Source organism: Gordonia heveisoli (genome assembly GCF_030315745.1).
GTDB lineage: Bacteria > Actinomycetota > Actinomycetes > Mycobacteriales > Mycobacteriaceae > Gordonia.
The window spans coordinates 1-115343 of record NZ_JASXSH010000010.1 but is presented as its reverse complement, the minus strand read 5'-3'; the positions used below and the strand labels follow the sequence as shown (position 1 = coordinate 115343).

The following is a 115343-nucleotide window of genomic DNA, read 5'->3' as shown; positions in this document are numbered from 1 at the left end:
CGGAGTCGCGACATCGTCTGTGGCGGTGGCATCGTCGGGGGCGGTGGCATCGTCGGGGGCGGTGGCATCGACGCCCAGCGCCTCACCCAGCAACCGGATGGCCTGGGCGCGCTGCCAGTCCTCCCCCGGTGCGGTGGCCGTCAGCGAGTCGATGGCCTCGACGAGGGTGTCCAGTCGCCGGGCTGCCGGTGCGGGCTCGGCCAGCGCGGTCAGCGTCGTCGAGAGCCGCGCCATCAGGTCACCGAAGCGGCCGACCAGATCGATCGATGTACTCTCCACACCCGCCAACGGCAGTGCAGTGCCCAGCCATTCGTCGTCGAGCTCCTCGGCGACCACCCCGAGCGCGATACGGTCCAGACCGGCCTCGAAGGTGCCCTGGGCGAAACGTCCCAGCCCGTACCGGGCGCGGTCGGCGGTGCCGACACCCCAGCGGACGTGGCTGTGCCCCAGCCATTCACGCACCAGTTCCAGCTCGTCGTCGGTGAACCCGAACCGGCTCCGCACCGGTTCGGCGTCGAGCAGATCCATCACCTCGTCGACGCGGATCCGGCTGGCGGCGAGTTCGACCAGCGACGCGACCACGTCGAGGGTCGGGTTGACCGATCGCACACCGCGATCGGCCAGCCGGACACGCAGTTCGAAGGCCGGATGGTGCAGACCGGCCTGGCCGAAGGCACCGCGGATCAGCGGCGCGAAGGTCTCCACATCGGGACACATCACCACCACGTCACGCGGCTGGAGGGTCTGGTCGGCGGCGAACAGGTGCAGCAGACGGTCGCGGAGCACCTCCACCTGCCGCTCGGGGCCGTGGCAGGCATGGATCTCGACACTCGTATCGGCCGGCACCGACGTCGCGGAGCCCGGATCTGCCGGCCGGTCGTCACGGAGCCCGAGCTGCAACGCCGACAGCACCGACGGCACCGGGACGGCACCCGATCGATGGTGGGTCTCGGTATCGGCGATGGCGGCCAGCCGAAGCTGGAGCTCCTGGCAGTCCCTGGACAGCCCGGCCAACAGCGGATGATCGATCGCCGGGGCCACCCGGTCGGCGCGGCGCGGCGGCGAATCTCCCGCGACCGGTCCGTTCGCGATCGTCTCCCACAGCCGTGGACTGGGATGTGGCAGGTACAGGTCGACGTCGCGGTGGCCGGACAACGCGGACAGGATCTGCCGGAAAGATTCGGTGATCCGGGTCGGGCCGAACACCGAAATCCGTTCGGGCAGTCCGGCTACCGACGGATCGGCCCGTAGCCGCGCGGTCACCTCGGGAAGTGCGGTGGCCGGATGGGGCACCCCGATCTCGGTGGCGACCGCCCGCCAGAATCCCGGTTGCCACGTCATGTCGTCGGGTAGCGCCGCACCGGTGCCGTCCTCGTCGCGGCCGTCGGCCCACGCCGCGATCATGGCCGGACGAAGCCGACCGTAGCGATCGAAGAGGTCGGCCAGGTGACGAGCGGTCGCGAATCGTCGTCCGATCCGCGGTGAGGAGTCGTCACCACCGCCGATATGCCGCGCGATCATCGCCAACCGCGGATCGTTGATCCGGTCGTCCATCACCCGCAGCACCGGCCACACCAGCGCAGCACGGCGCCACGGTTCGTCCGTCCGGCGAGTGTGCAGCCGAACGGGGGTCGCCGCGCCGACCGCGCGCACGACGGCATCGGTGAAGGCCGCCGGTCCGACGAAGTCGATATTCGCCGCAATCCCGTCCTCGGCCGCCACACCATGACCGGAGGCGACGCCGAGGCTTCGGGCCAGTTGTTGCTGCAACCAGCGTTCGACACCCGCGGCCGGGACGACGACGATCTCCGGGGCCATCGGATCGGCCGATGGTTCGGCCAGGACGTCGGCCAATGCCGCCGCCAGGGTGTCGGTGCGCTCCGCGCGGTGCAGACGCAGCATGGCCGGCGTCGGCGATCAGCCCGCGGTGACCGGGCGGGGCGCGTGAAAGCTGATCGGCTCGCCCAGCCGCTCGGTCAGCAGGGTCCGCATCTCGGCCGGGATCTCCATCGGCCGGCCGGTCGTCTTGTCGGTGACGACCATGGTGGTCTCCGCCGAGGCGCATACGGTGCCCGCGGGGTCGATGAGTCGCATCGCCATCGCGAAGGATGAGCGTCCGACCCGGCTCACACAGGCCCGCGCGACGATCGGTTCGGTGGTGTAGTGCAGCGGGGCCGCGAACTCGATGTCCTGCCGTGCCACCAGCATCGCCACACCCCACGGATGATCCGAGCGCCAGGTGCGGAAGCACCGCACGCGGGCCTCCTCGAAGAGGCGCGCGAACTGCACGTTGTTGATGTGATTGTTGATGTCCATGTCACCCCACCGCAGGTGGAGTTCGACATCGAGACGGTAGTCATTGGCCACGACAGTGACGATAGCGACGGGCTCAGACACGCCTTCGGTCAACCTCACCCGATCGGTGTGCGGCGACGTAGACTCACGCCCGACGCGACGCAACGGGAGGGATCTGGGTGAACATCGACACGATTCGCACGCGGCTGCGCCCGCTGCGTTCGGTCGACGTCGACAACCTGGTCCGCCTCGACAGCGATCCCGCGGTGATGCGGTACGTGTCCGGCGGCGCGCCGACCTCCCGCGAGGTCGTCGAGGAATGGGTCATCCCCCGCGCCCAGGCCGAACGTCGCGCCCACGGCACCGGGATCTGGTCCATCGTCGACCGACACAGCGCCCGCTTCGTCGGCTGGATCGCCCTGCGTACCCCGCGGCATTCCGGTCCGGCCGAACTGGAGCTGTCCTACCGGCTGCAGCGCTCGGTGTGGGGGCGCGGACTGGCCACCGAGGCGTCACATGCACTGCTCTCGTTCGCCTTCGACGAGCTCGGCAGTGACCGGGTCTTCGCCGGGACCATGGCAGGCAACCTCGGGTCACGTCGGGTCATGGAGAAACTGGGGATGAGCCTGGTCGGCATCCACGTCACCGACGAACGCATCGACGCAGGCGGCCCACAGCCGTCGGTGCTGCATTTTCTCGCCGACGGCGGATTCGATCGGGCCGAGGTCGAATACGAGATCCGACGTGCGACCTGGGCCGGAACACTGACGGCACGCGACGGTACGAAAGGACTCACCGCATGAGGGTGGAGACTCGTCGCGAACAACCCGTCGACATTGACTACCGTTGGCGGTATGCGGCCCCACCGATCATCAAGTGAGAAGGAGATGTTCTTGTGAACAGCCCAGCTCCGCAGACCCGCAAGCACGTCGTCATCATCGGTTCCGGGTTCGGTGGGCTCTTCGCAGCCCAGCGGCTGCGCAAGTCCGACGTCGACGTCACCCTCATCGCCAAGACCACCCACCACCTGTTCCAGCCGATGCTGTACCAGGTCGCGACCGGGATCGTGGCCGAGGGTGAGATCGCCCCGGCCACCCGCGTCGTGCTGCGTAAGCAGAAGAACACCAAGGTGATCATGGGCGATGTCTTCAACATCGACCTGGCCAACAAGACCGTGACGTCACGTTTCCTCGAGCGCATCACCCAGACCCCCTACGACAGCCTGATCATCGCTGCCGGCGCCGACCAGTCCTACTTCGGTAACGACCAGTTCGCCGAGTACGCACCGGGTATGAAGACCATCGACCACGCCTTGGAGTTGCGTGGTCGCATCCTGGGTGCGTTCGAGCAGGCCGAGTTGTCCACCGACCCCGACGAGCGCGCCCGCCTGCTGACCTTCGTGGTGGTGGGTGCGGGTCCCACCGGTGTCGAGCTGGCCGGTCAGATCGCCGAGATGAGCGACAAGACCCTCAAGGGCGCCTTCCGCAACATCGATCCGACCGAGGCCCGGGTCATCCTGCTCGATGCCGCTCCGGCGGTATTGCCGCCGTTCGGCCCGAAGCTGGGTGAGAAGGCGGCCCGCAGGCTGGAGAAGCTGGGTGTCGAGGTCCAGCTGAACGCGATGGTCATCGACCTCGACTACGACGGCCTGGTCGTCAAGGAGAAGGACGGCACCACTCGCCGGATCGAGTCGCAGTGCAAGGTGTGGTCGGCCGGAGTGCAGGCCAGCCCGCTGGGTAAACAACTAGCCGAGCAGTCCGGCGTCGGTCTCGATCGGGCCGGTCGCGTTCAGGTCGAACCCGACCTGTCCATCCCCGGCCATCCCGAGGTCTTCGTCGTCGGCGACATGATGGCCGTCGACGGCGTGCCCGGCGTCGCGCAGGGTGCGATCCAGGGTGGCCGCTACGCCGCCGATGCGATCAAGGCCGAGCTGAAGGGACACACCCCCGACCAGCGCAAACCCTTCAGCTATTACGACAAGGGTTCGATGGCGACGATCTCGCGGTTCAGCGCGGTGATGCAGGTGCCGATCCCGGGGACCAAGAAGAAGTTCGAGACCGAGGGCTATTTCGCCTGGCTCGGCTGGCTGGCCCTGCACCTGGTGTACCTGGTCGGTTTCCGCAACCGCCTCAACACCCTGGTCAACTGGTTCTTCGCGTTCACCACGCGAGGCCGTTCCCAGCTCGCGGTCACCGAGCAGCAGGTCTATGCGCGTACCGCGATCGGGCAGCTCAGCGAGCTGGAGAAGAAGTCGACAACGCAGGCCGAACTCGATGCCGCGGGCGATGGCCACGCAGGTGACTCCGCAGGTCGCGACGGCGCGGGCGAGAAGGTCGACCAGAAGGGCGTCAAGGACACCAGCCCGGCCGCCGAGGCCGGCTGACCCGCCGAGGTCGACGGCCGGTTCACCGGCCGATCGCCGCACCCGCCGCCACCGAACGCACCTCGAGGTCGTCGCACAGGCGGCGGGTGATAGCTGCCGAAGCACCGAGCGCGGTGGTCAGACTGCCGCCACCGGCCAGCGCCGCCCGCACCGCGAAGCTCACCGCATCGACGTCGTCACCCCGGCTGTCGGGATAGCGGAACACGCTGCCCGCCGCGCGATGGTCGTGACGCGCGCCGACCTCGGGCATGACCAGTGCGAGTCGATGCCGCAGGAGCGGGGTGTCCCCGGCATCGATGTGCAGCCCACCTTCCCACCGACCGGCGGCATCGGTGTCGCGATGCGTCGCCGACCGCCCGATCTGCACATATTCATGCAGGTCGACGCTGGCTTGCGGATCGATGCGCACCACGATGTCGGAGTAGAGCGCGGCGCCGCCCGCGACGACGGTCGGTTGCGGGTCCACCCGCAACCGGGCGCAGGCGCCGACCTCGATCTCCCAGCGCATCGACGAGTCGGGTCGATGCGCCGCCGGGAGTGCCAGCATGGCCGCGACACTGCCCAGTGTCAGCCGCGCACCGGCGTCGACGATCACCCGCACGACGATCTCGTCACCGCCGAGCGGTGTCGCAGCGGTCCCGATCAGATGGGCGGTCGTCGGCCCGGTCTGGCGCACCGCGAGCCCGCCGGTGGCCCGGTGGCGAAGGGAACGTTGCGTCGTGGCGACGATCTCGACGTCGGTGCGCACTAGGTGGTGACCACCGCGGCGAGCTGGGTCCTGATCCACGCGAGCACATCGGTGGCGGCGGGATCCTCGGTCAGTGAGATCATCGCGGTCGGCCGGCCCTCCCGCACCCGCTCGGCGTCGGTGCGCATGACCTCCAGGTCGGCGTTGACGCGGCTCGCCAGATCGATCTTGTTGATGACCAGCAGGTCGGAGAAGGTGACACCCGGTCCGCCCTTGCGGGGCACCTTGTCGCCACCCGCGACGTCGATCACGAAGATCTGCACGTCGATCAGGCCGGTGGAGAAGGTGGCCGTCAGATTGTCGCCGCCGGACTCCACCAGGATCAAATCCAGCGGCGGGTTCGCCTCGATGAGATCGTCGATCGCATCCAGATTGGCGGTGATGTCGTCGCGGATGGCGGTATGCGGGCACCCACCGGTCTGGACCGCGGTGATGCGCTCGTCGGGCAGCACCGCATTCCGGCGCAGGAAGTCGGCGTCCTCGGTGGTGTAGATGTCGTTGGTCAGTACCGCCACCGACAGTTCATCGCGCAACTGTCGACACAACGCGGCCACCAGAGCGGTTTTCCCCGAACCAACCGGGCCGCCCACCCCCACTCGCAGTGCCTCCCCCGGCTCGCGATGGCGGCGCGGACGGTGATGGTCGTGCCCGTGGGGCTGGCCGTCGATCAGGTGCGGGGGCATCGGTGACTCCTGGGGTTGGTCGGTGGACGAGGGATCTATCAGGACATGAACAGCGGCATGGCTTGCCGCTCATGACGTTCGGCGAAGACGTCGAGGATCGGGTCGGACAGGTCGGCGAGTCCGGTCGCCGCCCGCGCGGCGACCCGTTCACATTCACCGCCGAGGTCGGCGATCATGATGGCCACATCCGCCGGATCGAGGGCGAGCAGCCGTTGTCCGGCTGTCGCCGAACCGCTCATCGTGGTGTAGACGAGGACCAGCGCGGTGTGAAAACCCGAGAGCGCACACAGTTTTCCGATCGCACCACTGATGACCGGCAGGTGTGTCTGCGGCCGATGTCCGGCAAAATCCTGCTCCGGCCACATCCGGCGGGCCAGGCGCAACATCCCACGGCCCTGTGCGAGGGAGGCCTTGCGTGCGGCCGCCGACGGTGTCCGGGCGTCGGTTTCGGTCTGCGCGGCCTCGACGTCGAGCTCACCGTCCGCGACGGCGGCCGCGATCGAGGCGGTGACGAGTCCGGTGGTGGTCACCCGGCGATACAGGAACGCGGCGAGTTCGTCGGCGCCCCGGATGACTCCGTCGGCGATGGCCTGTTCCACGCCACCCGAATGCACATGGCCGCCCACCGGCAGCCGGGAATCGGCGAGGCTGAGCATCATCGCCAACGGCGAACCGGCATAACGATTGTCATTCATGACGGCACTCAGAACAGAAAATACCGCTGCGCCATCGGCAGTTCGGCGACCGGTTCACCGGTCCATACCTCACCGTCGATCCGCACCGTGAAGGTGTCCGGATCGACCTCGATGGTCGGACAGGCATCGTTGTTGGGCATGTCGGCCTTGCCGACAGCACGGGTGTTCTTGACCGGCACCAGCTTTCGGTCCACGCCGATCCGGCCGGCCAGATCGTCGTCGGCGCCGGGAGCGATGAAACTGATCGAGGTGGCGGCCGCCACCTTGGGTGCGGCGCCGAACATCGGGCGGGGCAGCACCGGCTGCGGCGTCGGGATGGACGCGTTGGCATCCCCCATCGCCGCCCAGGCAATGGCGCCGCCCTTGACGACCAGATCCGGCCGGACACCGAAGAACACCGGATCCCACAGCACCAGGTCGGCGAGTTTACCGACTTCGACCGAGCCGATCTCGTCGTCGAAGCCGTGTGCGACGGCGGGACAGATCGTGTACTTGGCGACATAGCGCTGCGCGCGATTGTTGTCGGCGGCACCATCTCCGGGTAGGGCACCGCGCTTGCGCTTCATCACATGTGCGGTCTGCCACGTGCGCAACACCACCTCACCGATCCGGCCCATCGCCTGCGCATCCGAACCGATCATCGAGATCGCGCCCAGATCGTGCAGCAGGTCCTCGGCCGCGATGGTCGAGGGCCGGATCCGGCTCTCCGCGAACGCCAGATCCTCGGGGACGGTCGGATTGAGATGGTGACAGACCATCAGCATGTCGAGATGTTCGTCGAGGGTGTTGACCGTATGCGGCCGGGTGGGATTCGTCGAACTGGGTAGCACGTTGGCATATGCGGCGACGGTGATGATGTCCGGCGCGTGGCCGCCACCGGCGCCCTCGGTGTGATAGGCGTGGATGCCGCGACCGGCGATGGCGCCGATGGTCTGTTCGACGAAGCCCGCCTCGTTGAGGGTGTCCGAGTGCAATGCGACCTGCACACCCGTCTCGTCGGCCACCCGTAGGCAGGCGTCGATCGCCGCCGGCGTGCTCCCCCAATCCTCATGAAGCTTGAAACCCGAAGCACCGGAACGAATCTGTTCACGCATCGCCTCCGCACTGACCGTGTTGCCCTTACCGAGCAGCGCGATGTTCATCGGCCAGCCGTCGGTCGCGGCGAGGATCGACGACAGATGCCAGGCACCCGGGGTGACGGTGGTCGCCTTGCTCCCCTCGGCCGGCCCGGTGCCGCCACCGATCAGGGTGGTGATGCCGTTGCCGAGTGCGGTGTCCATGATCTGCGGGCAGATGAAGTGGACGTGACAGTCGATGCCGCCGGCGGTGAGGATCTTGCCGTTGCCCGCGATGATCTCGGTCGACGGCCCGATGACGAGATCCGGGTGGACCCCGTCCATGGTGTCGGGGTTGCCCGCCTTACCCATCGCGACGATGCGACCGTCACGGATTCCCAGGTCCGCCTTGATGATTCCCCAGTGGTCGAGGATCACCACCCCGGTGATCACGGTGTCCGGGGCGCCGTCGGCGCGAGTCGCCCGGCTCTGCCCCATCGACTCCCGGATCACCTTGCCACCGCCGAAGACGGCTTCGTCACCGGCCCGCCCGGGACCGCCGCAACGATCCTCGGTCACCTCGATCAGCAGGTCGGTATCGGCCAGCCGGATCCGATCGCCGGTGGTCGGCCCGAACAGTTGCGCGTAACGATCACGCCCGAGCAGTGCCATCTCGTCAAACCTTTCCGGGTGGATCGAGGGTGATGCCGTGAACCTCACGGCTGCCGCCCAATTCGACGAGTGAAACGGTCATCTCGACGCCCGGTTCGAACCGGACGGCGGTACCTGCCGCAATGCCGAGGCGGGTGCCACGGGCCGCGGTGCGATCGAAGTCGAGGGCGGGATTGGCCTGTGGGAAATGCACATGCGAGCCGACCTGGACCGGCCGGTCACCGGTGTTGATCACCGTCAGGGTGATCGTGCGCCGCCCGGCGTTCAGTTCGATCTCCCCTGCGGCGGCGATGACCTCACCGGGGATGACCGCCGATCGCGGCGGACCGGCCGCCTCCACCACCACTTCTGCCGCCGATTCCAGTTGGCGCCCATCCTCGTTCACCATCGAGAGCCTGCCTCAGCTGATCGGATCGTGCACGGTGACGAGTTTGGTCCCGTCCGGGAAGGTGGCCTCCACCTGGACATCGTGCAGCATCTCGGGAATGCCGTCCATGACGTCGTCGCGGCGCAACACCTCACGTCCGGAGGCCATCAGCTCGGCGACCGTCCGGCCGTCGCGCGCACCTTCGAGCACGTGATCGGTGATGATCGCGACCGCCTCGGGATGATTCAGTCTCAGACCGCGAGCCTGGCGGCGGCGCGCCAGTTCCGCGGCATAGGAGATCATCAGCCGTTCCTGCTCATGCGGCGACAGTCGCATGCGAATGCCACTCCCTTTCGACATCGAATCCCGGGCGCCCCGGGCTGCGTGCGGAATATCCTGCCACGGCGATCGAGTCAGGGCGCGCCGAGCGAACCGGCGTCGGCACGCAGCCGCGCCAAGCGCTGCGCGGTGCATGCCGGTGCGATCGCGGTCACCTCGTCGCCGCTGAAGGCGCCGGCCGCGAAACCGCGCGCCAGCACCAGCGCCAGCGACATCGCGGTCGCCGGTTCGTCCATCACGTCCCCGGTATCGCGATCCAGGTAGGACTGCAGACGCGTCGCCGCGGTCGGCATCGCCGACCGATAGAAGCCGATCACCGCCGTCCAACGGGTGATCAGATGCCCCGGATGCATGTCCCAGCCCTGGTAGAAGCCGCGCTCCATGGACCGGGTGACCAGCCCGTGGTGGCGGGTCAGGGCGTACGCGACCTGCTCGGCATCGCCCGCCGGGATCACCTGGGTCGAACCGTCGCTGACCCAGACCCCGGTCTGGGCCGCGGCGGCCTGCATCACCGATTTCGCATGGTCGGCGACGGCGTGGGTCAGCGACTGTTGTGCCGAGACGATGCCGCATGCCGCGCTGTAGTCGTAGGTGCCGTAATGCAGGCCGCTCAGCCGCGGCCGTCCGCGGTGGATGGCCTGCGCGACGGTGGCCCGGCCGTCGGGACCGAGTACCGCCTGCGGAATCTCCACCTGGAGTTCGTAACGCAGCGTCCCCGACGAAAGGCCATGTGCGCGTTCGAGATCCGCACAGATCAGGTTCACCGCGTCCACCTGTCGCACATCTCGCAGCTTGGGCACCGTGAACACGAAGCCGTCGGGTACGCCGCCGGCCGCGTCGAGAACCAGTTCCAGTGTGCGTATCCCCCGGCGGCGCTCGGCCGCGCCGAGACCCTTCGCCCGGATGCCGGCGACCCGCGGCGCGAACGGACGGTCGGCGACCCATGCCGCCAGCGTGGCGCCGGCCCGTCGGGCGTCGGCGTCCTCGACGGCATCGGGGCGGCGACCGTAGCCGTCCTCGAGGTCGATGCGGACGTCGACGATCGGATTAGTGCGCAGCCGCCGGCGCGCCAGCCCGACGACGGTCTCGTCGGCCAGGCCGGTGAGAACCTGCGCGGCTCCGTCGGCGATGGTCAGCGCTTGTTGGGCCCACCGGGCCGGGGTGTCGGGCTGCGCGTCTGCGGCGCTGACGTAGACGGTATGGACAGGCTGGGCAGCTGCGTCGTCGCCCGGATAGAGGCGGTCGAGATCGGCGTCGACGGCGGTCAGGATCTCCTCGACGGCAGCCGCAGTGCCCGGCGTCAGGCCGCTCAACTGCCCGCCGGCAGTTCGATGTTCTGCAACCGCACCTGAGAGCGCGCCAGCGGGCGGCCCTGCTCGTCGGACATCTCGACCGCCCACAGCTGCTGGCGCCGACCGCGATGGATGGGTGTGGACACCGCGGTGATCGTCCCGGAGGTGATCGAACGCAGGAAGTCGGTGTTGTTGTTGACGCCCACCGCGGTGCCGCCGATGCCCGTGTCGTGCAACCACAGGAATGCGCTCTGACTGGCCACCGACTCACCGATCGCGCAGTAGACCCCGCCGTGCACGATGCCGAAGGGCTGGTGATGAGCGTCGGTGATCTGCAGGACCGAGGTGATCCCGTCCGGTCCGGCCTCGATCGGCTGCAACCCGAGCACGGCGTCCATACCGGTGGTCGGCGCGTGACTCAGGAACTCGACCGCGTCGACGGCGGTCTGCTCGGCTGCTGATGTCGGGGTGCTGTCCTCATTGTTGGCCATGGCCAACAGCGTAAGGGGAACCCCGGGAACCAACAGGCCCCACGTTTCGTTACTGAAACGTGGGGCCTGTCGTGCCGTGGACCGGGGGTCTCTGCAGCCCTCAGGACTCTCGCGCGGTCCGACGTAGGATTAATGTAGGCTAGCCTTACCAATCCTGTCAAGTGTGGGTTGTGGGTTTTCGCCGACGACGCCGAAACCCCATGTCAGATCGATATCGACCCGCCGACTCGGCTACTAGGGGAGACAGCAGTAAAATGCGAAAGATGAACGGCTTGGGCGACCTTGAGCGCGCGGTGATGGATACCCTCTGGGCCTCGCCGACGCCGCAGACTGTGCGTCAGGTACACGAGGAGCTCTCCCGCGACCGATCGCTGGCCTATACGACCGTGATGACGGTGCTCCAGCGTCTGGCGAAGAAGAATCTGGTCACCCAGATCCGCGACGACCGCGCACATCAGTACGTGCCCACCCACCCGCGTGAGGACCTGGTCGCGAGTCTGATGGTGGACGCGCTGAGCGAAGCCGACGCACCGGGATCCCGGCACGCCGCACTGGTGTCCTTCGTCGGACGCGTCGGCGCCGACGAAGCCGCTGCCCTGCGACGCGCACTCGATGAACTCGAAGCGGCCCGGCCGCACACCGAGACCAGCTAGATTTCCTTTCGAGAACGTCCACCAGCCCACCCAAGGATCACCTGCGATGACCGCGCTGCTCTTCGGCATCCTCACCGTGGTGCTCATCGGCCCCGCACCCGAGGCGCTGTCTCGTGCGCACTGGCCGATCCGCGCACCACGTGCGGCGATGACGCTGTGGCAGGCGATCGCACTGGCCGCCGTGCTGTCGGCGTTCAGCTGCGGCTTGGCCATCGCCGCGAATCTCCTGGCCCCCGGCCCGGACGGCACCCCGACCACCAATCCGCTCCACGAGATCGAGCGGCTCGGACTCCCCCTGTGGGCGCTCTACGTCGCCGTTTTCGCACTGACCCTGCTCATCGGCGGCCGGCTCATGTTCACCACCATCCGGGTGGGTGTACGGACCCGAGCGCGACGGGCCGCGCACCGGCAGCTGATCGACATCCTCGATCGCGCCGACCTGCGCACCTCCGATCATCCGCTGCACGCCCGTGACGTGCGCATGATCGACGTCGAACAACCTCTCGCCTACTGTCTGCCCGGCCTACGCCAGCGCGTGGTGATCTCCGAGGGCGTCGTCCATCGACTCACCCGTGATGAACTCGTCGCGGTCATCGCCCACGAACGTGCCCATCTGCGTGCGCGGCATGATCTGGTCCTGGAGGCCTTCATCGCCCTTCACGACGCCTTCCCCCGGTTCGTCCGCAGCAGCTCCGCGCTGGGTGCGGTGGAACTACTCGTCGAAGCACTCGCCGACGATCAGGCCGTTCGCGCCACCACCCCGACCACCCTCGGCCGCGCGCTGGTGGCGTGCGCCGACGCGGTGGCTCCCCGCGGGGCGATGGCCGTCGGCGGCCCGACCACGCTGACCCGTGTCCACCGGCTCGCCTACGACCGCCCGGCCCGCTGGATGGCGGTGGTCGCCTACACTGCGGCCGCGGCCATCCTGGTCGTCCCCACCCTCGCGGTGGCCATCCCCTGGCTGACCGAGCTGAGTCGTCTCATCTCCGCATGAGGCCGTCGATCGATCCCGTTGACCGTGGCCGGTCCGCCATGTCCGACATCGAGGCAATAGTGTGGTGCACATGAACAACGTCGCGTCTCCGTCATCGTCCGGCAAGGCCCAGATCGGCGTCACCGGCTTGGCCGTCATGGGTTCGAACATCGCACGCAATTTCGCACGCAACGGGTACACCGTCGCGCTGCACAACCGCAGCATCGCCAAGACCGATGCCGTCATCGAGAACCACGGCCACGAGGGCACCTTCATCCGCACCGAGTCGGTCGCCGATTTCGTCGCCGCCCTGGAGCGCCCGCGCCGGGTACTCATCATGGTCAAGGCGGGCGCGGCAACCGACGCCGTCATCGAGGAACTGGCCGCCGCGATGGAACCCGGCGACATCATCATCGACGGCGGCAACGCCCTCTACACCGACACCATCCGCCGCGAGGCCGCGCTGGCCGAACGCGGTCTGCATTTCGTCGGCGCCGGGATCTCCGGTGGCGAAGAAGGCGCACTCAACGGTCCGTCGATCATGCCCGGCGGCCCGGCCGAGTCCTATGAATCGCTCGGCCCGCTGCTCGAATCGGTCGCCGCCAAGGTCGACGGCGAACCCTGCTGCACGCACATCGGACCGGACGGCAGCGGCCACTTCGTGAAGATGGTGCACAACGGTATCGAGTACGCCGACATGCAGCTGATCGGCGAAGCCTATGACCTGATGCGCAAGGCACTGGATCTGCCGGTCGCCAAGATCGCCGACGTGTTCCGCACCTGGAACTCCACCGAGCTGGAGTCCTACCTGATCGAGATCACCGCCGAGGTACTCAGCCAGGTCGACGCCGAGACCGGCAAGCCGCTGGTCGACGTCATCGTCGACGCGGCCGGGCAGAAGGGCACCGGCCGCTGGACGGTCAAGTCGGCGCTCGACCTCGGTATCCCGACGACCGGTATCGCCGAGGCCGTCTTCGCCCGCGCACTGTCGAGTTCGACCGATCAGCGTGTCGCCGCCCGCGGTCTGGCCGCCGGTGAACTCAGCGGCACCCCGGCCGACGCGGCTGCCTTCGTCGAGGACATCAAGGCCGCGCTGTACGCGTCGAAGGTCGTCGCCTACGCACAGGGCTTCGATCAGATCGCCGCGGGCAGCGCCGAGTACGGCTGGAATGTCGACCGTGGTTCGCTGGCGACCATCTGGCGCGGCGGTTGCATCATCCGGGCGCAGTTCCTCAACCGCATCCGCGAGGCCTACGCCGATGACCCGCAGCTGCCCAGCCTGCTGCTCGCCCCGTACTTCCGCGACGCGGTCGAGGCCGGTATCGACAGCTGGCGCCGCGTGGTGGCGACCGCCACCACCCTCGGCATCCCGGTGCCGGCCTTCGCGTCGTCGCTGTCCTACTACGACGCGCTGCGCGCCGAGCGCCTGCCCGCAGCTCTCACCCAGGGACTGCGTGACTATTTCGGCGCCCACACCTATCAGCGGGTCGACAAGGAGGGCACCTTCCACACGTTGTGGAGCGGTGACCGTTCGGAGATCACCGAATGACAGGACCCCGACCGATGACAACGCAACCGAAGGTGCGCTGACCGGACCGTGCGATTTCTCGAGGGCCATCGGCCCAGCCACGACCTGACCTACGACGATCTGTTCATCGTGCCCGGCCGGTCGGATGTGACCTCACGTTTCGACGTGGACATCTCGACCGACGACGGCACCGGCACCACCATTCCGCTGGTGGTGGCGAATATGACCGCGGTGGCAGGCCGGCGGATGGCCGAGACGGTCGCCCGGCGGGGCGGGTTGGTGGTCCTACCGCAGGACCTCCCGATCGCCGCCGCCGCCGAGTCCATCGCCTTCGTGAAGTCCCGACATCTCGTCGTCGACACGCCGGTGATGCTGTCGCCGGACGACTCGGTCACCGACGCGTTGGCGCTGATCCCCAAACGCGCCCATGGCGCCGCGGTGGTCGTCGACGACGGCCGTCCGGTCGGTCTGGTCGTCGAATCGGCGTGTGATGGGGTCGACCGGTTCACCCGCGTCCGCGACATCCTCGACCCGACGATGATCACTTTCGGTGTGGATACCGATCCGCTCGACGTCTTCACCGCCCTCGACGAGCTGCATCAGTCGCTCGCCGTGATGGTGCATCCCGATGGTGCACTGGCCGGTGTGCTGACGCGAGTCGGAGCGCTGCGCCACGGCATCTACCGGCCCAACACCGACGCCGACGACCGCTTGCGTATCGCGGCCGCCGTCGGCATCAACGGTGACGTCACCGCCCGGGCCCGTGCGCTCGTCGACGCCGGTGCCGATGTGCTGGTGGTCGACACCGCACACGGTCATCAGGAGAAGATGCTGACGGTGCTGGCGGCGGTCGCCGACGCCGAGCTCGGGGTACCCATCGCGGCCGGGAACGTCGTCTCCGCGCAGGGTGCGGTCGATCTGATCAACGCGGGTGCCTCCATCGTCAAGGTCGGTGTCGGACCGGGCGCGATGTGCACGACCCGGATGATGACCGGCGTGGGCCGGCCACAGTTCTCCGCGGTCGCCGAATGTGCCGCGGCCGCCCGCACGCACGGCGCCCACGTGTGGGCCGACGGCGGTGTGCGGCATCCGCGCGACGTCGCGCTGGCATTGGCCGCGGGTGCGTCGAATGTGATGGTCGGATCCTGGTTCGCGGGCACCCACGAATCGCCCGGCGATCTGCACCGCGACGGCGGCGGACGCTACAAGGTCGGTTTCGGCATGGCCTCCAAACGTGCGGTCGCCGCACGATCGGCCGCCGACAGCGCCTACGACCAGGCCCGGAAAGCCCTGTTCGAGGAGGGTATTTCGAGTTCACGAATCCGCATCGACGAGCAACGTCCGGGTGTGGAGGATCTGATCGACCACATCTGCTCCGGGTTGCGCAGCGCCGCGACCTACACCGGCGCCCGCACCCTCACCGAGTTCCACGACAACGTCGTCCTCGGTGTGCAGACCTCCGCGGGCTTCGCCGAGGGCCGACCACTTCCGGGTGGGTGGTGAGTCGGTGGAAACCGCCCTGTACGTCCTGGGCCTGATCGGTTTCGTGGCCCTCACGCTGGGCACGGCGCTGTTCGTGGCCGCCGAGTTCTCGCTGACCGCGCTGGAACGCTCGACCATCGCCGACGACGTCGCAACCCGCGGCGATCGGCGGGCGCGGCTGGTTCAGCGCGCCCACAGCACGCTGTCCTTTCAACTGTCCGGCGCCCAGCTCGGCATCACCATCACCACGTTGATCACCGGTTACATCGCCGAGCCGGTGCTGGCGATCATCCTCGAGCCGACGATGGACGCCTTCGGACTCAGCGAGTCGACCGCGTCCGGACTGTCGCTCGCGCTGGCATTGATCATCGCCACCTCGCTGTCGATGGTGCTCGGCGAACTCATCCCGAAGAATCTGGCGATCGCCAAACCGCTGGCGGTCGCGCGTGCCACCGCCGGCCCGATGACCTTCTTCTCATCGGCGTTCCGCTGGGCCATCGACGGCCTCAACGGATCGGCCAACTGGCTGGTGAGGCGCCTCGGCGTCGAACCGGCCGAGGAGTTGCGTTCGGCCCGCTCACCACAGGAACTCGTCTCGTTGGTGCGCACCTCGGCCCGCGCGGGTTCGATCGACGAGGACACCGCGACGCTCGTGCACCGCTCACTGAAGTTCGGCGAGCGGACCGCAGAGGATCTGATGACCCCGCGGGTCACCGTCGAATGTCTCGACCGCGCCGACACCATCCGCGACCTGGTGATCGCCGCGTCGCGGACCGGGCATTCACGTTTCCCGGTGGTCGTCGACGGCAACCTCGACGACCTGATCGGCGTCGTCCACGTGAAGCAGGCGTTCACCGTCGCCCATTCCACCCCGCTGTCGACGATCGCACGACATGTGCCGCGAGTTCCGGCCAGTCTGGGCGGCGATTCGCTGATGGAGCAGATCCGTGCCGACGGCATGGAACTGTGCGTGGTCATCGACGAATACGGCGGCACCGCGGGCATCGTCACCACCGAGGATGTCATCGAGGAGATCCTCGGTGACGTCACCGACGAACACGACAACGAACGCGCCGATGTCGCCGTCGAGGGCGACGGCTATCTGTGTGCCGGGCTGCTGCGCATCGACGAACTCGCCGACGCGATCGGCTACGAGGCCCCCGAAGGCCCTTTCGACACCCTCGGTGGTCTGGTGATGTTCGTGCTCGGTCGCATACCGGTGGTCAGCGATTCGGTGCTGCTCCCCCAGCCGCCGCGGGTCGCCGACGACGAGGACGACGACAACCCCGGCACACCGGTGACCTGGCGCGCGACCGTACGGCAGATGGACGGTCGGCGCATCGACGTCGTCTCCCTCACGCGGGAGGTGGAGATCGATGGGTGACCTGTGGGGTGTCCTGCTGGCCGTGCTGCTGCTGGCCGGCAACGCCTTCTTCGTCGGTGCCGAGTTCTCACTGATCTCGGCCCGCCGTGACCGCCTGGAGGCACTGGAGGCGGGCGGCAAGACGCGAGCGCGCACCGTCATCCGCGCCGGCGAACATCTGTCGCTGATGCTGGCCGGTGCCCAGCTGGGCATCACGATCTGCTCGATCCTGCTCGGCCGGGTGGGTGAACCAGCGGTCGCGCATCTGATCGAGGCGCCGCTCGACCTCGCCCGGGTCCCGGACGCCCTGCTGCATCCGATCGCCTTCACCATCGCGCTGTCCCTGGTGGTGGTGTTGCACATCCTGCTCGGCGAGATGGTCCCGAAGAACATCGCCCTGGCCGGACCGGAGACCGCGGCGATGTGGCTGGTGCCGGTGCATCTGGCGTTCATCCGGGTGGTGCGGCCACTGATCGCCTTCTACAACTGGCTGGCCAACATCTCGTTGCGGGCGATGCGGGTGGTCCCCAAGGACGAACTCGATTCGACGGTGTCCACCGGTGAACTCGCGCAGATGCTCAGCGAGTCCAAACAGGAGGGGCTCATCGACGCCGAGGAGCACGAGCGCCTGACCCGCGCACTGAGTTCGGTAACCCGGGCCGTGACCGAGGTGATGATCCCACTCGGTCAGATGCGCAGCGTCGAGATCGACGTCGATCCGGCAACCGGCGGTACCGGGCCCCGACTCGGGTCGGTGGAGAAGGCGGTCGGCGATACCGGCTTCTCCCGGTTCCCGGTGCGCGGCGCCGATGGCACCTTCACCGGCTACCTGCATCTCAAGGATGTGCTCGACGACATTCTCGACGAACGTGTCGGTCCGGAGACGATCATCGGCATCGACAAGATCCGGGCGTTGCCGGTGATCTCCAGCCAGACCCCGCTCGACGAGGCGACCGCGGCGTTGCGTCGTAGCAGTGCCCACCTCGGGGCCGTCGTCGACGACAGCGGCCGGACCATCGGCATCGTCGCCCTCGCCGATCTCGTCGAGGAGTTCGTCGGCACCGTCCGCGACGAGACTCATCGCATCTGATGAAACCCGGGGCACAGCCCGACGTTCCGGTCCTGCACCGGGACGTCTGGCAGGCGCGCCGCGCCGAACATCAGGCGCGGGTGGAGACGCTGGTCGGCCCGTATCTGCGGGCCCGGCGCAGCGGCCGCACACATCCGGTGCTCGACTTCCTGTTCACCTACTACTCGTCGCGACCCTCGCATGTGCGACGGTGGCATCCGGGTTACGGCACGGTACTGGCCGACGCGGACACCGACTTCACCGGACTTCGCGGATACGCCCGGGTGCCGGCTGGGATGACCGTCTCCCTCGACTACCTGCGGTCGCGGCGTGGCGCACTCGCCACCACCGCCGCCCTGCTTCGTGCGACGGCCGCACGGCCGCCCCGGTTCGGTTGTTTCGGGCTGCACGAGTGGGCGATGGTCTATCGCTCCGATGACGTCCGGCACGCACTGCCGCTGCGCCTGGGATCGGCCGGAACCGACGCCGTCGTCGAGTCGATGCCACTGCGCTGCACCCATTTCGACGCATTCCGCTTCTTCACCGATCCGGCCCGACCGCTCAACGCGACGCAACCCACCCGCGACGGCCGTGTCGACGACGAGCAGCCGGGATGCCTGCATACGACGATGGACCTGTATCGCACGTGTTTCACCCTGTCCCCGCTGCTCGACGCAACACTCACCGTCGACGCGTTCGAGATCGCCCTCGACGCCCGCATCCTCGACATGCGGGCCAGTCCCTACGATCTGACCGGCCTCGACGACGCGTTGGACATCGATACCAGCCCGGTGCGCATCGAGACCGCCGTCGGCCGCGCCGAGTACGCACGTGCGCAGACCGAGGTCGCCGACCGTGGCGCCGTGATGCGCACACGGATCCTGCACGCCTGCGAATCGTTGTCGGCGATCGCTGCCGACTGAGGTGCAAGGAGTGCAGGCGAGCGCCGAAGAAGCCGGGGCGGCGGGTGGGCCAGGTCACCTTGGCTCAGGCGATCCGCGCTGGTCACCTGTCCAGTACGCCAGTACTGTTTACTGATTACCGCCTAGTAGCATGGTCAGGGTTAGAACCCACCCGCGCAGAAAGGCTGACATGTCCGACCGGATCAACGTCGACGGTTTGCAGGTCGCTTCCGTTCTTTTCGATTTCATCAACAACGAGGCTCTGCCCGGTACCGGTGTAGACAAGGACTCTTTCTGGTCGGGTGCAGCCGCGGTGATCAAGGATCTCGCCCCGCGTAACCGCGAACTCCTCGCCGTCCGTGACGATCTGCAAGCCAAGATCGACACCTGGCACCGCGACAACGCCGGCGCCATCGACTTCGACGCCTACAAGTCGTTCCTGACCGAGATCGGCTACCTGGTCGACGTCCCGGCCGACTTCCAGATCTCGACCACCAACGTCGACCGCGAGATCGCCGACACCGCGGGCCCACAGCTCGTGGTCCCGATCCTCAACGCACGCTTCGCACTGAACGCCGCGAACGCACGCTGGGGTTCGCTCTACGACGCGCTCTACGGCACCGACGTGATCTCCGAGGCCGACGGCGCCGACAAGGGCACCTCGTACAACCAGGTCCGCGGCGACAAGGTCATCGCCTACGCCAAGGCCTTCCTCGACGAGGCGGTGCCCCTGGAGAACTGCAGCTACACCGACGTCACCGGCTTCGCGGTCGCCGACGGCGGTCTCGTCGTCACGCTGGCCGACGGCAGCACCTCGACACTGGCCGATCCGGCAGCCTTCGTCGGCTACCGCGGCGAGACCTCGGCGCCGTCGTCCATCCTGCTGCGCCACAACGGCCTGCACCTCGACATCGAGATCGACTCCGCCTCCCCGATCGGTTCCACCGATCCGGCAGGCATCAAGGATGTCGTGATGGAGTCGGCGATCACCACGATCATGGACTTCGAGGACTCGGTCGCCGCCGTGGACGCCGACGACAAGGTTGTCGGCTACCGCAACTGGCTCGGCCTCAACCGCGGCGACCTCGCCGAGTCGGTCAGCAAGGGCGGCAAGACCTTCACCCGCACGCTCAACGGCAACCGGGTCTACACCGGACCGGACGGAACCGACTTCGACCTCCACGGCCGGTCGCTGCTGTTCGTCCGTAACGTCGGACACCTGATGACCAACGACGCCATCCTCGACGCCGACGGCAACGAGGTGCCCGAGGGTATCCAGGACGCACTGTTCACCTCGCTGATCGGCATCCACGGTCTCAGCACCGATGCCGGACACCAGAACTCGCGGACCGGATCGATCTACATCGTCAAGCCCAAGCAGCACGGCCCCGACGAGGTCGCCTTCACTGGCGAGCTGTTCGGTCGTGTCGAGAAGGTGCTCGGCCTCCCCGAGAACACCCTCAAGGTCGGCATCATGGACGAGGAACGCCGGACCACCGTCAACCTCAAGGCCTGCATCAAGGCCGCCGAGGAGCGCGTCGTCTTCATCAACACCGGCTTCCTCGACCGCACCGGCGACGAGATCCACACCTCCATGGAGGCCGGCGCGATGATCCGCAAGGCCGAGATGAAGAAGCAGCGCTGGATCGCCGCGTATGAGGACTTCAACGTCGACACCGGTCTGGCCGCCGGTCTGCAGCACAAGGCGCAGATCGGTAAGGGCATGTGGGCGATGACCGATCTGATGGCGGATATGGTCGAGCAGAAGATCGGGCAGCCCAAGGCAGGCGCGAACACCGCATGGGTGCCGTCGCCGACCGCCGCGACTCTGCACGCGATGCACTACCACCAGGTGGACGTCTTCAAGCGGCAGGACGAGATCGCCAAGCGCGATCCGGCCTCGGTCGACGACATCCTCACCATCCCGCTCGCCCCGAAGACCGACTGGTCCGACGCGGAGAAGCGCGAGGAACTCGACAACAACGCACAGTCGATCCTTGGCTACGTCGTCCGGTGGATCGACGCCGGTGTCGGCTGCTCCAAGGTGCCCGACATCCACGACGTCGCACTGATGGAAGACCGTGCGACGCTGCGGATTTCGAGCCAGTTGCTCGCCAACTGGATTCGTCACGACATCGTCACCGCGGACGACGTGGTGGCAGCTCTCGAGCGGATGGCCCCGGTCGTCGACCGCCAGAACGCCGGTGATCCCGACTATCGGCCGCTGGCTCCGGACTTCGACACCAACATCGCATTCCAGGCGGCCAAGGAGTTGATCCTGGAGGGTGCGAAGCAGCCGAGCGGCTACACCGAGCCGATCCTGCATCGCCGCCGTCGCGAGTTCAAGGCAGCGAACGCCTGATCCGCCAGCCCTCGATACCGCCCCGGTCATCTCCGATGATCGGGGCGGTATTGTCTGTCGTGATAGAACTGTGATGAAACCCGTGACGTGGAGTATGGGGGGATCGCGGGACACGTGATATTGGCCCGAACCCGGTACCCCGTGTCGTGGGACATCGGTTCAGGAAAGGCATCGGGTTGGCACATCATCGGAGTAGCGGCGGGGACGGCGGTTTCCTCGGTCGCGGTGTCAGCCGTGGGCTGGTGGCCGCCGTGCTGTGCATCCTGCTCGTCATCGCCGCGGTGATTGCGTGGCAGAAGCTCGGTGACAAGATCGACGACGACGCCACCGATGCCGCCGGAAACTGTGTCGCCGGAGAGGCGATGGTCTCGGTGATCGCCGACGCCGACATCGCGGGCGGTCTAGAGACCATCGCCAAGGCCTACAACGCGACCCGTCCCGTCGTCGGGGACCACTGTGTGGCGATCGCGGTCCGCCCGGGCGACGCCAAGATCACCCTCGACGCGCTGACCGGGACCTGGGATCAGGCCTCGATGGGCGACTTCCCCGCCGCCTGGGTCCCGCAGTCGTCGGTGTGGGCGGCCGATCTGACCACGGCACAGCCCGATCTGGTGGAAGGACAGCCGCGTTCGCTGGTGTCTTCGCCAGTGGTCCTCGCCACCTCGCCGCGCCTCGCCGAGGCCTTCGGCGGCAACCTCGACTGGTCCGCTCTGCCCACCTTGCAGCGTCGCGACGGCAGCCTCGGCACGGTCGGCCTCGACGGTTGGGGTTCGCTGCGGATGGCCATGCCGACCGGCGCCCAATCGGATGCGACCGCACTGGCGGCACAGGCCGTGGCCGCACAGATCACTCGCACCACCGGCGTGTTGACCACCCAGGACGCATCGTCGAACCGGGTGGCGTCGAGCGTGCGTGCACTCACCCGCAATGCGCCCGCCTCCCCCGACGGTTCGCCTGCCGGCGCGGCACAGGTGATCGCCGACGGCTCAGCCGATCCGGCGACCACCGAGATCCACGTCGTCCCGATCACCGAGCAGAGGCTCTACCAGCTGACCAAGAGCGATACGACGGCCCGCCTCGCGGAGGTCCTGCCGCTCGGCCCGACGCCGATCGCCGATTTCCCGGTGATCCGCCTCAAAGGCGAGCGCGTCCCCGAATACGCCTCGGATGCGGTCGCCGAGTTCATCGAGTTCGCGGCGAAAGCCGAGCAGCTCGAGCAGCTGACCCGATTGGGATTCCGCGGCGATGCCCCGCGCCCGTCTCCGACCAGCACGGTCACCTTTCCGCGCACCCCGAATCCGATGCCGACGCCGGAGACCGGCGCCATCGTGGCCATCAACCGGCTGGTCTACCCGGGCTGACGGCTTCCGGTGGGACCGGAGCGATAGCGGGAAGCGTCACGAAGGGCCACCCCCGCCGCGCCGCTCAGTTGCTGAACGCCTCGATCGGCGGACAGCTGCAGACCAGGTTGCGGTCGCCGAAGGTGCCGTCGATGCGCCGGACCGCGGGCCATACCTTGGCGCGGGCACCGGCCGACGGCAGTCCCTGCGGGTACACCGCGACCTCACGCGAGTAGGCGTGATCCCAATCGCCGACCAGGCATTCAGAGGTGTGCGGGGCTCCGCGCAGCGGATTGTCGTCAACCGTCCACTCGCCGCTACCCACCCGGTCGATCTCGGCGCGGATCGCGATCATCGCCTCGCAGAATGCGTCGATCTCGTCGAGATTCTCGCTTTCGGTCGGTTCGACCATCAGGGTGCCGGCAACCGGGAAGCTCATCGTCGGCGCGTGGAAACCGTAGTCGGCCAGCCGTTTCGCGACGTCATCGACGGTCACACCGGTGGTCTTAGTGATCTCCCGCAGGTCGAGGATGCACTCGTGGGCGACGTAGCCGTGCTCATCCCCGGCGACCCCACTGTCGCCGGTGTACAGGATCGGGAAGTACTCGCCGAGCCGACGGGCGATGTAGTTCGCTGCGGCGATCGCGGTGAGCGTCGCCCGACGCAGACCGTCGGCGCCCATCATCGCGATGTAGGCATAGGTGATCGGGAGGATCGACGCCGATCCGTAGGGTGCCGCCGAGATCGTCGCCGTGCCGATCAGTGAGTCGTCGAGAGGGTGGCCGGGCAGGAAGGAGGCCAGGTGGCTCGCCACCGCGACCGGACCGACGCCGGGACCGCCACCCCCATGCGGGATGCAGAAGGTCTTGTGCAGGTTCAGATGACTGACGTCGCCGCCGAAGTGGCCCGGCCGGGCCACTCCGACGAGTGCGTTCAGGTTGGCACCATCGACATAGACCTGTCCGCCCTCGTCGTGCACGGCGGCACAGATGTCGCGGATGTCGTGTTCGAAGACGCCGTGTGTGGACGGGTAGGTCACCATGATGGCGGCCACCCGACCGGCATGATCGGCGATCTTGGCATGCAGGTCGGCGACGTCGACGTCGCCGTTCTCCCGGCATCCGACGACGACGACCCGCATCCCGGCCATGACCGCCGACGCCGCGTTGGTGCCGTGCGCGCTCGACGGGATCAGGCAGATGTCACGCTCGGCGTCGCCGCGTGAGAGGTGATAGCGCCGGATGGCCAGCAGTCCGGCGTACTCCCCCTGCGATCCCGCGTTCGGCTGCAGACTCACCCGGTCGTAGCCGGTGATCGCGACGAGCCACTCCTCGACTCGGGCGATGAGTTCCCGGATCCCGACGGTGTCGGCGGCCGGCGCGAACGGATGCAGACCCGCGAAGTCGGGCCAGGTGATGGGTTCCATCTCGGTGGTGGCGTTGAGCTTCATAGTGCAGGAACCGAGTGGGATCATGCTGCGGTCGAGGGCGATGTCCTTGTCGGACAGGGCGCGTAGGTAGCGCAACATCGCGGTTTCGGTGCGATAGCGGTTGAAGGCCGGATGGGTGAGGTATTCGCTGCTGCGGGTCTCGATGTCCTGGGCGAATCCCTTGGGGTGGACGCCATGGGCGCTGAAGGCGCGCAGCACGCCGTCGAGGTCGTCTGCGGTGGTCGTCTCGTCGCAGGCGATACCGACGATGTCGGCATCGACGCGACGCAGGTTGATGCCCTCACGCTTGGCGTGCGCGACGATCGCGTCGGCCTGGCCGCGGGTGTGCACCTCGATGGTGTCGAAGAAGACCGCGTGGGCGACTGCGAATCCGGCCGCGGACAGACTGTCGGCGAGCTGGGCGGCGGCGGCGTGGACGCGACGCGCGATGGCACGCAGACCGTCGGGTCCGTGGTACGACGCGTACATCGCCGCCACGACGGCCAGCAGCACCTGAGCGGTGCAGATGTTGCTGGTCGCCTTCTCGCGACGAATGTGCTGTTCGCGGGTCTGCAGGGCGAGACGGTAGGCGAGATTGCCGTCGGCGTCCTTGGAGATGCCGACGAGCCGGCCGGGCAACTGCCGGGCGTACTTGTTGTGCACTGCGAGGTAGCCCGCATGGGGGCCACCGAATCCCATCGGCACACCGAACCGCTGCGTCGTGCCGAAACAGACGTCGGCGCCCTGTTCGCCCGGGGGCGTGATCAGGGTCATCGCCAGCAGATCCGCCCCGACCGCGACCAGAGCACCACGGTCGTGGGCGGCGGCGATGATGCCTGCGGCGTCGACGACCCGGCCGGAGGCGCCGGGCACCTGGAGGATGACACCGAAGAAGTCACCGTCGGGCAGCCCGCAGTCGGGCAGTCCGGGATGCAGCGAGGCCGGCACGACCTCGATGCCGAGCGGCTCGGCGCGGGTCTCGATGACCGCCCGGGTCTGCGGGAACAGGTCGGCGTCGACGACGACGCGCGCCGAACGCGATTTACCCGCGCGCCGCATCAGCGTCATCGCCTCGGCGGCGGCGGTGGCCTCGTCGAGCATCGACGCGTTCGCGACCTCCATACCGGTCAGGTCGGCGACCATGGTCTGGAAGTTGAGCAGGGCTTCGAGGCGTCCCTGGCTGATCTCCGGCTGGTAGGGCGTGTACGCGGTATACCAGGCCGGATCCTCGATCACGTTGCGGCGGATGACTGCCGGGGTATGGGTGTCGTAGTAGCCGAGGCCGATCATCGAGCGATCGACGGTGTTCTTGGCTGCGAGGGCCCGAAGTTCGGCGGTGATCTGCGGTTCGGTGCGCGGCGCACCGAGGACGGCCAGCGGATTCGACGCGGGGTCGTCGGCGATCACGGCGGGTACGACCCGGCGGGCGAGATCATCGAGGGAGGACACCCCGATCTCGGCGAGCATCCGGGTGGTCTCGGCGGCGTCCGGCCCGACATGCCGGTTGACGAAGTCGTCGGTGTGATCGGTATGGGTGTCGCGCACAGCGCTGAAGTCGGTCATGGCAGGGGGCCACCTCTCGCAATCACCGATGCGCGTGCGTCGACGTCACCGGCCGGCCCTCTCCCTCTGTCATGCCTGGCGACCGGATATCCGGTCTCCGGTGGCGCCTGAGAGATTCGGCCGGGGCGGCCTTTCACCGTGGGCGGACGACGAGGTCGTCACTTTCCAGAGACGCCGGCAACAACACGGTCCGGGGTGCCTGAGAGTTTGACGGAGAGGTGTTGCTCCTTCGGCGGTCGCCGAGAGTCCGATTATCGGAACCCGACGACGCTCTCCCGTGCTGCAGCGACGCACCAGGGATTCTACCCGGCTGACCGCCGGTGACCTCACCCTTCGGACATGCGCTGGGTCACATCGGGCGGCAACCCGCTAGCCGGTGCGGCGGGTGCGGCTCTTGCGTCGAGCGGCGAGTTCATCCTCGGGCGCGGTCTCGCTGACGCCGCCGTCGGCACGTTCGCCGGGAAAGTCGGCGATGGTGCCGGTGAGTTCACGCATGGCACCGCTGACCGCGATACCGAAGACACCCTGACCACCCTGCAGAAGGTCGACGACCTCCTCCGCGGAGGTGCATTCGTAGACGGTCGTGCCGTCGGAGAAGAGGGTGATGCGGGCGAGGTCCTCGACGCCACGCTGCCGCAGATGGTCGACTGCCACCCGGATGTTCTGTAGCGAGATGCCGGTGTCGAGCAGCCGCTTGACGATCTTGAGGACCAGGATGTCCTTGAAGGAGTACAGGCGCTGGCTACCCGATCCCGCCGCACCGCGGATCGAGGGCACCACCAGCGAGGTGCGGGCCCAGTAGTCGAGCTGGCGGTAGGTGATGCCGGCGATCTGGCAGGCACTCGGAACGCGGTAGCCGACAAGCTCGTCGGGGACGGTGTCGTTGGGGAACAGGCCCGGTGCGACTTCTTCCAGGCTGCCCTGTCCGACGTTCACACGCTGCCCAGCTGACGTCGCGTCACTGTCGACCGGCCGATCGCCCACTTCAGACTCCCTCACACGCTCGGATCGGGCCCAACACCTGGTGTTGTGCGCCACGTCTACCATACGCGCACCAAACCCGGATCGGACTGTCGATCATTGTCATGTCGCCGATCATGTCGGCGACGTTGCGTGTGACGCTATGCCCTTTTTCTCCGCCCACCAATGCGACGCGCCCTAAGGCTCAACCTCAACTCGAGATTGAGACAAACGGTGATCCGGCGGTTGCCATTCCGTGACCTCCGCTGGCTGGCGAGTCCCGCGCCACAGACCGATCCCCCGCCACGTTCAGGCTCCGCCGCTGGCCTTGAAATCGTCGGGCGACACGTTGTCGAGGAACTCCTTGAACTTCTCGACCTCGTCCTCGCTGGCCGCCGGTTCATCCTCGGACTCCTCATCCGGGATGAGCAGACCGGCTTCGACCAAAACGGACTCATCGGCGATGATCGGCACGTCGGCACGCATCGCCACGGCGATGGAATCCGAAGGTCGCGCGGAAATCCGCACATCACCCGCGAACACCATCTCGGCGTAAAAGGTGCCTTCCTGCATATCCACGATCCGAACCTCCACCAGATCGTGCCCGAACTCGTTGATGAGGTTCACGATCAGGTCGTGGGTCAACGGCCGCGGGGGCTCGATCCCCTTCTGCCGCAGCGCAATCGATGCCGCCTCACTCTGCCCGATCCAGATCGGCAGGTAACGCTGGCCGTCGACTTCACGCAGCAGCAATACGGGCTGGCTCTGCGGGGGCTCGACCCTGATGCCCACCACGCGCATCTCGCTCACAACGCGCCTCCTCACTCGCCGATTCCTGGCCTCCGACGCTACACCCGATCGGCCGCGCCGGTGGACGACGCGATCAGTCGAGAACGCCGCGGACCGCGGCCTTCACCAACTGGGTGTGCAGGGTCACCGACAGCGCGGCGATCTCGCGCACCAGTTCTTCGGCACGATCACGCGCGCCGGTCCCCTTGCCCTTGGCGATCGGGCTGGCGATCTGGGCCACCAGGCCCGCCTCCCGATCTGCCGACACCTTGAACGCCCGCAGGTGCCGGGCTTCGAGTCCGTAATTCGTCAGGGCGGCCGCGGCCTCCACGAGACGGACGGCGTCCTCATCGAAGAATCCGGCCGGCCCCGGCACCAGCAATCCGTTGCGCTGAAGCTCGGTCACGAAAGCCGAATCGACACCGGTCCGCTCGATGAGCGATTCCCGCGACACCCGGCCCCCACGCGCACCGAAGTCGGTCGCCGGTGCGACCGCGCCGCGGGCCGTGGACAACAACCGGGTACCCCCGTTGCCTGCCCCGTCACCGCTGTCGATGGCTTCGAGCTGTTCCTTGATGACCTTGAGCGGCAGATACCGATCGCGTTGCGCGGTGAGCACGAAGCGCAGCCGCTCGCAATCGGCGGTGCTGAACCGCCGGTAGCCCGACGGTGCCCGCTCAGGCGTGATCAGCCCTTCCGATTCCAGGAATCGGATCTTCGAGATCGTGACGTCCGGGAAGTCATCACGCAGCTGAGCCAGGACCGTGCCGATGGACATCGATCCCTCGCTGCGTTGGGCCGAGGATGCCGTCACGACGGTCAGGCGCCGGCTTCGTCGCGAGGTCCGCTCAGGAACACCAGGCGGAACTTACCGATCTGCACCTCGTCGCCGTTGCTCAGCGACGCGGTGTCTACCGGCTCACGGTTGACGTAGGTGCCGTTGAGCGAGCCCACGTCGACGACCTGAAACTCGTTGTCGCCGAGACGGAACTCGGCGTGCCGACGGCTGACGGTGACATCGTCGAGGAAGATGTCGCTGTCGGGGTGCCGACCGGCCGAGGTCGTCGCCTGGTCGAGCAGGAATCGCGAACCAGCATTGGGGCCACGCTTCACGACAAGCAGCGCCGTTCCGGGCGAGAGGCGTTCCACCCCGGTGTCGGCGGGCTCACTCACGGCCGGTGCACTCGCGTCGAGTTCATTGATGAACTCCTCGCGGAAGACCGAGGTGGTCTCCACCGGCGCCTCGAAGTCCTTGTCGTTGTCGCTCACCAGTTCTCCTTCGTCTTCATCGGTGCCCGGCCGGACCGCTGATTCTCACCCGCGATACTCCGGCTCATCTGCACGCTCTGCCCATGCGGGCAGGATCTGGACATCGGGTGTCGGGACACGGGCGACCATGCGCGCCTCGCCCCGACCCACTTCACCTAACCGTACCGGGCATCCTGACCGCAGCCGCAGGCGAGTCGCCAAGCCCGCGGTGGAATCGGTTCAGACACCGACGATCATATCCTTATCAAGGCCTCGACCAGATCCGTTACCTGGCGATGGCCGCCTACTTTGTTTTCGTCGATGATCCCGGCGATCAACCCTCGATGACGGCCCGATAACCCTCGGCGTCGAGGATGTCACCCAAGGCGGTGTTGAGGGCGGCCTCGTCGGCGAGTTCGATCTCGACCAGCCAGCCGGCACCATAGGGGTCGGAGTTCACCAGGTCGGGCGAGGCGTCGAGTTCCTCATTGACCTTCGCGATAGTGCCGACCAGCGGTCCGTAGATGTCGGAGACACTCTTGGTCGACTCGACCTCGGCGAAGGATTCGCCGTTCTCGACATCGGCACCGATCTCGGGCAGTTGCACGAAGACGACATCCCCCAGCGCATCCTGGGCGAAATCGGTGATGCCGACCCGCACAGTGGCTGGGCCGACCTTCTGGACCCATTCGTGTTCGGCGGTATAGCTCAGTTCCTCGGGAACATTTGTATCGGTCACGGCAAACGCCTTTCTGTCGGTGGCGACCCCACGGTCACGGTTGTGGTTGGAGATGTCTCACGGGCGGCATGCGCCGCAGCACCAGGATCGTCTGATACCAGTACAGGGCGAAGGACCACAGGTACAGTCCGACACCCCAGATCATGAATGCCCAGCCGATCGGGTAACAGATGGTACCGACCACCGAGTCGAGTTGACCGGCGAGGATCCACGGGAACGCACTCATCAGTGCAAAGGTCGCAGCCTTCCCGATATAGAGCACCGGCAGCGCGAGGATCCCGCGACTGCGCAGCAGCGGCGCCTGCGCGAACAGCAGCACATCGCGGGCGATGATCACTCCGATCAGCCACCACGGCAGGAACTCCCGGATGCCGAAGGCCAGCGGGATGATCACGATGTAGAGACGATCGGCGGCGGGATCGAGGAGCGCACCGATCCGCGACGACTGATTGAGCAGCCGGGCCAGTTTGCCGTCGAGCCAATCCGAGAATCCCGAGAACATCAGGATCGCGAACGCCCAGCCGTCGGCCTCCTCCCACAGCAGCAGCCACACGAACACCGGGATGAGCGCCAGCCGCAGCACACTGAGTGCGTTCGGCACGGTGACGATGCGTTCGCCCCGAACCACCTCGGGCAGCGCAGGGGCCGACGTCTCCGATGCCTTGTCGGCGGTCACCGTCGTCGGCCCTCGCGATCGGCGCTGTCGATCACCGGAAGATGCCGATGATGCCCTGCAGCGTCTTGGCGCCGCCCGACGCGAACAGATTGTCGTGGACCATGTAGGTCCAGGTCGTCGTCGACCGATGCAGATCGGCGGTGCCCAGATCCACACCGTCGGCGGTGATCTCGACGTCGCGGAAGGTCGTGCGCGCCGCGTCGACCGCATCGGTGGGCAGGTCGGCGAACTCGGCCAGGATCATCCGGTGGAATTCGTCGAGCGGACTTTCCTTGCCCAGTGAGCGCAGATGGATGCTGGCACGTGCATCGGAAGCGAAGGCCAGGTGATCGGCCCAGGCCCGGTCGAGGTGGTACAGCATGATCTCGCGAGCAGCCTGGACCAGCACCTCGCGGTCGATCGGCTCCCGCGGCGCGTCGGCACCCTCGGCGCCGTCCTCCCCGGTTGTCGTGTCCCCGGTTGTCGTGTCCCCAGCTGTCGTCTCGTCGGCTTCGGTGGTGTCCTCGGCTACGGATGTGGTCTCGCTGACCGACTTCTTGGCCTTTCGGCCTCGCCCCTTCTTGGCGGCCTTCTCGCCACCGTCCTTCTCGCCACCGTCCCTGTCGCCACCACCCTTGTCATCGCGCTCGGGGACCGCCTCGCCGCTGAGCTCCGCATAGCGTTCGGGTTCCAGCTCGGCCAGTTCGTCGAGCGCGGTCTCGGTGGTCAGCACCTCCATGCGGCGGGCCACGACGATGTCGCGCTGCTGGTTGACCAGCTTGTTGTAGCGCCAGGTATTCGCGTGGAGCTCGAGCATCACACCTTCGGCGACGCGCTGCGCCTGTTCGATCAGGTCGATGCCCTTGCTGCCCATCGAACCGTCCTCGTTGGGCGACACCGGATCACGTTTGAAGGCGAGATTCTTGGTGACGACCGGGTCTTCGAGGCTGGAGAAGAAGACCGATACACCCGGATCACCCTGGCGCCCGGCGCGCCCACGCAGCTGCAGATCCAGTCGCTCGGTGTCGTGGCGACCGGTACCGATCACGCACAGCCCGCCCAACTCGACGATCTCCTCGCGCGCCTGCTCGTCGTCCTTGGAACCACCGAGCCGGATGTCGGTGCCGCGCCCGGCCATCTGGGTGGACACCGTCACGGCGTCCTTCTTGCCCGCCTCCGCGATGATCTCGGCCTCGGAGGCGTCGTTCTTGGCGTTGAGCACGACGGAGGTGACCCCGGCCTTCTCCAGGAAGTAGGCCAACTCCTCGGATTCCGCGACGTCGTGGGTGCCGATCAGGATCGGCTGACCGGTCTCGTGGACTTCCTTGACGTACTCCACGATCGCCTCGACCTTGTTGGCCTTGGTGTCGAAGACACGGTCGGGCAGGTCGTCGCGGATGTTCGCGGTGTTCGGCGGGATCTGCGAGATGCGCAGGTCGTAGAACTGGCGGAACTGTTCACCGGCGGCGAGGGCGGTACCGGTCATGCCACACACCGTCGGGTAGCGGCCGATCAGGGCCTGCACCGTCATGGTGTCGATGACCTCGCCGCCGTCGGTCTGGGTCAGCCCCTCCTTCAGCTCGACGGCGGCCTGGACACCGTCCGGCCAGCGCTGGAGCTGGGCCACGCGACCCCGCGATGCGTTGATCAAGTGCACGCCACCGTCGCGCACGATGTAGTGCACATCGCGTTCGAGCAGGTAGTAGGCGTGTAGCGCGATGTTGATGTGCACCAGTGTGGTGCCGACATGTTCCTCGTCGTACAGGTTGATGTCGCCGAGCTCGACCTCGACGAACTCCGCACCCTCGTCGGTGAGCGTGACATTTCGTCCGTCGGTGTCGATCTCGTAGTGCTTGCTCTTCAGCTTGGCCACGACCTCGTGAATCGCCGCGTCGGGCACCTCGGCCTCGGTCGATCCGGCGAGCACCAGCGGGACGAGCGCCTCGTCGACGAGCACCGAGTCGGCCTCGTCGATGATCGCGACGTCGGGCTTCGGGGAGACCAACTCGTCCTCGGTCTGCGCGAGCTGATCGCGCAGCACGTCGAAACCGATCTCGTTGACCGAGGCGTACGTGACATCGCCGGCGTAGGCCTCCTTGCGCTCGGCGCGGGTGGAGTTCTCCGAGATGGCGCGCACCTTGATGCCGAAGATCTCGAACAGCGGTTTCATCCACTCGGCGTCGCGGGTGGCGAGGTAGTCGTTCACCGAGATGACGTGGACCTGATGCCCCTGCAGCACGAAGCCGATGGCGGCGAGCGCCCCGGCCAGCGTCTTACCCTCACCGGTGGCCATCTCGACGATGTCGCCTTCGAGTAGGCGCAGTGCCCCCTGGAGCTGAACCTCGAACGGACGCAGCCCGATCGAGCGGTCGGCTGCTTCCCGGACGAGTGCCAGGAACTTCGCCCGGTCGGCGGTGGAGTTCTCGAGGTCGAGCTTCTCCACCTCGCGCAGGAAGTCGTCGTCGTCGAGGTCGGCTGCCCAGTCGGTATGTGCGTCGGCATCGGCGATCACACCCAGCGATTTGGACTGGTTGCGCGTCGACTGCGAGCCGAGCAGTCGCCACATGCTGTTGGTCAGCTTTCCCACCGAATACTTCTCCCTGATCGTTCGCAGCACTCTGGGATCACCGCGCGGCGCGAGGCACCGGCAGGAGATCATCGTCAACGGTACGCGGCGTCTGGTGATGACTCGTCGTCGACATTAGAATTTCGACACTGGCCGGCACCGGCGATCCTTCCGGGCCCGGTACGCCGAGAGAGGGTCGCCGATGAACCGGAAACCGTTGCGCATTCTTCGATCGGTGCTCGCCGGCATCGTGCTGGCGGCCACCATCGGGTTGGGTGCGTTCAATTCATGGTGGGTGGCGCTGATCGTCGGCCCGCTCGGCATCATCGGCGCGTTCACCATGCTCGCCCCTCGGCCGACGCGCGTCTCCGAGTTGCCCGCCCACCGTCGCGGCTCGTCGTCGGCGGCGGTGCCGATCAGGGTCGAGGCACTGACCCGCAGCAGCCTCGGGACCGGCGAGGTACAGCCGACGATGGTCACGGCCACCATCGACCCGCCCGATGACACCGAATATCAGGCACGCTGGATCACCGCGATGACACGCGGCAGCTTCACGTCGCTGGTCGGGCAACCACATTCGACGCTGGCACCCACCGACCTACCGCCCCGCCCCGACGGTCGGCGCGCACCCGAATTCGACGACGAGCCCGGCCGCTGGGCGGTCATCTACCCGGCGATCATGGTGGTGACCCTGTGCGCAGTACTCTTCGCCGTCGGCGGCGGCTGGCATGTGTCGGCGCCACGTTCGATATCGTCGCTCGCCGACGCGATCGACAGCGGAACCGACGATTCCGACACCGCGGGCTCCGACCTGACGAAGTCGCTGAACACGCTGCTCGGTGCGGTCGACGAACACCTCGGACCGCAGGCGCGCGACAATCTGCTCAGCGTGCAACTATCCGGTGAGAGCGGTTCGGATATCGCCACCGTCTTCGACCCGCGGACCGGTCGGGCCACCAACGTCTACGTATCGGGACGGTCGTACACCAGCCCGGTCCCCAACACGCTGCGCAAGTCGAGTGTCTTCTCCGCAGGCGACCTGGCAAGCACCGATATGGGCGCCATCGTTGCGCGGATGAAAGCCGACGCAACCCCGTTCACCGGCGACCTCACCTTCGAACGGCTGACCGCCAAGCGGACCGACCCCGGTCAGCCGGTTCTGCTCACCGGCACCTTCGACCCGCCCAACGACCGCCGGATGTCCTCGGTCGACATCGAGGCCACCCTCGACGGATCGGTCGCCGGATATTTCGACCCGGGCGATCTCAAGCGGTCCATGGATCTCGCCAGATCCGCGCTGACCTCGGCGCAATTGTCACTGTCCGCCCCCGCGATCCGCGAACTCCGCATCCGGGGCACCGCCGACGGGACCCCCTTCCCACTCGAAGCCAGCAACGTCCAGAACAGCGGCGGCATCGTCATCGACCATGTGACCCCACGCCAGTCGGCGACGATCACCATCGTCCCCGGCAAGTTCCCCGAAGTGCGCACCACCTCGGGCAGCACCGGCGAAGGCGTCGCCTTCGACGACATCTCGCTCGCGACACTCGAATCGGTCCGCAATCAGGCCATGACACGCGGTGCGGTCTCCGACTTCGACCGCAACGGAGTGGAGATCGCGGTCGAATCCGAGTACTACCGCGACCCGCCGACCGTGATCACGGTCGGCGTCGGACCCGACGACGCATCGGAGGGGACCTACAGCCTCACCGGCGAATTCCTGAAGGCAGGCACGTACTGACCCGGTCGCACGGAATCGGCTACGCCTCTAGCGCCTTTCGGGTGACGGACTCCAGTTCGGCGAGTGTCGCCGACGGCGGATTCAGGGCGCCACGGTCGGCGAGCCGGGTCACGATGTCGCGTACCCGGCCGAAATAGGTGGCCTGCTCGGACGGGACGTCGGAGCCCGCGGCATGACGGTAGAGCTTGAGCGCGGTGTCGAGATCCTGCTGATCGGCCGGATCGAGATATCCGACCCCGACCTTGCGTCCCCGCGTCTCACAGACCGTCCACGCACGGCGCAGCCGAGCCACCGACTGCTGGTAGGCGTCGGCGCGCCCCCGATCACCCGGGTAGTCGTCGGTGCGTAGGGCGGTCGCCTCGTCGAGCGCGAGATGAAAGTTCTGGGTCTCCTCGACACTGACATCGGTGACCGCCGGGTACCGCAGCATCAGGGCCGGGTCGAGCTCGTAGGCCGCGTAGTCACCCAGGACCGCGTCGTGCCTTCGCGTCGCCTCTTCCCAGAGCCGGCGCGCGGCGTCCTCGGAACCGGCGTCGGCGACCCGCGGCCCGCCCGCGCCCCGATCGGGGACGTCAGCAGCGGCACGGGGTGTCGCCGCGACCTTCGCCGCCCGCTCCGACACTTTGGCGGGGGCATGCGCATGCAGTCTGCTGATGACCTCGGCAGCCGCCGGATCGGTGTGGACGACCGCGATCTCCCAGGTCTCCTCGACTCCGGAGGCGAGCGGATCGGCGCGATGCGGGTCGACGGTGACGACGAGATATTTGGTGCCCGCGACACGCAGTCTGCGGCCACCTGAGGACGCGGTGGTGGCCTCGGCCGGGCCCTCCAGCGAGACCGCGGCCAGCGATGCCAACGGGAAACTGACCAGCTGCCGGTTCTCGTCACCGAGGTAGCAGGTGTCCTCGTCGACGGTCAGCAGTATCGCCCCGCGTTCGCCCAGCCGGCCGTAAGCCGCGATCGCGGCGGTCAGGGAGACCAGCCCGGCCACCACCGCCGCGATCACCGCACCCGGCATACCCAGCGCGTTGAGGAGCACCAGCGCCACGATCGCGACCAACATCATGATCAGCGCAGCCTGCGCCGACCGGATGTGCCGCGGCGTGACGTACTCGGTGCGGCAGGTCACCGGCAGCACAGGTCACCGGCCACGTTCGTCGCAATATCCATCACCGTCACCATCTCCCAGGCCGCGCCGGTCGGCTACCGTTAGCAATTGTGAACCTCGACGTCGATCCGTCTCCCGTTCAGCAACGTCGCATCAGCTTACGGCGCGCCGCGCGTGTTCTCGCGCTACTGGGGGCACTCGTGGTGAGCCTGGCCCTCGCCGTCGGTGGTAGCGGTGGCGCGGACGCCGCCCCGACCGCGCTCCTCGGCAAGACCTACAGCTCGACGGCGGTCACCGGCTCCCCCATCCCGGGCGGCGGGCCGCTGGTCGTCAGCTTTCCCGACGTCGGGCACATCTCCCTGAGTGCGGGATGCAACCGGCATCTCGGAGTCGTCGAGTATTCAGGGTCGACACTGCGGATCTCCATGCTCGCCTCCACCCGGATGGCGTGCCCCGGAGCACGGGCAGGCGCCGACGACTGGGTGGCAACCTTCACCCGCGCCCCGTTGAATTGGTATGCGGTCGGTCACGCCCTCGTGCTGTCGGGTCCGACGAACCAGGTTCTGCTGGCCCGGAGCGCGATGTGAGCGCCCGCAAACCTGCCGTCGTCACCGTCACCGGGGCCGCGGGCAGCATCGGTTATGCGACGCTGTTCCGAGTGGCCGCAGGCGCCATGCTGGGGCACGATCAGCCCGTGGCGCTGCGGATGCTCGAACTCCCGCAGGCAGTCGGCGCGGCCGAGGGCACGGCGATGGAACTCGACGACGGCGCCTTTCCACTGCTGTCCTCGATCGACATCTTCGACGACCCCCATCAGGCCTTCGACGGCGCCAACTTCGGGCTGCTGATCGGCGCCAAACCACGCTCCAAGGGAATGGAGCGCGCCGATCTGCTGGCGGCGAACTCGGACATCTTCGCCAAACAGGGTGCGGTCATCAACACCGTTGCCGCCGAAGATATCCGGGTCATCGTGGTCGGCAACCCGGCGAACACCAACGCCGCGGTCGCCGCCGCTCACGCACCGGATGTACCTGCGGAGAGGTTCACCGCGCTGACCCGCCTCGACCACAATCGGGCCATAGCCCAACTCGCGCGGCACACCGACACACCAGTGGCGCAGATCAGCCGGGTGGCGGTGTGGGGCAACCATTCCGCGACGCAGTATCCCGACATCTTCCACGCCCGGGTGGGCGATCGCAGCGGCGCGGAGGTCGCGGCCGACCGAGACTGGCTGGTCAACGATTTCATCCCGACCGTGGCCACCCGCGGCACCGCGATCATCGAGGCCCGCGGGGCGTCGTCGGCGGCATCGGCGGCCAACGGCACCATCGACCACGTGCACGACTGGGTACTGGGGACGCCCGACGGTGACTGGACTTCGGCGGCCCTGCCGTCCACGGGTGCGTACGGCGTTCCCGAAGGTCTGGTGTGTTCGTTCCCGGTCCGTTCGGTGGGTGGACGCTGGGAGATCGTCGAGGGACTCGACATCAACGAGTTCTCGCGCGCACGGATCGACGCGTCGGTGGCCGAGTTGCAGACCGAACTCGACGCCGTCTCCACGCCGAGTGGCCGCTGAACGTCCACGTCCGCCATACGCCGATTCGACACACCCACATTCGGCTCGGACGCCGATCACCGCACCCGTAAGCTGTGATCATGTCCAAGCAGGGAAAGCCGAAGAAACAGGACAAGATTCCCAACAAGGTGTACGAGGCCGAGCTGTTCCGGCTGCAAACCGAGTTGGTCAAACTACAGGAATGGGTGCGCGTTTCCGGAACGCGGGTGGTGGTGGTCTTCGAAGGTCGCGACGCCGCGGGCAAGGGCGGCACCATCAAGCGCATCACCGAATACCTCAGCCCCCGGGTCGCCCGGATTGCCGCCCTGCCCGCACCGACCGAACGTGAACGCGGGCAATGGTATTACCAGCGGTACGTCAACCACCTCCCCGCGCCGGGTGAGCTCGTCCTGTTCGACCGTTCCTGGTACAACCGTGCCGGGGTGGAGAAGGTGATGGGTTTCTGCACTCCTGAGGAACACACCCGGTTCCTGCGGCAGACCCCGATCTTCGAGCAGATGCTCATCGACGACGGCATCCTGCTGCGCAAATACTGGTTCTCGGTGTCCGACGACGAGCAACTGCGCCGGTTCCGTGCCCGCATGAACGACCCGGTGCGTCAGTGGAAGCTCAGCCCGATGGATCTCGAATCGATTCATCGCTGGGAGGACTACTCGCGCGCCAAGGACGAGATGATGGTGCACACCGATACCGCGATGAGTCCCTGGTATGTCGTCGAATCCGATGTCAAGAAACATGCACGCCTGAACATGATGTCGCATCTGCTGTCGACGATTCCCTACGAGGAGACCCCGCACCCGCCGGTGAAGCTGCCGAAGCAGCCGATCCATTCGGGCAACTACCGTCGGCCGCCGCGCTCGCTGTCGAAGTACGTCCCCGACCACGTCGCATCCCTTCGGGGCAGCGACCACTGAACCGATGTGGATCGGGTTCGGCGAATTCGACCTCCTACTCGGGGACGTCCACTCGCTCAAGGAGAAGCGCTCGGTGGTGCGGCCCATCGTCGCCGATGTGCGCAAGAGGTTCGCGGTGTCCGTCGGCGAGGTCGATCATCTCGACAGCCATCGGCGCACGGTGATCGGAGCAAGTGTGGTGGCCGCCGACCGTAGCCATGTAACCGATGTGCTCGATACCGTCGAACGGTTCGTCGCCGGGCGTGGGGAGGTGACCCTGCTGGCCGCGCGGTGCCGGATCCTGCGTTCCACCGACATCTGATCGCGTGCCGAGGCGGTCAGGCGATGTTCAGCCCGGCCGCCTGCGCGACCTCACGGTAGGACGCCCCGAGCGTTGCGACCGTCTCGTGTGCGTTGAGTCCACTCGGGTTCGGCACGACCCAGACCTGCGCTCCATCCCAATCACCTTTTTGCCGTCCAGGTTTCGCAGCCCGGTCACCGAAGGCGATGCGGTAGGCGGTGATTCCGGCGACGGCAACCACCGCCGGGGAGATCTGCCGGATACGCTCACGCAACTGCTTTCCGCCGCTGCGCAATTCGTCGGCGGAGAGTTCGGCAGCGGTGGCGCTCGCGCGGGCCACCACATTGGTCATGCCGATTCCCCGATCGAGCAGGAGATCACGGTCGGCGTCGGTGAGACCGGACGACGCATCGATCACCTTGTCGACGATGCCTGCGGCCGCGAGTGCCGGGTAGAACCGGTTGCCCGGCCGGGCAAAGTGGGCGCCGGTGGCGGCCGTCCAGAGTCCGGGATTGATTCCGACGAACAGCAGTCGGCAGCGGTCGTCCACGAGATCGTCGACCGTGGTGCCCGCGTAGGCCTGCAGTTGCGCCCGAGTGAACCCCATGGCACCCAACCTACGCGGCGGGGTCTGCGACCCGGCGTCGGCCGAACGATCGGAATCGGTCTGCGAGCACCTGTTTCGTCGGGTCTCGGCGGCCACCGGGGATTACACTCAGCGCTGATGACCAGACCGTACTTTTCCGTATTGGGCGGTCTCGGTGCTCAACTGCCAACCGAATCCGCCACACCGCCCGGTGCCGGTGATGCCGGGAACCGGGTCGATCTGGGTACCCGCAAACAGCGGGTGACGCTGGCCCAGCTCATCCTGGCCGACGGCGCGCCCGTCAGTGTCGACCGGCTGATCACCGGCATCTGGGGTGATGACCCACCCGACCGCGCCGAGGTGTCGTTGCAGGCCTATATCTCCGGGCTGCGGAAGGCCTTGGAGCCCGACCGCCGACCACGCGCACCGTCGACCGTGCTGCTCACCCACGGGGCAGGCTACAGCCTCCCCACCGACGACGAGCAGGTCGATCTGCGGCGCCTGGTCGCGAATGTCACCGAGGCGAAGGAGATGCTGGCCCGCCACGAAGCGTCCGCCGCCGCGACCGTCCTGCGGGAGGTGCTGGCCGTCTACCGCCCGCTACTGCCCGAATTCGAGGGACTTCCCTTCCGCGACGAGGCGGCTCTCCATCTCGAGCGGATGCTCGGGGTGGCCCGCGAACTGTCCTACGAGGCGCGGCTGGCGATCGGCGATCATCGACTCCTCGTCGGCGAACTCGAACGTGCCATCGAGGCGACACCGCTGGACGAGAACCTGTGGACGTTGCTCGCGACCTCGCACTATCGTCTCGGCCGCCAATCCGAGGCGCTGGCCGCGATCGCCGATGCCCGGCGCATCCTCGCCGAGGAGATCGGGGTCGATCCAGGTCCGCGGCTGCGACGGTTGGAGAGCGACATCCTCGATCAGGCAGACCACCTGGAAGCACCGGCGCCGCCGTCGCCGACGCTGGTGCCCACACCGTCCGCGACGCCGGGGGCCGCCGGCCCGGACACCGCCCCCGCCGGCACCAACCCTGGCTCCCCGGCCGACGACGATCCGTCGCGACTGGTCGGGCGGGTCGACGAACTCGCCGTGCTGCATCGGGCCGTGGTGGCGTCGATGTCGGGTCCAGGTGGCGTGGTGATCGTCGAAGGCGAGCCGGGCGCAGGCAAGACCGCGCTATTGGAAGAAGCGGCGCGGCGGGCTCGCAACGCCGCCGACGTGACCGTGCTGTGGGGCCGCTGCATCGATGATGCCGCTGTTCCGTCGATGTGGCCGTGGGTGCAGATCCTCGGTTCGGTACTTCCCCAACTCGATCCCGACGACCGCGCACGCCTACTCGATACCGATCTCGGCCGCATGGTGACTGCCGGGGTGACGGTCATCCCACCGCCGCGCACCATGCCCGACGCCGCGGCGCGCTTCGGCTTCTACGACCAGGCCGCCGATCTCCTCGACGGTGTCACCCGACACACGCAGCTGATCATCGTCCTCGACGATGTGCAGTGGGCCGACAGCGCATCGCTGGAATTGTTCGCGCACATGGCTTCCCGCGGAACCCGCGGTGTCACGTTCTACGCGTCGCTGCGCAGTTCGGGAGCCGAACGCCGCGCAGCCGTCGACGAGTTGTCGGCCACCATCGCGCGGCTGCCCGGCCACCATCGTTTCGAGGTCGGCCCGCTGGTCGCCGACGACATCTCCGAACTCATCCGCCGCGAGACCCGGGAGTGGCCGGGTGCCGGTACCGTCGACTCCATTCTGCGCCGCACCGGCGGCAATGCCTTCTTCATCCGCGAACTCACCCGCATCCTTGCCGCGCACGGCTCGATCGCCGATGACGCGGTCCCCGCCGGTGTCCGCGACGTGGTGCAGCAACGTCTGCGTGAACTCCCCCGCCGGACCCGCGACATCCTCGATGTCGCCGCGATCATCGGCAGTTCGGTGGATCTGGTCCTGTTGGCCGCGACCATGGGCGCACCGGTCGATGACACCCTCGATGATCTGGACCCGGCGACCACCGCGGGCATCGTCGACGCGGGCGACGATCCGTTCGCCTTTTCCTTCAGCCACGACTTGATCCGGGAGGCGGTGGTAGCCGGAATCGGCGCAATCGCCCAGCGGCGGATACATCTGGCGGTCGCCGATGCCCTCGACCGCGAGGCGACGCCCCACCGCACGGTGCGCGTCGCCCGGCATCTGTGGTCGGCGGGACCGCTGGCCGATCGCGCCCGCACGGCGCAGGCCTTGGTCGACGCCGGGCAGATCGCCTTGAGTGCCTACGATTTCGAGGCCGCCCGACGCCACCTCACCGACGCCGCGACGCTGGCCCGTCAACTCGGGGACGATCGACTCGAGCTCGCCGCGATCACCACCGACCTCGCCGCCCGGGTCGCCCGAGACGGCTATTTCGCCGCCGACGCAGCCCTGCAGTCGCGGGCCCGCGAACTGGCCTCGGCCTTCGGCGACGCCCGATTGCTGGCCGCCCTGGACTACGCGCGCGCGGCTGCGCACCTGCAGATCGCCGACGTTCGCGTCGGAAGTCGCCTTGCGGCACGGTTCCGGACGCATGCCGAAGGATCAGACGATGCAGTGGTGACCCACCTGGGAATGCATGTCGCGGCGATCGCCGAGTTCGGTCAGGGCCACCTCGGCAGCGCACTGCGCATCCTCGATCAGTACGCCCCACTCGACGACGTCCCCGGAATCAGACCCGATCAGATGGTCTTGGCCCGCGGATTCCGAGCCTGGACGACGACGCTGTGCCGCGACACCGCCACCGGCCGCGCGCTGTTCGATGCGATCGAACCCGACCCCGGCGACCGGCTGGCCACTCTGGGCGTGGCCATCTTCGCGGCGAGTGCGGCCTCGATGGTCGGCGACATCGGCTGGGCCAGGTCGGCGGGCGGGCGCTTGCTGACGGTCGACGCCCAGGGGCCGCTCGACTATCTGCGGCAGGGCGGCGAACGGATGTACTGGTGGTCGCGCGCGATGGCGGGCGACCACGACGAGGCACTCGACAACATCGACCGGCTGACGGTCACCGACCGTCCGCAGCGGACTGGCATCGGGTTCTGGCTGGCGCTGCATGCCGAAGCTCTGCTCGCGGCGGGCCGGGTCGGCGATGCCCACACCCGACTGCTCGAGGCGCAGAGCTTCGCCGACCGCACCGGTGAGCAGTACCCCACCGCACATCGACTCATCGTCGAGGCCATGTGGTCCCGCGCGGACGGTCAGTCGTCCACGATCGTCGGCGAGCTGCTCACCCGGGCCTGCCGCATCGCCGCCGACCAGGAGGCTCCGGCGCTGGTGGACCGCGTGACACGCACGGCTACGACCTGGGGCATCACCCTCGGCGCACGCTGAGTCCGGGCGTGCGCCGCCGACTGCGAGATCGGCACCAAGTGCACCGCAAGTGCGCTCCAAGACCTGGACGGCAGGGTTGTTCCCACAAGCCGGTGATCGCATCGGCAGACCCGAAACCCCTGCATCCGTGAAGGAACACCTCGATGTCGCTGGACACCACCGCACCCGCTCACTCCGACCTGACCGTTCGCCCTCGCGCCTCGGTCCTGGCCACCCTGCGTGACACCATCGCCGGCGAGGTCTTCGGGCCCGACGATGCCGGCTACGACGCCGCCCGGATCGGATTCTCTCTCCTCGGCGCCTCCCGCCCCGCGGTGATCACGATGCCCGCCAACGCATTCGACGTCGTCGAGGCCGTTCGCTTCGCGATCGCCGAAGATCTGCGTGTGGCGATCATGGCCACCGGGCACGGTCCGGGCACGAACTCCGACGGCGCACTGCTGATCAACACCTCCCGCCTGGACGGCGTCGCGGTGAACGCGCAGCAGCGCACCGCCCGAATCGGGGCCGGTACCACCTGGGGGCCGGTGTTGGCCGCGGCCGCCGAGCACGGCCTCGCGCCGCTACTCGGGTCCACGACCGGGGTCGGCGCGGTGGGCTACACCCTCGGCGGCGGCTTCGGCTGGCTCGGCCGCCGGTTCGGTCTGTCCGCCGATGCGGTGCGCTCCTTCGAACTGGTGACGGCCGCAGGCGATCCCATCCACGTCAGCGCGACCTCACATCCGGAGATCTTCTGGGCGCTGCGCGGCGGTGGCACCGGCAGCCTGGGCGTCGTGACCGAGATGGAGATCGACCTGTTCGAGGTCTCGACCGTGTACGCGGGCAATCTGTTCTATCCCGCGGAGGATGCCCCGGAAGTACTGCGCAAGTTCCGGGAATGGGCACCCCGACAGTCCGACGAACTCACGTCGTCGATCACCCTGATGAACTTCCCGCCGTTCGACGAGGTGCCCGAGCCGATGCGCGGTCGCAGCTTCGTCCTCGTCCGCGGCTGCTGGTGCGGTGATCCGGCCGCCGGTGCCGCGGTCATCGACGAATGGCGGCGGTGGAAACAGCCCGCCATCGACATGTGGGGCGAGATGCCCTTCGCCGCGGTCGACGCCGTCAGCATGGACCCGACCGATCCGGTCCCGGCGATGGTGACCACCGAATCCTTCGACGACCTGCCCGATGAGGTCGTCGAGATCCTGACCGAGTCGGTCTACCCGGCCCCCGGCGCACCGCCGCTACTCATGTTCGGCGAGATCCGTCATGCCGGCGGCGCGATCGCGGCCGCCGGTGCGGAGGCGGCCAACGGCCGGGCTCGTGGCGACCGGTTCCTGCTCGAATTCGTCGCCATGGTCGGCGACCCGCACGCAGGTCTGGCGGTCGAGTCGGCACTGCAGGTCGCCCGCGCGCGTCTGGCCCCCTACACCACCGGCAACACGTACCTGAACTTCACCGAAGGCGACGACCGCGCGGGCCGCAGCGGCCAGGCGTTCAGCCCGTCGGCGGCCCGCCGTCTGGCTGCCGTCAAGCAGAACCTGGACCCGGACAACCGTTTCCGGCACGGTTTCGAGTTGCGGGCACCGCACCAGAACCAGCCTGAGGCGTAGCGCCTCAGGCAACGCCTGCCCGCGATTCCCCCGCTCGCGGCGCAGTGGAAGACGAGCAGGCCCGGCATGACGCTACCGGGCCTGCTCGTCTGTCTGTATGCGATAGGCATGATGGACCTATGTGCCCCGACGTCGACCCTGCCGACCTGACCACCGCGGGATCGGGCCGTCCACTGCTGATCGTGGACGCCGCCAACGTGGTCGGCTCGGTGCCCGACGGGTGGTGGCGCGACCGCCGCGGCGCCACCGAGCGCCTACGCGATCGACTCGCCGCGGTGGCCATCACCGGTCTCGACGCGGTATCCGGGCCGGTGAGCCTGCTCCTCGTCGTCGAGGGACGAGCCCGAGGCGTCGCGGGTACCGCCGATGTCGCCGTACTCGACGCACCCGGCTCCGGCGACGACGCGATCGTCGCGGCGGTGGCTGCCGAACCCGGCCGCCGTCGGATCGTGGTGACCGCCGACCGGGAACTGCGCAGGCGGGTTGCCGCGCTCGGCGCCGAGTCCATCGGCCCGTCGGCGCTGCCGCGGGGCACGGAGTGAGCGTTGCCCGACCCGTCCGCGGCTAGGCTTGGAGCCATGTCTGCAGCGCCCAGCCGTCACATCTCGGTCATCGTCGACGGCATCTCCCCGACCATCGTCTACGACTACGCCGCCGACCCCGACAACCTGCCGCGCTGGGCCGCGGGCCTGGCCGCCGACGTGCGCCGTGACGGCGACGTGCTGATCGCGGATTCGCCGATGGGTGAGGTCACGGTGAGTTTCGCCCCGCGCAACGCCTTCGGCATCCTCGACCATCAGGTGCAGTTGCCCGACGGGACGGTCGTCGACAATCCACTTCGCGTACTGGCACATCCGGACGGCAGTGAGGTGCTGTTCACCGTGCGCCAACGTGATCTCACCGCCGACGAATTCGAGCGGGATTGCACGGCGGTACAGGCTGACCTCGATCGCTTGCGCGACCTGCTGATCGCCACGCGGCGATAGTCGTCGGCGCTCGCCGGCCGCCGGCACGTGCACGCGGTACGACCCACCGGGAACCCAATGGATCCCGCTGCAGCTCACAGGCCGTAATCTCAGCGCATGCATTTGCCCTCCGAGGCCGCGCGCGCGGCCCGTTATGCGCGCCGGGTCGCCGTCGGGTCGCCGATCGGGAAGTCCCTTGGCCTCGATGAGGTCATCTACCTCGTCGCCCCGTCGGGATACCCCAACTACGGCGACGAACTGATCGCTCGCACGTGGCTGCGCCATCTGGCCAGGCATCGGCCGCGCGCCACCGTGGTGCTCGACTGCCACTCCCCCGGGCAGGCTTCGCTACTCCTACGCAATGTGCATCCGCGCACGGTTTTCGTGAACACGCTCTGGCAGCTGACCGAGCATGCGGGTAACGCACCGGTACCGGCGGCCGACGAACAGCCGGACCCCCGACAACCGTGGCGATGGGTGGCCCGGGCCGCCACCGATCCGGGCCTGGCCCCGCGGCTCAGCGAAGGTATCGACATCCTCAACCGGGCATCGACCATCCATCTGCTCGGCGGCGGATACCTCAACACCGTGTGGCCTCATCACGTTGCGCTGGTGGCGGCCGTGGCGGCCGTCTCGGGCAAGACCGGCGCCCGCGCCGTTGCCACCGGACAGGGTCTGATCCCACACCTCGAGGAACCCGCCTGGTCGGTGCTGCGGTCGGCGGCCGGCGACTTCAGCGTCTTCGATGTGCGGGACTCCGCCTCGGCAGATGCCCTGGGCGATATCGCATCTGCCGTCCATTCCGGCGACGACGCCTGGCTCGCACTGCATCGCCCGCCGCGCAATCTCTTCAACCGGTCCGGGCTGCGCGCCGACGGCGTCATCCTGTGCTTGCAGTCCGACCTCACCGACAAGTTCCACGGACCGGACGGCAGTGGCGTCGATGCTCTGGCCGGGTTGGTTCGTCGGACCCTGGATTCCTGGCGGGTGCCCGCCACGCGGATCACGGTCATCGAAGGTATCCCCGGACATGACAACGCCGTCGCACATCGACTCGGCGACCGGCTCGACGGCGCGCGTCGAATCCCGTTTCGGGATGTCTGGCGCCACGGTCTGCCCGCCGGATCGGGCAGCACGTGGATCAGCACACGGTTCCATCCGCATCTGATGGCCGCCGCGGTCGGCGACCCCGGTGTCGCGATCGTGCCGATGCCCGTCTACTACTCCACCAAGCACCAGTCGCTCGTCGATGCCGGCTCACACTGGACGATCGTCGATGACGGCTTCGTCGTGCCGGATCGACCGACCGCGAGGGGCTTTACCGCCCCCGACCGCGACAACGCCATCGCCGCGAAACTCGCACTGGCACAACGCGTTTATCCACCCACGGGTATCCGCCGCCGCCGCCCGTGACCACGGCGCCTCACCCCGGTACAGAATCATCAAGATTGACTGCACGGCAACGTATTTGATGGATTGGTCGACCCGGGGAACAAACGCTATCCTGTGCGCGTGAAGATCTTGCTCGCCGCCGTCGGGGTGGTCGTGAGTGCCGTGACGGCCACCACCATCGGGTCGGGAACGGCAGCCGCGAGTCCGGCCGCACCGACGACCGGCGACCTGATCAGCTATCGATTCTTCGCCGACAGCGGATTTGTCGGCATCACGTATTACGACGCCGACAACCGAATCCGACAGTTGCCCAACACCCGGCTACCCGACATCGACCCGGCCACCGGGTGGTACACCGGGACCCTCAGCTTCCGCAGCCGCTCGACCTACCAGTCAGCGATCGCCACGGTGCAGACCCAGGGCAGCTTCGCCGCCTGCTCGGCAGCGGTCAACGGGGAGAGCTCGGCACTGTCGCGCGCCCAGGGCCGGCACGCCATCACATCGTGCTCGTGACGTAGTCGACGGCCGCCGATCAGCGGACCTTGGACAGGTCGGCGCGCAGCAACATCACGTTGTAGTCGCTCCATCGCGACGCGTTGAAGTACAGATCTTTCGAGTTCCCGTTCAGTGCGGGCGAATTGGCGAGCATCATCGGACCGTAGAGAACCACCGCACCGGGGCGGACCAAGGTCTTCGGCGCACTCCACGGTCCTTCCGGATGATCGGCGGTCCGCATCCGTATGCCGTTGTCGCCGTCCAGCATCAGATACTTGCCAAGGTAGGGACTCCAGGCCACCGACAGCTCGGTGACCGGTGCGGGGACGACAATGGCCGAACCATCGTCGGGAATCGCGGTGATGTCATCGACCCAACCGCGCGTGGTCCCGGCCCAGTACTGATAGCGGTCGAGCGAGAGGATGTCATCGGGCCGAAACCGGGCCAGGAATCCGGCGCCGAATCGACCATTGGGAGTACCGAATTGGTAGACGTAGTCGCGTTCTTCCACCGACGCCGACTGACCGCGCACGTACGCCACCTGCTGGAACTTCCCGTTGTTGTACTCGACCGGGGCGAGGTCACCCGGCAGCGCCAGTGACACGGGCGCGTTGATCAGCATTGTCGATTGATCGACCTGCCAGGTCTGACCGTTGTTGTCGGAGTATGCGATTGCGGAATAGTTGGTCACCCAGCGCCCCGCATCACCCCAGGAGCGCACCGACATGAAGTTCATGAACTGACGGTGCCCACCACCGGGCCGTGGCAGCGAGATGGCCGACGTCGGGATCTTGGTGACCTCGACATAGTCCAGGCCCAGCGCCGGGATGAGTTCCTGGGCAACGTTCGGCGCACCCGGTGCGATCACCGTTCCCGAGGTGATGTCGTCGGCCACCCCATTCGGGACGGTGATACCGTCGGCGAGCCGATCGTCGTCGGTACGGAGCAGGACGTTGTGCCGCCACTGCTGGCCGATCGCATTGCAGTTGCCAAAGGTGTCGCCGAAGGCCATCAAGGTCTGGCCAGATCCGTTGTCCCAGCTGATGCCGAGGTCGGTGCCGCTGATCGCGAAGCGGCTGAACGTCCGGTTGATGCTGAGCGGCCCGGTCACCCAAGCGATGGTGCGGGTACTCGCTCCGACATATAACGGAAGCGGGCCCTGCGGTCCGATGTTGGGTAAGGAAGATCCGCTGGATCCGTCGGATCCGGTGCCCAGCGAGCCCGTGCCCAGCGAGCCGGTTCCGGGCAGACTCGAACCGAAGCCACTGGACCCGAATCCGCCGTTCCCGCAGGGTGCTGCCGAGGCGGTGGCGCCACCGTGCAGCACTGCCAGCGCCGACGCCGCTGTCGCGAGCAGTCCGACGAGTCCCATTCGCACACCGCGTGCCACTGATCGGCGCACGACAACCTCCCATAGTTACAGATGTTGTTTCTGTGACTGATGGGACTATTGTTGCCGGGAGTTACTGCGGTTGGGTCCGCGATCGATCACAAACCGAACACAGTCCGAGACCCGGCCGACGCGATGCCCGCCGGGTCGGCCACCACGGAAACCACCGAACTCAGACTTATGACTCCTTGATATCGGTGAGGTACTTACCCTCCGCGATGGCATCGACGACTTCGCGGGGCTTACTCGGCAGCTGCGTACCGGACTTTGCGACCGCATAGCCGACGACCAGCAGGCAGGTGTTCGTCGTCTGCGCATACACCGCGGCATCCTGACGGATGTCAAACCCACCTTCGTTGTCCTCGATCGGCTCTTTCGACTTCTGCCAGCCCGCACCCGGAGTCGGCTTTCCCTCGAATTTCGCACCGTAGTTGGAACAATCGCGGATACTCACCGACACCGCTTCCACCGAGGTGATGTCACCGACAGATCGCCCACGCCGAAGGTCGGAGAGCAGGTCGACCAGTTCCTCGTTGCTGTGGGTCTCCGACTCCGGAACCAGTGCGAAGCCGCTGGCGTCGCCGGGAGTCTCCTGGACCTTCCACCCCTTGGGCGCCCGGGCCGTCACGTCGAGTTCGTCGTCGACTGAACGCGCCTTCAGGTGCACGGTCGTCGCCGGGCCGGCGCCATCCTCGTCGTCACCGTCGGGCCAGAAGACGATGGCCAGGCCGACCGCCAACGCGATGACCAGGACCAGCACCGTGACGATGATCGCGATCGTCTTACCCGACCCCGACTTCGTCGGCGGATTTCCGATTCCCGGCGCCCCGAACTGCTGCGGACCGGCCGCGCCGAATCCTGGCTGCCCGAATTGCTGTGGCGGCGGGCCGAATTGCTGTGGCGGTGGCCCGAATTGGGGCTGACCGAACTGGGGCTGCCCATACGGCTGTTGCGGTGGCCCGAACTGAGGCTGGTCGGGTTGGGACTGACCGGCGGACTGTTGTGGCTGACCACCGAACTGCCCGGTCGGCGGCTGGGGTTGCCCGGGCTGGGTCGGCGGGATGTACGGCTGCTGTCCGGCCGGCCCCGGCTGACCGGGCCCGGCCTGCCCGAACGACGCAGGCTGGCCATAGTGGGGTGCGGACGACTGTCCCGGGACACCCGGCGGGCGGACGACCTGGGTCGGCGCCTCCGGCGGTGCACCACGCAGGGCGTCCTGCGGGTTGATGATCTGCGTCTTGTCCGGGTTCACGACCTGGGTCGCGTCCTCCCCGGCATCGGTGCCGCGATCCCCGGGCGCATCCGCGCCACCGAGGTAGGTCGTCGGCTGGTCGATCCCGTCGGCAGGTCCGGCCACTCCGTCGTCCGACGTCGGCCCGTTCGGCTGATCTGACTCCGGCATGTGCGCAATCCCCCATCGATGTCGACAAATGTCCGCTCTAGGCAACCTATCGTGCGAGATTCCCCCGTGTATCGGCTACCCCGAGATGGCATACCCGGCAAGGCGTGCCACCCGACGCGGGAGGCCGCCCTCAGAGTGCCGGTGTCCACCCCAATGCCGGGCCCAACGCTCCGGCCAGGTCGCCGACGATCTGCAGGTAATCGGCCTCGTCGAAGGAGAATGGCAGCGCGAAGGCCACCTCGGTGGCCCGCTGGAACCCGGCATGGTCGTAGAGCCGCTGCGCCAGTTCCGCCGACGGCCCGACAAAGTCGGGCGAGAACAGCAGACCACGCGGCCCCTGCGGGCTGCGGGTGCGTTCTGCCCGCGACTCCGCGTACTCGACGTATTTCCGTATCTGGGCTGGGGTCGCCGAATCCGTCGGGATGACGACCAATCCCTGGGAGACCCGCGCACGCTCCGGCGCGACGTGATGTGTGAGATAGGTGTCGATGTGTTCGGCCTGAATTCCGGCGAAGTCCCGCGCGATCGCACCCTCGATGGTGACGACCGAGGACGTCAGGTAGTTGATGCCCTGTTCGCCCGCCCATCTGGCGGAGGCCTTGCCGCCGCCGTACCAGATCCGATCGGCGAGCCCCGGCGATTGTGGCTGCACCCGGCGCGAGAAGGACTCGATCCCGACGACCCCTTCGAAGGTGCTCACCGGTTCACCACGCAGATTGTCGAGCAGACGCACCACGCGATCCTTCGAGAAGTTCTCCAGTTCGTGGGTTTCGGGGTACAGCGCCGTCTTGTAGTCGTCGTAACGCATCGGCGTACCCACCGAGACCCCGGGGTTGAGGCGCCCGCCCGACAGCAGATCGACCGTCGCGAGGTCTTCGGCCAGACGCAGCGGGTTCTCCAGTCCCAGCGGGATCACCGCGGTGCCCAACTCTATTCGGCTGGTGCGCATCGCAGCTGCCGCGAGCACGGCGACCGGCGAGGAGATGCCGAACTGGAGATGGCGGTTGCGCAACCACACCGAGTCGAAGCCGAGTTGCTCGGCGAGTTCGATCATCCGCAGCGTCTCCAGATGTCCGGCTCGCGGATTCTTCTCGTCGAATCGGCCGATGGTCAAAAAGCCGAGTTTGCGCAGTGATTCGCCTCGACGTGGCATGGACTCGATTGTGACACGGCCGAAGGTTTGACTTGTGCTGCGACCGGGAAGTCACCTCGGCAACCCTCCGACAACCGACCGGACAACGCCGACGGCCTGACGAGCAGAACGGAACATCATGTCCACCACTGTCGCCGAGACGATCATCGAACAGCTCGAGCGCACCGGTGTGCGGCGCGTCTATGGAATCCCCGGCGACTCGCTCAACGGATTCACCGACGCGCTCCGAACGCACGCCGAAATCGGTTGGCTACATGTACGGCACGAGGAATCCGCCGCGTTCGCCGCCTCCGCCGAAGCGGCCCTCACCGGAGAACTGGCGGTCTGTGCGGGCAGTTGCGGTCCGGGCAACCTCCATCTGATCAACGGCCTCTACGATGCGCATCGCAGCCGTGTGCCCGTACTCGCGATCGCAGCGCATATCCCGGCCGCGGAAATCGGCAGCTCCTACTTCCAGGAAACGCACCCCGAGAAGCTGTTTGACGAATGCAGCGCATTCTGCGAGACGGTCAGCACGATCGACCAGTTGCCCCGGCTGCTCGACGTGGCGTTGCGGACTGCCGTCGAGCTCGCCGACGTCGCCGTCCTCGTGATCCCGGGCGAGATATTTCTCAAGGAGTGCCCGGACCGGCGCGCGGGCAGCCCGATCCGCCGGGTGCCGAGAATCGTTCGTCCCACCGACACGGACATCGCGCGCGCCGCCGACGTCGTCAACACCGCAGATCGTGTGACGATCTTGGCCGGTGCCGGCGTACGCGGAGCGCACGAGGCGGTGATCGAACTCGCCGGCGCGTTGCAGGCGCCGGTGGTACATGCGCTGCGCGGCAAGGAGTTCATCGAGTACGACAACCCCTATGACGTGGGGATGACCGGCTTGCTGGGGTTCTCCTCCGGCTATCGCGCCATCGAGAAGTGCGACACCCTACTCATGCTGGGCACCGATTTTCCCTACCAACAGTTCTATCCGTCCACCGCGCCGATCATCCAGGTCGACATCCGCGGAGAGCAGATCGGACGTCGCTGCCCCGTCGATGTCCCCCTCGTCGGCGACGTGGACAGCACGGTGCGCGCGCTGCTTCCACTGATCGAAGCCGGTCGCGACGACGACCATCTCACCTCGGCGCGTACGCACTACACCAAATCGCGGCGGCGCCTGGACGAACTCGCCGACAACGACCGCAACCGCACCCCGATCCACCCTCAATATCTGGCCAGTTCGCTCAGCGACCGGGCTGCCGACGATGCGATCTTCATCCCCGATGTCGGGTCCCCGGTGGTGTGGGCGGCCCGATATCTGCAGATGAACGGGCGTCGGCGCCTGATCGGCTCATTCAGTCATGGTTCGATGGCCAACGCCCTGTCCCAGGCCGTCGGCGCGCAGGCCACCTTCCCCGGCCGACAGGTGATCGCGATGTGCGGCGACGGTGGACTGGCCATGTTGCTGGGCGAATTGCTCACCCTGATTCAGAATCGGCTGCCGGTGAAGATCGTCGTCTTCAACAATTCGTCGCTGAACTTCGTCGAGGTCGAGATGAAAGCAGCCGGGTTCGTCAACTTCGCGACAGATCTGGCGAATCCCGACTTCTCCCGGCTGGCCGATGCGGTCGGCATCCATGGGCAGCGAATAGAACGACCCGATGACCTACCCGCGGCGATCGACGATTTCCTCGGCCACGACGGACCCGCTCTCCTCGACGTCACGACCGCCCGCCAGGAGTTGTCCATCCCACCTACCATCACAGCCGCGCAGGCGAAGGGATTCACGCTGTACGCACTGCGTGCTGTGCTGTCCGGGCGTGGCAACGAACTGGTCGATCTCGCCGAGACGAACATCTTCCGTCGCCTGTTCGACTAGTCGGAATTCCGACCTGCCCCCGGCGTCTGACCGACCTGCCCCCGGCGTCTGACCGACATCGCCCGGACCAGATCCGGTATGGCCCGGCTCGGCGGCCGGTGGCGCCGAGTGATACAAAGTAGGCAATTCGTCTCAACTGGGGGTTGCCTTGTCCACCACGCTGCCGCGTTCCGCTTCCACCGACTGCCCCGCGTCGGCCGCGCCGCAATTCCCGACTGCCGTCGCCTACGACCGGGCGATGTCGAGTAGGGCACTCGGCCGCGCGCGCCGGCTGGTGCTGAGGCTGACCGGCAAGGACCTCTTTCCCGAGCCGGAGAACCTGAAAACCTTCGCCGAGGACATGTTTCACACCGATCCGGTAGCCGAACGGTTCGTCGACGAGGTGTACGGCAGTCTGGGCGGTGACGCCGCCCGCGCACTGCTCGACCAGGCGCTCACCGAGGGACTGGACAGTATCGAGAATCCGCCGCCGGCGCTGATCGCCCTCTTCGACGAGTTCGACACCGTGCCGGAGTGGGTCGACCCCGAGCTCATCGCCGAAGGCGAGCGGATCTGGCGACGTTGGGGCACCGGGCTGTTCAGTGTGGCGGGCGGCATCACCCTGGAGATGTATACCGAGGCCGCGGTGGCCAAACCGCTGTCCTTGGCCGGCGGCTATGCGGGCGACAACGCATTGCGCCGGTTCCTGGAGACCGCGCGATTCTGGATCGACGTCTCACAGCCGGGTGCGTTGCTGACGCCGGGGTCACCGGGCCGGGCGACGGCTATGCGCGTTCGCGTCATGCATGTCTGGGTGCGCCGCACCGTTGCCGGACATCCCGAATGGGACCGCGACCGTTGGGGCGCGCCAATCAGCCAGTCCTACCAGCTACTGACTCTGATGGGCGGCAGCGTCGTGCCGGCAATGGCTTTGTGGCTGACCGGAGTTCAGACCACCCCGCGGGAGATCCGGGTGCTGCTGCACTATCAGCGCTATCTGGGCCATCTCCTCGGCGTGCGTACCCAGTGGTATCCGTCGGGTATCGGCGAGGCGCTACGCCTGCTCGCCTTCGTCAACACCACGCGCAGCCACGACGCCGGGGCGGACGGTGCGGAGCTGATCGAATCGTTCCCGGCGGCCTTCGCGACCGCGGGAGACCGCGGACTCGCGCGTTGGCGCGGCAAGTACAACTCGATGATGTACGCGGCCTACTCCCGGATCTACATGATGCCGTGGACCAGCATGCGCTACGACCTACCCAACCCGATCCCGGGAATCGCGATCCTCCTGCTGCGACTGCCCGCGGTGACGGCCGTCGAAACCCTGCGCCGCATCGCGCCGGGTTTCCGGCGGCGCCACGAACAGGCGATGTGCCGGCACCGGGAGAATTGGCACCACTGGCAGACGTCAGGCCGTCCGGCGGACTTCACCCACGGCAAGGGATTACGGCGCTGACCGACCCGATGCCTGCGGGGACCGTTCCAGGACTCCCCGTCCGGTACTCCTGTTCCAGGACGCCGCTCTCAGTACTCGCCCTTGATGACGAAATATGATCCCCGGATCTCGCCGGCCAGTTTCGACTTCTGCCGGGCAAACTTGAACTGCGCCGACAGTTCGTCGGGAACGTCCATACCTTGGGACAGTTTGAATCCCACCGCACGCTTACCGCCCGGCTCCAGGCTGTACATCACGTTGATCGACAGCCCGGACTCGTAGAACACATACGACATACGCAGCCCGTCGACCACGAAATCACTGACCTCCAGCGGTTTCGACGCGATCACGATGTCGCGTTCCTCGGCGAGGATCTGCTCGATCCGACCGAGCACGTCGGGCGCCTCGGACGCCGGGGTGACGGTGAAGTCGTGGTCGTACTTGTTCTTGAAGTAGCGCGACTCATTCGCGCGCAATCCGGCCAGCGCATCACTCATCGGCGACGATGTCAGCCCGTCGGTGACAACATCCTTGAAGTCCACGACAACACCCATCGAACACTCCTACCGTCCGTCGATTACCGTCCGTCGATCAACGTTGACGACTCTAGCCCGTCCCGCCGCATATGGTCACCGACGCCGACGATTCGTCGCGTTAGGCTGGGAGTGCGTCCCATCGACCCTGGAACCATCGAACGCAACGTCTTTCGAGGTGACGACCAATGCGATTCCGCCGGCCGACTCCCCCGCCGACCACCCGGCCGCCGGGTGACATGAAGGTCGCCAATCTGACCGGACCGAAGATCACCTCCCGTTTCGGGGTCGGCGCCGCCGACCTCGGCGCTATGGTCGAAGCCGCCAACGGCGAGATCATCGCCGTCTTCGGCGACACCTTTCGTGACGCCCGTGTCGGGTCGGCGGACTGGCGTTCCCCGGTGATCCTGATCGGCCACCGAGATGACGCGGGTCGGGTGCTCTTCGACCGCGCCGGTGGGCCCGACCCCGGCTACGCGCGGCAGCTGTGGCCGTATGTCCACGACACATCCCCATGGCGCGGGGGCGGATTCTCCACGGTGATCCCCAGCGACCTGTTGCGGGTCGGCGACGACCTGTTTCTGCATGCGATGGTGATCCGCGGGTTCCCACACGTTGCCTGGTCGGAGATCTGGCGGTCTTCGGACAACGGGGTCACGTGGGGACATATGGGGCCCGCCGCGAGCTTCGCCACCGATCTCCACAACGGTCTCGCCCAATCCTGGACCTGGGACTTCGACCCCGATGACGGTTGGGTATACGTGATCTCGACGGCCTTCCAGTCGGGTTCGCCGATGATCCTGCGTCGCGTCCGGCCGGAAGCCGTCGGCGACCGCGACGCCTACGTCGGCTGGGGTGTGCAGGACCGACGATGGGGCTGGGGCAATCCGCCGACGCCCATCACCCCGCCGGGAGAGCAGTGGCGAGAGACGACATTTCGTCGGCTGGCCGAGGGAAACAAGGTCGGATGGGTACTGGGCGGGTTCTGCATCTCCGACCGAGGGTTGTCCTATCGGGTACTGAACTCTCCCACCGACGACCTCACCGCCCGCGTCAAGACGACGCCGATCACCGAGTTGCACGACTGGTCAGCCGAGGATCATCCGGCGGGAAAGGTCGGTCAGGCGTACGGCGGCTACGTGATTCCCGGTTCGCGGCTGGACGTGCCCGGTGGCGTGCATCTCGCGGTGTCTCAGTGGAACACGGCGACGAATTGGCCCTACCGCGTGATGCAGTTCGCCACGACGCTGAGCTCCCCGCCGCCCACAGGTCCCGCCCAGGCCGTCCTGGCCCACCGGACGGCACAGTGGATCGACGCATTGAACGACATGCCCGACATCCACGACGAATCGGACATCGGGCTCCAACTCGCAGACGCCGCAAGAGCATTGCGAAATGTGGAACGCACTCTACGACAACGCCCCAGCTCCGCCCGACCGTGACGGATGCGGCCGCAACTGCGACCCACACCCGTCATCGCCGTTTCCTGGACAGCACCCATTCCACACTCCAAACTGGAATGGTCGATAGGAGAACGGATCGAGGTCGAGACGGATCGGGGACGAACGAGGAGGCTGCACTGTCGCACCTTGAGAAGGTCACCGAACACAACCGGATAACTGACCACCCCGACCGAATCGTCCACCGGTTACCGTTCAGCCGCGCACAACGGGCGCTGTGGTCGGCCCAGCAGGCGGTCGGCGACAACACCCCGATCACCATCGCGCACTACGTCGACATCAGCGGCGACCTCGACGTCGACCGGCTCTACCGAGCAGTTCAATCCGCGCAGTGCGACAGCGGTCTCGGCATTGCGCGGGTACATCTGCGCGACGGCGAGCCCGAATTGCTTCTCGACCCCGCCGCGACCCCGACCGCGTTCGCGCGGGCAGACTTTCGGGACCAGGCCGACGCACTCGGTGCGGCCCTCCGGTGGATCGAGGTCGACGCGACGCGTCCCCGCCCGCTCACCCCGAGCGAGCCACTGGCGTCGTCGGCCCTGTTGCGGGTCGCAGACGATCGGTGGCTGCTGTACTCCGCCGCCCACCACATCGCCGTCGACGGATATGCGGCCATGACCTTCGTGCGCACCTGTGCCGAGCGCTATCGTGGTGCTCCGGAGTCGGATGTCCTTCCGGCCGTTGCCGATCGGTGGCTGGAGTTTATTGCGGATGAGGCCCGCTATCGCGACTCGACACGATACGTTCGCGACCGCCAGTACTGGACGGATACGGTCGGAGCCGACGACGACCCGCTGATCCTCGGCCGTCGCGTCGCGGGAGCGTCCGCACACCGGCACCGATCCGGCGCCGACCTCGATTCCCGACGATCGGCCGCGATCGAGGCGACCGCCCGCGCCTGCGGTCTCCCGTCCAGTGCCGTCTTCGTCGCCGCGGTCGCCTGGCGCGTGGCCCGGCTCCGCGATCTGGCGGAGGTGCCGCTGACCATCGCAACCTCGGCGCGCACCTCACCGGCGGCGCGGGCCGCAGGCGGGACGATATCGAATCTGCTGCCGGTCACCATTCCGATCGGGTCAGCGGATTCGGTCGCCGACCTACTGCGCGCTGTCGCGGGGGTTGCCGCTTCGGCGTTGCGCCACCAGCACTTCCGGTACGAGGAGATCGATGGCCGACACCGCGTCCGCCGCCCCCTCGGGCACCGCGGCCCGGTGGTCAACCTCGCCCCATTCACGCCATTCGATCTCGGGCCGGGGCTCCGCACCCGCTATCAGGTGGTATCCACCGGCCCGGTCAGTGACGTGAACATCAACATCTACCCTTCCGAGAAGTACTGCACGAGAATCGAACTCGAAGCCAATCGGCAGGCGCTCTCGGCCGCGGATACCGACCGGGCCCTGGCGGGCCTCCTCGAGTCGCTGGACGAGCTGACCGCCGCAAACGGCTCGACGCTCCTACGTACTCGTGTCACCGCACCTGTGCGCATGTGCCGGCCCCCGGTGGACGACGCGACCCAACTGATCACCTGCCTGTTCGGCGCGGACACCGCGAGCACGGCCTCAGCATCGGCCATCCAGGACACGGCCGGGACGCTGACCTACGGCGAACTCGCATCCCGGGCAAGCAATCTCGGCAACCGGATCCGCGCTTCCGGCGTTCGGCCGGGTGACCCGGTGGCGGTTGTCATGCCGCGCGGCCGGTACAGCGTCATCGCTTTCTGGGCGGTAATGTTCGCCGGCGCCTGCGTGGTCCCGATCGACCCAGCGCATCCGGCCGAACGGCGCCGGCGAATCCTTACCGACGCCCAGCCGCGCCTGATCCTCCACCACGGCCCACCCCCGGAGGATATGCCCGGCGAGATACTCGTCGAGGTCACCGAGAACGATCCTCCGGCCCAAGCGGGCCCGGCGGTTCCGACGCTGACCGCGCCGAACTCCCCCGCCTACCTGATGTACACCTCCGGGTCGACCGGGGTCCCGAAGGGAGTCGTGGTCACCCATTGTGGGATCGCCGATCTGATCGACGAGATCGACAACACCTACGATCTGCACCCGTCGAACGTCATGGCCCACCTGGCCTCCCCCGGTTTCGATACGGCGATCGTCGAGATGGTGGCGGCGGCCAGGCGGCGCGCCACTCTCGCCGTGATCCCCCCGAAGAACGCCGCCGGTCCCGACCTCGCCGACGCCCTCCACGATCTGCGGGTGACGCACCTACTAATCACCCCCGCGCTGTTGGCCACTCTCCGCCCCGAACAACTCCCCGACCTCACCCACCTCGTCGTCGGCGGCGACCGCTGTCCGGCGCCGCTGATCGCCGCATGGTCGAGTGCGGTCATCCTGCGCTGCGCCTATGGTCCGACCGAGACGACCTGCAGTGTCCTACTCACCGACGTCATCGCCGCCGAAGATGTCGGCGATCATGTGCCTCTCGGATACCCGATGAGCGGCGTGACTGCCCGAGTACTCGACCGCCGTCTGCTCCCCGTTCCGGCCGACGGTGAGGGTGAACTCCACATCAGCGGCCCCAGCCTCGCCATGGGATATCGGAATCGCCCCGCAGAGAACGCAACCCGCTTCGTCGCCGACCCATTCGGCCCGCTGGGCGCGCGCATGTATCGCACCGGCGACCGGGTGCGCGTGGAAGCGTCGGGTGACCTCATCTTCCTCGGTCGCGTCGACCGGCAGGTCAAAGTCCACGGGGTACGCATCGAACTCGGCGACGTCGACGCGGCTCTCCTGCGTACCGGGCTGGTGCGTGCGGCGACCACGGTCGCGACGGTCGACGACGATCGCACCCGCATCCACGCCTACGTCGTCCTCGCGGAGGAGTGCACGCCGATCGTCGATGTCCGCAGGGCGCTGGCTCGCAGCGCCCCGGCACATCTCATGCCCACGTCCCTGACGGTGGTCGACGCGCTCCCGATGACCGTGCACAACAAGGTCGACCACACACGACTACCCGCTCCGCCCTCAGGTGTTCGCGGCCCCGTCGAACCGCCCGCCACCGCCGGTGAGGAGTTGCTGGTCGCCGCGTTCCGCGACGCACTCGGCCACACCTCCCCACTCAGCGTGACCGCGGACTTCTTCGATCTCGGCGGCGATTCCCTGGCGGCTACCCGGATCGCCGCCGCGGTGAATGCACAGACCGGACAGCATCTGGGCGTCCGCGACGTCTTCGAGGCCCCGACCCCGCGATCGTTGGCGGCACAACTCGTAGCCGCCGAAGCAACCGGTGAGCCCATCACCGACGATGACCCGCCCGCCGACGAGGTGATCCGTATCCGGCCCGCACCGGCCCAACGCAGTATCGACCTGCCAGACACCGGGATCGCGAACCTGATCCCGTTCCTGCTGACCATCGACGGGCAGGTCCCCACGACGCTCATCGAGGCCGGCGTCGAGAGTCTCCTCACACGCCACGACTCGCTGCGTTCGCGGCACACGGCCGACACCATGACCATCGACCCGGTCCCCGATCCCACCCGCTGGCAGGTCGACGACGTCGATCCGGGCGGCGAGTTCGATCTCCCGGACATTCCGGAGCCGGACCCGGCCGCGTGGGCGCGTACTCGCCTCCATCGACCCATCGACCTCGCCGAGCGGTATCCGCTCCGCGTCGCGGTCGCACACACCACCACCAGCACCCACATCGCGATCGTCTTCCACCACATCGCGGTGGACGGACACTCACTCGGACTGCTCGGACGGACCCTGTTCACCGAACTCGACCGGGACGCTCAGGACGTCGGCCGACATCTCGACTACGCCGCCTACTGCCGTCGCGCATGCGCCGTGGAGACGGACACGCGGTCCGCCGACCTCGAATTCTGGCGCCGGGAACTCGGCGAGATCGTCACCTTGAACGGCCACACCGATCGGCCGCGGCCGGCGCGGTGGCAGCCGACGGCCGCACGCGCCCACATCCGCCTTTCCGGGCCGACCTGGGCGCGCATCATCGACGCGGCCGCACACCACCGAACCGCACCGCTGACCATCCTGCGTGCCGCCCTCGCCCGTCGGCTGGCCTCCGTCACGGGCCGGAGCCGGATACCGATCGGTGCGCTCGTCTCCGGTCGTACCGACCGACGGTTCGATGACACCGTCGGCATGTTCGTGATCACCGTCCCGGTGGTCTGCGACGTCCACCCGGATCACGCGAAGACGATCGCCGACGTCGGCGCCGCGGAGAACCGCGCCTATGCTCACGCGCGGCTACCGCTACCCGACCTCGTCGCCGAACTCGGCGCCCACCGGCCCGACGCACACCCGTTGTTCCAGGTCATGCTCACCGCTGACACCGGTCCGGACGCCTTCGTCGGCGCTTTCGGCCAGGGCGTTCATGCTCAGCCACTGCCGGTCGACCACGCCAAATGCGACCTGCACATCGCGGTCACCGCATCACACGACGGCCAGGACGGACAGATCGAGGTGCTCTACGCGACCGCCCTGTTCGATGACGAAACCGTCCGCGGGCTCGTCGCCGGGATGTTGTCGCACGTGTGACCGGGGGCACGCGACTTCGTCTCCCGGCCGATACGCACTATCCTTTGGCGGTGACCTCCACTACCACAGAACCAGCCGCCACCGCAGCCGACGCCCCCGATCTTCAGGCTCGTGTCGGGCATTACTACGTGAGCGACCGGAACTACCAGGTAGCGCGGGAGAAGGTCCGCGAGTACGCGCGCGCCGTACAGGACTACCACCCAGCCCACTGGGAGCCCGAAGCCGCTGCTGCGCTGGGCTATTCGGGTCTCGTCACGCCGCTGACCTTCACCTCGATCCCGGCGATGGCCGCCAACCGCGACCTCTTCGAGTCCGTGATCGTCGGGTACGACACCTATGTGCAGACCGAACAGGTCTTCGAACAGCACCGGCCGATCGTCGCCGGAGACGAACTGAGCACCGACGTCGAGCTGTCGAGCGTGCGGCGGATCGCAGGCAAGGACCTCATCACCGTCACCAACACCTGCCGGGACGCGGCCGGCGAGACCGTACACACCATGCACACGACCGTCGTCGGGGTGGCGGCCGAAGAGGTCGATCCTGGCATCAGCCAGGCCGTTCGCCGGGTGATCATGCATGACGTCACCATGTTCACCCATGACGACATCCCGATCGAGTACGTGAAGACCGTCCGCGGCGACGACGAGATCCGCATCGCCACTGATTCCGGGCGCACCCCGGGGACCCGGTCCTTCGACGAGTTGTCGGTCGGCGACGAGTTGCCGACCAAACAGGTGCGTCTCTCCCGCGGTGACCTGGTCAACTACGGCGGTATCGCCGGCGACGCGAACCCCATCCACTGGGATGAGGAGATCGCCAAACTCGCCGGTCTGCCCGACGTGATCGCCCACGGCATGCTCAGCATGGGACTCGGAGCGGGCTTTGTCTCCGCATGGTCGGGTGACCCCGGTGCGGTTACCCGATACGCCGTGCGCCTGTCGCAGCCGGTGATCGTGTCCGCCACCGACGGCGGGGAGATCGAGTTCAGCGGACGGATCAAGTCGCTCGATCCCGAGACGCGGACCGGCGTCGTCATCGTCGTCGCCAAGTCGGGCGGCCGCAAGATCTTCGGCCTGGCCACCGCGACCATCCGCTTCTCCTGACCGCATCCCTGGCGCCCTGAGCATTCACGGGCGATCGATTTCTTGACACCGCCGCGTAGGCGGTCTTGAATCGATCGCGAGTGTGAATCAGGTCACATCCACCCGTGGAGGTGCGTGATGCGTCAGGTCAACCGCCGTGCGCCGACGACTACCTTCCTCGGTCTGATCGGAGCATCGCTGCTGCTCGTCGCGTCGATGACCGCGACAGCGCCGGTCGCGGCGGCACGGCCGGCCGACCCCGATACCGGTTTCGCGCTCCCCTTCAACGGCGCACCCGCATACGCACCGCTGGCACCACCCAGGCTGATGCGTCCGGATCAACTGAATCAGCCCCTCGGCCAGCGGGCCGCCGATGAACTCGCGGCGCGCATCGGACTCGGTCGCGGTGACGCTCTCTCCGATCGCCAGTATCGCGCGTTGGTGACCGGTGGCGGCATCGGAGGATCGCGGTCGGCCGCCACGACGATCGACGCCTGCATCCGCATCCTCACCAACACCCGTGGGCGGCCGATGTATTCGAAGGTCAATGGCCGCGTCGTCACCTCCGTACTCGGCAGTTACGGCCTCTACGTGACGACCGGCGGCCTCCTGCAGAGCCCGGCCAATGCTACGGCGCCCACACGCCAGGTGAACACATTGATCGCACCCGGGGGGTATGTCGGAAACTGGCTGCGCGCCAATGGCGCCACCCATTCGCTCGTCGCGCTGTACCGCTCGGCATATACCGTCGAGGCGGCCTTCGGCTTTGCCGCGCAACAGATGTCCGGAGCCGCACAGCTGGTCACCAACACCAAGAACGGCGTGAGTGCGACAGTGGGCATGTCGATGGCTCCGCCACTGTGGATCGTGAACTTTGCGCTCATCTACATCGTGAAGCCGTCGCTGGCCGCGCAGATGCCCGCCTACTGGGCGCCGATCCCGTCGGCGGTCGCGCGCGCGAGCGCGGCAAGCCCCACCGGCCAGATCCCCTACCTGGGCGTCGCGTCGTACTTCCGGTGATCACCGCATGCTGGATGCAACTCCCCTGCGGGTGAGTTCCTGAGTGCTGAGAAGGCCGGCCGTTAGAGTTATTATCTGCGTATGAATGCAGATAACTACTCACCGGTCCCCGACGAACAGGTGAGTCTGGCGGTCGAGGTCTTCCGAATGCTCGCCGATCCGACCCGCATTCAGTTGCTGTGGGCACTCTCGCACGGCGAGATGTCGGTCAATGCACTCGCCGATGCGGTGGGCAAGCCGGGCCCGTCGGTGTCGCAGCATCTGGCCAAGCTCCGCATGGCACGGCTGGTACATACCCGCCGCGCGGGAACGACGATCTACTACAGCCTGCCGAACGACCATGTGGAGCGGCTGGTCATCGACGCCGTCCTCAACGCCGAACACGCCAGCCCCGGATTGCCCGCCCATCACCGGACCGGCTCGGCATTGCGCCCGGTCGCCGGCACCCCCGACATCGAGGCATGACGGCCATGACACATCTGAAAAACGATCCGGCACAGCCTCATTCACACCTGCACGATCCCCAACATGAGCACGACCAGCATCACCGGCACAGCCATGGCGACCACACACACCGGCACGGATTCGTGGGCGTCGTGACCGAAATCTTCGCGCCACATTCCCACGATGCCGCCGACAGCATCGACGACGAGCTGGAGTCGTCGCGCACCGGCATCCGAGCCGTGAAGATCAGCCTGCTGGTCCTCGGTATCACCGCCGTGGCGCAGGCGCTGATCGTGGTGGCGTCGGGTTCGGTCGCCTTGGCCGCGGACACCATTCACAACTTCTCCGACGCGCTGACCGCCGTGCCACTGTGGGCCGCGTTCGCGTTGGGGACGCGGCCGGCCACGCGCCGATACACCTACGGATACGGACGCGTCGAGGATCTCGCCGGACTGTTCGTCGTCGCGATGATCGCACTGTCGGCGATCGTCGCGGGATATGAGGCGATCATCCGGCTGATCCATCCACACACGATCGAGCACCTTGGATGGGTGGCGCTTGCCGGACTGGTGGGCTTCATCGGCAATGAGTGGGTGGCGCTCTATCGCATCCGGGTCGGGCGCCGGATCGGGTCGGCGGCGCTCGTCGCCGACGGCCTGCACGCACGCACCGACGGCTTCACCTCGCTCGCCGTGCTGATCGGTGCGGGTGGAGTCGCGGCCGGTTTCCCGCTCGCCGACCCGATCGTCGGACTGGTCATCACGGTGGCCATCCTGGCTGTCCTGCGCACCGCGCTTCGGGACGTCTTCCGCCGTCTGCTCGACGGCGTCGATCCACATCTGGTCGAGATCGCCGAACACGCGCTTGCCGAGCAGCCCGGTGTCATCGCCGTTCGAAGCGTCCGCATGCGGTGGATCGGACACCGGCTACATGCCGACGCCGAACTCGACGTCGACCCGAACCTTCATCTCGCACAAGCCCATACAATCGCGCACGACGCAGAACACGAGCTCACCCATCGGGTACCCAGACTCGCGACGGCGCTGATCCACGCCTACCCGTCCCATCCGACGCGGTGACCAGCCAGCGGGTATGCCACCCCGGCCACCACCGGCCCCTGCGGATCCGTACTCCTGTGGCCATTCGGACAAGCGAGGCATAGCGCGCGATTCGATATCCTGCATCGGTGCCAACACAGAACACAGCGCGAGTTCCCGGCCGCATTCAGCGGAAGCCGACTGTCGCCGCACGCGTCGGATCGCTGCTGCGGACGGCAGGACCGGCCATCAGCACCCTGGCCGTCACCTCCGCGGCACTGGCCATGGTCTTCGGGATGGTCGCGGTCGCTATCCGCGGGGACCTGTTCTCCGCAGGCTCCGGCGGTAAGGCAGTCATGGCCACAGCCATCGCCGCACTCGGATCCGGGGCCGCCGCGCTTTCGATACTCGCGGTCGTGAACACGACAGCGCGGATCATCGTGTGGCCGCTGTGCGCGCTACTCGCACTCGGCACTGCGATCACCGCCTGGATCGCGATCGGGGCAGCCACCGACGACGCCGACGTGAGCAGTTCCTTCGACAGCAATGGCGCAACGATCTACGCCGTGACCGGCGCGGTCTGCGGCATCGTCGCGCTGATATCGGTACTGGCGATCCCGGCACGCACACTCCCCGGCAGGTCCTGGACCTCGGCCCTGATCGCAGGTCTCGTCGTACTGGTCGCCGTACCGACATCGGTCGTCGTCGCACACGGCTACGCACATCCATGGAAGTCGAATACCGTTGCACCTCAAGCAGTACCACCGTACCCCGACCAGCTCGGATCGGTGGACTACCGCCTGCGGCTACCCGCGTTCGATCTCGACCACAACTTTGTCACGGCCGGCACCGGTTTCGTCGTCGCCGACGGTACTGTCGTCCGCGCCTTCGACGGCATCACCGGGCAGCCACGCTGGTCGTTCGACTTCGCCGACATCGGCCGGACCCACGCCGACCGCAGGCCGGCATTGACCGTCACCCAGGACGGCGTCGTGGAGGCGGTGGCATCGGGCGTGCGCGTCGGCCTCGACTCGGTGACCGGCGAGATCCGCCGCCGGAGTCCGTCGTCCGACACGCAGAGCAGGACCGGGAACTGCGGCACGGGGACAACGCGCACGGTGGTCGCCGAATGCTCCGACGGGGTGCTGCGCCTCACCAACCGGGCCGACGGCCACGACACGACCCTGCCCCAGCCGCTACCGGCCGGGGAGGTCCTGAGGGTGACAGCGCTCGACGACGACCACCTGGCATTCCTCATTGCCCCCACCGGCACCTCGGACGTCACGGACGTGATCGTGACCGACGGCGCACTGACCCGGGTCGACGAATTCCGGGCGCCTGGCGAATTGCCGTACGCTGCGCCCGGCCCCACTGGCACGCTGGCATTGACCTCGAACTCGCTCGGCGACCGCCGCATCGTGATCAGGTCATTCCGGTCCCATCACACACAGATCCACACGCTGTCGCGGACGGTGTACCCCGAGCTCATCACCACGGTGGGCGACCTGTTCGTCGTCGTCCCCGACTACGACGAACTCACCACCATCGATCCGGCGACCGGGACGATGGAGACTGCCACCACCCCACCGTGCAGCCCCGATCGGTATGGCAATCCCGAGCTGATCATGCGTGTCGTGCCGGCACCCGGCGCGGTACTGGTCCTCTGCCGTCGGCGCGACGACGCGCTCGAGGTTGTCGGCCTACGCGAGTAGGCGGACGACGCCTGCTCACTCCAGGACGAACACCGGGATCTGCCGATCGGTCTTCGTCTGATATTCCGCATAGGGCGGGAAGGCGGCCACTGCCAGCGTCCACCAGTGGTCGCGTTCCTCGCCGGATACCTCACGTGCGGTCAGCTCGCTGACCTCGGTTCCGTCCTGGACGGTGACCGACGGATTGGCCTTGACGTTGTGGTACCACACCGGATGCTCGGGAGCGCCACCCTTGGAGGCCACCATCGCGTACTTGCCGTTCTCCTCGACCCGCATCAGCGGGACATAGCGTCGCTTACCGGACTTCGCGCCGGTGGTCGTGAACAGCACCACCTTGCGTCCGTCGATGCCGACGCTGTCGGTGGTACCGGTCGCCAGAATCTCCTCGGTTTGCTTTCGGACCCAACCCTCGGGGCTCAATTCAGCGTTCGCAGTCATGGTCAGCCCAACACCGACGGTTCCGGTGTTATTCCGCTCCGTCCGCGTCGCTGGCAGCGCGATGCGGTGCGGAGGCATGGCGTCCGGTCGGCGTGGCGGACGGCCTGTTCGGAGCCGACCAGCCTCGCTGCGCGCCGACCACCGCACCGACGACCGCACCGGTGGTCACCGCCGGAATCGCGACGAGAGTCGCGACCACGGCGGTTCCCACCAGCGGTCCGACCACCAAACCGGTAGGGAGGAACGGTATTCCGAAGACGAATCCGATGGTGCCACCGACCACCGCGCCCACCGCCGCGGCGACCGGAGCGGCCACCGCACCACCGGCCACCGCACCGAGCGCAGCGTCACCGACCACATGTTCGGCGACGGTATCCGCACGGTCGGATCGAACTCCGTTGCTCTGCAGCACATCCGAGATGCCCTGCACCATCTCGTCCGAACCGGCGCTGATCTGGGCGGCCATCTCCGGCGACACCGCGCGCGGACGATGGAGCCGGAGATTGCCGATCCGGACCAGTTCCTCGGGCTGCCCCTGGACTCGCTGCCGTGACGGCGACAGACCGACGAACGGACCGGGCACAGCGTCCATCATCGACGTGACATAGTCCGGCTCCGTCGGTGCTGATGGAATCAGCGCCGACACCGGGGCGGTCGGCGCCACCGCGTATGTGGCCCCCTCTCGGGTGGACCGAAGACATGCCGGTGCGGCCGCCTCGATCCGCGCTGCACCACCCCCGGGCGGACCGGCGGTGGCAGCGACGGGACTGATGAATCCCGACCCACCGGCCGGCGTGGCATCGGCGAGAGCCGGTGCAACGCCGAGCACGGTTGCACTCATCGCGCAGCCCATGAGCATCACCGCCGGACGGCGCACAGGGTGGTTGTGGTCAGAAGACGAAAGACGGTGGCGGCCCATGGGTTTCCTCACTGTTGCTCGATAGTGTTGTTGCGTTGGTGCGACTTTCTTTCGATTGTTCGGATCGGATGCGGATCTCGCGAGTCATGATCGGCCCGTGGGTATCTCGATCATCCCAGAATCTGGTTGAGCGTCCCGGCGATTTGCGAGATCGCCGCGATACCGGTCATCTCCAGGTGAGCGGCGTCCACCTCGATGTTGTGGATATCGCCGCTCACGTAGCGGCTCCAGCCCTCGTGTCCGGCGGCGTCGGCTCGCCGGTCACGCGCCGCGGTGAAAAACTGCACGTCGGTGTCGACGACCGGCGGCCGCCATTCGCCCACCGCCTGGATCATGAGGTTGTAGGCGTCGGTGAGCCGTTGGATGGTGGCAGCGTCGATGTTCAGACCGCCACCCAGGTGATCGGCGATCTGCGCGGCGGCCTGCTCCGCGGTCGCCTCGGCCCCGACGAAGTCGATGCCGAGGATCGGTCCGAGGTTGCTGACCAGTTCTCCTGCGGTGACGGCGACGGCCTCCAACACGTCGACGCCGTCGGCCTCCGCGTCGAGCATGGCCAGCAGAGCCACCTCCTCCCCGTCGGCCCGCATCTGCGCCGCGACGGCATGCGCGATGACCCCACCCAACGACCACCCCAACAGGTGATAGGGGCCGGTCGGCTGCACTGCCCGGATCTCTTCGTAGTAGCGCCGGGCGATCGCCGGGACGGTCGTCGGACCGGGCATCTCGCCGCCGATCTGCGGTGCCTGGATGCCGTAGATGGGCCGATCTGCGGATAGGTGCTGGTCGAGCGGGTGATAGCACCATGCGAGGCCAGACGCCGGATGAATGCAGAACAGTGGTGCTCGGTCGCCACCTGTTCGGATCGGTAGCACGACATCGAGTCCCAGTGCACCCGGCTCGGTGTCACCGAATCCGTCGTGCATACCTGATTCGATGCGCTTGGCGAGGTCGGCGGGGCTGGGATCGGACAACATCCAGCGCACCGGCACCTCCACATGCAGGACGTCGCGCAGTTCACTGACCACCTGCACCGATCGCAACGAATTGCCGCCGAGCGAATAGAAGTCGTCGTCGGCGCCCACCCGGGGCAGCCCGAGGACGTGCTCGAAGGTGTGCGCAATCTCCCCCTCGAGCCAGGACTCCGGTTCGCGGTACTCCCCGGCGGTCAGCGTGGGACGCGGCAACCGTTTCCGGTCGAGCTTCCCCGACGCGGTCAGCGGTAGCGAGTCGACGACGAGTATGGCGGTCGGCATCATGTACCCGGGCAATCCCGTCGCCGCGAAGGATGCCACCGCGTCGGTGTCGACGTCGGCGCCGGTGGCCGGCACCAGGTAGACGACGAGATACTCCCCTGTTTCACCGTCGACCACCGCAGCGACCGCCCGCGAGACACTGTCATGCCGGGCGAATACCGCTTCGATCTCGCCGAGTTCGATACGCAGGCCGCGCAGCTTCACCTGGAAGTCGGTGCGCCCCAGATACTCCAGCTCGCCGTCGACGTCGCGCCGCACCCGGTCGCCGGTACGGTACATCCGTTCGCCGGTGACGAATGGGTCGGCGACGAACCGTTCGGCGCTCAGTCCGGACCGGCCGTGGTAGCCGCGCGCGACCTGTGCCCCCGACAGATACAGGTCGCCGGCCACCCCGCACGGCACCGGCCGCAGCCGGGAGTCCAGGACATAGGCCCGTGCGTTCCACACCGGCTGCCCCATGGGCACCGCCCCGACGTCGCCCGCGGTGACCGCATGGGCCGTCGCGTGCACCGTGAACTCAGTCGGCCCGTACAAGTTGTGTAGAGCCACCCCGGGCAGCACGGCGCGCGCCGCGTCCACGACCTCAGCACCGAACGCCTCCCCCGCGACCAGCAGCGCCCGCAACGACTCCACCGGCCCCCGCACCGCGGAGTCGGCGAACACCGCCAGCATCGACGGCACGAAGGACGTCATCGTGATCTGCTCGGCCGCCATGATGTCGGCGAGGTAGCGCGGATCGGTGTGGCCGTCCGGGCGGGCGACCACCAGCCGCGCACCGACCGCGAGCGTCGCGAAGATCTCCCACACCGACACGTCGAAGGTGGCCGGGGTCTTGTACAACACGACGTCGGCGGCGTCCAGGGCATACGCATCGGCGATCCACCGCACCTGATTCACCACCGCCCGGTGCGAGATCGCCACGCCCTTCGGCACACCGGTGGATCCGGAGGTGAACAGCACATAGGCGACGTTGTCCGGCGTCAGCGTTCCCAGTCGGTCCGTATCGGCGATGGGAGCGTCGTCGTATCCGGACAGATCGATCGAATCGAGAGAGGTCAGGACGACGACCGGCCGCGCACAGTCGAGCATGTACTCGATCCGGTCGGCCGGATGGTCGGGGTCGACCGGGACATAGCCGCCACCGGCCGCGTGCACCGCATACATCGCGGTGAGTTGGTCGGCCGATCGGCGCATCCGCAGCCCCACCAGGGTGTCCGGGCCAACCCCCTGCTCGATCAGCCAGCGCGCCAGGCGATGGACCCGCGACGCGAACTCGGCGAAGGTGAACGACACGTCTCCGACGGTCACCGCGGGATTGCCCGCATACTGCTCGACGGCACGTACGAACACCGCGGGCAAGGTCTCGGCCGCCGCGATCTCCTGCCTGACCCCTGCCTGCTGCCGGGCAAGACGATCCCGTTCACCCGTATCGAGCAGATCCACGTCGTACACCGGCTGGTCTACGTCATCCACCAGCGCCACCATCATGCGCCGGAGCCGATCGACGAAGCTGGTGACGGTCGATTCGTCGAAGAGTCCGGTGGCATAGGTGACCCCACCGGTGATCCCCGCTGGTGTGCCGACCTCGTCGTAGGTGTCCGACACCGTCAGCTGCAGATCGAACAGCGACATCCCGGTTTCCGGCTCGACCGCCGACACGGACAGGTCGGGAAGTTCGAGATCGGCGGTGGCAAGATTCTGGAAGACCAGCATCACCTGGAACAGCGGGTTGTGCGCATTGGAGCGGACCGGGTTCAGCTCTTGAACAAGCCGTTCGAAGGGAACGTCGGCGTGTCCGAACGCCGACAGGTCCGTCTCCCGCACCACATCGATCAACTCACGCAACGACATATCGTCGCGCAGCCGGGTTCGCAGGACAAGGGTGTTGACGAACATACCGATCAGGTCGTCGAGCGCGGCCTCCCCGCGGCCCGCATATGGGGTACCTACCGCCACATCGTCGGTGGCAGCCAACCGAGCCAGCACCGCAGCGACCGCGGCATGGAAGACCATGAAGAGCGTCGTGTTGTGGGCTCGCGCAACCTGTTCGAGGCCGGCGTGGAGGTCTGCGTCGATCGTCAGCGGAACACTGGCACCGGCGTAGGTCTGTTCGACGGGTCGCGGCCGATCGGTGGGCAGTTCGAGCACGGCCGGACTGTCGGCCAACTGCGCTGTCCAATAGTCGATCTGGGCGCGCAGCACCGACTCGGCGTCGGCGGCGTCACCGAGGACCGAATGCTGCCAGATCGCATAGTCCGCGTATTGCACGGCCAGCGGCGACCAGCCCGGTTCGACCCCCTGGGTGCGCGCGGAATAGGCGACCATCAGATCCCGCGCGAGCGGTCCGAGCGACGATCCGTCACCGCAGATGTGGTGCATCACGAGTGCGAGAACCCACTGGTCGCCACCCAGATCGAGCAGGCGAATCCGCACCGGCACCTCGGACGTAACCTCGAACGGCATGTCGACCAGTTCGGCGATCACCCGCGCCAGTTCCGATTCGGCGATCGCCATGACCGTCGTCGAGACCTGCGCGAATGTCGCGGGCAACACCACCTGGGTGGGTTGGCCTGCCGCGTAGGGATAGATGGTCCGGAGTACCTCGTGCCGTGCGAGGACGTCGTCGAATGCCCTACTCAACGCATCGACGTCCAGCCGGCCGGACAGCCGCACGATGATCGGGATGCTGTAGCCCGCGGAATCGGGTTCGAACCGGTTGAGGAACCACATCCGCTGCTGCGCGTACGACAGCGGAATGTGCTCGGGCCGCGCCTGCGCGGTGAGCGCGACGCGACCGGTGTCGGTATGTGATTCGGCCCGAATCGCCAGCTTCTCCACCGTCGAGGCCTCGAAGATCAGCGACACCGGCACGGTCGCGTCCAGTGCCGCGCCGAGCCGGGCGGCGACCCGCGTGGCGATGAGGCTGTTGCCGCCCAGATCGAAGAAGTCGTCGTCGGCGCCCACCCGGCCGTCCACGCCCAACACGTCGGCGAAGACCCCGGCGACGATCTCCTCCACCGGTGACGACGGCGCCCGGAACCCCCGGGTGGTGATCACCGGTGCGGGCAGCGCGGCCCGGTCGAGCTTCCCACCCGGCGTCAACGGGATCTCGTCGATGACCATCACCGCGGCCGGGACCATATAGGACGGCAACGCCTGTGCGAGCTCGCCGCGCAGTTTCTCCCCGGCGACGACCGCGCCGGGTGCGGGCACGACGTAGGACACCAGCCGCATCCCTGCCGCGTCGTCACGACGGGGCATCGTCACCGCGTAGCCCACGTCCGGACGCGCGGTGAGCGCTGCGTCGATCTCACCCAACTCGACCCGGAAGCCATGGATCTTCACCTGGAAGTCGTTGCGACCGAGGAATTCCAGCAGCCCGCGCGAGTTGCGCCGGACGACGTCGCCGGTGCGGTACATCCGTTGCCCACCACCGACGGATGGATGGGCCACGAACCGGGCGGACGACAGACCGGGTCGGTTCAGATAGCCGCGGGCGAGCGCCGATCCGGCCAGATACAGTTCGCCTGCCACCCCGACCGGCACCGGCTGCAGCCGATCGTCGAGGACAAGCGCCTGCATTCCCGGTAGCGGCATGCCGATCGTCGACCGCTCCCCCGCCCGCAACTCTTCGGTGGCGGTCGCGACGATCGTGGTCTCGGTCGGGCCGTAGAGAACCCGGAACTCGCGGGCTCGTGCCGGATCGTCCCCCACCCACCGGCTCACCAGGTCGGTCGACACCTCGTCGCCACCGGACATCACCACCCGCAGGGCATCGAGTCGGTCGCAATCCACCGACGCCAGCGCGGCGGGGGTGACGAAGGCGTGCGTCACACTCTCCGCACGCAGGAAATCGGCAAGTTCCTGACCTCCGCGCACCGAGGTCGGCGCGATCACCAGCGCCGAGGATGCGCTCACTGCCAGCAGAATCTCCAACAGCGACGCGTCGAACGACGGCGACGCGAAATGCAGTACCCGCGAGTCGAATCCGATGTCCGGCTCGACATGCAGTCCGGCGAGGTAGTCGGCGATCCCGGCGTGGGTGACGACGACCCCCTTCGGCACACCGGTCGACCCGGAGGTGAACACCACCCAGCCCGGGTTGGCGGACCGGATCGGGTTGCGCCGTTCGGTCACCTCGATCGGATCGACACTCAGGGGAGCGAGCAGTTCGGCGGCGCGGTGGCCGTCCACAACGATCCAGTCGATCTCGTCGGGAAGTGCGGGTCGGGCCGCCGCAGTCGTGACCCCCAGCCGCGCACCCGAATCGGACACCATCTGCTCGATACGCGCCGTCGGATAGTGCGGATCCACCGGCACATAGGCGGCACCGCTCTTGACGACGGCCCACCAGGCCACCACCGATTCCACCGACCGTTCGATCGCGACGACGACACGCCGTTCGGGACCCGCACCGTATCCGATCAGGCTGCGCGCCAGCCGATTCGAGCGCTGATCGAGTTCGGTGTAGGTCAATGTCAGCTCACGTGACGCCACCGCGACCCCATCGGGGTTGGCGGCAACCGCGGCGGCGAATACCTCCGGCAACAGCATCGGCGCGGGCGCCCGGTGACCACCGATGTCCGACAGCAGCGCCGCACGTTCGTCGGACCCGAGCCACTCGATGTCTCCGACGGTCGTGGCCGAGTCGTCCGCGACGGCCTCGAGGAACCGGATCAGGCGACGGACGAATCCGGCGACGGTCTCGGCGTCGAACAGGTCGTGGGCGAACATCAGCACACCCGAGATACCCTGCGGATCACCGTCCTTCGTGTACTCATCGGCGACGATCAGCTGGAGGTCGAACTGTGAGATCCCGGTGTCGGCCACTTCCCGGGTCACCCGCACCCCGGGCAGTTCCACCTCGGCCCGCGACAGGTTCTGGAAGGCCAGGGCCACCTGGAACAGGGGGTGATGGGCGGTCGAACGCTGCGGATTCAGGTCCTCCACCACACGTTCGAAGGGAATGTCGGCGTTCTCGAATGCCCGCAGATCGACGTCCTTGACCCGGTCGAGCAGGTTGTCGAAGGATTCGGCACCGTTCACGACGGTCCGCAGCGCCAGCGTGTTGACGAACATGCCGACCAGATCTTCGAGTCCCGGTTCGCCCCGACCGGCGACGGGTGTACCGATGACGACGTCCTCGGTACCACTGAGCCTTCCGAGCACGGCAGCCAGTGCCGCATGGATCAGCATGAACAGCGACGCACCCCGGCTGCGGGCCACTTCCGACAACCGGCCGTGCAGGTCGGGATCGATGTCCACGGCGACGCGGCCACCGGCGAGTGACGCGACAGCCGGCCGCGGTCGATCGGCAGGCAGATCGAGCAAGTCGGCGGCACCGGCGAGAGTCGACCGCCAGAAGCGCAACTGCGCGTGCATCAACGACTCCGGATCGTCGGCATCGCCCAGCATCTGCCGCTGCCACAAGGCGTAGTCCGCATATTGCACGCTGAGGGGCTCCCAGTCCGGGCTCACCCCGGATACGCGCGCAGCGTAGGCGGTCACCACGTCACGTGCCAGCGGAGCCATCGACTGACCGTCGCCGGCGATGTGATGGACGACGAGGACCAGCAGGTACTCGCCGACGTCGTCCACGCGCCGGTCGTCGATCTCGAACAGTCCCACCCGCATCGGGACATGCGCGGTCACGTCGAACCCTTCACGGACCAGTTCCTCGACGGCGGCAGCCACATTCGCAGACGACGCATGACATACCGCGAGGCTGCTCGACCGAGCGTGCAGGATCTGCTGGCGCGCCTGTCCATCGGTGTCCGGGTAGATCGTGCGCAGCACCTCGTGCCGTTCGGTCACGTCGTCGAGGGCCGCGGCGAGTGCGTCCACATCAAGACGCCCGGACAGACGCAACGACACCGGGATGTTGTATGCCGGCGACCGTCCCTCGAGACGGTTCAGGAACCACATCCGCTGCTGGGCCAGCGACAGTGGCAGTGGGTCGGGCCGGACCGCAGCCGCGAGCGGCAGCCGTCCGCCGCGGGTGAGACCACCGGCCGCCGCCGCCAGTCCCGCCACCGTGGGCGTCTCGAACACCATGCGCAGCGGCACCCGGACGTCGAGGTCGGCGCCGACACGCGCCGCCACCAGCGAGGCGCTGAGTGAATCACCGCCCAATGCGAAGAAGTCGTCGTCAGCGCCGACCCGGGTCACCTCGAGTACCCGTTGGAAGGCGGCCGCGACCACCGCTTCCTCCCAGGTGGACGTCGCCCGGTACATGGTGGCCGCGAAGTCCGGGCGAGGCAACGCCGCCCGATCCAGCTTGCCGGTCGCCGTCCGGGGGATCTCCTCCAAGACGACGACCGCGGCCGGCACCATGTAGCCGGGCAACGTGTTCCCCAGCGCCGCGCGCAGCTCCGCCCCCGACAGCGTCACACCCCGAGCCGCGACCACATACGACACCAGGACCGGCGCCGACCCGGCGCCGGCGAGCGGGACGGTGACCGCGAAGGCCACCTCTCGGCGAGCACCCAGGACGGCGTCGATCTCACCGGTCTCGACCCGCGTACCACGAATCTTGACCTGGAAGTCGTTGCGGCCCAGATACTCCAGTCGCCCGTCACCACCGCGACGGACCAGGTCGCCGGTTCGGTACATCCGCGCTCCCGGATGGCCGAACGGGCAGGCGACGAACCGTGCCACGGTCGTCGCGGGCTTTCCGACGTAGCCGTTGGCCAGGCCGCCGCCGACCAGATACAGCTCACCCGTCACACCGTCCGGGACCGGTCGCATCCAACTGTCCAGTACCACCGCGCCGATCGACCCGACACCGGTGCCGATGGTGATCGGCGCGCCCGGGACGAGTGGGTCGCTGGCCGTGGCCCAGATCGTCGACTCGGTCGGGCCGTACAGATTGATCATGGTGCGGTCGCCCGCCCACCGGGCGACCAGTTCCGGCCCGACGGATTCGCCCGCCGTCGCCAGCACCCGCAACGTGTCGAGGTTGCCGTCGGGCACCGTTGCCAGTGCCGACGGGGTCAGGACGGTGTGCGTGACCTGCTCGGTGGCCATGAGGTCACCCAACTCGGGACCGCCGTAGACGTCCGGGGGCGACACCACCAGCCGCCCGCCGGATCCGTGGGCCATCAGAAGTTCGAAGAGGGACGCGTCGAAGCTGGGCGAGGCCACCTGCAACACCGCAGATGTGGAGTCGACACCGAGAATCCGACGTTGCGCCGCGACGACGCCGGCCAGTCCTCGGTGGCTGACGAGCACCCCCTTCGGCGTCCCGGTGGACCCCGACGTATAGATCACGTAGGCCGTCTCGTCGATCCGGATCGGTCGTTCCCGGTCGGTGTCGGTGACCGGGTCGGCCGATTGCGCTCGGATCGCGGCCGACAGCTCCGGGTCGTCGAGGATCATCCAGTCGGTCCAGTCCGGCAGGCCGGGACGCGAGCGCTGCAACGTGCACCCCACCGTGGAACCGCTGTCGGTCAACACGAAGGCGATCCGCTCGGGGGGAAGATTCGGATCGATCGGGACGAAGGCGACACCGGCCTTGGCCGCCGCCCAGATCGCGACGACCGCCTCGATCGACCGCGGCACCGCACATGCGAGCACGCCGGGTCGACTGCCGTTGCGCCGCAAGATGACCCTGGCGAGCCGGTTCGATTGTTCGTCCAGCCACCGGTAGGACACCGAATCGTCACCGAAGGTGATTGCCGTCGTATCGGATTCATGGTGTGCGGACCACTCCAGGATCTCTCCGAGCGTGGCGCTCACCGCGATCGCCCGCGGCATGACTGCGTCGACGTCGGGATGTGACGTGGCGCCGACCGGTGTGTCCGGCAGTTCCGCAAACTGGGTGAGTGTCGTCACGAAGCGCTCCAGTATGGAGTGGGCTTCGGTTGCGAGGAACTGTCCGCGGTCGAACCGCAGGGTGACGGTGAGACCGCCGGCCGCGGTGTCGGAGGCCGGTTCGGGAGCTACGACCAGACTCAGCGGGTACGGCGTGGCGTCGAGGCCGGTGACGCTGTCGACAGTCAGCCCAGCAGAGGCGACGAGTTGCTGCAGTGTCGCCTGGTGCAGCGGGAACGACTGATATGCCAGCGCGGAGTCGAAGAGTTCGGAAACACCGATACTGCGGTGGATCTCGGGGAGGCCGATGTGGTGGTGATCCATCATCTGCGCCTGTGCGGCATGGATCCGGGTCAGCAGATCGCGTAACGATTCGGCGGGATCGAGTTGGACTCGGACCGGCACCGTGTTGAGGAACATGCCGAGGGTCCTGTCGACCTGCGGCAGCTCTGCCGGGCGGCCCGACACCGCGGAGCCGAAGATCACGTCGGTCTCACCGGTGAGGAGACGCAGACCAAGCGCCCACGCCGCGTTGAGCACGCTGCTGATGGTGACGCCGGCGTCGGCGACGACATCGATGAGCCGCGTGAGACTATCCGCAGGCAACCGGGCGCCGACCTCGCCCGCGTCGATCACCGTGGAGGTCGCGCCGCGGGCCGCGCGGGTAGGCCCATCGACGTCGGAATAAGCGTGCGCCCATGCGGATCTGGCGACGGCGGCATCCTGTTCGCCCAGCCAGACGAGGTAGTCGCGGTAGGACGGTGCGGGTTCGAGCGCCTCCGCGCCACCTTCCGGTGTGACATCGTCGGTCGCGCCATAGTGCGCGAGGAGTTCCCCCATCAGCAGCGGCATCGACCAGCCGTCCAGGATCACATGGTGATTCGTGATCAACAGCCGGAACACGCCCGGAGCCAACCGCATCAGCGTGAACCGGATCAGCGACGGTGCGGAAAGATCGAATCCGGCCGCGGCCTCGGCGGCAGCCAGCATCCCCGCCCGCGTTTCGATGGCGCCGGTGGCACCGTCGTCGACGGTGAGGTCGACATCGCGGAATCGGACGTCGACGTCGTCCACGACGACCTGGCAGGGCCCGATCGAGGTTTCCGCGAAGCCGACGCGCAGGATGTCGTGCCGGTTCACGAGTCGCTGCGCGGCGCGATGCAACCGGTCGACGTCGATCTCGCCGGAGAAGGCGATGGTCGACTGGACCGTATAGCCGTCGCTACCGGTGTGATCGACACCGGCGTCGAAGCTGGCGTGAAAGTGGATTCCTCGTTGCATCGGCGACAGCGGCCACACATCCCACAGGGACGGGTACTGCTGCGCCAGCCGGTCGACGTCGGCCGGGCTGAGTTCCACGAGACCGAAATCCGATGGCCGCAACGCGCGATCGGAGGCGACCTGGCGTGGTCGCGCGACCGGCGAGTCGGCGGCGGCCGGGTGGGCATCGCCGGCCAGAGTCGCGAGCGCGCCCACTGTCTTCGCCTCGAACACGGTTCGCGGCGTGATCACGAGCCCGGCATCGCGCGCTCGGGCCACCAACCGCATGGAGTCGATACTGTCGCCACCGAGGGCGAAGAAGTCACTGTCGGCCCACACGCAGTCGAGGTGTAATACTTCGGCGAACAATCGAGCCATGATCTGTTCGGCCACGGTCTCGGGCGGACGTCCATCGCCGGTATCGGCGTGGAACTGCCTCGCACGTAGCGCCTTTCGGTCGACCTTCCCGGTGCGGGTCAGCGGCATCGATTCGAGTTCGATGATCGCCGTCGGATGCATATAGTGTGCGAGCGTGTCGGCGACCTCGGTGTGCAGGGCGGCCACGTCGAGGGTCTGCCCGGGGGTCGCGACGACATAGGACACCAGGATCGGATGCCCGGCGGGACCGGGTTGGGCAACCGTGGCCGCCTGTGCCACCGCCGGGTGAGCGGTGAGATGGGCGTCGACATCTCCAGGTTCGATCCGCAGTCCGTGGATCTTGACCTGCTGGTCGGTTCGTCCGAGGTACTCCAACTCGAGTCCCCGCGCACCGCGGACCCAGCGCACCCGGTCGCCCGTTCGGTACAGGCGCTCCCCGCGCGCCGACCGCGGATCCGCGATGAATCTGGATGCGGTGATTCCCGGGCGGCCGAAATACCCTCGGGCCAGGCCGGGTCCGCCGATGTAGAGTTCCCCGGCGACACCTGCTGGTGCGGGCCGCAACCATACGTCGAGAACGAGGGCGGATACGCCGCGGATCGGTCGGCCGATGGTCACCTTCTCCCCCGGCCGCAGTGCATCGGCACCGGTGCTCCACACGGTGCATTCGGTCGGCCCGTAGTGATTCATCAGACGCCGTCCGGGCGACCACCGGTTGACGATGTCAGCACCGGTGGCCTCCCCGACGACCGCGACGACTTGCAACGAGCCGAGCCGGGCAGGGTCCATGGTGTCCAGCGCCGACGGTGTGATGATCGCGTGGGAGATACCCGCGGCGCGCACCAATTCCTCGAGTTCGTGGCCCCCGTACACCTCGGGCGGAGACACCACCAGGCAGGCACCGTTCGCGTGGGCCAGCAACACCTCCGACACGCAGGCGTCGAAGCCGGGCGAAGCCACCTGCAGCACCATGGAATCGGCATCGACGTCGAAGGACTCGGCTTGCGCGGCAACGAGATCGGACAGTCCGCGATGAGTGACGTGTACCGCTTTGGGTCGGCCCGTCGAACCCGAGGTGTAGATGAGGTAGGCCGCATTGTCGGGTGTCGGCCGGGCGGTGGCGACACCGGCGGCCGCCACATCCGCCGGAGTGTCGTCGAGCATCAGCCAGTCGACGGTACCGGGTAGCGATGGCACCAGAGAATCGAGTGTCACGCCGAGCGCACACCCGGCGTCGGCGATGAGTTCGGCGAGTCGGTCGGCCGGGTCGTCGGGGTCGAGGGCGACGAATGCTGCGCCGGCGCGGGCCACCGCCCAGATGCCAACGACGAGTTCGACCGACCGCGGCGCGGCGAGGGCGACGAGGATATCCGGTCCGGCCCCTCGGCGGCGCAGTGCACCGGCCAACCGGTCCGCGCGGCGATCGAGGTCGCGGTAGGTCATCGATCCGTCCCCGGATCGGAGGGCGACGGCGTCGGGATACCGTGCCGCGGTGTCCGACAGGATGTCGGTCAGCAGCCGGTCCGGGAGCGCCGCCGGCCCGGCGACGGAGAGCAGTTCTGTGCGTTCGGAATCCCCGCACGACGCGGTCGACGCGACCGTCATGCCAGGGTCGGTCACGATCTGGTCGAGCAGCCGGATGAACCGCCCCAATATGCCTTCGGCGGCGGCCGGATCGAGACGGTCGGTGGCGTAGCGCAGACCCACCTGGAATGATCCGGTGGCGCCGGGCGTCGGACGTGGCGGCGTGACCTGCAGGCTCACCGGGTAGGGCGTGGCGTCGTGGGCGACGAGATCGATCCATCGCAACCCGGCGTCGGCCAGAGTTCGCTCGACACCGCTGCGATCGACGGGGTAGGACTCCAGCACGGTCACGGTGTCGAAGATGTTGGGCAGCCCGGTGATCCGCTGCAGTTCGCCCAACCCGACCTCGCGATGATCGAGCATCGCGGCCTGTTCGGCCTGGACGCGCGCCAGCAGTTCGGCGACGGTTTCGCCCGGCGTCAACTCGATTCGGACCGGCACGGTGTTGATGAACATCCCGATCATCGCCTCGATACCCGGGATGTGCGGCGGACGGTCGGACACGGTGTTTCCGAACACCACATCCGGTCGGCCGGTCATACTGGCGAGCATCATCGCCCAGGCCACCTGGATGGCAGTGTTGGGGGTGACCCCGACGGTGCGGCCCAGGTCGAGGATGGCGCCGCTGGTCGACTCATCGAGGTCGGTGGTGATCTCACCGACCTCGGCGATGACCGACCGGTCAGGCGCCCCGGCCAGGAGACTAGGGCCCGCCAGATCGGCGAGCGTCCGCCGCCACTGCGCCAGCGCCGCTTCGTGATCGCGGTTCTGCAGCCAATGCAGATAGTCCCGGTAGGAGTGTGGTGTCGCCGATTCGCCGACCGCGTCGTCGGCGATGAACAGCGTCAAGAGTTCCTGGATGAGTACCGGCATCGACCAGCCGTCGAGAACGATGTGATGGTTGGTGATGAGGAGCAGGTACTCGTCGGTGTCGACGCGGACGAGGTGGAACCGGATCAGTGGCGGATGCGCCAGGTCGAAGGGAGCCGCCGATTCCCTGCGCAGCCGGTCCAGCTTCTGCTCGCGATCTCCGGGATCATCCAGACCGTCGGTGAGATCGGTGTAGGTCCAGTCCCCCGGAACCGCGCGCAACACGATCTGGCGTGGGCCGTTCGCGGTGTGCACGAAGGCGACCCGCAGGCTGTCGTGCCGGTCGATCAGGGTCTGCGCCGCTTGCCGCATCCGATCGGCGTTCACGGTGCCACCGAGCCGCAGCTCGGCCTGCACGGTGTATCCGTCCCCGGCCGCGCCTCTGCCGTCGTCACCGACGGTGGCCGCCTCGCGGCCGGTGTCGTAGATCGCGTGGAACAGCAATCCCGTCTGCAACGCCGTCAGCGGCCACACGTCGACCATGGCCGGGTACTCCTGCCGCCACCCGTCGACCTCCTCCTGCGAGGTCGTGACCATCGGGAAGTCCGACGGGGTGTGACCCCCGGCGTCGGCATCCCGGACGTGCGACGCCAGGGCCCTCAATGCCTGTACCCAGCCGGCGGCCAGTTCGGCCACATCCGCGCGATCGAGGATGAGGGAGGCGTACTCCCAGGTGGCGGCGATCTCGAAACCGTCGGGCACCGGCTCGGCGATCGCGTTGATGTCGAGGAGCGCGGGTAACGCCATCCATGGATCCTCGGTACCGGTCAACGCGGCGAACTCGGTGGACGGCGCCCACGGCCCGGTGTGTCGTCGGTCCCCCGCCCGTCCCAGATAGTTGACGCTGATCTGTGGTTCGCGCAGTTCACCGAGGGCTGCTCGACCCTGGTCGTCGAGATGGCGCGCCATTCCGTAACCGATGCCGTTGTCGGGTACCGACCGCAACAGTTCCTTGATCTGCTTGAGCGCGCGCCCCGCGGCCGGGCCACCGGCGAAGGCGTCGTCGACGTCGACGTCGCGAAACTGCAGCCGCAACGGGTACCGGGAGGTGAACCAGCCGACCGTGGCGGTGAGGTCTGCTCCCGGCACGGCCTGCTCTTCGCGGCCATGACCTTCCAGCGAAATCCGTTCACCGTCGACGGTCATTCCGCGACGCCGCCGCCATTGCGCCAGCGCCATCGCCAGTGCGGCCAGCAGTGGATCGTTGGCGCTGCCGTGGAAGCGAGCGGGGATGGTGGTCAGGATCGCCTCCGTGACATCTGCTGGGATCCGCACGCGCACATGCTGTGCGGTCGCCCGCACATCGCGGTCGGGATCGAGCGGACGGTGGCCCAGGAGTTGCTCGCCGTCGGCGAGCACCTCGACCCACCGATCCAGTTCCGCGGCGGCACGTGCCGGTGCCTGTTCAACGAGGCCGTGGACCCAGCGCCGCACCGAGGTGGTGGCCGGGGCGCCCCCGGCGTCTCCACCGTCGCGGATCTGATGCCACGCGCCGGCCAGATCGGTGAGCATGATTCGCCACGACACCCCGTCCATGGCGAGGTGATGGACCACCAGCCACAGCAGATCCGGACGGGTGCCGCCGCGATGCCGCATCCAGACGAACCGGACCAGCTCGCCCGCACGGGGATCGAGCTGGTCCGCGGCCGCCTGCAACTGTTCGTCGACCTCGTCGGCATCGCGTCGTTCGAGCGTCACCTCGACCAGCGCGTCGTCCACGTCGACCGCCCCCTGCGGGCGTACCTCGAGGTAGCTGTCCCGTGTCTGCGCGCCGACCAGTTTGGCGCGAAGGATGTCATGTCGGCCCAGCAGAACGTCGAGCGCAGCCGCCAGGTCGTCACGTTCGATGTCATCGGGCAGTTCCACCAGCGCTGCCTGGGCGAATCGATCGATACGTCCGCGTTCGAGCATCGCGTGCATGATGGGCGACAACGGCACCGACCCGACCGGTCCGCCGGGCAGTTCGGACAGCCCGGTGTCGGGCGCCACGTCGGTGGCCGCGATCGACAGTGCCGCGACCGTCTTGGCCTCGAACACATCCTGGGTCGAGAAGGCCAACCCGAACGCCTTGGCCCGCGCGACGAGCTGAATCGAGAGGATGCTGTCCCCGCCGAGCGCGAAGAAGCTGTCGTCGGCCGACACCTCCGCCACTCCGAGAACTTCGGAAAAAAGCTGCGCCAGTTGATATTCCCGCGGCGTCGACGGCGCCCGGCCGGTCCCGGTCGATTCGAAGACCGGATCGGGCAACGCCCGGCGGTCGACCTTGCCGAAGGCGTTGAGCGGCAGGGTGTCGAGTGCGACGATGACCGCGGGCACCATATGCGGTGGCAGGCAGGTACGCGCGAAACCCGCCAGTTCCAGATGGTCGACCGCGCGGCCGGGCATCGGGATGACGTACGAGGCCAGCACGACCGAACCCGCGTTGTTGTGCACCGGTACGGTGACGGACTGCTCGACGTCGGTATGGCCGACCAGCACGGCGTCGATCTCGCCGGGTTCGATCCGGTAGCCGCGGATCTTCACCTGGAAGTCGGTGCGTCCCATCAGCTCCACCGCGACCGCCGGACCGGTCTCGACCCATCGGGCCATATCCCCGGTCCGATACATCCGTTCCCCGGGGTCACCGTATGGGTGGGCGACGAATCGGGCAGCCGTCTGCGCGGACAGATTGGCATAGCCCCGTGCGAGTCCCGGCCCCGCCAGATAGATCTCGCCGGTCGCACCCTTGGGCACCGGCTGCAGCGTCGGATCGAGGATCATCACCGACACGCCGCCGATCGGGCCGCCGACGGTCACCGCCGCACCGGGTTCGAGCACGGATCCGGCCGCGGTGATCGTCGCCTCTGTCGGCCCGTATTCGTTGATCATGCGGGCGAACCGGGTCCACCGGTCGACGACATGGGGCGGGCACCCGGCTCCGCCGACCACGACCACCCGCAGCGCGGTCAGCGGCTCCGGATCGACGGTGGACAGCATCGTCGGGGTCAGCACCAGATGGGTGACACCCTCGTCGGCCAGTAGTCGGGTGAGCGGGTCACCGCCGATCACCTCGGGCGGCACGACGACCAGTGCGCCCCCACTGGCGAAGCAGGTCAGGAACTGTTCCATCGAGGCGTCGAAGCACGGTGAAAGCGCATAGGACACGCGGGCCGTGGCGTCGAGCCCGTAGGTTTCGCAACGGTCGGCGATCAGACCGGCCAGACCGACATGGGTGACCGCGACTCCCTTCGGCGTGCCGGTCGATCCCGAGGTGTAGGTCAGATAGGCGACGTTGTCCGCACGCAGGGGACGGACCCGCTCGTCGTCCCGGATCGGCCCGCTGTCGATCCCGTCGCGACCGCCGTCGCGCGGGTCCTCGTCGATGACGATCACACCGGCCGTGCTCCCGGACAACCGATCGCGATCACGGTCGAGCGTGATCACCGTCGCGGCGCCGCTGTCGGCGATGATCAGATCGATGCGCGCGTCGGGGTATTTGGGATCCACATGGACGATCGATGCCCCGGCTTTCGCCACCGCCCACGCCGCGGCCACCGAGGCGGGCGAGCGTCGAAGCAGGATCGCGACGGCCGTCTCCGGACCACAGCCCGCCGCGATCAGTCGCCTGGCCAGCTGTGACGACATCGCGTCGAGCTCACCGTAGGTCAGCTGCACCGCGCCGGCCTGGATCGCGACCGCGTCTCGGTGCCGACGTGCGCTGTCGGCGAGGATGTCCGGGAGTGTCCGCGTCTGGAGCCCGGACGTGTCCCGGGGCGGCAACAGTTCGGCCCACTCGTCGTCGGTGAGCAGAGGTAGCCTGCTCACCTGACATTCGGATGCGGCACCGAGGAAGTCGTGTAAGAACCGCAGAAAGCGTCGGTGGTGATCGGCCAGTTCACGGTGCGCATAGATGTTGGGGTTGCCCTGGAAATCGACATGCGTGCTGCTCTTACCCGCGCCTGGATAGATGTTGACGAAGAGATCGGGCGTGGGCCCCGAGGTGAGCACATGCAGGCGGCCGATGACATCACCGAGGGCCACCTCGTTGTCGACCATCATCAGGTTGACCGCCGGGCCGAAGGACGACGCCTCGTCGCGGGCGATGCCCATGTCGTGGAAGATGTCCTCCTGGCGGTAGCGCTGGCGTCGAAGTGCACCCAGCAGTTCGCCCTGCACTGCGGCGACCAGGTCACCGACGCCCATCCCCGCGACGCGGACACGCAATGGCACGATGTTGGCGACCATGCCGCCGGAGCGACGCAGGATCGCAGAATGCCGTCCCGATACCGGCAGACTCAGCAGTACCTCGGCGCTACCAGTCATCCGGGCCAGGTACGCGGCGAACGCCGCGACGATCAGCGGGGTGACACCCCCGCCGTCGGAGGCGTCACCGAGCAACTCCGCGGTGTCCTCGGCGAGCGGTGTGCTCACCAGGACCGGATGCAGTGTCGGCTTACCCTGCTGTCCGCCGAGGCTGACGACCGGCGGTGCGGCGGAAAGGTGCTCGCTCCAGAACTTCCGGTCGTTGTCGTAGCGCGACGACTTCGGGTACGCCAGGTCTTGTTCGATGATCGCCGTGAAATCGCTTGCCGCCGAGGCGGGAGCCTCCACGCCGCGCAGCTCCGCGTTGTACAACTCGGTGATTCTGCCCAGCATCGTGACCGCGCCGAATCCGTCCAGCGCGATGTGGTGCGCACGCAGATACCAGAGATAGTTGTGGGAGCCGATCTGGTAGACGGTGCTGATCATCAGGGCATCGGCGAGCAGGTCGATCGGCGCCGAGTAGTCCTCACGCATCAGCCGATGCGCGGTGGCCGCCGGGTCGGGTTCGTCGCGCAGATCCACGGTTCGTACCGGTGGTTCGTAGGCCTTGTCCACATACTGTCGCGGTTCTCCGTCGATCTCGATCAGACGAAGGTGCCCGGACCCGAACTCGAGCGCTGTCCGCCGACAGGCTGCCTCGAGCACATCGGTGCGCAGATCACCGTCGATCTCCACGTATTGGGCCACCGATATCGGCAACGCGCCCGCGACATGCTGGGCGAACCAGATGCCCCGCTGTGCCGCCGACAAGGGAAGCGTCTCGACCGGCTCCGACGAACCCGGGGAGCCGTGTCTGGAATCCGCGACCTTGGTGGCCACCGGCCGGCGTGATCGACCAGAGCCGGCGGCATCCGGAAGACCCTTTCGCATGCGCGCGGAAACAAGGCCCTTGTCGGAGATGGTCATGTGAACTCCATCGATGCGTGTCTAACCGCACCTGCCCCGGCTCAGGCGACCTGGTCGGCATCGCGCCGACTCCGGCTCCCACTCCGATGGCAGCTGCTCGCCATGGAGCGGACCAGTAATGTCCTATTTGTCATTCGTGACCGAGAAACGCACTCGTTTCGCGTCCACTATCACCGAACACGACCCAACATCACGAGCCCAAAAACACTGGCGGCCGTAGAAACTGGTAGTGATTCGACAGGAGATGACCCTACACGCAGCGGCCTATTAAATGGCCATGAATATTCAACGTGAGCCACCCTCATATTTCCCAATAGTCCCTCAATCCTCCTCAATCCTGTTGTAGTGCAGCCACATTCATCGCAATACCGAGGAACTGCCAAGCATTCTTTATGAGCAAGAGTCCTCCAATGGGACTACATTCGCCTTACCCGACCTTTACCTTTATGTTGCCTTAACTAACGGATTAGTCGCACATCAAACAATCCGTCACATTCGCCCGAATTGACCGGAATATACACTCGCTAATAGTTAGCTAACGCAATTAACAGTCAGGATTCGAGGAGCCAACGGAAACCGACCCATCGGCCGTCGATCCGGTCGCGATGTCGCCAGAACGTGGCGAGGACGATCACCCGGCGGCAGGATCGAGGTACCCAAGTCCACAAGCGCCAGGAGAATTCATGAGCCTCATGGTCGACTTCATCACCTCGCTGGACGGCTATGGTGCCGCCGACGGCTGGCCGGGCTGGTGGGGACTCGAAACCGGGGAATACCTACGCTGGCTCGACGATCAGGCCGCCGATGAACGCACGGTTCTGCTGGGAGCCAACACCTATCGCCTGATGAGCGAGTTCGCGACGTCATCGACCGAAGGTGTCGACGCCCTCGACAGCGTCGACAAACTCGTCTTCTCCAACACCCTCACCGAACCGTTGACCTGGGCTAATTCACGCCTGATTCGCGGCAGCGCCGTCGAGGCGGTCCGGGAACTCAAGAACACCGGCGCAGGATCGCTGTCGACACTGGGCAGCATTTCCTTGTCGCGGTCGCTGCTCGCCGCCGGCCTCGTCGACCGATTCCGGGTCGTCGTATTCCCGGTCATCACCGGCAAGACCGGTCAGGAACGCATCTACGACAACTACCCCGATGTCGCGCTCGATCTCGTCGAAGCCCGGACCTTCGAGGGCGGTCTGCAACTCCTCGACTACCGGCCGCGCATGCTCGACGCTCCCCTGCCGCCGGGACCGGGATCAGCCGGATCCGGATCAGCCTGACATGCGAGCGGGTCAGCTCCCCGCCAGGAGCGCCGCACTCACCCGTCCGGCATGACGCAGCAGGCGGTCGACCGGGTAGGTGTCGGGGTCACGCAGACGCAGCCGCACGAGTTCGTCGGCGATGGCATGCAGTGACCGTGCGATCAGTTCGGTGTCGCCGTCGGCCGTGGACGCACCATCACCCTCCGGCGACCGTTTGCCGATGACCCCGACGACGTAGCCGAGCACTGCGGCTCGCGCCCGTTCAAGGTGTTCATACAATTCCGGCGGACCGCCCTCGGAGGGCATCATGAACATCCGCCAGGTCGCAGGATCGGCGTCGACCGCGCCGAACACGCCCGCCATCGCCGCACCGAAACCCGTTGGCGCCGCCGGATAGTGCACCGCACCGAGGAACCCCTGGCCCGCCCTGTCGATCTCGCGGTCCACCAGCGCGATCAGCATCGCGTTGAGGCTGCCGAACTGCTGGTAGACGACGGTGCGTGTCACCCCGCAATCATGTGCGACCCGATTGATGGTGACCGCGTGAAATCCCTCGCCGTCGACGACGGAACGACAGGCGTCGAGCATCTGCTCGCGCCGCTGCGTCGCGGGCAATCGTGTCTGGACCACTTGACCATCGTAACTTACATCACATAAGTTAACTAACACTATGTAACTTACAGGCGGAAGGCCGGTACAAAGTGACCAGACGGAAACGTGTGATCATATGGGGCCCAGGCGAAGTCGGCGGTGCAGCACTACGCGCTGCGCACACAGACGATGCGTTCGACGTCGTCGGCGTGAAGGTGTTCAGTGCACACAAGGACGGTCGGGATGCGGGCGAGTTGGTCGGCATCGGCCCGATCGGGGTCACCGCAACCACCTCCAAACAGCAGATCCTCGACCTCGACGCCGACTGCGTGATCGTCACCCCACTCCCCTCCTCGATCCTGGAGGGCATCGACGACGATGTCATCGAACTCCTGGAATCGGGCAAGAACGTGGTGACCACCGCCGCCTACCACAACCTCGCCATGCCGAACTGGCACAACTCGGCCACGACGCCGATGACGCGGCTGCGGGAGCTATCGCACTCCAACGGCCTGTGGCGCGACGACTCGGAGCGACGCATCATGCAGGTCGGCCGCGCACTGACCCGCAGTTCCCGATTCGACCGGCTCGGTAACGTTGCGCTCAAATCGATAGCCGACCAACGCTTTCCCGCACGCGCGACGCCGGAGCGGATCCTGGCGGCGTGCCGGCGCGGCAATGCGACGCTGCACGGCACCGGCGTGCACCCGACATTCATGGTGGAGCGGCAACTGATGCGCATGTGCCAACCGCTATCGAAGGTCGATCACATCCGGTTCGTCGAGTCGGTCGACTTCTCCCACGCACCCGACGGAATGTGGGGCGGGTTGCGGTTCTTCGGCTTCGGCCGGGACATCGCCGACATCGACACCGATTGGTTTCTCGCGAAGGCCGGCGACTTCTACTACGGCGATCTCACCGGCAACGTCGCGCACGCACTGTACGGCGCACACCCGTCCGAGGTGCGCGTGGAGCGATCGATGCGAGCACTCCCGGCGAAGGCCGACATCCAGGTCGGATCTGCGCGGATCGCACGCGGCACCGCCGCCGTCATGCACATGACGCATCGCGGCTACCTCGGCGACCATCACTTCTTCACCAACGAAGAATGCTGGTACCTCACCCCCGATAACGCGTTTCGCGGCGATGATCTGCCGTTCGGCAACTTCCCGCCACACGGCGGTTACACCTTCGAGGTCACCGGCGAACCGACGTCGGTGCGCGGGCAGATCTCCAGCCCGGTGATCCGGCCGCACGGCAACATGATCACCGCGACCTCGGCCAGCGCCCTGCTCGACGCCGTCGGCCCCACCTGCGACGCCGCGCCCGGCGTGCTCATCGACGACGCCACACCCACCTACCGTCCTGCCGGGAGCATGTGATGACCGCACCCACCGTCGTCTGGACCGACGCCACAACACCGACCATCCCATCCGACATGACCGCCGTGCACGGCCTCGACGAGGCGCTCGCCGTCGGTGGTGGCTGCGTCGTGGTGATCCCCGGCGACACCGGACCCATCGACTCCGCCGTCGTCACGCTCTTGGAGAAGGGCTTTGACGTCGTGACAACGGGCACGCTCACCTCGTCCGACGACACGCTCGAGCAGGCATGTGCCCGTGGCGGCAGCACGCTGCACCACACCGGCCCGCACCACTTCGCCCTCGAGCTGATCGCCACGACGATGCTGCAAGGACCGGCTTCGGTGTCCCACGTCCGGTTCGTCGAGGCGTACCGGGGCGCCGCCCTCCACGACGACCGCCGACATCGGGCGGGGGTGCGGGCGATCGCCGAGGCCGTCTTCGGCGACGACGCCACCGGGATCGAGACGACCGTCGACGCCGAGCCGAATGGCCGCCTCACCGTGCACGGACGGCGTCGTGGCGTGGAGTTCTTCCGCCACGAGATCCTCGCGAGTAGTCGGCCGCCGACCGCCCAAGGCGAGCATCTCCCGTTCGGAAACTTCAGTGGCGCAGTGTGTTACACGCTTCAGGTGGTCGCCGATCCGGGCGACCTCGATATGCAGTGGGAACTCGATCACGACGACGTGGCCCTCACCGCCAAGATCGCCTTCGATGCGGTGGCAGCCACCCGCGCGGCACCACCGGGCATCCTCGTCGCCGACCCTCGCCCCCGCTACCGGTACGACGACCGACTACCCGCCTGACCCCGCCCCGACCGCGTCACCGCCCGGCGAGAAAGAGAGTCCCATGTTCGACGAAACGAAGTTCCAGGAAGCCCTCACCCTTCCCCGACTTCAGCAGCCCATCCCCGAGTTCCTGCCCGGCAACCGGGCCGGCGGGCAGGTCCGCACCATGAACGAGGCCGAACTCACCGCGATGACCGCACAGTGGTTCGTCGACTACGAGAAGAAGATCGAGTTCTACGCCGACCACGGATTCGACATCGGCTGGACGCTGGAATGGGCCAAGAAATACTGGTGGAGCTGGATGATGCGCGACATGTCGCTCAACCACGAGCTGTACACCCCGGACCTGCGCTACAAGGATCCGACGACGTTCGGCCGCGTCATCGTCGGGCATGAGGAGTTCGTCGCCTACAACTTCGCCTTCCTCGACGCGATCACCGACTGGCGCTACGACCCGCTGCCCGGGCAGGTCTACATCGACATGTCGCCCGACGGCGAACTGCGGATGTGCATCCGCTATGTCGGCACCGGACATTTCGGCGGTTCGTTGCGTTTCTACCCGTACGACGACTCGGCGCCGACCCTGCACGGCAACGGCACCTTCGTCCAGTGCACCGCCGTCGACCGCTACCACTTCACCCCCGACGGCCTGATGTATGAGGGCGAAACCCTGTTCGACCTGCTCGACGCCACCCAGTCCGCGGGCATCCTGCCCGGCGACAACAGTCTGCTGTTCAAGAGCCTGATCGGCGCCAGCAAGATCCCGGCCGCGATCCATCGTCTGCGATCGCGGTTCTGATCGAGGGCTACTGGGCGGTCGGCTGACTCCTTCGCGGGGGCACACGCTCGCCAGATCACGATCCCGGTCCACGTGGTGCTGCAGTGGGACGACGTGGCCAGCGCCGCAGAAGACGCCGCCCGATTCTTCGTGCGTCACTTGCCGGCCAGGTAGGTCCCGTTTCGCCACACGGCCAGCGTGTTCAGAGTGTCATCGATGTCGGTTGTCGGATCACCGTCGACCAGCAACAGGTCGGCACGCAGACCGACGGCGACGCGCCCCCGGTCGTCGAGCCCGAATCGACGGGCGGTGGTCGCAGTGGCGGCCGTCAGCGCTTCACTCGGCGTGAAACCCGCTTGCACGAAGTACTGGAGTTCGTGGTGAACGCTGGCCCCGTGCGCAAGACCGCCCATGAACGGTTCGGGTATCGAGACGTCGGTGCCCACCAGAAGGTCGACACCGGCGTCCCGCAACGCGGCCACGGAGGCGAGCACGTCGTCGATGTCACCCTGCGGGTAGTGGCCGAAGCTCGACCGCAGCGTCGTGTCCCACGCCGGGTCGAGGCGCGCAGCGACCCGTGGGTCCTCGGCGAGCCGATCGGCGGCAATGCCGATCATCGAGGCGTTGAGCACCACACAGGGCACGACGAAACACCGGCGTCGGCGATCGCGGCGATGATCGCGTCGGTGTGCGGCCGATCCATGAAGAGATGGGCGAAACCGTCGATGCCTGCGTCGAGCGCCATCCGGGTGGCGTCGATGGTCAAGGGTGCGCGATGGTCAGCATGCCGTGCGAATGTGCCGCCGCGACACCGGCTTCGAGGGTTTCCTGATCGAGCATCGGCAGCCCGGGATGCCCTTCGACCGAGCCGTCGTCGACCATGAACTTGATGTAGTCCGAACCGTCGGCGACGAGTTGAGGAATCACGGCAACCGCCTCGGCCGGCGTCGATACATCGGCCTTGACCGGACGGGGTCCGGTCGGGGCGGCGCCGGGCGGCGGGCCCGGATGGAAGTCGGCCGGAAAGAGCTCGGACGGATGCCCACCGGGCGGAGTCAGCCCGAACCCCGCCGACCGCACATCGGCGACGGAATCGTCTTCGGCGATCGCGGCACGGCGCGATCCGGTGTGCGTCCCCTGCATCTCCAATTCGGTGGTGACGCCGAAACGCAGTGCCAGTGCCAACGCGTCCCGGTTGGTGTGGACGTGCGCGTCGATCAGCCCGGGCAGCAACGTCGCCCCGGTCCCGTCGACGATGGTGGCGCCGGCCGGTACGTCGGTGCCGATGGCGGTGATGACGCCATCGTCGATGACGACAGTGTCGGCGGACAGTGTGGTCTCGCCGTCGAAGATCTTCGCTCCGACGATTGCGGTGATACTCATGGCGGTACTCCCCTGGTCGCGACGTCCGCACTTAACGAACATGTTCGTTGATAGACGCTAGACCGCCACCGGCGACCACGCAACGAACATGTTCGTAATTGAGTCGCAGGACACAAGACGACCTGCCGACACGACACGAACACGTTCGTAAGATGGGTGTATGAGTACACCTGCGCGACGCCGCCGCCGCACCACGATGCCGCCGTTGTCGGCCGACGCGATCGTCGCCGCGACAATCGACATCATTCGCACCGAGGGGTTGGCGAAGGCCACGATGCGGCGCGTGGGCCAGGTACTCGACACCGGCGCCGCGTCGCTGTACGTGTACTTCGCCAACACCGCCGAGTTACATTCGGCCGTGCTGGACGAACTCACCAGCGGCTTCGCCGACGACGCGGACGCCCCATGGCGGGAGCGGCTCGTGACGCTGCTAGAGAACTACGCGGACGTGCTCTTCCGATATCCAGGCCTCGCCCGTTCGGCACTGGTGTTGCGCCCCATGGGCCCCAACACCATCGGCGTCGTCGGTCGGATCCTCGGACTCCTCATCGAAGGCGGCGCCCCCGCCGACCGCGCCGCCTGGGGTGTCGATCTGCTGATGCTGACCGTCACCGCATCTGCCGCCGAGCACAGTGCCCCGACCCCGTCCGACGTCGATCCCCGGTCGAGTACTGACAAACTCAGCGCACTGGAGACCAGTCTCAGATCAGCGGATGCCGCTGCCGCACCTTATGTCTCGGCCCACGTCGACCGGCTGATGTCTGGTGACCCGACCTCGCGGATGCGGTGGGCGCTCGAAGCGACCATCGAGGGAATCCTCGTCACCCCAGTGCCGCGCGACGCCGAGGCTTCTGCTTGATCTCGAGTTGCGCCTGCTTCTTCGTCGCGGCCCATGAGCAGATCGGGCACACGGCAAAGTCGTGACGCAAGGCCGGGCAGTACTCCCGGCCGAAGAAGATGATCTGTAGATGCCGCCGGTTCCATTCATCTTCGGGGAACACCTTTTTCAGGTCACGCTCGGTGCGCTCCACCGAACTGCCGTCCGACAGCCCCCACCGTCGGGCGAGGCGATGGATGTGCGTGTCGACCGCGAACGCCGGAACACCGAAACCCTGCGACATCACCACACTGGCGGTCTTGTGTCCCACCCCGGCCAGCGATTCCAGGAAATCGTAGTCCGGGATGATCTCGCCACCTGCTGCGATGATCTGCCCCGCGGCGGTCCACAGATTCTGCGCCTTGGTGGGGGCCAGACCGATCTGCCGGATGATCGCCAGGATTCGTTCCGGGCCGAGGGCCGCCATCTTTTCCGGGGTATCCGCGACCGCGAACAACGCGGGCGTCACCTCGTTCACCTTCTTGTCGGTCGTCTGCGCCGACAGCGCCACCGCGACGAGCAGAGTGTAGGGATCCGTGTGATCGAGCGGGATCGGTTGGGTGGGATACAACTCGTCCAACAACACACCGATCCGGTCGGCCTTCTCCTGACGACGCACGTCGATCACGGTACCGCTGTCCGTCCCGCCGCAACGCTTCGGAGCGCAGCCAACCTCAGGGACGAATAGCCCGACGGTCAGTTCCCGTAGTTGTAGAAGCCTTCGCCGCTGGCGATGCCGAGCTTGCCCTTGTCGAGGTAGTTCTCCTTGAGCCAGGCGGCGAGCTTCTGTTCCTCGGGACCTCCGTGCGACAGGATGTTGTATGGGGTGTTGAGTCCGACGATGTCGTAGATCTGGAAGGGGCCTACCGGCGCACCGGTCCCAATCCGCCAGACGTTGTCCACGTCCTTTGGCTCGGCATACCCGCCTGCGGCCAGGTCGAGGGCGGCGTTGAGGAAGGGCACCAGCAGCGAGTTGAGGACGTAACCCGCCTTCTCCTTGTGAATAGGGATCGGGACCATACCGATCTCCCCGGCGAACTCGACCACGGTGTCGAAGACCTTCGGATCGGTGGACTCGGTGCCCATGACCTCACCGGTGTTGAACTGCCAGACCCGATTCGCGAAATGCAAGGCGAGGAAGCGGTCCGGCCGGCCGGTGAAGTCTTTCATGTCGCTGGGCAGCAGTGTCGAGGAGTTGGTGGCGAAGATCGTCTTGGCAGGGGCCAGGGCGGCCAGCTTCTCGTAGGTCTCCTGCTTGAGGCTGAGTACCTCGGGGATCGCCTCGATCACGATGTCGGCGTCACCGACAGCCTCGGCGAGGTCGGCGGAGTACGAAACCCGCTGGAGCCCTTCGTCCGCTTTACCGTCGGCGGCCCCGGGCACTTCCGCCTTGTAGGTCGCAGCCAGTCCGGCGAACCGTTCCCGCGCCTTGTCCAGGATCTCGTCACTGATGTCGTAGGCGGTGACGGCGAAGCCGCTGTACGCGCTCTGGTAGGCGATCTGCGAACCCAGCACGCCGGTCCCCAACACGGTGACCTTCTTGATGTCGCTCATTGTTGTCAGCTCCTTCTTCTCGATGTCGGGCGGAAAATTCATCGTGGCCAAGACCACGGATGGATGCCGATCGCGGCGATCTACTGCGATCCAGGCTGATTCAGGCCGCCGATTCCAGAGCGGCCCAGTATCCGGCGGCGACCTGCGCTATCTGGGTGCGCAGATCGCTCACCAGATCGCGATGCGAATGTGCGCCGGTGGAGAATCGGGCGACGGTCAGGTGGATGGCCGCGAAGACGGTGACCGCCGCGAGTAGCGCGGCATCCGAATCCGCCCGCAGCCCGCGTCGTTGCGCTTCGTCGACCAGCCGATCGGCGATCCCGCGCTCCAGTTGGGCGATCTGCGTCAGCCCCTCGCGGCGATACTGCTCGTCGGGCGAACCGAAGAGCATCTCGCGCTGGTACATCGCACTGTTCTCCGGGGATCCGTCGGCTCGCTCGAGGATCGGCAGCACCATCTCGACGACGGCGTCGACCGCATCGTCGCGATCGTCGGCGCGCTGTCGTCCGTCGGCAAGTGCCTGACGCAATTCCTCGTTGTAGACCATGAGCAGCAACTCACCCTTGGAGGCGGCGTACCGAAACAGCGTGCCCGCGGCCACATCCGCGCGTTCGGAGACCTCCTGGGTGGACACCGCACCGAATCCCTTGACCGCGAACAGATCTGCGGCCGACCGGAATATCCGGTCGAGCTTTTCCTGCTTGTTGCGGACCCGCCTGCCCGGATCGACTGCCGCACTGCCACCCATGATCACTCCATAACTGATCGCTCTCATTTTTGAGTGTACTCATATTTTTGAGCGTGGCTACCCACGCGACGCTACGGTGGGTCGCGCCACACCGGGCGCCGCCGAGCACCCGATCAGACGTTGATGTCGAAACCCAGGTCAATGTCACAGGCGGCCTGGCCGCCACGGATGCCCCAACTCGCGGTGTCGATGTCGCGCACGACGACGGTGACGTGGTCCCCCGGGATGCCCAGCTCACCCAGTCGTCCGACGACCGCACGATAGAGTGCGCGCTTGGCGTCGACACTTCTACCGGCGAAACAGTCGACCGTCACCAGGGTGTACGCATCGGAAGTCGTCAACGTCGGCGGTACCGCGAATCGGTGCGGTTCATGGACCACCAGCCGGACGTGGCGGTCCTCGGGCGGGATGGCGAACGCGACGACCAGAGCATCATGGACGGCATCCAGGATCGCGACCTCGTTCTCGCGGCCGTACGATCGGCGCACCTCAATCTGAGTACTCGGCATCCACGCACGATAACACCGGTTTGTCCGCTTTCACCAGCGCGTTTCGGGTCGTCACATCCGATTGTCGAACACGGAGAACAACCTGCGACTCACCGGTCCGCTTCCTGGTTGTTTTGCTTCAGAACGGAACGACCGTCCCAAGGAGACCTTCGCCTGGCGCGCGCCCAGAAAGGATGCGGCAGAACTCGATCGCATCACATTCGATCTCGGGCCCACCACGCCCTCGGGACCACTCGCCACCCGCCGGACCGGTCAGCCACAGGGTGAACGGTTCGCCGTGCCGAGCCGCCCATTCCGCGACGACATCCGCCACCAGCACACCGTCATGGTCCGGTGTGAGCACATGCTCTGCTCCGGTGGCGCGCGTGATGTCGACACGATGCATCCACGGATCACGGGTGAGGATGGTGTCGGTGAGGTACCCGATGGTCCACACCTCCTCCCGTCCATCGATCTCGCCTGGGACGCCAAGCCGTCGGCGACGGATGAAGCCCGGGGTGCGGCGGCGCGACCGCGCAGCCTTCGGCGCCTGCTCGGACAGCCGATCGACGATCTGCGGTGCACTCATGTCGCGGTGTTCGTCTACCTGCAGGGCGGTGAGTGCATCGATCATCAGGCCATCGTTTCGATGTCTGGCGGCGGACATCTGCCGCCGTTGCTCACGCAGCGATGCGGCCATCTCGGTCATCCCGAGCATGTGGGTCGCCATGTCGCGAACCGTCCATGTCGGGCACTCGGTACGCGTCGACCACTGTGCCGCGTCCAGTGACCCGAGCAGGTCGACCACTCGGCCGTATTCGGTGGCGGCCAGACCCATGGCAGTGCGATGGTCGATGGCTGCCCGCCGAGGTCCGGCAGGGTCGAGTTCAACGGTGTTCATCATGTACTCCGATCAGGAAAGGTGTCCGGAACCTGCGCGGCATCGCAGAACATGTCGACGACACGGACGAGCTGGCGGCGCCAGCGGTCACCGCCCGGGTCGTTGGCGAGTTGCTGACTGGTGAGCCCGGCGTGGATCGCGGTCCACAGATCGAGGTCATCCGGATCGGTCACACCGGCTGTGCGCATGGCGTTTTCGAGCAGGTCATACAGGCGGCGACTCACCTCATACGCGGATGCACTCGGAGTGAATCCAGGGAGGGTTCGCTGAAACATGAGTTGATAGCGGGCGATGTCCGCGGTAGCGAAGTCGAAGAAGACCGTCGCAATCTGGTCCAGGACGGCGCGCGGGGATCCGGTGAGGTCGAATGCCGCGAATTCCTCGTACAACTGCTGGTAGGCGTCCGCGAACATCGCGTCGAAGACGGCATTCTTCGACTCGAAGTGCGTATAGAGCGAGGGCGGCCGCATACCGATCCGATCTGCGATCTCTCGCAGCGTGACACAGGCAAGCCCTTCGGCGCGGGCGATGTCCCACGCCGTCTCGACGACCTCACGACGTGTTGCCTCACGCCGTTCGGCCTGCCTATTGCGATTAGGAGAACCTGTCACAATTAGGAGTGTGATCCCCATCACATCGACTGTCAAGAGGCTAGGCTCGACGATCACCGCGAACGACCGAAGGCCCCTCGACGAAGTCGAGAGGCCTTCTTGCGATTTGTCGGGCTGACAGGATTTGAACCTGCGACCACTTGACCCCCAGTCAAGTGCGCTACCAAACTGCGCCACAGCCCGTTTGCCTCGATCGTCGATCCCGCGGTCTCCCGCTTCACGAGGCGTAGTCGAGATTAGCCGACGACCTACCGTTCAAGCGAATCGCCTGGTCGGCGCGCCTGCCCCGGGACTAGGACGCGGCCGAGCGATCCTTGTACCAGAGCCAGCCCGCGGTCACGATCAATGCGCCGACGATCGAGCCGATGATGCCGCTCGGTTTGAAGTCGATGCCGTCACCGGAGATGAGGCTGATCAACAGACCGCCGACGAATGAACCGATCAGGCCCGCGACGATGGCGAGGCTCCAGTCGATGCCTTTGGTTCCGCTGCCCAGAATCAGCTGCGCCGCAGCGCCGATGAGCATTCCGAACAGGATGATTGCGATGATCAGCACCTGTGGAGCTTAGCCCACCGCCACGCCTCACATGTGATCAGAACCACCACTAATGGACAGAACCACCGGGTCCGACCCGGTGGTTCTGTCCAAAAGCGGTGGTTCTGCGGCGGCGACTACTTCCGGCGACTACTTCCGGCGACGCTGTTCGCGCTTGTCGCGGACGCGGACATTGATCCGGACCGGCGACCCGTCGAAGTTGAATTCCTCACGCAACCGGCGTTCGAGGAAGCGCCGATATCCCGCTTCCAGGAACCCGGTGGTGAACAGCACGAAGGTCGGCGGTCGGGTCGCGGCCTGCGTCGCGAACAGGACACGCGGCTGCCGGCCACCCCGCAGCGGAGGCGGATTCGCCGCGATGACCTCTTTGAGCCAGGTATTCAGCGGGCCGGTGGAGACACGCTTGTCCCACGACTCGAGTGCGGCGTCCAGGGCGGGTACCAGCTTCTGCACGGCACGACCGGTGCTCGCGGAGATGTTCACCCGACGTGCCCAGGGCACGCGAGCCAGCTCGCGGTCGATCTCCTTGTCCAGCTGATAGCGCCGGTCCTCGTCGACCAGATCCCATTTGTTGAACGCGATGACCAGCGCGCGACCACTGTCGATCACCAGCGACAGAACCCGCAGATCCTGCTCGGTGATCGGCTGCGACGCGTCGATCAGCAGGATGGCGACCTCGGCCGCCTCCAGCGCCGACCGGGTCCGCAACGACGCGTAGTACTCGTGGCCGCTGGCGGTGCGTACCTTGCGGCGCAGACCGGCGGTGTCGACGAACTGCCACGTACGGCCGTCGAGTTCGACGAGTTCATCGACCGGGTCGACGGTGGTGCCCGCGACGTTGTCGACTACCGACCGCTCACTGCCGGTGAGCTTGTTCAGCAGCGAGCTCTTGCCGACATTCGGCTTACCCACCAGCGCGACGCGACGCGGACCACCCAGCACGGGCGCTTCACGCGGCGTCTGCGGCAGCCGGTCGAGAATGATGTCGAGCAGGTCGCCCGCACCCCGACCGTGGGCCGCCGACACCGGGAACGGCTCCCCCAGCCCTAACGTCCACAACGACGCCGTCTCGGCTTCGAGCCGTTCGCTGTCGACCTTGTTGGCGGCCACGATCACCGGCGTCTTGGACCGGCGGAGTACGCGCGCGACAGCCTCGTCAGTGGCGGTGGCCCCGACAGTGGCGTCGACGACCAGCACGATGGCGTCGGCGGTGCGCATGGCCAGCTCGGCCTGCGCGGCGACGGCCTGCTGCAGCCCCTTGGCATCGGGTTCCCAACCGCCTGTGTCGACGACGGTGAACCGGCGACCCGACCAGCTCGCCGAGTACGAGACGCGGTCGCGGGTCACCCCGGGAATGTCCTCGACGACAGCCTCACGCCGGCCGAGGATGCGATTGACGAGGGTTGACTTGCCGACGTTGGGACGTCCGACGATGGCCAGCACAGGGACGTGCTCGGCCTCACCGACGCCTTCGGGGTCGGCGAAATCGGACAGTTGCCAGTCGGATTCATCCGACCAGGTCCCATCGCCGGGCAGCGGTACCAGGCCGCTGTCGAGATTGTCGGTCACCGCTGGGCTCCGATCCGCTCGGCGACGAGGTCACGCAGCCGCGCGAGTACCTCGTCGATGGTCAGGTCACTGGTGTCGACGACCACCGCGTCATCCGCGGCCCGCAGCGGCGACACCGCGCGGGTCGAGTCCAGGTGGTCGCGACGGTTCACACTCGCCAGCACCGTGTCGTAGTCGCTGTCGCGACCGGATTCCACGTTCTGCCGATGCCGCCGCTGGGCACGCGCCTCGGGGCTGGCGGTGAGGAAGATCTTCACCTCGGCGTCGGGGAAGACCACCGTGCCGATGTCCCTCCCCTCCACCACGACAACCTCCTGCTGTGCGTGCTGCCGTTGCAGCGCAACCAGTTTGGTGCGCACCTCAGGCACCGCAGACACTGCCGACACCGCATTGGTGACCACATCGGTCCGGATCGGACCGGACACGTCGGCACCGTCGAGGTAGACGCGCGAGCGACCGCCGCCGGTCGGCACCAGCTCGATGTTCGCAGTCCCGACAACTCGCCCAATCGACGCCGGATCATCCAGTGCCACTTCGGCATTCAACACCGCAAGGGTTGCAGCCCGATACATCGCACCGGTGTCGAGATAATGTGCCCCGACCTTGTCGGCGAGCAGCTTCGACAGCGTCGACTTGCCGGTACCGGCCGGGCCGTCGATCGCGATGACGCCGCCGGATCCCCCGGTCACAGCCCGACTGCCTTGTACAGTGCACCGACCTCGTCGCGCCCCAGCACACGCAGGCTGCCCGGACGCTGTTCGCCGAGCGAAACCGCGCCGACGTGGGTGCGGACCAGTTCGACCACCGGGAAGCCGACCTCCTCCATCATGCGCCGCACGATCCGGTTGCGACCCTCGTGGAGCGTGAGCTTCAGCAGCGACTGGCCCTCGTGGACGTCGATGACCATGACCTTGTCCACCTGCACCGGACCGTCCTCGAGTTCGACGCCGTCCCGCAGAGTCCGGGCAAGTCCGCGCGGCACCTCACCGCGCACGGTCGCCAGGTAGGTCTTGGGCACCTCGTAGGACGGATGCATGAGCCGATGAGCGAGCTCGCCGTCGTTGGTGAGCAGCAGCAGCCCCTCGGTGTCGGCGTCGAGGCGTCCGACGTGGAACAACCGCTGCCCCGCCATCACCCGTTCGGCGACGACGTCGCCGACGCACGGGCGGCCCTGATCGTCGGCCATCGTCGACTGCCAGCCCTTGGGTTTGTTCAGTGCCAGGTACTGCTTGGTCTCGTCCATGATCACGCGGGCGCCGTCGACGCGGATGATCGCGGTGTCGGGATTGATGCGCAGGCCCTGCTCGGTGACGATCTCACCGTCGACGTCGACGCGTCCGGCGGCAATCAGTTCCTCGGCGCCACGCCGGGAGGCGACGCCTGCCTGGGCCAGCACCTTCTGCAGTCGCACCCCGTCGGCGACGTAGGTGGCACCGGATTCGTCGCCGGCGATGCCCTGGTTACGGGCCGGGCGTGCGTTGTTCAGCCGCACCTTGCCGGTTTCGACGTCGGGTCGCGAGGAACCCTTGCGGTGCATCTTCTTTGTGCTGCGCTGCTGCTGGGGAGTTCCCCCGGTCCGTCCGCCGCTCTTCCCCGAGGCTTTGGGCTTGCCCGCTCCCCGTCGGGGGCGATCGTCGGTCCGACCGCGCCGGTCGTCGCGGCTGCGATCGTTATCCCGGCTGCGCTCATTGTCGCGGCGGTCGTCGCTGCGGTCGCGCCGATCATTCCGGCTGCGTTCGTCGTCGCGGCGATTGTTGTCGCGGCGTGGGTTGTCGCGTCGGTCGTTGTCACGTCGTGCACCATCGCGCTTACGCGGTCCCGGTGCGCCATCTCGGCCAGCGGTTGCCATATTCAGTCCTTCGACTTTTGTACTTGATTGTGGAGTTCGTCAGCAGTGCGACTCATCAGCTGCCCTGCTCGTCATCGGTCCCGAGGTCGGGTGACTCCTTCGAGTCTGACGCCTGACTGGCCAATTTGGCGAATCGCGGGTCGGCGAGGAGTTCCTCGTCGAGGTCGTCGATGAGGTCGACATCGGGTAGTAGCGGGGCCAGATCGGGCAGTTCGGTCAGCGACGCCAGACCCAGCCGTTCCAGGAACAACTCCGTGGTCGCATACGTGGTGGCGGTCGTCTGCGGCTCGGTGCCGACCTCGTTGATGAGGCCACGCGCGACCAGGGTGCGGATCACACCGTCCACGTTGACGCCGCGAATCGCACTCACGCGGGCGCGTGTGACGGGCTGCCTGTACGCGATGACCGCGAGCGTCTCCAGCGCGGCGCGGGTCAGCTTGGACCGCGCACCGTCGAGCAGCAGACGTTCCACGTAGGGCGCGTATTCAGCGCGCGTGTAGTAGCGCCAGCCATCGCCCGCGTACCGCAGGTCCATGCCGCTGCCCGCCTCGGTCAGCTCCGACGACATCCGCTTGAGCATCTCCCCGACCCGACCGGGTTCGGTGTCGACGGCGGTGGCGAGTTCATCGGTGGTCGCCGGTGTGTCGACCACCAGCAGAATCGCCTCCAGCGCCGACCGCAACCGGTGATCGTCGAGGATCTCCGGCTCATCAGCCAACAGATCTGGGGCCAACAGATCTGGGGGCAGCAGGTCTGGGATCGGCACCGCATCCGCGGCCGGTTCGTGCTCACTCATCCGTAGTCCTCCGCGTCGTCCATCGCGATCTCGTCGGCATCCCGCTCGGTGGTCCACGACACGCGCAGCGTGCCGAGCGCCTCGGGCTGGTCGAAGTCGATGGCCTGTTCGCGGAACAGTTCCAGCAGGCCGAGGAAGCTGCCCACGATCTCCAGCCCACCGTCGCAGTCGGCGATGAGTTCGCCGAAGGTGAGCCATTCGCCCGGCCGGCCCCGCAGCAGATCCGACATCCGGCGGGCCTGCGCCGGCACCGACACCTTGTGCATGTCGTGGAGGTGATCGAGCCCGACCGTGGGGACCGGCCGCGGCGTCAAGGCGGCCGCGGCAACCTGAACCAGACCGGCGGCGTCGACCCCGATCGTCACCTCCGGCAGCAAATCCTCGAACTGAGGTTCCAGCGACACCGCGCGCGGATAGCGCTGCAGTGCGGACGCCTCCAACTCGCCGAACAACTCGGCCACCTGCTTGTACGCGCGGTACTGCAGCAGCCGCGCGAAGAGGAGGTCGCGGGCTTCGAGGAGCGCCAGATCCTCGGGGTCGTCGACGGCACCCGACGGCAGCAACCGGGCCGCCTTCAGGTCGAGCAGGGTGGCCGCGACGACCAGGAACTCGGTCGTCGTCTCCAGACTCAGGTCCGCGCCCAATTCCTTGGTGTAGGCGATGAATTCGTCGGTGACCTGATGTAGTGCCACCTCGGTGACATCGAGACGATGCTGACTGATCAGGTTGAGCAGCAGATCGAACGGGCCTTCGAAATTGCGGAGCCGGACCCGGAATCCGCCCGCCTGTTCGGCGCCGGCCTCGACCGGCTCGCCCTCGACCGGCTCGGCCCCAACCGGCTCGGCTTCGGCCGGCCGGTCGGCAGGAACGTCGACGCTCATGCGCCCTTCGCGTTACGGAAGATGACCTCGCGGGCCAGCGCACGGTAGGCCGAGGCACCCGTCGACTTCGGCGCCCACGAGGTGATCGGTTCCCCGGCGACGCTGGTCTCCGGGAAGCGGACGGTACGCGAGATGACGGTGTCGAAGACCGCTTCACCGAACACTTCGACGACCCGCGCCATCACCTCCCGCGAATGCAGGGTCCGGGCGTCGAACATGGTGACCAGGATGCCGCCCAGATCCAGCCGGGGATTCAGCCGATCCCGAACCTTGTCGATGGTGTCGGTGAGCAGCGCGAGACCACGCAGGCTGAAGTATTCGCATTCCATCGGGATCAGCACGGTGTCGGCGCACGCCAGCGCATTGACGGTGAGCAGTCCCAGCGACGGCTGGCAGTCGATGAGCACGAAGTCGTAGCGGTCGAGCACCGGATGCAACGCCCGGCCCAGTGCCTGCTCACGTCCGACCTCGGTGACGAGTTGGATCTCGGCGGCCGACAGATCAATGTTGCTGGGCAGCAGATCCAGACCGTCCACCCGGGTGCGCATCAGCACCTCGTCGGTGTCGGTGTGCGGCGGCACCAGCAAGTTGTAGACCGTCTCGTCGAGGTCGTGATGCGGCACACCCAGACCAGCCGACAACGCACCCTGTGGATCGAGGTCGACGAGCAGGACCCGCCGCCCGTATTCGGCCAGCGCGGCGCCGAGATTGATCGTCGACGTGGTCTTACCCACGCCGCCCTTCTGATTGCAGACCGCGACGACGGTGGCCGGGCCGTGCCGATCCAGCGGCTTCGGCATCGGGATCTCACGGTATGGACGGCCGGTCGGGCCGATCTCGTTCTCCGCGTGGTGGTCCGGCTCCGCCAGATGGCGCCCCGGCGACACCTCGATCCGATACTGCTGCCCGGGACCGGCAATTGACCGTGATGTGGTCGGATAGCTCACTGTCCCGCCGCTCCCTTCAACCCGTCAACGCGCAACACGCATCAGCCTAGTGTTTCCCCGCAGCGTATCCGCTCGGGCGGCCCAACTGTCGGAGCATCGCCGCAGCATCGCTCACCGAGCACGCGGATGGGCGGTGGAATACACCTCGCGCATCGTGTTGACCGTCACCAGCGTGTACACCTGTGTAGTGGTCACCGAGGCATGGCCGAGGAGTTCCTGCACCACCCGCACATCGGCACCACCGTCCAGTAGATGCGTGGCAAAACTGTGCCGCAGCGTATGCGGTGACACCGCCTTGTCCAGGCCGGCGCGTTCGGCCGCGGTGACCAGCACCTGCCACGCGCTCTGCCGAGACAGCCGCCCGCCGCGGGCGTTGAGGAACAGCGCCGCCTGCGCCCGCGACACCAGCGCCGGACGTCCCCGGACAAGGTAGGCGTCGACTGCTGCCGCGGCCGGTCCGCCGACCGGCACCAGCCGCTGTTTACCACCCTTGCCGCGCAACAGGACCGCCCGATGTTCCAGGTCGATGTCGTCGACGTCGAGTGAGGTCGCCTCGGAGATCCGGGCGCCGCAACTGTAGAGCAGTTCCAGCAGTGCCCGGTCGCGCAGCGCGCGTGGATGATCCCCCGAACTCGCCGCCTCCAGGATCGCCAGTACCTCGTCCACGGGCAGCGATTTCGGAAGTCGGCGGGCCGCCCGCGGTGGGCGGACACCGTGGGCCACATCGACCGCGACGATCCCCTCCTCCGCCGCGAACTTGTGAAAACGTCTGGTGGCCACCAATGTTCGGGCGATCGAACTGTCGGCGAGGGCCACCACACCGGCGTCGGGGTCACCGCGCCGTAGTTCGATGAGGAATTCCCGAACGTCGTCCTCGGTCACCTCGGTCAATTCGTGGATGCCCCGCGCCCCCAGGTACGACGAATACCGTTGGAGGTCACGCCGATAGGAGGTCACCGTGTTGGGTGCCGCACCACGCTCGACGGTCAGGTGGTCGAGGAACCGGACCACCTGATCGGCAATGGCGTCCTGCGCCATCAGGATCGCGCGCGCCGGCGGCGCAACGCCGTCGGTTCGTCGGGCCACGGCGCCGCGGTGGTGCGCAGCGTCTGACCGCTGACGCGGGCGGCGGCCGCCGCGAGGATCCCGGCCACGCTGGTCGCGTTGACGATCTCACCGGCGAGGACGCGCCGCACCGCGTCGTCCAACGCGATCCAGTGCACCGACATGTCGGCCTCCTCGTCGGCCCGGTCGGCAGCCTCGAGCGCACGCAGATCCTCGGCCAGGTAGAGCCGTAACGCCTCGTCGGTGAACCCCGGCGACAGCGCCAGGTCGACGAGAACCTGCCAGCGGCCGGCCGCCAGGTCAACCTCCTCGGCCAATTCTCGCTGCGCCGCGGCCAGCGGGGTCTCCCCGTCGCCGCCGTCGAGCAGACCGGCCGGGAGTTCGAGCAGGCGCCGACCCACCGGGTGACGGTACTGACGGACCATCGCGATGCGTCCGTGCTCGTCGAGCGCCAGCACGGCGACCGCGCCGAAATGTTCGACGACCTCGCGCTCGGCAATCCGCCCACCCGGCATCTCCACCTCGTCGACGCGCAGCGTCAGGATCGCACCGTCGTAGACGGCACGACTGTCGCGGACCGCGAAGTCATGACTTCCCGGTCCGACGTCGGCAGGCTCGCTCAATCCGCCGTCGCCCCGGTGTCGGCGTCAGCCTCCGACTCGACCTCGTAGTCCTCCCCCATGTCGACCGGCAGACGTTCGGCCGCTTTGTACTTCAGCGCCGCCGCGATGAACGACTTGAACAGCGGATGCGGACGGGTTGGGCGGCTCTTGAGTTCCGGATGCGCCTGGGTGGCGACCAGGAACGGATGCACCGACTTCGGGTACTCGACGAACTCGACGAGATGTCCGTCCGGCGAGGTTCCCGAGAAGACCAGACCCGACGCTGCGATCTTGTCGCGGTAGGCGTTGTTCACCTCGTAGCGGTGGCGGTGGCGTTCGGAGACCTCGCGGGTGCCGTACGACTCGGCGACCACCGATCCCGCCACCAGCGTGGCCGGGTACGCGCCGAGTCGCATCGTGCCGCCGAGGTCGGCGTCACCGGAGACGACGTCTTCCTGATCGGCCATGGTCGAGATCACCGGATGCGGGGTCTCCGGATCGAATTCCGAGGAACTCGCCTCATCCAGGCCGACCGAGCGGGCCGCCTCGATGACCACACACTGCAGACCGAGGCACAGCCCGAGCAGCGGCACCCCCCGACGACGTGCGTAGGAGATGGCGCCGAGCTTGCCCTCGATGCCACGGATACCGAAACCACCGGGCACCAGGATCGCGTCGACATCGCCGAGCGCGGCCTGCGCGCCTGCCGGGGTCTCACAGTCGTCCGACGGCACCCACTTGATCTCGGTGCGCGCCCGCCAGGCGAAACCGCCCGCGCGGATCGCCTCGGTCACCGACAGGTAGGCGTCGGGAAGGTCGACGTACTTGCCGACCAGCGCCACCCGCACCGTCTCGCGCGGTTCGTGCACACGCTCGAGCAGGTCGCCCCACTCGGTCCAGTCCACGTCGCGGAACGGCAAACCCAGCTTCCGGACCACATAGGCGTCGAGGTGTTCGTTGTGCAGGACCTTGGGGATGTCGTAGATCGACGGGGCGTCGGGGGTGGAGATGACACCTTCGATGTCGACGTCGCACATCAGCGCAATCTTCTTCTTGAGCCCCTCGGGCACGTCCCGGTCACAGCGCAGGATCAGCGCGTCTGGCTGGATACCGACGTTGCGCAGCGCGGCGACCGAATGCTGGGTCGGCTTGGTCTTGAGCTCGCCCGATGGCGCCAGATAGGGCACCAGCGAGACATGCAGGAAGAAGGCGTTGTCACGCCCGACGTCATGCCGAATCTGCCGGGCGGCCTCGATGAACGGCAGCGACTCGATGTCGCCGACGGTGCCACCGATCTCGGTGATGACGACGTCGGGGGTCTCGCCGTCGGCGCCGGGCTCGCGCATGGCGAGTACCCGCGACTTCAGCTCATCGGTGATGTGCGGAATGACCTGAACGGTCTCGCCGAGGTACTCGCCACGCCGTTCCTTGGCGATGACCGTCGAATACACCTGTCCGGTGGTCACATTCGCCGACTGCGACAGATTGCGATCGAGGAAACGTTCGTAGTGCCCGACGTCGAGGTCGGTCTCCGCACCATCTTCGGTGACGAAGACCTCACCGTGCTGGAACGGATTCATGGTGCCCGGATCCACGTTCAGATATGGATCGAGTTTCTGCATCGTGACCCGAAGGCCTCGAGCGGTGAGAAGCTGGCCCAGGCTGGATGCCGTGAGTCCCTTCCCGAGGGACGAGGCGACTCCGCCCGTCACAAAGATGTGCTTGGTGTCATTCACATGACGCAATGGTCGCAAGGCGCGTATCTCCCGTCGGCCGAATCAGGCGCCGAATACCTGATTACCTACGGGACTCCAGGGTAACACCACCGGGTCGGTTTGCCGTCCGCCACTCCGCAGGACCCTCATCTGAAGGTGTGATGTGCGTTTCAGACAGGTCGCCGGATCACGGGCGACCATCGGTTCCGACGGTGATGGCACCCGCGCCCGCACCCGTGCCGTATGCACCGCTGCGACCCTTGGTCTCGGCACCCAGAGCCAGGACCGTGGTGATCCGGCCGGTCTGCTGGTCGACGTTGTCGACCGTCGACACCGTGTTGCCCAATGACGGATCGGCGCGCACCACCGCGATCGGCGAACCGCCATCGGCCGACCCGGTGCGCCCCACCAGAACGCCCCCGCGCGCCCGCGCGGTCATCGCCGCGGCCAACCGGGCGACCAGCGCACCCTCCGCGCCGGAGTCGCCGGAAAATTTGTCGCCGGTCACGACGACGACCAGATCGGCGGTGGACAACGCGTTGGTGCGGTAGTCGATGAATCCGCCGTCGCGCAGTAGTTGTAGACCCATGTCGCGGTCACCGGTCGAGGCCGGGGTGCGGCCGGGACCGGTCAGCGTCAACGCGCCGAGCAGATCGCCGACACGACCACCGGTGTCGGTGAATTCGGTCCGCAGCAGCGCGCCGGTCGGGATGGTCTGATCGACGATCGTGCGCACCTGCTCGGCCTGACCGTCGCCGAGCAGCCGATCGGTGAGCACCAGCTGACCGGCGAACTTGGCACCGGCGTCGGAGATCGACTCCTTGACCGCAGTGACGTCGGCATCGGCCGCGTTGGGGGCGGTGACCACCAGAACAGATTGGCCGCGAAGGACATTCGCGATCAGCCGGGGCGCGATGGCGGCATCGAAACCATTCGCCGCATTCAGCTGCTCGTTGAGCGTGTCCCGTTCATTCTCCAGGTCACCGAGCCGGTCCCGGCTGGTTCCGGTGACCGAGTTCATCCGATCGCCGACGAAGCCGGATCCGAGGAACAACCCGAGCGCCAGCGCCAGGAAGACCGCCACCAGCGAAATGACGTGCTGTCGAACCGAGATCATCGACTACCTGTTCCAGACTCCGCGAGCCCACTCTACGAGTCGGTCCCACTGCGCGACGAACCAATCCGAGACCTCGGGGCCCATATTCGACAACATCACCGCTGCGATGACGGCGACCAGCGCCGCCAGCACCACACATGCGATGGCCGCGCCGGAGACCCGGCTGCGGTACAGCGTGGCAACGGCTTTCGCGTCGACCAGCTTCGGCCCCACCTTGAGGCGGGTGAGGAAGGTCGACGGGTTGCTCTCCCGGCGGGAGCGATCGAAGAAGTCGTCGAGGGTCCCCGGGAATCCAACGGTGACCACGAGATCCGCCCCGTGATAGTCAACGAGGAGCAGTGCGAGGTCGCCGGCCGAACCGGCCGCCGGGAAGGTGGTGGCGCCGATACCGAGATCCTGGATTCGCTCCAATCCCGGTGCGTGACCGTCGGTGTCGGCGGGCAGCACAAGCTGCGCACCACACTTGAGGGTGGCGGTCTTGAGCTCGTCCGGGTCGGCGACGATCACGGCCGGCCGGTAGCCCGCCTTGATCAGGGTCTCACTGCCGGTACCCACACCGACCAGGACCGGCTGATACTCCTTGATGAACGGCTTGAGCGCACGCAGATCGGCGGCCTGGTCCGGTCCGTCGCCGACGACGACCACGTGCTTACCCGCGAAGTCGACGTCGACGTCGGGGACGCCGACACCGTCGACCAGCAACGGGGACTCGCTGCGAATGAACTCGATAGTGTTGCCCGAGAAGGCTTCCAGATGATCGACGAGACCGGCTTTCGCGCCGATCATCATGTCGGCGATCTCCCGCTCGTCGAGTTCGGCACCACGGGCCAGCCGACGTTCTCCCACATAGAGCTTGTCGTCGTTGACCCGAACCTTGGCTCCGTCCTTGACCCGTTTGAAGACCTCCGGCCCCACATCGTCGAGCAGGACGATCCCGGAGGCGACGAGCACCTCGGGTCCGAGATTCGGGTAGCGGCCGGTGATCGAACGCGACGCGTTGACCACGGCGACCACATTCGCCTGCACCAGCGCGTCGGCGGTGACTCGGTCCAGGTCGATCTCGTCGAGGATCACAATGTCGCCGGGACCGACCCGGCCCAGGAGACGTTTGGTGTTCTTGTCGATCCTGGCGATACCGGTGACGCCAGGCAGTTCTTCGGTGTTACGCGCGAGCATGGCAGGCATCTTCATGCCCGCAATGATTGACCGTCGATGACCTCATCACGTGGAGGCGCGCCGTAACATTTGCATCTTTTGTCACACGAGTAACAGCAGTCGCAGATAGATCAGGCTTGGACGCGTTCTCCCTCGGCCGTGCTGAGCAGTTCCTCGGCGTGCGCCCGGCCGGTGTCGGATTCACCGAGTCCGGCCAGCATGCGGGCCAATTCGGCCACCCGCTCGTCCCGGTCCAGGGTGCGCACAGTGCTGGTGTGCGGTCCCCCGCTGCTGGTCTTGCCGATGACCAGGTGGTTGTCGGCGAAGGCCGCCACCTGGGGCAGATGGGTCACCACGATCACCTGATGAGCCCGGGCCAACCGGGCCAATCGTTTGCCGATCTCCACCGCGGCTCGACCGCCGACTCCGGCGTCGACCTCATCGAAGACCATCACCGAACCCGAGGTGGGTTCGGCCAGCACCACTTCCATCGCCAGCATCACGCGCGACAACTCACCGCCGGAGGCCGATTTCGCGATCGGCAGCGGCGCAGCGCCCTGATGCGCGACGAGCGCGAACTCCACGCGATCGGCGCCGTCGGCACCGGCATGGGCCCGCGTGCCGCCGACCATGATCGCGTGCCGATCCTCGGCCCCGCCGGCCTCCAGGGCGACCGCCACGTCGAGCGCGGCATCCCCCATCGCCAGCCCCCGCAGCTCGTCGGAGACCTTGGTCGCCATCGCCGACGCAGCTTTCGACCGCAGGGTATGCAGCTTCGTCGCCGCGGAGGCCACCTTGTCGCGCGCCTCGTCGACGGCGACCTCCAACTCCTCGATGGAACTGCGCGGATCCTCGATCTCCGCAAGCCGGCTCTCCGCGGTGCGCCGCCACTCGATGACACCGTCGATGTCGGGTGCGTACTTGCGCACCAGCGTCTTCAGTTCCGCCTGTCGGGCGAGCAGTTTGTCGAGTTCGTCGGCGTCGGCGGGCAGATCCGAGGCGAACGCGCTGAGCTCCTCGCCGATGTCGGTGACCACCGTCAGCGCCTCGGTCACACGGGGCAGCAACGCACGCAGGGTGTCGTCGGCGGCCGACTCCAGCAGCCCCCGAACCCGGCCCAATCCGTCGACCACCGATGCGTCGCCGTCGCCGGCGACGATCTCCTGGGAGGTCACCGCCGCCGTCCGGATCGACTCGAGGTCGGAGAGCCTGCGAATCGTCGCCGTCAGTTCCTCGTCTTCGCCCGGCGCCGGATCCACCGCGGCGATCTCGTCCACACCGAAACGCAGCCGGTCGGCCTCCTGTGCCAGCTCACGATGATTGGCCCGCCGCCGGTCCAACTCGTCGAGCAGCGTGGTCCAGCGCGTGCGCGCCTTGCGATACGTGGCGAGTGCGGCGTCGGCCTTGGTACCGGCGAAGGTATCCAATGCCGCACGCTGGCGTTCCGGGCGCAGCAGCCGGAGCTGATCGTTCTGCCCGTGAATGGTCAGGACCGCATTGGTGAGCTGTCCCATCACGCCGACCGGTACCGACCGGCCACCCAGATGCGCGCGTGACCGGCCGTCGGACCCGACCGTGCGTACCGCGATGACCGTGTCGTCGTCGTCGAGTTCGGCGCCGGATGACTCGAGAATCTCGGCTACTGCCGGATCCCGTTGTCCCGCAGCGTCCTCCGCCAACCGGAAGCGACCTTCGACGATCGCCTTCGCGCTACCGGTACGCACGCGTCCCGCTTCCGCACGTGCTCCCGACAACAGGTGCAGGCTGGTGACGATCATCGTCTTACCCGCACCGGTCTCGCCGGTCAGCACCGTGAAACCCGGGTGGAATGTGGCAGATGCCTCTTCGATGACACCCAGACCGGTGATGGACAGTTCTTCCAGCACTCCTACGACTGCCTCCCCCGCCAGCCGGTGACCGGCAGCGCGAATTTGGTGACCAGGCGGTCGGCGAACGGTTCGGAATCGATCCGCACCCACAGCACCGACTGCTCGCTGCGGACGACCTCGACACGGCTACCGGCCGGCACATCCAATGTCCGGCGGCCGTCGCACAGCGCGATCGCCGAACGGCCGAGCGGATCGATCTCGACCGCGATACGCGAACGCGGACTCGTGACCATCGGGCGCGCGAACAAGGCGTGGGCATTGCTCGGCACCAGCAGAATGGCCTCGAGATCCGGCCACATCACCGGACCACCCGCGGAGAACGCATAGGCCGTCGAACCGGTCGGGGTCGCCACCAGCACACCGTCCGCCCCGAACGCCGACACCGGACGTCCGTCGACCTCGGTGACGAGTTCGAGAACACCGCTGTTGGTCCGGTTGAGGACGGCTACCTCGTTGAGCGCCCAGCTACGGCAGACGCGATCGGGATCTGCCGGATCGATGACGGTGATGTCGAGCGTCATCCGCGGTTCGACCCGATAGTCACCCGCGATCAGCTTGCCCATCACCTCATCGACCCGATTGGCCTCCGCCTCGGCGAGGAAACCGATGTGGCCCAGATTGATCCCCAGCACCGGAACCCCGGCCGGGTGCGCGAGTTCGGCAGCACGCAGGAAGGTGCCGTCGCCACCGAGGACGATGACGACCTCACAGCCGTCGGCGGTCGCGTCCTGCGCGGTCGTCACCTCGACCGACGCCCCGATGTCTGCGCGCAGATGGTCGGGATCCACCGGATGGTTCTCCACCGGCGGCGTCTTGCCGGGCAGATGGTCGGGGGTCGTCGGCGGCGCCTGCCGGCCGGCGACGGTGGTGTCGTGATCGACGATCCGCAGTCGGACACCCGCGGCCGCGCAGTGCCGGGCGATGGCGTCGACCGTTTCGGTGACGACCTCACGACCGGTATGTGCGACCACCAGGAACTCGCGGCCACCGGCAGATCCGCCTACCGGCTCATCGGCCCCAATAGGGGTAGCCACTTGTGGAGTTTCCCTTCATCCGATGCGGTGTGTCTGCGAGGACCGGCAGTCATTGGGGGCCGTCGGCAACCGCCTGATCGACCAGCGTGGCCAACTCGTCCACCGTGTCCGCATCGACCCTATCGTCCCCACCCGACATCTCGCCGGACTGGTTGTGCAGCCACAGGAAGTACTCCACGTTCCCGGACGGCCCAGGCAGCGGGCTGGCCACCACACCGCGCGTGCGCAACCCTAGCTCAGTGGCCTGACGTGCGACATTGAGCACGGCTTCGGCTCGCAGTGCGGGGTCTCGCACGACGCCGCCGTGTCCCACCCGCTCCTTGCCGACCTCGAACTGCGGCTTGACCATCGGCAACAAGTCCGCGCCGGGCCGGCAGCAGCGCGCAAGTGCGGGCAGCACGATACCGAGGGAGATGAACGACAGGTCGGACACGACGATGTCGACCGCTCCCCCGATCATCTCCGGATCGAGATGCCGAACATTGGTGCGGTCGTACACGTGCACGCGGTCGTCGTTCTGCAGCCGCCAGATCAGCTGCCCGTAGCCGACGTCGGCAGCCACCACCTCGCGGGCGCCCCGTCGGAGCAGGACATCGGTGAATCCGCCGGTCGACGCCCCGGCGTCGAGGCAGCGACGATCCCGCACCGACAATCCCTGCTCGGCGAAAGCGTCGAGTGCGCCGATCAGCTTGTGGGCGCCACGCGACGCCCAGTCCTCACCCTGTTCTTCGACGATCAGGATCGGTGTGTCGCGGGTGACATTGGTGGCCGGTTTGGCCGCGATGACGCCGTTGACCTTGACGACACCGCCCTCGACGAGGGCACGTGCCTGCTCACGGGATCGTGCCAATCCCCGGCGCACCAATTCGGCGTCGAGTCGTGCTCGTGTGGCCATGACCGTCCCGTCAGTGTCGGTCGACCGCGTCGAGAGCGGTCGTCAGTGCATCGTGGGCCTGTTCGAGCAGTGCGGTCTGCCGGGCGAGCGAGGCGAGGCTGAAGCTATCTCCCGCCGCCTGCCGAACCTCGTCGACCTCCGCCAGCAACTGCCCGACCTCCTCACCGAGTTCGGCGGTCACGCGTTCGGTGTCGACCTCCACGGCTGCGGTCGACGCCTCGAACTGCTGTCGGGGCATCGCGCCGGGTGAGGGCATCGGGGATCCGTTCATCACCACCACGCTAACCGAAGATCGGCGTCAACCGACGACCCGGACACCGGCCGCCACCAGCGCGTCGCGCGCCGCGTCGCCGACAGCGCGCACCGAGAGATCCTCAGACTGCGACGACCTGGTATCGGTCGCCTGCTCGTCGAAGCCCGCCCACACGGCGGCCGCCAGCGCGGGCAGCAGGCTCTGCGGCGCACCGTCGCCGGACACCGTGACCCGAGGACCGTCGACCTCGATCTCCCAGCCCGGCTGCGGGGCCACTCGCACCGCATCAGGATCGGCGAACAGACCGGACAGGTCGTCGATCAGATAGGTCGGCCGCTGTTCCGGCGGCGCGACCAGCACATCATCGATGCCGCTGACCCCGGTCAGCACGAGTGCGCTGTGAATACCCACCGAATGCGCACCCTCGATGTCGGTGTCGAGCCGATCACCGACGACGAGAGGACGATTCGCACGGGACCGGCTGATCGCATCTGCCATCAGCGGAGCGGCGGGCTTACCCGCGACCAGCGGTTCCTTACCGGTCGCCGACTTCAGCGCAGCCACCATCGACCCGTTGCCGACCAATAGACCCCGCTCGGACGGCAGCGTGGCGTCGACATTCGTCGCGATCCACAGCGCCCCCGCCCGAATGGCCAGCGCAGCCTCGGACAGCTCTGCCCAGCCGGTCTCGGTTGAATGTCCCTGAATGACCGCGGCCGGCCGATCATCGGCACTGCGGGTCACGCCGACGCCGACCTCGCGGACTTCCTGCGCCAGCCCGTCGGTACCGACCACCAGGGCGCGGGCACCCGGCTGGACGTGCTCGGAGAGCAGCCGCGCCGCGGTTTGCGCACTCGTCACCACGAGATCCTCGGTCGCGTCGAAGCCGAGCTCGACGAGGTGTGCGGCTACCTCGGCCGGACGACGGCTGGCGTTGTTGGTCACGAAGAACTGAGGGGTGGCCACCCGTTCCAGCGATTCGACGGCGTTGGGCAAGGCCTGATGACCCGCGAACACCGTTCCATCGAGGTCCAGGAGCAGAGCGTCGTAGGAATCGGCCAGAGTTGTTGTCGGAACCCCGGATCCAACCGCCGCCGCCGGAGCTTGGGCGACCGTATCTGCGACCGCGAGATCAACCGGATCCACAGTGGCCTCATCCGACGCCGCGTCGTCGTCGTTCGTCGTGATAGACGGCTTCGACGTCGCCGGCTCCGCGGGGGCACTGACCGCCGTCGGCGTGGCCGGGGATGCAGGCGTTGCGGTCGGAGCCGCGACCTCGTCCTCGAGCACCCCGGTCGGTTCGACACCGTTGACGTCGACCCCGCTCAGGTCCACCCCATCGGTACCGCCACCTTCGTCACCCTCGACGTACTCGGCCAACCGATACTCGGCGTCGGTGACGTCGTCGACATCGGCAGACGCCGCATTCATGAACCAGGTGATGGCGTCGTCACGACGACCCGCGGCGGCCAGCGCCGATGCGTATGCGTAGAAGATCCGAGCTGCCATGGTGCCGGTCTGTCCGGGACGCAGATCCTCCGCCTGCAATGTGACGACGGCCTTTTCGGGTTCTCCGAGGTCCATCCGCGCCCCGGCCTCGACGATCCGCATCTCGCTGGCTTCCTCACCCGAGAGCGCACGACCATCGGTACCGCGGGCGATCTCGATCGCCCGGTCGGGACGACCGAGGCCCCGCTCAGCGTCGGCGATCAGGGGCAGGAGCGCGGTGCTACCGGTGATACGACGTGCCGCACGCAGTTCGGTGATCGCCTCCTGCCATTCCCCGGCGGTGTATGCGGCGATACCTGCGGTCTCCCGCACCACACCCACCCGCGATGCCCGACCGCGAGCGGCACGCGCATGTTCCAGCGCGAGCGACGGATCCTCGTCGAGAAGACGGGACACCATCACCAGATGCTTCGCGACGCGCTCCGCATTCGCCTTGTCCAAGGTCAGCAGATCACGACGAACCTCGCCGTCGAGATCGGCGGCTGCCACATCCTCAGGAATGCTGGGCCCCGTATCGCGATCGGACTGGCGTCCCCGACCGCCCGACTCACGGCCTCCTGCATCACGACGACTCGGGCCCCGACCCCCGGACTGGCCGCCACGCGATCCACGGTCCGTCGGCCGGCCGGTCTGACGCTGAGAACGGTCACGTTCATTCATGGTTAGCCAATCTATCGCAAGCGAATGTTCTGCTGAAATGCCGAAAGCACACCGCTGTTGAGCATCGCGATGTCACGGGTACCGGGAGATCCCGCGGCGCCCTTGGTCTGCTGCTCCCGGAGCTGACGGG

General features: G+C 67.3%; 90 protein-coding genes, 1 tRNA gene and 1 riboswitch (1 of these 92 running past the window's edge). Of the genes, 36 read left to right on the top strand and 55 right to left on the bottom strand.

The window, feature by feature from the left end; translation table 11 throughout:
- Together recC and QSJ18_RS11010 are read right to left on the bottom strand one after the other, a co-directional pair.
- Positions 1–1902: the 5' portion of an exodeoxyribonuclease V subunit gamma gene (recC, locus tag QSJ18_RS11015; protein ID WP_286326479.1), read on the bottom strand. Its footprint begins 1611 nt before the window's first position; 1902 of the gene's 3513 nt are visible here — the first part of the coding sequence; its start codon is at positions 1900–1902; the stop codon falls past the left edge of the window.
- Between the two features lie 15 nt (positions 1903–1917).
- Positions 1918–2367: an acyl-CoA thioesterase gene (locus tag QSJ18_RS11010; protein WP_286326478.1), complete on the bottom strand. Its 450-nt coding sequence runs from the start codon at positions 2365–2367 to the stop codon at positions 1918–1920.
- A 107-nt stretch (positions 2368–2474) separates the two neighbouring features.
- Here QSJ18_RS11010 and QSJ18_RS11005 point away from each other — a divergent pair, with 107 nt between their 5' ends.
- Both QSJ18_RS11005 and QSJ18_RS11000 read left to right on the top strand, forming a co-directional pair.
- On the top strand, positions 2475–3098 hold the full coding sequence (locus QSJ18_RS11005) for a GNAT family N-acetyltransferase (protein WP_286326477.1): 624 nt from the start codon (positions 2475–2477) through the stop codon (positions 3096–3098).
- A 92-nt stretch (positions 3099–3190) separates the two neighbouring features.
- The gene (locus QSJ18_RS11000; RefSeq protein ID WP_286326476.1) at positions 3191–4678 is read left to right on the top strand and encodes an NAD(P)/FAD-dependent oxidoreductase; all 1488 of its coding nucleotides are present in this window, start codon (positions 3191–3193) and stop codon (positions 4676–4678) included.
- A gap of 22 nt (positions 4679–4700) precedes the next feature.
- Here QSJ18_RS11000 and QSJ18_RS10995 read toward each other — a convergent pair whose 3' ends face one another.
- The 8 genes from QSJ18_RS10995 to QSJ18_RS10960 all read right to left on the bottom strand — a co-directional run bounded on the left by QSJ18_RS10995 (position 4701) and on the right by QSJ18_RS10960 (position 10927).
- Positions 4701–5426: an urease accessory protein UreD gene (locus tag QSJ18_RS10995; RefSeq protein WP_286326527.1), complete on the bottom strand. Its 726-nt coding sequence runs from the start codon at positions 5424–5426 to the stop codon at positions 4701–4703.
- Entirely contained in the window at positions 5426–6109 is a 684-nt protein-coding gene (gene ureG, locus QSJ18_RS10990) for an urease accessory protein UreG (RefSeq protein WP_286326475.1), read from the bottom strand. Before ureG ends, QSJ18_RS10995 begins: the two co-directional genes overlap by 1 nt.
- Before the next feature lie 38 nt (positions 6110–6147).
- Entirely contained in the window at positions 6148–6804 is a 657-nt protein-coding gene (locus tag QSJ18_RS10985) for an urease accessory protein UreF (protein WP_286326474.1), read from the bottom strand.
- Positions 6805–6812: 8 nt separating this feature from the next.
- Positions 6813–8531, bottom strand: a complete 1719-nt coding sequence (locus tag QSJ18_RS10980; protein ID WP_286326473.1) for an urease subunit alpha — start codon at positions 8529–8531, stop codon at positions 6813–6815.
- A gap of 4 nt (positions 8532–8535) precedes the next feature.
- The gene (locus QSJ18_RS10975; RefSeq protein WP_286326472.1) at positions 8536–8919 is read right to left on the bottom strand and encodes an urease subunit beta; all 384 of its coding nucleotides are present in this window, start codon (positions 8917–8919) and stop codon (positions 8536–8538) included.
- A gap of 12 nt (positions 8920–8931) precedes the next feature.
- Positions 8932–9234 (bottom strand): urease subunit gamma, encoded by a 303-nt coding sequence (locus QSJ18_RS10970; protein ID WP_286326471.1) that lies wholly within the window; start codon positions 9232–9234, stop codon positions 8932–8934.
- A gap of 77 nt (positions 9235–9311) precedes the next feature.
- Complete coding sequence (locus QSJ18_RS10965) at positions 9312–10550, bottom strand: DUF6986 family protein (protein WP_462476048.1); 1239 nt, start codon at positions 10548–10550, stop codon at positions 9312–9314.
- Complete coding sequence (locus QSJ18_RS10960) at positions 10547–10927, bottom strand: PaaI family thioesterase (protein WP_286326525.1); 381 nt, start codon at positions 10925–10927, stop codon at positions 10547–10549. The genes QSJ18_RS10965 and QSJ18_RS10960 overlap by 4 nt, the downstream gene beginning before the upstream one ends.
- Before the next feature lie 347 nt (positions 10928–11274).
- Between QSJ18_RS10960 and QSJ18_RS10955 the strand changes: the two genes are divergently transcribed.
- From QSJ18_RS10955 to QSJ18_RS10915, 9 genes are all read left to right on the top strand, one after another.
- Positions 11275–11673: a BlaI/MecI/CopY family transcriptional regulator gene (locus QSJ18_RS10955; RefSeq protein ID WP_286326470.1), complete on the top strand. Its 399-nt coding sequence runs from the start codon at positions 11275–11277 to the stop codon at positions 11671–11673.
- A 46-nt stretch (positions 11674–11719) separates the two neighbouring features.
- Positions 11720–12667 carry a M56 family metallopeptidase gene (locus tag QSJ18_RS10950; protein ID WP_286326469.1) on the top strand — a complete coding sequence of 316 codons (948 nt, stop codon included), beginning with the start codon at positions 11720–11722 and terminating at the stop codon, positions 12665–12667.
- A gap of 70 nt (positions 12668–12737) precedes the next feature.
- Complete coding sequence (gndA, locus tag QSJ18_RS10945; protein WP_286326467.1) at positions 12738–14195, top strand: NADP-dependent phosphogluconate dehydrogenase; 1458 nt, start codon at positions 12738–12740, stop codon at positions 14193–14195.
- Positions 14196–14243: 48 nt separating this feature from the next.
- On the top strand, positions 14244–15677 hold the full coding sequence (guaB1, locus tag QSJ18_RS10940) for a GMP reductase (RefSeq protein ID WP_286326466.1): 1434 nt from the start codon (positions 14244–14246) through the stop codon (positions 15675–15677).
- 4 nt (positions 15678–15681) lie between these two features.
- Complete coding sequence (locus QSJ18_RS10935; protein ID WP_286326465.1) at positions 15682–17040, top strand: hemolysin family protein; 1359 nt, start codon at positions 15682–15684, stop codon at positions 17038–17040.
- The gene (locus tag QSJ18_RS10930) at positions 17033–18109 is read left to right on the top strand and encodes a hemolysin family protein (RefSeq protein WP_286326464.1); all 1077 of its coding nucleotides are present in this window, start codon (positions 17033–17035) and stop codon (positions 18107–18109) included. Before QSJ18_RS10935 ends, QSJ18_RS10930 begins: the two co-directional genes overlap by 8 nt.
- On the top strand, positions 18109–19011 hold the full coding sequence (locus QSJ18_RS10925) for a 3-methyladenine DNA glycosylase (protein ID WP_286326463.1): 903 nt from the start codon (positions 18109–18111) through the stop codon (positions 19009–19011). Before QSJ18_RS10930 ends, QSJ18_RS10925 begins: the two co-directional genes overlap by 1 nt.
- Positions 19012–19180: 169 nt before the next feature.
- Positions 19181–21352: a malate synthase G gene (locus QSJ18_RS10920; RefSeq protein ID WP_286326462.1), complete on the top strand. Its 2172-nt coding sequence runs from the start codon at positions 19181–19183 to the stop codon at positions 21350–21352.
- 176 nt (positions 21353–21528) lie between these two features.
- Entirely contained in the window at positions 21529–22713 is a 1185-nt protein-coding gene (locus QSJ18_RS10915) for a hypothetical protein (protein WP_286326461.1), read from the top strand.
- A 64-nt stretch (positions 22714–22777) separates the two neighbouring features.
- Here the strand turns inward: QSJ18_RS10915 and gcvP are convergent, their stop codons facing one another.
- The 8 genes from gcvP to secA2 all read right to left on the bottom strand — a co-directional run bounded on the left by gcvP (position 22778) and on the right by secA2 (position 32662).
- A complete protein-coding gene (gene gcvP / locus QSJ18_RS10910; RefSeq protein WP_286326460.1) occupies positions 22778–25684 on the bottom strand; it encodes an aminomethyl-transferring glycine dehydrogenase in 2907 nt (968 codons plus the stop codon).
- 176 nt (positions 25685–25860) lie between these two features.
- A riboswitch (glycine riboswitch) is annotated at positions 25861–25972 on the bottom strand.
- Positions 25973–26053: 81 nt separating this feature from the next.
- Positions 26054–26668, bottom strand: coding sequence for a MerR family transcriptional regulator (locus QSJ18_RS10905; RefSeq protein WP_286326459.1), 615 nt, complete (start codon positions 26666–26668; stop codon positions 26054–26056).
- A gap of 285 nt (positions 26669–26953) precedes the next feature.
- Complete coding sequence (locus QSJ18_RS10900; RefSeq protein WP_286326458.1) at positions 26954–27454, bottom strand: bifunctional nuclease family protein; 501 nt, start codon at positions 27452–27454, stop codon at positions 26954–26956.
- A gap of 73 nt (positions 27455–27527) precedes the next feature.
- The gene (gene ftsR / locus QSJ18_RS10895; protein ID WP_286326457.1) at positions 27528–28211 is read right to left on the bottom strand and encodes a transcriptional regulator FtsR; all 684 of its coding nucleotides are present in this window, start codon (positions 28209–28211) and stop codon (positions 27528–27530) included.
- Between the two features lie 41 nt (positions 28212–28252).
- Positions 28253–28705: a glycogen accumulation regulator GarA gene (garA, locus tag QSJ18_RS10890; RefSeq protein ID WP_286326524.1), complete on the bottom strand. Its 453-nt coding sequence runs from the start codon at positions 28703–28705 to the stop codon at positions 28253–28255.
- 310 nt (positions 28706–29015) lie between these two features.
- Positions 29016–29420 (bottom strand): glycine cleavage system protein GcvH, encoded by a 405-nt coding sequence (gene gcvH, locus QSJ18_RS10885; RefSeq protein ID WP_286326456.1) that lies wholly within the window; start codon positions 29418–29420, stop codon positions 29016–29018.
- 34 nt (positions 29421–29454) lie between these two features.
- Positions 29455–30057, bottom strand: coding sequence for a CDP-alcohol phosphatidyltransferase family protein (locus QSJ18_RS10880; RefSeq protein WP_462476051.1), 603 nt, complete (start codon positions 30055–30057; stop codon positions 29455–29457).
- A 70-nt stretch (positions 30058–30127) separates the two neighbouring features.
- Positions 30128–32662 carry an accessory Sec system translocase SecA2 gene (gene secA2, locus QSJ18_RS10875; protein WP_286326523.1) on the bottom strand — a complete coding sequence of 845 codons (2535 nt, stop codon included), beginning with the start codon at positions 32660–32662 and terminating at the stop codon, positions 30128–30130.
- 181 nt (positions 32663–32843) lie between these two features.
- Here secA2 and QSJ18_RS10870 point away from each other — a divergent pair, with 181 nt between their 5' ends.
- Entirely contained in the window at positions 32844–34382 is a 1539-nt protein-coding gene (locus tag QSJ18_RS10870; RefSeq protein ID WP_286326454.1) for a hypothetical protein, read from the top strand.
- Between the two features lie 19 nt (positions 34383–34401).
- Here the strand turns inward: QSJ18_RS10870 and QSJ18_RS10865 are convergent, their stop codons facing one another.
- Positions 34402–35520 carry a hypothetical protein gene (locus QSJ18_RS10865; protein ID WP_286326453.1) on the bottom strand — a complete coding sequence of 373 codons (1119 nt, stop codon included), beginning with the start codon at positions 35518–35520 and terminating at the stop codon, positions 34402–34404.
- Between the two features lie 80 nt (positions 35521–35600).
- On the opposite strand from QSJ18_RS10865, the gene QSJ18_RS10860 reads away from it, so the two are divergent.
- From QSJ18_RS10860 to QSJ18_RS10845, 4 genes are all read left to right on the top strand, one after another.
- Positions 35601–36077 carry an META domain-containing protein gene (locus QSJ18_RS10860; RefSeq protein ID WP_286326450.1) on the top strand — a complete coding sequence of 159 codons (477 nt, stop codon included), beginning with the start codon at positions 35601–35603 and terminating at the stop codon, positions 36075–36077.
- Entirely contained in the window at positions 36074–37066 is a 993-nt protein-coding gene (locus QSJ18_RS10855; RefSeq protein ID WP_286326447.1) for a malate dehydrogenase, read from the top strand. Before QSJ18_RS10860 ends, QSJ18_RS10855 begins: the two co-directional genes overlap by 4 nt.
- Before the next feature lie 80 nt (positions 37067–37146).
- Positions 37147–37980: a polyphosphate kinase 2 gene (gene ppk2, locus QSJ18_RS10850; protein ID WP_286326445.1), complete on the top strand. Its 834-nt coding sequence runs from the start codon at positions 37147–37149 to the stop codon at positions 37978–37980.
- A 4-nt stretch (positions 37981–37984) separates the two neighbouring features.
- Positions 37985–38281, top strand: coding sequence for a DUF503 domain-containing protein (locus QSJ18_RS10845; RefSeq protein ID WP_286326444.1), 297 nt, complete (start codon positions 37985–37987; stop codon positions 38279–38281).
- Positions 38282–38297: 16 nt separating this feature from the next.
- Here QSJ18_RS10845 and QSJ18_RS10840 read toward each other — a convergent pair whose 3' ends face one another.
- On the bottom strand, positions 38298–38867 hold the full coding sequence (locus tag QSJ18_RS10840; protein ID WP_286326443.1) for a mismatch-specific DNA-glycosylase: 570 nt from the start codon (positions 38865–38867) through the stop codon (positions 38298–38300).
- Between the two features lie 117 nt (positions 38868–38984).
- On the opposite strand from QSJ18_RS10840, the gene QSJ18_RS10835 reads away from it, so the two are divergent.
- From QSJ18_RS10835 to QSJ18_RS10810, 6 genes are all read left to right on the top strand, one after another.
- Entirely contained in the window at positions 38985–42209 is a 3225-nt protein-coding gene (locus QSJ18_RS10835; protein WP_286326442.1) for a BTAD domain-containing putative transcriptional regulator, read from the top strand.
- A gap of 143 nt (positions 42210–42352) precedes the next feature.
- Positions 42353–43804 (top strand): FAD-binding oxidoreductase, encoded by a 1452-nt coding sequence (locus tag QSJ18_RS10830; RefSeq protein ID WP_286326440.1) that lies wholly within the window; start codon positions 42353–42355, stop codon positions 43802–43804.
- A 119-nt stretch (positions 43805–43923) separates the two neighbouring features.
- A complete protein-coding gene (locus QSJ18_RS10825; protein WP_286326438.1) occupies positions 43924–44346 on the top strand; it encodes a hypothetical protein in 423 nt (140 codons plus the stop codon).
- A gap of 36 nt (positions 44347–44382) precedes the next feature.
- On the top strand, positions 44383–44790 hold the full coding sequence (locus tag QSJ18_RS10820) for an SRPBCC family protein (RefSeq protein WP_286326436.1): 408 nt from the start codon (positions 44383–44385) through the stop codon (positions 44788–44790).
- A gap of 96 nt (positions 44791–44886) precedes the next feature.
- The gene (locus tag QSJ18_RS10815) at positions 44887–46182 is read left to right on the top strand and encodes a polysaccharide pyruvyl transferase family protein (protein WP_286326434.1); all 1296 of its coding nucleotides are present in this window, start codon (positions 44887–44889) and stop codon (positions 46180–46182) included.
- Between the two features lie 99 nt (positions 46183–46281).
- Positions 46282–46674 carry an MmpS family transport accessory protein gene (locus QSJ18_RS10810; protein ID WP_286326432.1) on the top strand — a complete coding sequence of 131 codons (393 nt, stop codon included), beginning with the start codon at positions 46282–46284 and terminating at the stop codon, positions 46672–46674.
- 19 nt (positions 46675–46693) lie between these two features.
- Here QSJ18_RS10810 and QSJ18_RS10805 read toward each other — a convergent pair whose 3' ends face one another.
- The 3 genes from QSJ18_RS10805 to QSJ18_RS10795 form a co-directional block, all read right to left on the bottom strand.
- Positions 46694–48058: a DUF4185 domain-containing protein gene (locus QSJ18_RS10805; protein WP_462476047.1), complete on the bottom strand. Its 1365-nt coding sequence runs from the start codon at positions 48056–48058 to the stop codon at positions 46694–46696.
- A gap of 166 nt (positions 48059–48224) precedes the next feature.
- Complete coding sequence (locus QSJ18_RS10800) at positions 48225–49448, bottom strand: hypothetical protein (RefSeq protein ID WP_286326431.1); 1224 nt, start codon at positions 49446–49448, stop codon at positions 48225–48227.
- Positions 49449–49578: 130 nt separating this feature from the next.
- Entirely contained in the window at positions 49579–50601 is a 1023-nt protein-coding gene (locus QSJ18_RS10795) for an LLM class flavin-dependent oxidoreductase (protein ID WP_286326430.1), read from the bottom strand.
- Between the two features lie 118 nt (positions 50602–50719).
- Here QSJ18_RS10795 and poxB point away from each other — a divergent pair, with 118 nt between their 5' ends.
- Together poxB and QSJ18_RS10785 are read left to right on the top strand one after the other, a co-directional pair.
- Positions 50720–52456, top strand: a complete 1737-nt coding sequence (poxB, locus tag QSJ18_RS10790; protein WP_286326429.1) for a ubiquinone-dependent pyruvate dehydrogenase — start codon at positions 50720–50722, stop codon at positions 52454–52456.
- 238 nt (positions 52457–52694) lie between these two features.
- Positions 52695–53891, top strand: coding sequence for an oxygenase MpaB family protein (locus QSJ18_RS10785; protein ID WP_286326520.1), 1197 nt, complete (start codon positions 52695–52697; stop codon positions 53889–53891).
- A gap of 68 nt (positions 53892–53959) precedes the next feature.
- On the opposite strand, the gene QSJ18_RS10780 is transcribed toward QSJ18_RS10785, so the two are convergent.
- Positions 53960–54424: a phage tail protein gene (locus QSJ18_RS10780; RefSeq protein WP_286326428.1), complete on the bottom strand. Its 465-nt coding sequence runs from the start codon at positions 54422–54424 to the stop codon at positions 53960–53962.
- Between the two features lie 167 nt (positions 54425–54591).
- Between QSJ18_RS10780 and QSJ18_RS10775 the strand changes: the two genes are divergently transcribed.
- The 7 genes from QSJ18_RS10775 to QSJ18_RS10745 all read left to right on the top strand — a co-directional run bounded on the left by QSJ18_RS10775 (position 54592) and on the right by QSJ18_RS10745 (position 65660).
- A complete protein-coding gene (locus tag QSJ18_RS10775) occupies positions 54592–55845 on the top strand; it encodes a DUF4185 domain-containing protein (RefSeq protein ID WP_286326427.1) in 1254 nt (417 codons plus the stop codon).
- 77 nt (positions 55846–55922) lie between these two features.
- Positions 55923–60365, top strand: coding sequence for an amino acid adenylation domain-containing protein (locus tag QSJ18_RS10770; protein WP_286326426.1), 4443 nt, complete (start codon positions 55923–55925; stop codon positions 60363–60365).
- 44 nt (positions 60366–60409) lie between these two features.
- Positions 60410–61468, top strand: a complete 1059-nt coding sequence (locus QSJ18_RS10765) for a fused (3R)-hydroxyacyl-ACP dehydratase subunits HadA/HadB (protein WP_462476046.1) — start codon at positions 60410–60412, stop codon at positions 61466–61468.
- Between the two features lie 117 nt (positions 61469–61585).
- A complete protein-coding gene (locus tag QSJ18_RS10760; RefSeq protein ID WP_462476045.1) occupies positions 61586–62467 on the top strand; it encodes a hypothetical protein in 882 nt (293 codons plus the stop codon).
- An 81-nt stretch (positions 62468–62548) separates the two neighbouring features.
- Complete coding sequence (locus tag QSJ18_RS10755; RefSeq protein WP_286326424.1) at positions 62549–62932, top strand: ArsR/SmtB family transcription factor; 384 nt, start codon at positions 62549–62551, stop codon at positions 62930–62932.
- 5 nt (positions 62933–62937) lie between these two features.
- A complete protein-coding gene (locus QSJ18_RS10750) occupies positions 62938–63990 on the top strand; it encodes a cation diffusion facilitator family transporter (protein WP_286326423.1) in 1053 nt (350 codons plus the stop codon).
- Between the two features lie 107 nt (positions 63991–64097).
- Entirely contained in the window at positions 64098–65660 is a 1563-nt protein-coding gene (locus QSJ18_RS10745; RefSeq protein WP_286326422.1) for a hypothetical protein, read from the top strand.
- A 15-nt stretch (positions 65661–65675) separates the two neighbouring features.
- On the opposite strand, the gene QSJ18_RS10740 is transcribed toward QSJ18_RS10745, so the two are convergent.
- From QSJ18_RS10740 to QSJ18_RS10730, 3 genes are all read right to left on the bottom strand, one after another.
- Positions 65676–66098 (bottom strand): nitroreductase family deazaflavin-dependent oxidoreductase, encoded by a 423-nt coding sequence (locus QSJ18_RS10740; protein ID WP_286326421.1) that lies wholly within the window; start codon positions 66096–66098, stop codon positions 65676–65678.
- Between the two features lie 28 nt (positions 66099–66126).
- A complete protein-coding gene (locus tag QSJ18_RS10735) occupies positions 66127–66939 on the bottom strand; it encodes a hypothetical protein (RefSeq protein ID WP_286326419.1) in 813 nt (270 codons plus the stop codon).
- Positions 66940–67127: 188 nt separating this feature from the next.
- The gene (locus tag QSJ18_RS10730) at positions 67128–85382 is read right to left on the bottom strand and encodes an amino acid adenylation domain-containing protein (RefSeq protein ID WP_286326417.1); all 18255 of its coding nucleotides are present in this window, start codon (positions 85380–85382) and stop codon (positions 67128–67130) included.
- Positions 85383–86065: 683 nt separating this feature from the next.
- Between QSJ18_RS10730 and QSJ18_RS10725 the strand changes: the two genes are divergently transcribed.
- Positions 86066–86659 (top strand): dihydrofolate reductase family protein, encoded by a 594-nt coding sequence (locus QSJ18_RS10725; RefSeq protein WP_286326415.1) that lies wholly within the window; start codon positions 86066–86068, stop codon positions 86657–86659.
- A gap of 12 nt (positions 86660–86671) precedes the next feature.
- Here QSJ18_RS10725 and QSJ18_RS10720 read toward each other — a convergent pair whose 3' ends face one another.
- Positions 86672–87271, bottom strand: a complete 600-nt coding sequence (locus QSJ18_RS10720) for a TetR/AcrR family transcriptional regulator (RefSeq protein ID WP_286326414.1) — start codon at positions 87269–87271, stop codon at positions 86672–86674.
- 71 nt (positions 87272–87342) lie between these two features.
- Between QSJ18_RS10720 and QSJ18_RS10715 the strand changes: the two genes are divergently transcribed.
- Genes QSJ18_RS10715 through QSJ18_RS10705 form a run of 3 tightly spaced genes read left to right on the top strand, consistent with a single transcriptional unit; the run spans position 87343 to position 90180 of the window.
- Positions 87343–88614 (top strand): hypothetical protein, encoded by a 1272-nt coding sequence (locus tag QSJ18_RS10715; RefSeq protein ID WP_286326413.1) that lies wholly within the window; start codon positions 87343–87345, stop codon positions 88612–88614.
- Positions 88614–89399, top strand: a complete 786-nt coding sequence (locus QSJ18_RS10710; RefSeq protein ID WP_286326412.1) for a hypothetical protein — start codon at positions 88614–88616, stop codon at positions 89397–89399. Before QSJ18_RS10715 ends, QSJ18_RS10710 begins: the two co-directional genes overlap by 1 nt.
- Before the next feature lie 43 nt (positions 89400–89442).
- Complete coding sequence (locus QSJ18_RS10705) at positions 89443–90180, top strand: nuclear transport factor 2 family protein (RefSeq protein ID WP_286326411.1); 738 nt, start codon at positions 89443–89445, stop codon at positions 90178–90180.
- A 134-nt stretch (positions 90181–90314) separates the two neighbouring features.
- On the opposite strand, the gene QSJ18_RS10700 is transcribed toward QSJ18_RS10705, so the two are convergent.
- Genes QSJ18_RS10700 through QSJ18_RS10690 form a run of 3 tightly spaced genes read right to left on the bottom strand, consistent with a single transcriptional unit; the run spans position 90315 to position 91542 of the window.
- Positions 90315–90803, bottom strand: a complete 489-nt coding sequence (locus QSJ18_RS10700; RefSeq protein WP_286326410.1) for an amidohydrolase family protein — start codon at positions 90801–90803, stop codon at positions 90315–90317.
- Complete coding sequence (locus QSJ18_RS10695; protein ID WP_286326409.1) at positions 90773–90925, bottom strand: hypothetical protein; 153 nt, start codon at positions 90923–90925, stop codon at positions 90773–90775. Before QSJ18_RS10695 ends, QSJ18_RS10700 begins: the two co-directional genes overlap by 31 nt.
- The gene (locus QSJ18_RS10690; RefSeq protein ID WP_286326408.1) at positions 90922–91542 is read right to left on the bottom strand and encodes an amidohydrolase family protein; all 621 of its coding nucleotides are present in this window, start codon (positions 91540–91542) and stop codon (positions 90922–90924) included. Before QSJ18_RS10690 ends, QSJ18_RS10695 begins: the two co-directional genes overlap by 4 nt.
- A gap of 160 nt (positions 91543–91702) precedes the next feature.
- On the opposite strand from QSJ18_RS10690, the gene QSJ18_RS10685 reads away from it, so the two are divergent.
- Positions 91703–92401 (top strand): TetR/AcrR family transcriptional regulator, encoded by a 699-nt coding sequence (locus QSJ18_RS10685; RefSeq protein ID WP_286326407.1) that lies wholly within the window; start codon positions 91703–91705, stop codon positions 92399–92401.
- On the opposite strand, the gene QSJ18_RS10680 is transcribed toward QSJ18_RS10685, so the two are convergent.
- The 24 genes from QSJ18_RS10680 to QSJ18_RS10565 form a co-directional block, all read right to left on the bottom strand.
- Positions 92364–93038, bottom strand: a complete 675-nt coding sequence (locus QSJ18_RS10680; protein ID WP_286326406.1) for an endonuclease III domain-containing protein — start codon at positions 93036–93038, stop codon at positions 92364–92366. The genes QSJ18_RS10685 and QSJ18_RS10680 overlap by 38 nt on opposite strands.
- Positions 93039–93115: 77 nt before the next feature.
- Positions 93116–93973 carry a 3-hydroxyacyl-CoA dehydrogenase gene (locus tag QSJ18_RS10675; RefSeq protein ID WP_286326518.1) on the bottom strand — a complete coding sequence of 286 codons (858 nt, stop codon included), beginning with the start codon at positions 93971–93973 and terminating at the stop codon, positions 93116–93118.
- 100 nt (positions 93974–94073) lie between these two features.
- Positions 94074–94748 carry a TetR/AcrR family transcriptional regulator gene (locus QSJ18_RS10670; RefSeq protein ID WP_286326405.1) on the bottom strand — a complete coding sequence of 225 codons (675 nt, stop codon included), beginning with the start codon at positions 94746–94748 and terminating at the stop codon, positions 94074–94076.
- 86 nt (positions 94749–94834) lie between these two features.
- Positions 94835–95230: a tautomerase family protein gene (locus QSJ18_RS10665; protein ID WP_286326404.1), complete on the bottom strand. Its 396-nt coding sequence runs from the start codon at positions 95228–95230 to the stop codon at positions 94835–94837.
- A gap of 118 nt (positions 95231–95348) precedes the next feature.
- A complete protein-coding gene (locus tag QSJ18_RS10660; RefSeq protein ID WP_286326403.1) occupies positions 95349–96113 on the bottom strand; it encodes a maleylpyruvate isomerase family mycothiol-dependent enzyme in 765 nt (254 codons plus the stop codon).
- Positions 96110–96721: a TetR/AcrR family transcriptional regulator gene (locus tag QSJ18_RS10655; RefSeq protein ID WP_286326402.1), complete on the bottom strand. Its 612-nt coding sequence runs from the start codon at positions 96719–96721 to the stop codon at positions 96110–96112. Before QSJ18_RS10655 ends, QSJ18_RS10660 begins: the two co-directional genes overlap by 4 nt.
- A gap of 109 nt (positions 96722–96830) precedes the next feature.
- Positions 96831–96904, bottom strand: a tRNA-Pro gene (locus tag QSJ18_RS10650).
- Positions 96905–97013: 109 nt separating this feature from the next.
- A complete protein-coding gene (locus tag QSJ18_RS10645) occupies positions 97014–97277 on the bottom strand; it encodes a GlsB/YeaQ/YmgE family stress response membrane protein (protein WP_286326400.1) in 264 nt (87 codons plus the stop codon).
- A gap of 129 nt (positions 97278–97406) precedes the next feature.
- Positions 97407–98846, bottom strand: a complete 1440-nt coding sequence (der, locus tag QSJ18_RS10640) for a ribosome biogenesis GTPase Der (protein WP_286326399.1) — start codon at positions 98844–98846, stop codon at positions 97407–97409.
- Positions 98843–99535, bottom strand: a complete 693-nt coding sequence (gene cmk / locus QSJ18_RS10635) for a (d)CMP kinase (protein WP_286326398.1) — start codon at positions 99533–99535, stop codon at positions 98843–98845. Before cmk ends, der begins: the two co-directional genes overlap by 4 nt.
- Positions 99532–100695 (bottom strand): pseudouridine synthase, encoded by a 1164-nt coding sequence (locus tag QSJ18_RS10630; protein ID WP_286326396.1) that lies wholly within the window; start codon positions 100693–100695, stop codon positions 99532–99534. The genes cmk and QSJ18_RS10630 overlap by 4 nt, the downstream gene beginning before the upstream one ends.
- Positions 100696–100750: 55 nt before the next feature.
- Complete coding sequence (gene scpB, locus QSJ18_RS10625) at positions 100751–101491, bottom strand: SMC-Scp complex subunit ScpB (protein WP_286326394.1); 741 nt, start codon at positions 101489–101491, stop codon at positions 100751–100753.
- Positions 101488–102372 carry a segregation and condensation protein A gene (locus QSJ18_RS10620; protein ID WP_286326393.1) on the bottom strand — a complete coding sequence of 295 codons (885 nt, stop codon included), beginning with the start codon at positions 102370–102372 and terminating at the stop codon, positions 101488–101490. Before QSJ18_RS10620 ends, scpB begins: the two co-directional genes overlap by 4 nt.
- A complete protein-coding gene (locus QSJ18_RS10615) occupies positions 102369–103319 on the bottom strand; it encodes a ParA family protein (RefSeq protein ID WP_286326392.1) in 951 nt (316 codons plus the stop codon). The genes QSJ18_RS10620 and QSJ18_RS10615 overlap by 4 nt, the downstream gene beginning before the upstream one ends.
- A gap of 111 nt (positions 103320–103430) precedes the next feature.
- Positions 103431–104357, bottom strand: coding sequence for a site-specific tyrosine recombinase XerD (xerD, locus tag QSJ18_RS10610; protein ID WP_286326517.1), 927 nt, complete (start codon positions 104355–104357; stop codon positions 103431–103433).
- A complete protein-coding gene (locus QSJ18_RS10605) occupies positions 104357–105007 on the bottom strand; it encodes an NUDIX domain-containing protein (RefSeq protein ID WP_286326391.1) in 651 nt (216 codons plus the stop codon). The genes xerD and QSJ18_RS10605 overlap by 1 nt, the downstream gene beginning before the upstream one ends.
- On the bottom strand, positions 105004–106740 hold the full coding sequence (locus QSJ18_RS10600) for a CTP synthase (protein WP_286326390.1): 1737 nt from the start codon (positions 106738–106740) through the stop codon (positions 105004–105006). Before QSJ18_RS10600 ends, QSJ18_RS10605 begins: the two co-directional genes overlap by 4 nt.
- 148 nt (positions 106741–106888) lie before the next feature.
- Positions 106889–107818, bottom strand: coding sequence for a copper transporter (locus QSJ18_RS10595; protein ID WP_286326389.1), 930 nt, complete (start codon positions 107816–107818; stop codon positions 106889–106891).
- 3 nt (positions 107819–107821) lie between these two features.
- Positions 107822–109009: a putative cytokinetic ring protein SteA gene (steA, locus tag QSJ18_RS10590; protein ID WP_286326388.1), complete on the bottom strand. Its 1188-nt coding sequence runs from the start codon at positions 109007–109009 to the stop codon at positions 107822–107824.
- Between the two features lie 95 nt (positions 109010–109104).
- Positions 109105–110859, bottom strand: a complete 1755-nt coding sequence (recN, locus tag QSJ18_RS10585; RefSeq protein WP_286326385.1) for a DNA repair protein RecN — start codon at positions 110857–110859, stop codon at positions 109105–109107.
- A gap of 2 nt (positions 110860–110861) precedes the next feature.
- Positions 110862–111896: an NAD kinase gene (locus QSJ18_RS10580; protein WP_286326384.1), complete on the bottom strand. Its 1035-nt coding sequence runs from the start codon at positions 111894–111896 to the stop codon at positions 110862–110864.
- Positions 111897–111945: 49 nt separating this feature from the next.
- Positions 111946–112791 carry a TlyA family RNA methyltransferase gene (locus tag QSJ18_RS10575; protein ID WP_286326383.1) on the bottom strand — a complete coding sequence of 282 codons (846 nt, stop codon included), beginning with the start codon at positions 112789–112791 and terminating at the stop codon, positions 111946–111948.
- A 10-nt stretch (positions 112792–112801) separates the two neighbouring features.
- Positions 112802–113062 (bottom strand): hypothetical protein, encoded by a 261-nt coding sequence (locus tag QSJ18_RS10570; RefSeq protein WP_286326381.1) that lies wholly within the window; start codon positions 113060–113062, stop codon positions 112802–112804.
- A 27-nt stretch (positions 113063–113089) separates the two neighbouring features.
- The gene (locus tag QSJ18_RS10565; RefSeq protein ID WP_286326380.1) at positions 113090–115213 is read right to left on the bottom strand and encodes an HAD-IIA family hydrolase; all 2124 of its coding nucleotides are present in this window, start codon (positions 115211–115213) and stop codon (positions 113090–113092) included.
- Between the last annotated feature and the right edge of the window lie 130 nt (positions 115214–115343).

Bases quoted from the DNA above. Each gene is read 5' to 3' on its own strand.
- QSJ18_RS10975 (WP_286326472.1), bottom strand. From the start codon at position 8,919: ATGGTGAACGAGGATGGGCGCCAACTGGAATCGGCGGCAGAAGTGGTG.
- QSJ18_RS10770 (WP_286326426.1), top strand. From the start codon at position 55,923: ATGGTCGATAGGAGAACGGATCGAGGTCGAGACGGATCGGGGACGAAC.
- ftsR (WP_286326457.1), bottom strand. From the start codon at position 28,211: ATGTCCATCGGCACGGTCCTGGCTCAGCTGCGTGATGACTTCCCGGAC.
- QSJ18_RS10920 (WP_286326462.1), top strand. From the start codon at position 19,181: ATGTCCGACCGGATCAACGTCGACGGTTTGCAGGTCGCTTCCGTTCTT.
- QSJ18_RS10665 (WP_286326404.1), bottom strand. From the start codon at position 95,230: ATGCCGAGTACTCAGATTGAGGTGCGCCGATCGTACGGCCGCGAGAAC.
- QSJ18_RS10620 (WP_286326393.1), bottom strand. From the start codon at position 102,372: ATGAGCGTCGACGTTCCTGCCGACCGGCCGGCCGAAGCCGAGCCGGTT.
- QSJ18_RS10575 (WP_286326383.1), bottom strand. From the start codon at position 112,791: ATGGCCACACGAGCACGACTCGACGCCGAATTGGTGCGCCGGGGATTG.
- QSJ18_RS10740 (WP_286326421.1), bottom strand. From the start codon at position 66,098: ATGACTGCGAACGCTGAATTGAGCCCCGAGGGTTGGGTCCGAAAGCAA.
- QSJ18_RS10795 (WP_286326430.1), bottom strand. From the start codon at position 50,601: ATGCCACGTCGAGGCGAATCACTGCGCAAACTCGGCTTTTTGACCATC.
- QSJ18_RS10710 (WP_286326412.1), top strand. From the start codon at position 88,614: ATGACCGCACCCACCGTCGTCTGGACCGACGCCACAACACCGACCATC.
- gndA (WP_286326467.1), top strand. From the start codon at position 12,738: ATGAACAACGTCGCGTCTCCGTCATCGTCCGGCAAGGCCCAGATCGGC.
- QSJ18_RS10950 (WP_286326469.1), top strand. From the start codon at position 11,720: ATGACCGCGCTGCTCTTCGGCATCCTCACCGTGGTGCTCATCGGCCCC.
- QSJ18_RS10970 (WP_286326471.1), bottom strand. From the start codon at position 9,234: ATGCGACTGTCGCCGCATGAGCAGGAACGGCTGATGATCTCCTATGCC.
- QSJ18_RS10670 (WP_286326405.1), bottom strand. From the start codon at position 94,748: ATGAGAGCGATCAGTTATGGAGTGATCATGGGTGGCAGTGCGGCAGTC.
- QSJ18_RS10800 (WP_286326431.1), bottom strand. From the start codon at position 49,448: ATGCCGGAGTCAGATCAGCCGAACGGGCCGACGTCGGACGACGGAGTG.
- QSJ18_RS10705 (WP_286326411.1), top strand. From the start codon at position 89,443: ATGTTCGACGAAACGAAGTTCCAGGAAGCCCTCACCCTTCCCCGACTT.
- QSJ18_RS10815 (WP_286326434.1), top strand. From the start codon at position 44,887: ATGCATTTGCCCTCCGAGGCCGCGCGCGCGGCCCGTTATGCGCGCCGG.
- xerD (WP_286326517.1), bottom strand. From the start codon at position 104,357: ATGGCGCAGGACGCCATTGCCGATCAGGTGGTCCGGTTCCTCGACCAC.
- QSJ18_RS10980 (WP_286326473.1), bottom strand. From the start codon at position 8,531: ATGGCACTGCTCGGGCGTGATCGTTACGCGCAACTGTTCGGGCCGACC.
- QSJ18_RS10690 (WP_286326408.1), bottom strand. From the start codon at position 91,542: ATGAGTATCACCGCAATCGTCGGAGCGAAGATCTTCGACGGCGAGACC.
- QSJ18_RS10960 (WP_286326525.1), bottom strand. From the start codon at position 10,927: ATGGACGCCGTGCTCGGGTTGCAGCCGATCGAGGCCGGACCGGACGGG.
- QSJ18_RS10675 (WP_286326518.1), bottom strand. From the start codon at position 93,973: ATGAGCGACATCAAGAAGGTCACCGTGTTGGGGACCGGCGTGCTGGGT.
- QSJ18_RS10785 (WP_286326520.1), top strand. From the start codon at position 52,695: ATGTCGAGTAGGGCACTCGGCCGCGCGCGCCGGCTGGTGCTGAGGCTG.
- poxB (WP_286326429.1), top strand. From the start codon at position 50,720: ATGTCCACCACTGTCGCCGAGACGATCATCGAACAGCTCGAGCGCACC.
- QSJ18_RS10930 (WP_286326464.1), top strand. From the start codon at position 17,033: ATGGGTGACCTGTGGGGTGTCCTGCTGGCCGTGCTGCTGCTGGCCGGC.
- ppk2 (WP_286326445.1), top strand. From the start codon at position 37,147: ATGTCCAAGCAGGGAAAGCCGAAGAAACAGGACAAGATTCCCAACAAG.
- QSJ18_RS10845 (WP_286326444.1), top strand. From the start codon at position 37,985: ATGTGGATCGGGTTCGGCGAATTCGACCTCCTACTCGGGGACGTCCAC.
- QSJ18_RS10840 (WP_286326443.1), bottom strand. From the start codon at position 38,867: ATGGGGTTCACTCGGGCGCAACTGCAGGCCTACGCGGGCACCACGGTC.
- QSJ18_RS10985 (WP_286326474.1), bottom strand. From the start codon at position 6,804: ATGAATGACAATCGTTATGCCGGTTCGCCGTTGGCGATGATGCTCAGC.
- QSJ18_RS10955 (WP_286326470.1), top strand. From the start codon at position 11,275: ATGCGAAAGATGAACGGCTTGGGCGACCTTGAGCGCGCGGTGATGGAT.
- QSJ18_RS10755 (WP_286326424.1), top strand. From the start codon at position 62,549: ATGAATGCAGATAACTACTCACCGGTCCCCGACGAACAGGTGAGTCTG.
- ureG (WP_286326475.1), bottom strand. From the start codon at position 6,109: ATGCCCCCGCACCTGATCGACGGCCAGCCCCACGGGCACGACCATCAC.
- QSJ18_RS10725 (WP_286326415.1), top strand. From the start codon at position 86,066: ATGAGCCTCATGGTCGACTTCATCACCTCGCTGGACGGCTATGGTGCC.
- QSJ18_RS10925 (WP_286326463.1), top strand. From the start codon at position 18,109: ATGAAACCCGGGGCACAGCCCGACGTTCCGGTCCTGCACCGGGACGTC.
- QSJ18_RS10775 (WP_286326427.1), top strand. From the start codon at position 54,592: ATGCGATTCCGCCGGCCGACTCCCCCGCCGACCACCCGGCCGCCGGGT.
- QSJ18_RS10780 (WP_286326428.1), bottom strand. From the start codon at position 54,424: ATGGGTGTTGTCGTGGACTTCAAGGATGTTGTCACCGACGGGCTGACA.
- QSJ18_RS10760 (WP_462476045.1), top strand. From the start codon at position 61,586: ATGCGTCAGGTCAACCGCCGTGCGCCGACGACTACCTTCCTCGGTCTG.
- QSJ18_RS10565 (WP_286326380.1), bottom strand. From the start codon at position 115,213: ATGAATGAACGTGACCGTTCTCAGCGTCAGACCGGCCGGCCGACGGAC.
- QSJ18_RS10750 (WP_286326423.1), top strand. From the start codon at position 62,938: ATGACACATCTGAAAAACGATCCGGCACAGCCTCATTCACACCTGCAC.
- QSJ18_RS10685 (WP_286326407.1), top strand. From the start codon at position 91,703: ATGAGTACACCTGCGCGACGCCGCCGCCGCACCACGATGCCGCCGTTG.
- QSJ18_RS10825 (WP_286326438.1), top strand. From the start codon at position 43,924: ATGTGCCCCGACGTCGACCCTGCCGACCTGACCACCGCGGGATCGGGC.
- QSJ18_RS10570 (WP_286326381.1), bottom strand. From the start codon at position 113,062: ATGAACGGATCCCCGATGCCCTCACCCGGCGCGATGCCCCGACAGCAG.
- QSJ18_RS10630 (WP_286326396.1), bottom strand. From the start codon at position 100,695: ATGGCAACCGCTGGCCGAGATGGCGCACCGGGACCGCGTAAGCGCGAT.
- QSJ18_RS10835 (WP_286326442.1), top strand. From the start codon at position 38,985: ATGACCAGACCGTACTTTTCCGTATTGGGCGGTCTCGGTGCTCAACTG.
- QSJ18_RS10830 (WP_286326440.1), top strand. From the start codon at position 42,353: ATGTCGCTGGACACCACCGCACCCGCTCACTCCGACCTGACCGTTCGC.
- QSJ18_RS10730 (WP_286326417.1), bottom strand. From the start codon at position 85,382: ATGACCATCTCCGACAAGGGCCTTGTTTCCGCGCGCATGCGAAAGGGT.
- QSJ18_RS10660 (WP_286326403.1), bottom strand. From the start codon at position 96,113: ATGATGAACACCGTTGAACTCGACCCTGCCGGACCTCGGCGGGCAGCC.
- QSJ18_RS10595 (WP_286326389.1), bottom strand. From the start codon at position 107,818: ATGATCTCGGTTCGACAGCACGTCATTTCGCTGGTGGCGGTCTTCCTG.
- QSJ18_RS10735 (WP_286326419.1), bottom strand. From the start codon at position 66,939: ATGAGTGCAACCGTGCTCGGCGTTGCACCGGCTCTCGCCGATGCCACG.
- steA (WP_286326388.1), bottom strand. From the start codon at position 109,009: ATGAAGATGCCTGCCATGCTCGCGCGTAACACCGAAGAACTGCCTGGC.
- QSJ18_RS10820 (WP_286326436.1), top strand. From the start codon at position 44,383: ATGTCTGCAGCGCCCAGCCGTCACATCTCGGTCATCGTCGACGGCATC.
- gcvP (WP_286326460.1), bottom strand. From the start codon at position 25,684: ATGACCGACTTCAGCGCTGTGCGCGACACCCATACCGATCACACCGAC.
- scpB (WP_286326394.1), bottom strand. From the start codon at position 101,491: ATGAGTGAGCACGAACCGGCCGCGGATGCGGTGCCGATCCCAGACCTG.
- QSJ18_RS10870 (WP_286326454.1), top strand. From the start codon at position 32,844: ATGAACCGGAAACCGTTGCGCATTCTTCGATCGGTGCTCGCCGGCATC.